Here is a 112697-nt window from a genome sequence, read left to right as displayed (position 1 = left end):
AGACAGCACTCGGCAGTTGCCCAATGGATCCAATATCACCATGATGGCTCTGGTTTCGGTAGAAATACTGCACGTGTCTATTACCGTTGTTGTGCCTGTTTCTCTGATTTCAATCGGAACATTTGCGGTATTCGCACCTACGATGATCTGGCTCGACAAAGTTCTTTTGCTCAGATTAAAGATCCGTTGGGACCCATCCACCCAAACATCACTGTTGATACCTCCTTGGAGTTGGCTAGCATCCATAACGAATACAGAGACTTGAGTATTGGTTGTACTGCTCGTGTCGGGCTTGTCTTGGAAGACTAGGTCATAAAAACCTGTGTTAGCGTCACCAAAAGCAAAGATCACTTGAGGATTAGAGACAGCAATTGAACGTGTCTCACTGACTAAGGTTTGCTGACTATTGGTTTCAATCAAATCAAACGTGATATCAAAAGTACTGGCGTTTTCTTGAATCAACAGCAAGCCAGTTTCTGTCGCACCATAAAGTGGCAGATTGGAATAAATATCTTCTTGCAGGCTGCCATAATTGGCTTGAACACTGATATCTGAAACACCGCTCGGGTTTTGGTTGACGAAGTTAACGGCCTGAAAGTTGAGAGCTCTTACCGCAATCTCAGGATCTGAGGAGTCGCTCCCTCCACAACCGGTGAGTGCGCTCGATAAGGTGATAATTGATAAAACTGACATCCACTTCATGTGCTGTCCCTATAGAGTTAATGAGAGTCAGTGCCAACCAACAGGACCCGACTCGTGGCGCATCGGGTCGTTCTAATTAAGACAGTATAGTGGATGCTCGCAGGCTTACAGTTTTTGTTCTGCCGCTACTAGTGGGACGCGAGTTGATACAGCGTGCAGTGCGATGTTGTGGATCATTTCATTGACCGTTGTACAGCAGTCCATAAGAATTGATACGTCGTATTTTTCTGCCGCTTTAGAAATCGCAGTATGAGTGACACAGTTTTGCGTCATCATGCCAGTTACTAATAGCTCTGTTACCCCATGTTTTTGCAGTACTTCTTCAAGGTTTGTTTGTTCAAAGCCGTCTGCAAAGTGTTTGATAACCACATCGGCATTTGGCGCTAGCGCTAAGATCTCAGGGTGAATGTCAGCGCCTTCAGAACCTTCATTAAAGAAAGGCGCAATGCCCATTGCTGGGTCGGCGATGTGCTGAATATGAATGACAGGAATATTTTTCTCATTCGCTTTAGCAATTGCGCTCTTGATGTTGTTTAGTGTTGCTTCTGTATTCCATAGAGGGAATTTACCGTTAGGGAAGTAGTCGTTTTGTAGATCGATAACAAGAAGTGCTGCTTGGCTCATGGTGTTTTCCTTTTGTTTGCAGTGAATGTGTTGCTTTGGTATGGGAGCTATTATGCGTGCTTTCTTTTATCTTGCTTAGTGTCTAAAATGACAAAAAATAGGTCAAAAACGACAATTGGAATGAACAAGATAAATATTGCTATTGTGAACTATCCGGGGGCTTCAAAAGCGTCAGTCTATGGCTTACAGGAGCTGTTTGAGATGGCAAACCGCGCCTCGATCGAGCTGGATGTTGAATGCCGGTTTCATGCAGACATCATTGATTGGAAAGAAGGTGTTACTCAAGCCGATGATTTCACGGTCGTCATACTGCCGCCAAGCGGTGCGGAGCAATATTACCTTTCGCCAAGTGAGGCGTTAACGTCTTGGCTGTTTGAGCAGCACAAAGCCGGTGCGGTTGTGGCGTCTGCATGTGCAGGGGCGTTTGTTCTCGCTCACGCTGATTTGTTGAATAACAAAGTGTGCACAACACACTGGGGGCTGGCAGGGTTATTCCGAGATAGGTTTCCTAACATGACACTAAAGCCCGAGTCCATCCTTATCAACGAGGGCAGTATCATTACCGCTGGTGGCATGATGTCTTGGCTTGATTTGGGGTTGGAGCTGGTTTCTCAGCTAAGTACACCTGCAGTGATGCGTTTGTTGGGAAAGATGTTGGTGGTCGATACTGGTGCCAGAGAGCAACGTTTTTATCAGCAATTCACACCTAACTTTCAACATGGTGATAGTGCCGTTCTTAGTGCTCAGCACTACATGGCTGAGCATTTCTCACATGTGATTTCAAACCAAGCGCTATCGGAGATCAGTTGTTTAACTGAACGCACGCTTCAGAGACGTTTTCAAAAAGCGACAGGTTTGAATTTGAATCAGTATCTACAGCATCTTCGTGTGCAAAAGGCGTGTGATTTATTAGAGTCGAGCAACTTAGCTTTTGAAGTCATCGCTTATCAAGTTGGGTATCAAGACGCGAGCGCGTTTCGCAAAGTGTTCATCAAAACCATGGGATTGGCTCCCAAAGCGTTCCGCGCTCGTTTTAGTGCTTAATTATCGACGTACTGACTGTTCAATGTGCTGACAAATCGCTTCGGCAAGTTGGTGGCTAGCGATATTGCGCGCTACGATTTCAGAAGCGATTTTGCCTGACTGGATGACTTCAAACCAATCCAACAGCATAGAGTGGAAGCCTTTACTGGCCAGCATTGGCGTCCAATCTTTTAAGCTCAACTTCTGCTCTTGATTGTCTTGCCACAGTTTCCCTTCAACAAACGAATCAAACTCCATTGCTTTGTTTGAATAACACGCTTGGACACGCTCTGTGGTGATCCCAAAATGACGGTTCATGGATGCGTGAAGCAGTGTCTCACCATGCTGCCATTGGATATCTAAACGAGCCAGTTGGTCACCATCCATTTGATGTGTAATGTAAGCATCTTTCAGATCTGCTCTGGCCGTGATGTTCACGCTATCAAGAGGGTGGATAAAATCATCAAAAATGAAGGTACGGATATCTCCGGGTAGCTGATGACGGTTCTTCTCCCAACGCAGAGATTTCAAGCCTGAAAGTTCGCCTTTCTGGATGCTCGGCATATGTTGATTGTAGAGCGGAATATGACGGCGATTGAAACCAACATACAGAGGCTGTTTCACACGCTCGGCAATATCGTAGAGCCTTTCTACTTCAGCAGCGCTGTCTGCCAAAGGCTTATCAACGAATGTCGGGATGCCTTGTTCTAAAAAGAAAGACGCGATTTGAGGGTGAACGCTAGTAGCGGCGTGAATCATGACCGCATCTACGCCCATACCAACCAGTTGCTGATAGTCTTGGCAGGTTTCTGCGATTCGATACTGTTGAGCTAGTGAATTGAGTGCGTTTGCATTGCGGGTACAAAATACCAACTCTACATTGGGAAGTTGAGTGATAACAGGAAGGTAAGCTTTTTGAGCAATGTCGCCCAAGCCAATGATGCCAATTTTCATTTTGAGTTCTTCTTTCGACGTTCTATTTGCAGGAAAAGAGTATAACTTGAATTTGGCTCCTCGTTTATGAGCAGGTTATCGATAATTCTGTATTAATGAATGAACCCTGCGTACCGTAATACGCAGGTATCTTCTTAATACGCAGGCAACGTATTAACCCGCAAACGATGTTAGAAAGCTCAAGCCATAGCATCGGTTGTAAGGGCCAAGAATAACCATTTGAGGTGTGTCTTTGGTGCTAAATTTACAAGTCTTACTGACGCCATTGTGAGTAAATGTTGCCGTCATCTCTTGCTGGTTTTTAGGTACATTCAATACGCTAGAAAGCGTTTTGTTTGGAAGATTATCGATCGTTTTCCCTTCAACCGTGACGCTTGTTTGGGAACCTTTTGTCACGTCGCTTGAGTCTAAAATATAGATTGGAACTTCGTCTGAGGAGGCACTGGAAATATTAGGTTTGTTTTGAACCGACACTTCGTAATAGCCCTTATCTACGTCACCGAAAGCGAACACGATCTTGTGGTCACCCGAGTTCAAAGTGAGTTTCTTTTGGGCTAACTCATTTTGTGAGTTGGTATCAAAAAGTTTGAAGGTATAAGGAATGGTGTGGCTTTCCTGTTGAGCAATCAAAAGGCTTGATGAGGAAGCACCATATTGAATGATGTCAGAGTACATGAGCTGCTCTTTTCCATTCTCGTAAGCTTTCAACTGCACATCGGAATATTGGTTTTTCCCAAAATCGACAAGATTAACGGTTTGAACATGAACGGCTTGAATCGGGTCTGGGGTGAGCGATGGTTGATTGTCAGTACCACAACCTGAAAGAACGGCGGTTGTGATTGAGATTGCGATGAGTGTTTGCTTTTTCATTATAGAACCTTGTATGGCATGAAATTTTCCACCTAGCCATAGATGTTGATTTGAATGCTTATGGTTCGAAGTAGGAGAGGGTAAATATCCCCCTCCTTTTGGCTATGAATATGATTATTAGCTTTGACGACAAGTCTTAAAGATATCTAAAGCGCCGTCGTAGGCATTGGTTTCCACATCCATAATGCCCAACAATGAGTGGAAGACATTATCGTGTGAGTGCGTTGCGGTTTGCTGCGCTTCTCGTGCTAAACAATCGGTGTTGACACGTTTGGCTTGTTTAAAGCCTGGTGACATCCAAAGCATCATAGGAACACGCTTTTGGAAATCCGGTGCTAAACCATAAGGCATGCCATGTAAGAACAACCCGTTTTCGCCTAGAGACTCGCCGTGATCAGAGACGTAGATCATCGCCGTGTTGTATTTATCTTCCAACGTTTTCAGTTTCGCAATGGTTTGATCCAACACGAAGTCTGTGTAGCGGATCGTGTTGTCGTAAGAGTTCACAATTTGCTCCACACTGCAGTTTTCAATATCTGCGCGAGGGCAGTCTGGTTGGAAAAACGCTTTGTCTTTCGGGTAGCGCTGGAAATAAGTCGGACCATGGCTGCCAATCAGGTGAAGCGCAACAACTCGGTTACCTTTCATGCTCGCGATTTGGTCGTCCAAATTGTCTAGCAGCGCCATGTCGTAGCAGGTATTACCGTTGCAAAGCGTGTTTTGTTTGCCGCGTGCGACATCCATCTTATTGATCTTATGAGCAACACCCTTGTCGCCACCGTCGTTGTCTTTCCACATCAAATCAATGCCAGCGCGCTGCATGATGTCCAACGCGTTATCTTGGTTGTCAGCTTTACTGCGATCGAAGTCGTGGCGTGGTAATTGAGAGAACATACAAGGCACAGAGACAGCTGTTGCGGTACCACAGGAAGAAACGTCTTGGAACGAGATGACGTCTAACTTACTGGTGTATGGGTTGGTCTCTCGTTCATAGCCGTTGATTTGATAATTCTGAGTTCGCGCTGTTTCACCTAGCACAAAGACAAGCAGCGTTGGTTTCTCTTTTGCTTGCTCTAGTGCAAGTTGGGATTGTTTCGCATCCGTACCAATCTCACGGTAAGGTTCTGGCGTCGTTAAGTAGTTTTCTTTTACATAGCTAGAGATCGCGTACACGTATTGAGTCGGAATGATGACTTTCTTTAGATAACTGTTGTTGCGACCAACTGACGCATAGTCTTGGTAATACATGCCTGCAATCACAGCGATAACAGCTAACGAAGCGAGCATTGAGACGATTTTGGTCAACGTGAAGCGAAGCCATTTGCCTTCAAGAGGCTTGAACTTAATCTTGAAGACGATCAGGGCAGGGAGAACTCCCATCAATAGTGTCCAGATAAGTGAGTAGGCACTCAAGTATGAGCTGGCTTCACTGGTATCTGTCTCAACGATGTTGGTGATCATGTCCGTATCGAACAAGGTGCCGTAGTTGTAGCTTGCGTAACTTACCATACCCGATGTGATAAGTAATAAGATGAAGAAAGGCTTGCTGATCCAAGGCCAACTGAAGAGGTTAAATAGGAAATTCAACGCCGCAAAAAAGAAGATTGGAATCGTAATGATGAAACCGATCTTAACCTGGTCGAGATCCGCAAAGATATGCACCAACTCTTTGTAGATGGGGATATTGACTACAAGTGCGAAATACAAGGCTAATAAAAGCGTAAAGGTAATGTAGGAGATACCTTTAGTAGGGAGTTCAATTGTCTTCATAATTGACGTGCTTCGATGTGACTAAAGTAAAATCGACGCCCAAACAAATAGGGCGAGAAAAAGTGCAACAAATACTGCTGCGGAGCCAATGTCTTTGGCTCTTCCACTGAGTTCATGCCAGTCATCGCTGACACGATCGACAACCGCTTCGATGGCGGAATTAATCAATTCAACAATCACGACCAACAGAAGACTGCTGATCATCATGATGCGTTCTAAGGTGGTGACGGGAAGCAAGAATGAGCAAACAGAAAGGACAAGTGTAAGTACCAGTTCTTGTCTGAAAGCGGCTTCATGAGTCCACGCTGCTTTCAATCCTTGAAGTGAATAGCCGGTTGCGTCCAATATCCGGCGAATGCCTGTTTTACCTGGTTTCAAAATGTGGCCTTTTAACTGCTAAGCCCTAAAAAAGAGGGGCGCTTTGAGGGATAAAGCCTCCCCTGATGACAGAAGTGCATCGAATTGGAAAACATGAAACTAATAGGTCGAGCGTGAAACATTTGTGAAATTAACGTCGCTCAACACAAAATTTTGTGTAATTGATGCGAATTTATACGTTATGAATCAAGGTCGTATACGGTATAGCCTTTGTTTGCTAGGCATTTACGCAGAACTAAGGATTGAGTTTTGGTTGAATCGTTAGCACCACCAACAGCCCCAGCACCTGCACCAACAGCAGTGCCTGCCACCGCGCCCACAGCAGCGCCGCCAATGCCATTTTCTAATGCGCCTGCAACGGCACCGACCAACGCACCCGTAACGGCACCATTTTGTGCTTCAGTTTTAGCGGCTTCGCCTTTATCCACTTTTTCTGCGTAACCTTGGCAATACGTGAAGTCTTGCTCGTATTGGGCTTGGTCAACATTGGTCATATCGACAACTGGTTCTTGGTTGTAAGCACAAGCAGCAAGTGTGGAAGAAAGGGTGACGAGAAGAAGAGGTTTATACATTGCGTTGATCCATTATTGCTGTGAATTTATGGATTAAATGTACACTGTTTTATTGTGGTGCTCTGTCGGCCAATTGTATTGAAGTGTCGCCTTTTGTAATGGCGTTTAAGGGAGTATTGATAAGTTTATGAATTTACTTGGGAAAGCAGATTGTAAAACACGCACCGCCGTACGGACTGTGTGAGACATAGACTTCGCCGTTCTGCAGTTCAACGATCTGTTTGACGATGGCAAGCCCTAAACCGAACCCGCTGGTGCTCTTGTTACGCGATTTATCAGCGCTGTAAAACGCATCAAACAGATGAGGCCAATCCTTCTCTTCTACACCACAGCCATCGTCATGCACACGAATACAAGATTTCTCCGGTGTCTCCATAATCTCTAGCACGATTTGGGTTTGTGCATAACGCATTGCATTGCGAAGTAGGTTATCTAAGGCACGTTTTAGCAGTTTCGGATCGGCGTCAATGATTGCCTGTTGTGAGCTCGTGTCGTCAATCAAGATAGAAAGTTGGGTGTCACGTTGCCACTTGGGTAAAAACGATTGAGCAAAGCTTGATAACGCGACAGAGGAAGTTTGAATCTCGGCATTTGGTCGCTCCATTTTGGCGTAGTAGAGCAGTTCTTCCACCATATTTTCCATGTCGTCGATATCTTCTACGATGCTGTCGACGTACTTCTGTTGTTGTTCATTTAAAGCGGCGTCGGCCAGTAGATCGGCTTGCCATTGCAGACGAAAGATCGGAGTACGAAGCTCATGCGCTACCGCGTTGGTGAGCATTTTATTGGTGGTGATGAGTCGAGACACCTTATCAGCCATATGGTTGAAGCTTCTATTCAACGTACCTACGGATTTGGCACTGGAGGTGTCCGCTCTGGCGTTGAAATCTCCAGAGGCAAAATCAACGGTAACCTTCTCTAAAGCGCGAACTCGTCGACTTAAGAACCAAATCAGCAAGACACAATACAGCGCAAAACCAGCAAGGAAAAACAGCCAAACGATGTTGTCGTCAAAATTGATGGCTTGAATGATAGGGCTGTTGGGGTTTTGGGTTAACTTGAAGATAGGGGAGCCGGGCTCAAAGCGAAACCACAAGTCTCGCTCATCATCAAACGATGTATTAACGGATGGATCTTCATCGAATGCTTTCTGCACCTCTGGAGGAAGATTCGTCATTTCCTGAGCAATTAACAACATGTGACTCGATGTTGCGAATTTCTCTAATTGCTGAACGGTGTATTCCTCGCCTTTTTCTTGATACATCGGATAGATCAGCTCATGGAAAGCTTGAGCTTCATGCTCTTCTAGTAAGTAGTCGTAGTCCGTATTAAGCTGATAAACAATGACTTCGTAGCCAACAAGACTGGCTACAAATAGGATGATCAGACCTAAAAAGCTTTCCAGATAAATACGTTTCATTACGCATTCCAAGCATCGGGCATAAACAAGTAACCTTTACCACGCACAGTAATGATTTTCTGTGGTGGTGTGGTGCTGTCGCCTAACTTTTTACGCAGCGTTACCACACGGTTATCAATGGTGCGGTCGGTGCCGTCGTATTCGATGCCACGTAATGTTTTGGTGAGCCACTCGCGAGAAAGGGTTTGTTCAGGATGGCTTGCGAGTACCCAAAGGAGATCAAATTCACCGTCGGTGAGAGGAATGGGTTCTTGGTTTAGAGCGCACGTTTTACGCAGACGGTTAAGGCACAGGACGCCAACTTCTAAGCATGTGTCTGAATCTGTTGTAGATGCTTCTTTACGGCGCAATAGCATTCGAATACGAGCAAGCAGAACACGTGGCTTGATCGGCTTAGTCACAAAATCATCGGCACCGATTTCAAGCGCAGCAACATGGTCAAAATCATCATCACTGGCAGTAAGCATCAGCACTTTGCCTTTATAGCATTCGCGGATCTGACGGCAAACGCTCAATCCATCTTGCCCCGGCAACATCAAATCTAAAAGAACGAGATCTGGCTGGCTTTCAAGAATCGCATCCGGAGCGTCCGTTCCATTGTCTATGCAGCTAACTTCAAAGCCTTGTCCTTCAAAGTATTCGCTTAGCATAGCCTGCAGTTTGGGATCGTCTTCCACGATGATAAGTGATTGCTTAGTGTCTTGTACGTTCATAGCAGTGATGCATCTTGTAGGAATTATCCCTGAAACTTAAACAAATTTGTCAGGGATTTCAATAAACGTAAAGAGTCAGAGGGGATTTATAGACGAGAGTGATTGAAATTAACAAGACAAAACAATAAAGCTCCGAGATTACTCGGAGCTTTTTGCTATCGGTGTGCAACCTTTAACTAGCTTGTGGTGCGGGGTCTTGGTTAATCACTTCAACCTCTTGTTCTTGCGTTTGTTTTGCAAGAATTTCGTCTTGTTGGCGTTGATGTTCCATGATTTGAGCGTAGTTTTGCTTCAAATACTGAAGAGTTTTAACTGCTGCAATGAAGAACACTGGCACGATCAATACGATGATCAGTACAGGGAACGCTTTAAGGATATTCAAGTCAGCATTAATCAGTAAGAAAATGATTGGCAATGCTGTTAGCAATAAGCACCAGAACAGACGAAACATTGGGTTTACGTTTGCTTCTTCATCTAGCTGCTTAGTTGCGATGCCTGCCAGTGAATAAGACGTGCCATCTAGTGTTGTTACTGTAAACAGAATCATCGTGATTAAGTAGATAGCGGTAAGCAACATCGGGATAGAGGTAGAATCAAATACTTGTTTCACCAACTCTGTTGGTTGACCTTCACCAATCAGTTTAACACCATCAACGACACCGTTGTTTACAAGATCCATTGAAAAGGTACCACACACACCGAAGATAACAGCAGAGCCCATTGTGCCGCCAATCACTAGGATTAGAACCACGTCTTTTAGCTTCTGGCCTTGGATGATCTTAGTGATGAAAACGCCTACACCTGGTGAGTAAGAAATCCAGTTCGCTAGGAAGAATACCGTCCAGTATTGAGGGAACAACGTTGTGCCATATGGATCTGTGTTGGTGCTCATGCGGATGTATTCAGTCAACATGATACCAATGCCATTGGTTAAGTTGTTCATGATCAGAGCCGATGGACCGATGATGAAAATGATGCCAACAAACGCTGCACAGATATAAATGGTTGCGCTAGATAGGCGGGCCATACCTTTCTCGATGCCGATGTAAGAGCTCAGAGAGAAGATCACTGACAGGCCAAGGATAACGCCGATACCTAGCATTAGGTTGTCAGGAATGCCGGTTAGACTTGCAAGATTTGAGGAAATCATTGGAATACCCAAACCTAACGTTAATGCTGTTGCCGCAAGCGTTGTGATGATAAACAGTAGGTCAATAAACTTCTGAGCCCAAACTGGAAGGCGATCATCAAAAAGTGAGTTGATAACACCACTTAGGCTCATGCGTCGGCTTTTCTTTAGGTAGAATACGACGGCAAATGGGATAGCAACAATAAGGTAAATAAACCAGCCTGCAGCGCCCCAGTGGAACATGTTGTAAGCCGTAGCGTATTCCATTGCCATGGCTTTATCTGTAATACCGAACTGAGGGTCCATGAAGTAGTATACCGCTTCAATAAAGCCCCAGTACATGGTGCTTGCGCCCATGCCCGCAGACAATGCCATTGCGAACAGTTGGAATTTCGTAAACTTAGGTTTGGTGTCGCCCATGCGAATATCGCCATATTTAGAAAAGGCGAGGAACAATAGGGCACCTGTTGCGAAAAGTGTGTACCAAAGGAAACCTGAACCGAAGTTAATGACGGTAAAATCTAGCATGCCGCTCATGGTGCTTTTTACGGCTTCTGGGTATACCACTGCAAGAATACCTAGAAGCAGTACAAATCCAAAACTGCCAAAAGTAAGTTTCCAGTCGATTTCTGAAGTATTCAATTTCATTGTGACTTTCCAATATTGTCTATTAATGAGAATACTCGGACGGCCTTGTTTATTGTCACTGACACTCAGGGTGTCTGCCTTTCTCCCGTTCCCATACGAGTAATTAGAAAGGCAGACAGTGTAGGGGGTTAGAGGGATGTCAGTCTTTTGCTGTCTCTGTATTAATTGTTTATGTCATGAAGCATGCGGTTTATTCGAAAACGTACGACGCCACAGACATTTCTTTCACTTTGTCCCAATCCATTTCAACACCTAAGCCGTTGCCTTCAGGAGCACGGACATAACCTTCTTTGTCGGTGCGGATAACGGTTTTCGACGCTAGCTCAAAGTCTTCGTAAGGGTAGAATTGTTCAAAGAACTTACAGTTGTTATGCGCAAGAGCGACGTGCAGGTTTGCGGCTTGCGTTAGCGTGTAACCCATTGATTGGATCTCTAGGTTCTTAGAGAAGCCCTCTGCAATGTGGAAGCATTTGTTTAGAGGTGTAATACCACCACAAACCGTCGCGTCTTGACGAATGTCAGACCACATCTCTTGTGATAAGGCATAGGTCACTTCCTGCAGTGTTAACAAGCAGTTACCATGGCTAGAAATTTCAAGGTCGGTGTTTTTAACTAAGCGTTTATAAGTGTTGTAGTCGTAATCAGAAACTGGTGCTTCTAACCATTCCCAGTGGTAGCTTTCTAGGCGTTTTGCCATTGCCATTGCTTGTTCTGGCGTGTAGAAGGTTGCCGTATCAAGCATGAATCGAATGCCAGTTTTCCCGTAACGAGCTTGAACTGCGTCAACAAGGGCGACGTCCTTTTCGTACACGCAGTAGCAGTGAAGTTTGATTGCTTTAAAGCCGTGCGCAATACAGTCGTCTAGGTATGGGAAGTACTCTTCTACGGTGTCGAACATTGGCGTCGATGCGTAAGACAACATTTTGTTTCGAGCGCCACCTAAAAGCATGTAAAGAGGCATGCCCGCTTTTTTGCCTTTGATGTCCCATGCTGCGATATCAATTGGCGCTTTAGCCGGCAGACCACCCCAAGTACAACGCGCCATTAACCAGTTGTAGAGCTCTTGAGTTGCCAATGGATTTTTACCCAGTAAGCCTGGAACTATGGTGCGTTGAGATTCGATAATGCAACGGTCAAAATCATTCTCTGTATAGCTGATTGTTGCACCTAACCCCTCTGTACCATCGTTACAAATTAGACGGACGATGTTATTGGTGTATAACAAAGGTTCTTGGTTATCTGCCCATGGTACAGGTGCTGCATCGCGGTCTGCTACAGCGTAAAGTTCTACACGTTCAATTTTTAGATCGGTCATTTTTCAGTCCTTACAGGCGTGAGCCATTTTTAATCATGGTGGCGCGAATCTCCGCGACATTTAGGTCGCGAATCGCCGTATTTGTATCAATCGCTTGTGCAGCAGCAATGCCAGCTGCATGACCAAGCTCAAAGCATTGCGCGGTGACGCGAGCAGAAGCAAGGGCTTCGTGTTCGGCGCTCAAGCATCGACCAGCAACAATGATATTTTCACCAACCACTGGCACTAGCGTGTGGAATGGGATGTCGTAGTAATCGTTAATTAGCCAGTGCAGTTTTGGTTTGTCACCGGAGTGCAATTCAATAGGCCAAGGGGTACGGCAAATACCGTCTTCACGCTTACGACAGTTAACAACGTCTTCATTAGTTAGCGTTTCGACACCAACAATAGAGCGCGTTTGACGAATGCCGACTTCTACACCGGTGTCGACAACGAATGCCTGTTCACAACCAGGAACAAAGTTATTCAAGAAACGGGCGTACTCACGAACTTGGCGACGACCGAACACTTCGGCTTCTGTGAAATCTTCAGGATCAATGACGTTCAGCATGCGTCCATCTTGACCTGCAAGGCGTGTCGCATTAACCATCAGCTCATTCGCGCGTGTGGTCGGGAAAATCCAAATCTTATGACGTGGCAACTGGTATTCGCCGCTTTCGTTGGCTGCAAGAATATTTTCGGTGACTTTTGGAGGGCAGATCGTGTCGTTGCCGTAGTAGTCAAGATAAGTGTCCATATCGACACCGCCAAAACGGAAGAACATGGTTGGGTTTTGGATACGACCATTGTCGCCAAAGTAATAATCCATGCCCGCACGAGCTACCACAGCAGCATCACCAGAAGCATCGATGATCTGTTTACTTAAGATGATACTTTGCCCTGCGTTTGATTCGATGATCACGCCTTTAAATGTGTCACCTTCCATGATCACGCCAGTGACTAACGTATGGAATAGAGTTTTGACATTTGCTTGCTCTAGGAAATCATCAGCAACTTCACGCCACATCAAAGGATCGTGTGTCACTGTGTACGTTTTACCGTAACGCTGTGGAGCTGTGACGCCACCTTTGTTTTCTAATGCTTGACGAAAACGTTCTGTAAAGCCGAATACCACTTGTTCTGGTTGTGCATTTTCATCATCCGATGCCATGTACATACCGCAAATAGTGCCAGATAAGCCCGCGACGGCAGCACCACCGCAAAAACCGTATTTCTCAATTAGCCAAGTGTTTTTACCTAGACGACCAGCCGTTTCAGCTGCGGCAACACCAGCAGGACCTCCGCCAATGACTAACACTTCTACTTCAGCCAAAACAGGTAGGTCAGGAGTGTGTTCATAACGACGGATAATGTTCCAAGATTTCATTCTTACCTCACTAATAGATGACTGATGTTCATCTGATATATCAGTTGTATGTTTTTAATATATTCGGATTTCTTTTTTTGGTACAATGGCAAAACTTCTTATCGTGAGATTGCTCACTAAAAGATTGATCAATGGAATAGGAACGAGAATGACCGTAAATTCAGTCAATAAGACAGAAGTTGCATACAGCAAACTTGAAAAAATGATCATCTTCCGCGAATTAGAACCAGGGAGCATGGTCAGTGAAAAACAGTTGGCAGAAGAGTTAGAACTTGGGCGAACGCCAGTTCGAGAAGCGCTACAAAGATTGGCTTATGAATGTATGGTTGAGATCCACCCGCGACGTGGAATTCAAATCCCAGCAATCTCTGTCGAGAGCCAACTAAAGATCTTAGAAGTCCGTCGCGACATTGAAGCTTTATGTGTCAACTACGCTGCCTCGCGAGCAAGTGTTGAAGAGAAACAGCAGATGTTAATGTTGGCAGAGCAGTTAGAAGCTTGTGCAGAAAACAAAGATGATCTGCTTTACGCGTCTTTACTTAAAGAAATCCATACCTTGCTCGTCAAAGCTGCATGTAATGAGTATCTACAGTTAGCAATGGCACCACTACAAGGCTTATCCCGCCGCTTTTGGTTTGCATTTAAAAACCAAGACTCAGATTTGGTTGAAGCATCTTCTCTTCATGCTGCCGTTTTACGTGCTGTCAGCCATACTGATGCTGAGGAAGCGGTCGCGGCATCACATCGTCTCAATGACTACCTAACTGATGTGGCTTATCGAACGATTAAACCGAGGAAGTAATGCCGTTTTAGGTCCGTTTGATTACAGCAACAAAAAAGCGGCTTAAAGCCGCTTTTTGAATTTTTTCGTCTTGATCGCAGAGATTAAGGCTGTTGCTTAGTTGGGGCTAGAGCGATCTCACGGATACAAACGTTTTGTGGTTGCTGATAAGCAAATACAACTGCACGTGCGATGTCATCAGCAGCTAGCACGCCGCCCATATCTTCTTTCCACGCACCGTAACCATCTTTGATTTCTTGTGATGTTGTGTGAGAAAGCAGTTCAGTTTCTACAGCGCCTGGTGCGATTGTTGTTACGCGAACGTTTGATGCTGCTACTTCTTCACGAACGTTTTCAGAGATAGCGTGAACTGCGAATTTAGTACCACAGTAAGCCGCGTGATCTGGGAACGTCTTTTTACCTGCGATTGAGCTGATGTTGATGATAGTACCGCTGTTACGTGCTTTCATTGGTGCTAGCACAGACTGCATGCCGTTTAGCAAACCAAGTACGTTCACGTCGAACATACGTTTCCACTCTGATGCATCTTGTGTGTCAATTTGACCAAGTAGCATTACGCCTGCGTTGTTTACTAGTGCGTCAGCAGGGCCAAATTTCTCTTCTGCTTTAGCAATTGCCGCTTCAAATGAAGCTTTTTCAGTAACGTCTACTTTTTCACATAGCGTGTTTGGCAGGTTTAGTGCTTCTAAGCGCTCTACACGACGAGCAAGAAGAAGAAGTGGGTGACCTTCATCGCTTAGACGGCGTGCGATAGCTTCACCAATACCAGAACTTGCACCTGTGATTACAATCAGTTTTTTCATCTTTTGTTTCCTTAATTTTTTTAAGAATTGCTTTCGTTTGAGAGCAGCTTTTAGTCAAGAACACCTGTTTCGCTGCGATGTGGATATATTAAGGAAATGGCTTTTGTTGATATATATCACTTCAGTTAAAACACTGTTGTTATATGGCAACAATAAGCAATAGCTCAATGAAAATTAGACAATAAAAAAGGCGCACTCGGTGCGCCTTTGTTTCTGAATTGCGTGCTAAGCGATTTGTTCTTGTGTGCATACGACGCTGTTATCGCTACCAAAGCCATTTGGCACGTATGCGTCTGCTTGTGGATCGTTTTCCCACTCGGCTTCGTTGAATAGGTAACGGAACTGGATATTCTGTTCCTTCGGCAAGCGCGTCTTAAACTTAAACTGGCCACTTTTCTTCACGAGCTTCATTGGTTCTGGTTGCCAGTTGTTGAAATCGCCTGCAATTTGAATCGACTCCCACTGGTTTTTGTCTAGCTCGAACGTGACTTCGACTTCATCTTTTGTTTTAAAGAATCTCTTTTTAAGCATTAATCTTTCCTTGTTTGTACAAAAACTGATCTAACTATTACTCAGGTTTCATAGTGATTTCAAGTGTTATCGGCATTGCAGTCGGTATCGAGTGTCAGAATCGTCTTGTTTGTGAACCTAGCATTAAGTGATTGGCTTGTATGAAAAGAAGGAATCTGTATGATGAAGATTCACCGTATTTTGAAGAAGTTATATGCTGAGTTTTAACCGTACATTTATGATGACAATGCTCTGTCTATTAGCCATGTTGCTAACGGGCGTAGCGTCGAGTGTGCGTGCAGCCACAGCGCCAATCGAAGTGAGTTCGAATAACGATAGAACGGCTGAGCTTCATCAAAAAATGGGTGTGGACAATACGGACTGTATTGAATCACACCATGGTGATCATCTGATGGAGAAAGGGCAGCATGTGCACACCAGTTGTAGCTCTTCTTGTATCGTCAAAATACCAACCAACCTCTTACAAGATGATGTGATTTTATTACCGCATAGTCTTGCATTGATTGATAAATCACCCACCCCAAAAGCAGTGACAGTGATTTATAAACCTTACCGTCCTCCTATTGTTTGATTCCTTTATTCATCACAAACCAGTACGGCTGGGCTTTTAAACATTAACAAATGAATACGGCACACTTGTGCCCAAAGGAATCAAACATGAAAAAGCTATTTGCTCTTTGCAGCACTCTACTACTTGCATTCACTGCTCACGCGGCGCAATTTGAAGCGGGTAAACACTACAAAATCTTGGACGTAGAGAAAGCAAAAACACCGACAGTCACCGAGTTCTTCTCTTTCTATTGCCCACACTGTTACAAATTTGAATCTGTCATCGACAACTTGAAACCAGCGTTACCGAAAGACGCTAGCTTTGAGAAAGTGCATGTCGCATTTATGGGGGGGGATATGGCTGTTCCGATGGCGAAGTCTTACGCAACAATGGTGTCACTAGGTGTTGAGGATAAGATGGTGCCGGCGATGTTTGCGCAAATTCATCAGAAGCGTCAAGCGCCTCAAAACGAAGCAGAGCTTAAGCAACTGTTTGTTGATAATGGCGTCGATGGCAAGAAGTTCGATGCGGCGTACAACAGCTTTGCAGTAAACTCTATGCAGAAAGGTTTTGATAAGCAATTCAAACAAAGCACGCTGACTGGGGTTCCGGGTGTTGTGGTGAACAACAAGTACATTGTGTTGCCAAATGAGATCCGCAGTTACGATGATTACAACGCGTTGGTGAACTACTTATTAACGCTATAATCGCATCAATAAAAATGGCGACCAATGAGGTCGCCATTTTTTATGTTCTTTTTGCGTTAGCGGAGCACAGCCGTACAAGCTGCGGTTGGCATATCAGTCATAAAGATCGCGTTTGGATAAAACAAGCTAGCAACAGTGACGGCAACGTTACAAGGCTGAGCGATGGTGGTTTTCACTACGTTGTTAAGAACCACTCCAGTGGTATTCACCGTATTGACCGCAGCCTGTTGTGCTTGATAAGACACACAACCCGCTGTTGCATTGATAACTGCGGTACTAAAAAGAAGTTTACGAAAAAACATATTCATATCCTTTGTGAATGCTTTTGAGATACTTATATGACCATCCATTCATAATTAAAACAAAACGGTGTTCAAAATTACGCTCACTTCACGAAATGAACGTTGTTTTATATAATTTGGCTGATTTTGTGATCTGGTAGGTGGACAGACCAGTTCAAGCAATTAAAACCAACCCATGCATAAGTACCACACCTGTCGTGAGCTTGCCTCGCATCATCTGATACCCTTTTGGCTCCGCCTCTTTTTCTACTCTTCGAATCAGCTTTTCCGCGTACCAAACGGCAATGTAGCCAGCGGCCAATAATAGAGTCGCGATGACATAATGCTTGTTACCTTGCAGCAATGCTCCCCAAGCAAGCAATACGAATAAGTTACTTAGCACCAAGGCATTTCGACTCAATCGATGGTAGAAATGGTCAATAGCGTTCCCCCAAAGTACCCCGGAAAGAAAACTTAAAATCACCGCACTGTAAGCAATAAAAAACTGCTCCCCAGATAAGTTAAACAAAGTTCTTTCTGTAACGATGAGAACCAAGCTGAACAGAAAGGGCAGCAGTCCTAAGTAACCCAATTGCAGCATTGTCGTACGTGTGGTCGTCATAGCAGCCTTCCTTACAGTTGCTGTTCAATCATGTTAGTAAGCGTAGTACTTGTTGGAGAGGTTGAACTTGGGAAGGTCGCAACGACTTTACCTTCTTTGTTGATCAAGAACTTGTAGAAGTTCCATTTCGGAGTAATGCCCGCTTGAGTACTGATCTCGGCGAATACTGGGTTTGCATCCTCGCCAAGAACAGAGGTTCGCGCCATCATAGGGAAGGTAACACCGTAGTCGAGATAGCAAATTTTAGCGGTTTTTTCTTCACTGCCACGGTCTTGACGAAAATCGTTACTAGGAAAGCCCACAACGGCAAAGTTTTGATCTTTGTAAGTCTGATGCAACTGCTCTAATTGCTCGAATTGAGGGGTAAAGCCGCACTGGCTCGCGGTGTTCACTACCAGTAGCGTTTTGCCTTTGAAGGCGTCACACAGCTCTATTTCTTCCGTTGAATTTAAAAGTCTTTGCTTTCCTTGCAAGATATCTGGACAGCTCGATGCAAAAGCCAAAGAGCTGGTGGAGAGTAGTGTTGCGGTAAGTGCGCTGCGAGTGATTCCCTTCATGATGTTGATTCCTTTTGTTTTTACTAAGTATAACTACTCGCAAAGGAATCAAATCGATCAAAAAAGCCGCTGAGTTCAGCGGCTTTTGACTAGAGCAAATGCGTGTTGATTACGCCAGCTTCAAATCAAATTGATTACGGTAAGCAACCATGTCTTCGATGGTCAGCACTGGCATGTTGTGTAAACGACCAAACGCAACGATCTCTGGTGCTTTTGCCATGGTACCATCTGGGTTTGTCACCTCACATAGCACACCTGCAGGCTGTAGACCGGCCATTTGCATCAGATCGATAGTGCCTTCTGTGTGACCACGACGAGTCATGACGCCACCAGGACGAGCGCGCAGCGGGAACACGTGACCAGGACGAGCCAAGTCGTCTGGTTTTGCATTTGGGTTTGCTGCTGTTTTGATGGTTGTTACACGGTCAGCGGCAGAAACGCCTGTTGTTACGCCTTGCTTCGCTTCAATAGAAACTGTGAAAGCCGTTTGGTTTGCGCTGTTGTTGTTCACAACCATTGGTGGCAGTTCCAATTTGTCTGCTTGAGCGTCTGTCAGGCATAGGCACACAATGCCGCTGCACTCGCGGATCATCAGAGCCATTTGCTCATTAGTCAGGTGCTCTACGGAATAAATGATGTCGCCTTCGTTTTCACGATCTTCATCGTCAAGAAGAAGCACGCCACGGCCTTCTTTTAATGCGATAAGTGCGTTTTCAACGCGAGCAATTGGGTCGCCAAATTCGGCAAGTAGTGATGACTGATTCATGGTTAACTCCTAAATATCACCAGAATCAGGGCGGTATGAGAGATCGTCACATTTTATGCAGGCAATGAGCCGCCAACGGTAAGATGGCACAAACCCACGCAATAAAAAATGCGATCCAAAAAGAAGTGCACCAGTGCTCATCAACACAGAACATTGAGGAAACCGCTGATGTTTTCTTATTCTCTTTCATCCGGACTATAACCGTCGGCTCTGGCATCTCACCAGATCTGCTGACCTCGACGAATCGAGCGCTCGCGGGCTCACTCAAAAGAGTATACCGCCGGTGGGGAATTTCGCCCCGCCCTGAGAACATTGAATCCAACCAATATGGTTAGAAGTAAAAAACTCCGACACTCAAATGAGTGGTCGGAGTAGAGATAGTACTGCGAACGCCTTGGCTTGAAAAGTAGATTGCAACTACTTGATGGAAAAGTGCGCTATCGGCTGAAGTGATCAGTTTTGATAAAGTGATCAATCTGCGCAGGTACATAGGTGTTGTAGATAAGGCTAGTGTGCGTCTGTTTCGTCTCTATATGATCTTGCATGCCTTCTAAACGTGTTTCATCAACGGTCACTGTGCCATCAGACATGGTGTTGTCTTTATGCATGAGAATAGGCCTTGCGCCAATGCCCATTGTGCCTGCGATGCTGCCAAGCTTTTGTGGGAAAGTCCAAACATCCTCGTGCTTATTAAGACCATGATAGGGAGAATTACCAAGCATCGCACCAAATCCCAAATCTTGAATGCGAGTAACGATAGATGCGCCTTTCAGTGGCGAGCCAATTGCCACAACGTGGGACACCAGACTTGTCGATGGTTTTCTGCTCGCGAGGTATCGTTTAATCATCAAACCACCTAGGCTATGACCCACCAACACATTAGCAGTCAGCGGATTAAGCGCTTTGTCGATGGAATCGAACAGCGACTCTTCGTTAATTGAAACCGTGTTGTAACTCAATACTTGGGTCTCGTAGCCCAGCTTTCTCAGCTTTTGGCTAAGAGGCTGCATGACCAGCCCATGCATATAAAGACCATGTAAGATGATGATTTTCATAATACCTCCTAGATTTATGACGTTGATTTTATCCTACTAGATTCTCCAAGAGACTACTGTCAGCGAATTAGCAAATCTTGCACTTCTTTTTGTAACAAATGGCGATCTAGTGTGGTTGGTTGCAATAACTCACCAATATTGACTTCGATACGAGACCAAAAGCGAGTAGGGCGTTTGGTTAACGCATGTCCATTCTTGTGGCTGAAGAAAGATCCCCATAAGCCTTTTAAGGCCATTGGAATCACTGGAACCGGTGTACGTTTTAGAATCTTCTCAACACCCGGTCGGAACTCGCCCAGTTCGCCATTTGAGGTCAAACGACCTTCAGGGAAGATACAAACTACCTCGTCGTTATTAAGAGCTTGCTCAATCTGCTCGAAAGCTCTTTTGTAAGTCTCTGCGCATTTGCGTGGAGAGCAGATTGGGATAACGCCGGCATGACGAAAAACATATTTAAGAACAGGCAGCTCACTGATTGATTTGTCCATAACAAATCGAACTGGACGGGTCGATGTACCCATTAGAATCAAAGCGTCTACATAGCTCACATGGTTTGCCACAATCAGCGCAGCGCCTTGTTCTGGGATATGCTGACGACCGGTTACCGAAACTCGATACAGACAGTGGCTCAGCAAGTAGCTAATAAAGCGCTGAGTAAACTCAGGTACTTGACGGTAAACGTAGATAGCTACGATGAAGTTACCGACGGCCAAAATGGCAAATAGCTCAACAATTGAGAACTCTAAAACACTTAACACCAAGATAGAAACAGCAGCGGAAGCGACCATAAACAGTGCGTTCATGATGTTGTTTGCCGCAATAGATTGAGCACATTCGCCTTCTTCTGAGCGCGATTGGATAAACGCATAAAGGGGAACAATAAATACGCCTCCGCTCACACCAACCAAGAACAAGTCGATCATTACTCGAATATGTGAAGATTGGGCAATAAAGCTTTGTACATCGTAATACTGACTTGGGAAAGATTCGATTGCAGGTACTGCCCATAGTAGGTCGGCACTGAAAATCGTTAAGCCCAAAATACCAAATGGCAGAATACCCAGTTCAACTTGATTGAAGGACAGCTTTTCACATAGCCATGAACCCGTTGCGATACCAACTGAGAACAGAGCCAACAACAGAGAAACCACAGTACTGTCTGCAAATAGGTGTTCGCGAGCAAAGTTTGGGAATTGAGTTAGGTAAGTTGCGCCCATAAACCAGAACCAACTGATCGCTAGAATCGACATCCAAATACCGCGTTGTTTTTGTGCCAGTTTGAGTGTTTTCTTCAAACCAGTAATTGGTTCGAATTTTACTTTGTCACTTTTCTTACTTGGCAGAGAGGGGATGTTTGCGCTGCTCAAAAAGCCCAGTAGTGACAGCGTAATCACAATGCAAGAGGCGACAAGCATACCATTTGGAATCGCAAGCAATAGACCTGCGCTTAATGTACCAATCAGGATTGAAAGGAAAGTCCCCATCTCAACCCAAGCATTACCTTTCACTAGCTCATTAGGTTTTAACGCTTGAGGAAGTAGAGCGTATTTCACAGGGCCGAAGTAAGCCGATTGAGTACCAGTCATGAAGAGTAGAACCAGCATTAGAATGGCACTCTGCGTCATGATAGCCGTCGCTGCACAGCTCATGATCACTAATTCAATAAGTTTTAAGCGGCGGATTAACTTGGCTTTATCCATGTTGTCGGCAATCGCACCGGCGTGGGCAGAAAACAGAAAGAAGGGAAGAATAAATAAGCCAGCCGCAAGGTTAACAAAAAGATCGACCGACATCGGTAGTGAGTCAATTTGGCTGTAGGTCACCATCAACAAGAGAACATTCTTGTAGATATTGTCGTTCAGTGCACCAAGGCACTGAGTCACGAAATAGGGGAAGAATCGCTTAGTGAGAAACATGCTGGCTCCGTAATTGCAAAATCGCTTTGAGATGGGAGCACTTTAAAGGCTTGGCTTTGGGAAGCCAGTGTGAAGAAAAGAGTTACGTTATGAGAAACTAAAAGTAACACTTTACGATACTTTTAGTTTCATGACTTCGTGATATGTCACTGATTAGTACTTTCATACGTTGCGAGATGAGCTTAGTGTCGAAACCAGACGCTGAGCATTCTCAATGTGACAAACAGAATAAAACCAGAGAGTCCAATAAAGCCTAATGTCACCAAATAAAAGAACAGACGCACTAAGCGAGCTTTCATTCGTTTGAAAAAACCGAGGCTTGGCGTAAGCTCTGGAACATGCTGAAAGCTTGAGATCATCACCCAAGCGGCAAGCGCCCACAACGCCGTTACGCCACTCGGAATAAGATAAGATTCCTTAACCACATCAGAAAGTTGCAAGAGTGTGGCAATGAACACCACAAAACCACCAAAGGCAATGAGTATGAATAAAGGGAGAATAGGTCTCGTCTTGACCGATAGGCTTTTGAGTTTATCGAGCACTATTTACGTTCCCAAGGGTTAAACAACGGGAATGTCCAACGACGCATAGCTATCACCAGTGAGGTACCGTGCTTCTCATTCATATCTAGTGAATCGTCGCTCTGACAGATCTGATAAAACTCATCAATGACCTTTTGTAGCTTTTGCTGCATCTTCTTGTTGGTTGGCAAGCTCATTAAGCCCGTTGCCATCACTAGCTTTTCATCTTCAGCAGAGAAATAGCTCTGGAAGAAAGCTTCTTGAACTTGTTGCTGGAAGAAACGCTGAATAGGGCCACCTGTGTGCCACTTGAAAGTAGGGGAGATACGTAGACGAATCTTGTTACCTGGCAGTAAGTCGATGATATTGAGACGATCGAGTTGGGCAAGCTTTTGTATCAGCTCTAACTCATCAAAAGTGTATTGCTCGATGATTTGTTCGAAGCGATAGCCATTGACCACACAAACCGCAACCAACAATAAGCCTTTATCATCAACCAGCTGTTTTTCTTGTTCTAGCGTGAGCGACTCCAGCCCTTTGTTGTGTGCTGCTGCCAGTTTAAAAAGCTCTGCCATTTCTAACCCAATCAGCTGACAGATACGTTCTAAGCGGTCGAGGCTGATTTGACTGCCTTCTGCCAATAAGCGTTTTACAGAGCCCTCGCTTAGTTCCAAATGCTGTGCGACATCGACATAGTGCAAACCAGACTGCTTGAGCTGGCGTTTGAGCTCTCTAATTAGGTCGTGACTTTCCGACATATTAACCTTCTACTTCTTGGCGCAACTGATCTAGGTAAGACTGCATAAACGCTTTACGCTTCAAACCTTCTTCATATGCTGCTTTGGTGTTCATCGTCTCGACAATTTTAAACAATTTGGTTTGGAAATGATCGATGGTGAATCGTTTATCTTCCAATTCTCGATGCTCTGCAAACATGTCCTGCTCGTTATATAAGGCGGCATCAAATAACGTGCTCACTTGGATACAACGTGTCACACCAATTGCGCCAAGCGCGTCTAAGCGGTCTGCGTCTTGGACGACCTGAGCTTCCAAAGTAATAGGTGTAATGTTGGCGCTAAAGCTGTGAGATTCTATAGCGTGGGCGATAGCGTCATGGTATTGAGCAGGATAGTCGATGCTTTCTAGAAACGAAATCGCTTTGGTTGCCGCAATCGTTGAGCTTTGCTTGCGGTTCGGGTGATCTTTTGGGTAAGTAAAGCAATCGTGCAGATACGCAGCAGGTAATACAACGGCTAGATCTGCGCTTTCTTGTTCTGCTAGCTGACGAGCCGTTTTGACTACGCGTCGGACGTGACTGAGGTCGTGAGCGGCATCAGTTTGCATTTCTTGCTGCATAAACTGTAGGAACTGAGGCTCAAATTGGCTGAGCTCTGCTGGATTGAGTTGAGACATGGATTTCTTCTAAAAAATAAAGGCTTAGACAGAGTATGCCTAAGCCTTCATTAAATTGCCAAATGAGACGTTGTTATTGAGATGTTGCGAAGAAAGCCTGGTTGTTTTATTGGGTGCGAGTGAATCGGAACGTTTGTACTTTTTGTTCTGCTCCGTCGATGTAAGCGTAGCTATCGATGGTCCAAACGTTTGGACCTGCAAAACCTAGCTCGACACGCACATCACCCGTCGGAATACCTTGGTAAATGACGTCGTTAATGTTCATCGGGTAGAAGTTGTAGCGATGGTTTTGTGATTGTTGTTCACCAGCAAAAGCAACCGATACATCTTTTGCTTCATTGGTCAGCGTCAATTGGTAGCCTGCTTGTGGATCGAACGTGAACGCGGCATTAAGGTCAACGCCTTGCGAATTGGTCACCTTAACATTTGCTTCTGTTGTTTTTGCTAGCGAGCCGTGTGCAGACAGACCTTCTAAACCTTTAAAGTCGCGATTGTGGTTCTGGATATTTACGTTCCAATCGCCAACAAAGTTATCGATCTCTTGCCACTGTTGCGGGGCATTGGTTGCTGCTGTGTTCTGACCACCGTTAATACCACTAATCGCGTCATTGCGGCTGTCGTGGCGAATGTTGTCACGGTTATTGTGAATATCCGCGCCAGCACCTGCGACACCACCGGCTACACCACCCGCAACTGCGCCTTTCACGGCAAGCTCAGCATCACCCGTCAAAGCGCCCATAGTTAGACCTAATAGGGCACCACCTGCAGCGCCTTGTTTTGTTAATGCGTTTGGATCATCTTCTCCCGGAGTCACGCATCCTGCAAGTAGGGGAAGAGATAGCGCCGCGACCAATGTAGTTTTGTTGAAAATGTTCATGTATTTCACTCCGAGATGTTTGGTTCGAAGCTATTATTGAACGCTGTTTGATTAGGAATCCACTTATCTCGCTGATAACCGACAGTTATCACGCATAATTTTTGTTTACTATAAGGCTCAAGGTTTTTCTGTTTGGCTCGAATTGAGGGAAGCAAAGAAAAGGGTCAACATTGCTGTTGACCCTAGGTTTTGTTTTATTCTTTATTTTATAAGCACTAATTTTGACGTTGTTAGTGTTAAATCTGTGTTTGGGTGATTTGTGGCTTTTTAGTATAAAGCTCAACTAACTCCCTAACTTTAGTGTTTGTTACGAAGGAGTGCAAATATTTATTACGCAAACTGTCTATATTCTGAAATTTAATTTGAATGCAGTTCACAATTTTTCACATTCAAAAACACATTCAAACCATGAAGTGTCTCAAGATTGAGCCCACCATAATTAGGATCTATCTTTCATGATCCAGATCAGTATTGATATCTCTTTAGAGGGATAGCATTCACGCGAAAATTGATAATTATAAATTGAGTCCGAGATATGCAGGATTTATATGAGCTAGAACGTAAGTTGGTGGAATACGGCGCAGATATGAAAGGCTTAAAGGTTGTACCTGCCATTGTTGATGAAGATGGCAAGGTTGTCTATTTAGGGAATACGCCTTCGTTGCTAAGGAATGTCATTAGTTGCCGTAGACACCTAACACAGCGCGTGAAGAAATAAAAAAAGGGTCTGATTCAATCAGACCCTTTTTTTGTTTAAAAGCTCAGTGATTAGCGCTTGTAAGTCACTTGCTCTTGCTCACCAAGGTGAATGTGTGTTGTCGCAGGCTGTGTTTCTGCAATCACTTTACCGTGACGAACAGAGAAGCGAACCGGCACTTGGCGACGTACTGCATCAAAACCATTTTCTGCAGGAAGAATCAGTAAACTACCTGGCTTACCTGTTTCAATGCCGTGCTTGTCTTGAATATTCAGTGTACGTGCTGAATTCGTGCTGATCAGATCCAGTGAGTTGTTGATTTGGTCGTAACCCATCACCTGACATACGTGCAGACCCATATGCAGCACCTGTAGCATGTTTGCAGTGCCTAGTGGGTACCAAGGGTCAAATACATCATCGTGACCAAAACATACGTTGATGTTCGCATTCAGCATTTCTTTTACACGAGTCACACCACGGCGTTTCGGGTAATCATCGAAGCGGCCTTGAAGGTGGATGTTCACCAATGGGTTTGCAACGAAGTTGATGCCAGACATGCGTAGCAGACGGAACAGGCGAGATGCGTAAGCACCGTTGTAAGAGCCCATAGCGGTCGTATGGCTTGCGGTTACCTTGTGGCCCATGTTGAACTTGTGCGCTAGCGCTGCAAGCGTTTCAACAAAACGTGATTGCTCGTCATCGATCTCGTCACAGTGTACGTCGATCAAACGGTCGTATTTCTGTGCCAGTTCGAAAACGTAGTGCAGAGACTCGATGCCGTACTCACGAGTGAATTCAAAGTGAGGAATAGCACCAATAACGTCAGCACCCAACTGAACTGCTTCTTCTAGCAATTCTTTACCGTTCGGGTAAGACAAAATGCCTTCTTGTGGAAACGCAACGATTTGGATGTCTACCCACTCTTTCATTTCTTCACGAACTTCTACCATCGCTTTTAGGGCAATTAGGGTAGGGTCAGAAACGTCAACGTGAGTACGAACGTGCTGCACACCGTTTGCAATTTGCCACTTAAGCGTCTGCTTTGCGCGTGATTTCACGTCTTCAATCGACAGCGTCTCTTTACGCTCAGCCCAACGCTCGATACCTTCGAAAAGCGTACCAGAGATGTTCCAGCTTGGTTCACCGGCGGTTTGCGTGGTGTCTAGGTGAATGTGTGGCTCACAGAAAGGAGCGACAACCATGCCGCCCTCCGCATCAAGAACATCACCTGTGTAATTTAGTTCTACATTATTGTCTTCAATACGCTTGAATTGACCATCCTCAATCAAAATTTGCTGGAGACCTTCCTGTCCCTTTAGCGTTGCGTTCTTGATCAATAGTGTCGTCATGATGGTTCCTTACGCTGGCTGTTGTGCCAGTGTCTTTTTATTAAGAATAGGATTTAGAATCAGGTAGCTGATTGTGCCGCCTAGTACCGCATTCACAGGCACGATACCCGGAAGGAAGTGACCTGCTGCAACACCAATCGCCACAGCGATAATGCCAGCCCAGTTAACCGTTTGGAACTCTGCTGCTGCGAAATTTGTGTAACGTTTACGGTTCATGAAGAAGTCCGCAATGATTACGCCGCCAATTGGTGGAATTGCAAGCGATAGGAAGGTTAACCAGCCTACAAAGTTATTGTACAACCATAGTGCACACAATGTACCTACTAAACCGTTCGCCATTGAGATGTATTTACTTGGCAAACCAGTGATGTTGGAAAAGCCTAGACCCGATGCGTAAAGCGCGTTGTCGTTGGTTGTCCAGATGTTCAAGCCAAGAACGATGATAGCTGGAATAAGAAGACCTTGCGCGATCATCACTTCTGAAATGTCCGATTGACCGGTTACCGCTGCACCAGCTGCGCCGAAGATGAACATTAGTGAGTTACCGATAAAGAATGCCACCATCGTGACCATCACTGCGCCTTTTGGCTTCTTGCCGAATCGAACAAAGTCTGCGGTTAGGGTACCCGCACTGATGAATGAGCCAACCACCATTGCTAGCGCTACTGAAAAGTCGATAGGTTGTGCCGGTTGTACTTTTTGCAGTTCAGCCACGCCGCCAACACTGTTTACTGCTTCAATCACAGAGTAACCGCCAAGAAGGGCAATCGCCGGAACTGCAATCGCAGATAACACCATAAGCGCAGAGATGCCGAAGTAAACCGTTGCGGTCATGAGTAGACCAGAAATGATGATAAGCGTGTTTGTATCGATGCCTGTTGCTTTGTTTACTGGAATCGCAAACATTGCTACGCCAACACCAAACCAACCAACTTGTGTACCGCCAAGAAGTGCGGAGGGAAGCCAAGAGCCTTTAGAGCCAAAAGAGAAACGAGCAAGGAGGTGAGTGGAGAGACCAGTAGAAGCGCCGATGTAACCGAGGAAAGAAGTGTAGATACCGAGGATTAGGTTACCAATGAGAACAGCGAGGAAGAAATCATCAAAAGAAAGGCCAGTACCGAGCGAGCCGCCCGTCCACATACTTGCGGAGAAGAAAGTGAGTCCCAACATAACCATGGTTAATGATGCCACGCCTTTTCTGGCAGTGTTAGGAACCGGTCCGAGACTGTAGTTATTGTCTGCAGCCATTTTTACCTCCGCATAAAAATTAAAACTAATTATAGATCCCAATTTCTGGGCAAACGGCGCGTATTATCGTGATGTAAATCTCATAGTCAATGAGTTTTTTGTCATTTAAACGTTTACTCAAGTCTTTGTGTTTTTTTATTTCATTAAAAACATAAGGTTATATTTTATTTGAAGAGCAAAAAAGTTTGTTAATTGATTGCTTCATGCAAGAGTAATCTGTCATGAAATCGGTATCATTGGGCACTTTCTTATATCACCTTTGCTTTACACGCTTTCTTTATAAACTCAACCATTGTTACCTCTTATGTTTTTTAAGCAAACGTTTTCTTTCTGGTTGGGTGTTGTGTTGCGCATAAATTAAACATAATTAAGTTTAATCACTGATGTTTATGCGGCTTAAATAAGGAATATAGCCTCAGGTGGTTATTTTTAATGGTTAACTTGGCGAAATCTGGAGTGAAATCGTTTGTAAGTTTTTGGGGTTTTGACTTTGATACTGGGATTTTGCTGCAGCTTGAATAGAGAGTACTGAGTGCGAGAAGGAGGAAGGCGAAGAAAGGAATCAGGAAAACACAGATAAAAAAATAGCCAACCGCAAAGAGTGCGATTGGCTTATATACTTGTGAACAAATTCAAGTTCACTAACAACGTCAGTTGGCTAGGTGACCCTCGGCTTAAGAAGGGTCACTATAGATAATGCAGTTAGCGTGCCAACTTTAAAACCACCGTAAAAACGCGGTTTCTGTGATATAGGTTGCCTAATTTATTGTGTTAATTGCAAAATGCAAATGCGGATTGCAATTTGTAATTAATATGCTAATGATGAATTAATTAACTAGGGCAATCATTTTTACAACATTACTAGGCTGGCAGTACCCAAGAAAGCAAAGAAACCGACGACATCAGTAACGGTCGTTAAGATAACTGAACCTGCCAAGGCTGGGTCTAGCTTTAGTTTATCCAGAACAATAGGGATCAGAACGCCAAACAATGCTGCGGTAACGATATTGACGATGATGGCCAACGCGATGGTTCCGCCTAGAACGGGAGATTGGAACCAAAGTCCTGCTAACCCACCGATGATCAGTGCCCACAACAAAGCGTTAAGAGAGCCGATACCCAGTTCGTTTTTAAGCAGCGCAAAACGGTTACCTGGGGTGATCTGATTTAATGCCATCGCACGAACCATCAAGGTCAGTGTTTGACTGCCTGCAATACCACCCATAGAGGCGACGATTGGCATTAGAACAGCAAGAGCAACCACTTGTGAAATCACATCCTCAAACAAACCGATAGTGACAGACGCTAGAATCGCTGTCAGTAAGTTGATACCGAGCCAGACGCCGCGCTTTTGCGAGCTTTTTAGAATAGGCGCGAACAAGTCATCGCCCTCATCCATACCGGTACCCGCCATCAAGCGTGCTTCGTAAATTTCACGTTGCGTGCTCAGAGCAAACTGCCAATCTACTTCCCCAATTAAGGTTTGGTCAGCATCCGTCACTGGCAAAGCAGGAAGAGGGCTGTGCTCTAGCGCTTCGACCGCTTCTGGTAACTCCATTTTACTGTCGAGTACTGTGACGGTTTCTATCGCTAAGGTTTTAAGGCGAACGTCTTCTTCACTACGCAATATTTCATAGTAGTTCACCGCGCCACGAAACTGTTTCTTACGGTTGATGAGATACACTTGTTGCGGTGTATCGTAGCTGTAGCGCTCCATTAGGCGTCGAGCTTTGCCAACCGTGATATTAAAAGGGAGGGTGATGATCTTACGCTCAGCCCAGCGGCCAAGTTCTTCGTCTTCGTATTCGTTTGCTTGATCGTAGAGGTCGAGTTCATCTTTCTCAATCAGCTCTAACGCTTCATTGATAAACTCTTCAGGCAGAGAGTCTGCCCATTCGATCAGAGATAAGTTATCTAGCTTGGCTAAGGTAAGCTTTAACTCAACTTCAGAAAGCGCTTCGATGATCGAAAGACGCACTTCTGCACGCATTTCGGTTAGCACATCGATGTGCAGTTCCATAGGCAATGCACGCCACAAGCGCACACGATCATCGATCGGGAAGGCTTCGAGGATCAATGCAACCGCACCGGGCTCGAGACCGCATTCGATAGAATCATTCAAAGCGGTGACTTGTTCCGCTTCGTCTGCTTGGACAATTTGTTCGATTAGAGTGGAGAGGTCTTGAAACTTACTCACCGAGCACCCCGACAGTCAGATTATTCTTATAGGCAGCTGATCAAGGTACTCGAAAATAGCAGAAAAACAATAGCCTATTGGTCAGTTATCTGTAGGTAAGGTGAGACCAATTGGCGAATGTTCACTTTTGCGCCAATACGAGCGGCGAGTAAGTACATACCGCCAATTTTTCGGTGTAGGAATAGGGCATCGGCTGGTGGCGTGTGCCAGTACTCTTGCTCCATGCTTAGAATAGTGCCAGCCTCGCGAAGCTTTTGTGCTAAGCCGCTAGCTTTGAAATCATACGGCTCATCGACCAACATAGGTTCACACGCCATTTTCACTAGATCGAGAATCGCTTGGCGCTGGTCTGGAAGGATGGTTTGGCTGAAGAAGCCTATTTGTTCAAGCGCATCATTTAAGCCTTGTTCGTCATTATTTACGACAGATGCAAATGCTTGGCGATAGCCAGTACTGAATCGTTCGCTATATTCGCGGGTCGCCCCAAAGTCTAGCAAGCCGATTTGACGAGTGTTTTCGATGTATAAGTAGTTAGCGAAGTTGGGATCGGTTTGCACCATCTTAAATTCGAACAGCTCTCTGAAGAGTAATTCGAGTAGGCTGTGCATGACAAAATCTCGCGTACTCTGATCATAATGTTCGATTTGCTCAATCGGGCTACCATCAATGAATTCCATCGCGAGAACAGAGTCTGAGCAACTTTCAGTGTGAATCTTCGGCACCACAAAATGAGGGTGCTCCTTCAAAGCGTCATGATAACGAATGGCAAATTGCGCCTCTCGTGCGTAATCTGCTTCATCATGCAGTTGCTTTTTCGCTTCTTCCAGCAAGCCTTTGTAATCAACGGACTCTGGAATCAACCCAACGACTTTAAGTAGTGTGCCGACATTATCGACGTCGCTATCGATACTTTTTCGTATGCCAGGATATTGTACTTTGACGGCTAGGTTATCACCTGCATCGCTGTAGGCCTGATGCACTTGTCCGATTGAGGCGCTGGCAATAGGTTTGAAGTTAAAGGAGAGGAACTCGGCTTTCCAGTTAGCACCAAGCGAACCTTCCATAACACCGTTCAGTTGCTTCGCTGGCATTGGGTCTGCGTTGGAGCGAAGACGGGAAAGAATATCAGCGAGTTCAGGTTCAAGTACATCACCAGCATCCATTGATAGCATTTGACCGAGCTTCATTGCTGCGCCACGTAGATGGGCGAGCTGGTCGGTTAAGCGAGCGATGTTCTGCGGCGTCAGCAAGAGGTCTTTCGCTTTTGGTTTGTTGCCTTTGGCGATCTGCTTTGTGCCTTCTGCAATCACGTTGCCTGCGACACGGGTAGCAAGTGAAGCGAACTTGCTGAATCTTGAGATGCGATGGGTAGGTAGGCTTCTTTCCTTTGCCGACATGAATCTTCTCCGTTGTTTACTAACTAATTGTTATACGGGAAAAGTACGTGCTTGGATACAAATGAAAAGAAAACCGCCAGCGGAACTGGCGGTTTGTGAGTTTAGATAGAGTAGAAGAAGTACAGTTGAGACTTCATTCGGATGATAATCCCGCGGATCACATCTAAGAAGGCCATGAAGCCTATCGGTTTTTCACCGCTGACCCATGCGAGGCCAACAGAGCCAACAGGGATGTCGTAGCCTTCTGGCTCATCAATTTTAAGACGAACAAAGTGGTGTTTGTTCTGTAAGTTCTTACCGGTTGTGACGCGAACAGAGTCATCGAAGCCCATTAGGTTACCTTGTGATTCACCTGTTGCCTCAACAATGCCCTCGACAGTCGCTGAGAAGATCTTACCTGGATAAACCGAAGAGGAGAATTCCGCAGGTTGACCCGGTTTGATGTTACGAATCGCTTGGTGGTTCACTCGCATCAGTACGTACTTCTCGTTGGTGTACATATTAATACGCGGCATTGCTGATACACGCTGACCTTCACGCAAGATAAAGTTAGTCACAAAGCCATCACTAGGTGCATGCACTTTGGTGCTGTTCAAATCCCATTGTGCTTTTGCAATTTGCTCTTCCGCTTGACGCAATTCAGCCTGTTTCGTTTCAACCGCTAACTCCGCTTTATGAATCGCCAGCTTCGCACGTGAAATATCGACTTGTTTCTTCTTGATTTGAGATTCAAGAGTCAACACATTATGGCGAGCCATGTCTACCGTGCTCGACTGTTTGTCGATGTCGCTTTCCGTGATGGTGTTTTGCACCACTCGGTTTTGCTCAACATAACGATCTAGCATCTTTTTCTGCAATTTGTAGTCAACTTTCGCGGCTTCCAATTGGCTCTTTGATGTTTCCAGATCTTGCACTAACGCTTCGTGGTTAGCTTCTTCAATCTCGATGTCGCCTTTGGCCGTCGCTAATGCAACGCGAGCAGAATCAGCGGATACGTTCGCTTGATTTAATGCAATTTCGTATTGCGTTGGGTCAAGTTCATAAATGAGCTGACCTTTTTCAACTTGTTGATTCGGCTTGATGTAAATGTGGTCAACTTTGCCTTTCACGTTCGTTGAATCTGGACGCAATTGAACATGAGGAGATTGCACCACTGAACCGCCGGATAAATCCATCGGTGTGAAGTTAATCAAGCCCACCCATACGAACATCAGCCAACCCAAGCCGCCAAGATAAGCGAACGATTTAGTCGCTTTGTTCCAAGGCATGCCGACTAAACGCAGCAAATAGATGAAGAGTGCCCAAACCGCTAAACCTTCTAACATTACGCCTCCTCTTGTGGCTGTGCTTCTGTTTGCGGTTTACTTTTCCATGTATCACGCAGATTGATGATGGCTTTTTCCATATCAACGAATGCAAAAATCACGGCTAGCACCCATACCCAGTGCCAGACAAAACCTATCCAGGTGAGGGCGGTGATCAACCCTATCTGATGGTGGTCTTTGCTATGTGCCTTATTAATTGGCAACTCATGGATTTTCCAAAAGCCGTAACACGCGCCTGCAACACTCGCGATTAAAACGACGGCAGCAACGACATGCAACGCTGTATCTGCGCCTGTTCCGACAAATGGGACACTCAGTAAACTCATTAAACACTCCTCTATCAAACTGTTGGCTTATTGTGATCTGGAATTGAAATAGGTGAGTCTTTGTGACAAATTCAATCACTAGAGGATTAAATTTGATGTGATTGGTTATGAGAACAGTTCGGTTTATTCGCGCCATGGGTATTTTAAACATGAATAACCTTGCGTTATCTAAGTACAATTTGAGTTCAGATGAGCTTGGTATACCTGCTTCGGTGTTTCATAACCCGATGGGTTTAATTCCGTTGAGAGCGGTGTCCGAATGGTATCGACGTATTGAAGAGCGAAGCAATGACCCTGATGTGATATTGAACCTTAGCCGAGACATCGAGTTGCAAAAGCTTGGCCCTGTGGGGCGTTGGCTGTTCTCTGGCAATGACTTAGCTAGCACGATTCGAAGAGTCAATTATGGTACGAGTAATCTTCAATCTGGTGCCTTCTTTGCGGGTGAACAATCTGGAAAAATCGTTAAATGGACCTATCATAATCCCTTTATTGAAACCTCAGTGAAAGTGCACGACAGCATTCGTTGTGCAATATTCATGATCAAAATCTTACGCGAGTTTTTGGGTGAAGATTATCAACCTTTGCGAGTGATGATTTCTGGCTCTAGGAGAAACAGTGCGCTCTATAAAGAGTACTTTGGTTGTGAAGTGGAATGGAGCCAACCCAAGACAGAAATATGGATTAACGGCGATGACCGTCTTGCTTCGCGACAGGTAAATCATCGTGAAAACAACCGTTTAGCGATGAGTTTTTCCGATTTGGATGATTTACTCAACATGCCCGATCCAGAAGATGAGCTGAAAGTGATTTATGAAGTGGTGAATTACAGTAGCCATTATGGGCTTCCTACACTTGAACGCGTTTCTACATTGTTGGGTTTGTCCGAGCAGCAGTTTCAACGCCGCTTACACAAATTAGGGCTTAACTTTTCAACCGTGTCTGGCTATGTACTGAGTAATGTCGCGGCAGAGTTGTTGAGTAAGCAGAATAGTATTGACGATATTGCACTGCGGCTTGGCTACACCAATGTGGCGAGTTTCAATCGCATGTTCAAAAAGCACCGAGGCTTAACACCGAAACAGTATGCAGCGCGACTAGAAAAATAGTCTGACAAGGCGTTTATTAACAAAAAGCCCTCTAGGTTGAGGGCTTTGGTTTTTATGCGTTATTTAGACGCTTATTCTTCAGGGCGCCAGCTCAGTGCACTCGCAACGGCACCGATGGCAACCACATCTTTTTGTTTATCGTTAAGCTCTGGCAACATCTGTACGGCAATTGTGCCGTTCGTTTGCACTGCTGCAACTTCTTGTGTGCCTTGCTTGAAGCTGTAACCCAATGGAATGTCTACCGCCATCATGGAGTCAGGACTCGTGTGAACGGTTTCTACATTAAAATGCGTGTTGCCAACTCGAACGACGCCTGTCTCTTTTTTCTCTAGGCTGATGTCGATCAACGCGGATTTCGGTTCCATCGCAAACTCACCGACTTTTTTACCATCTTGGGTAATGTCACAGGTGTATGGATCGTTGCCACCAAAATCAACGCCCATGTAGTTAACCGACATGCCGCCGCCTGTGCAGTTTAGGAGCCAAGTTTCACCGCTGTCTATGCGAGTCACTTCTGCACCCATTGCGCCTTCTTTAAATGAGATGCGATTGAACCAGCTTGAGTTTGAAGCACTGCGCGAATATTTGCCTTTGTACTTGCCAGCAAAATCAAAATGGCCGTCTGCACCGAATCCCCAAAAATCGCCGTCGGTTTTCACCAACATTTCTGGCTGCGCTTTTACTGCATCAGTACGATCCATGACGGCAAGGCCACCACAACCAACAAGGAATAGGGGAGCGAGTAAAGTAAGTTTCTTCATGTTTTTCATTGTTTATAGCTTGGTTACATCTAAAGTTTGATCGGTGAATTGGATGTTCTGAATGTCGTATAGCTCGTCAGTGCCTGTGCTAGGACACTCAACAGAGACGTTCTTCGCCTTGATTACGATACATTCCGCCAGTTTGTGCGGCACGATGTAGGTGTTGACGCCGCCTTCACCATAAATGCTGTTGTCTTTGTTGTTGCCTTCAAACGTATTGTCTTGGTCATTACCGATGACATTCATTGCGTCGTCGCCAACGATTTTCACTTTTGTCAGCCACTGAGATTTGTAGGTGTACGCTTCTACCAAACCGTCTTTGTTTGGTGACATACGGAAGGTAGGTACCGTGCCCGGATTCGTCTTCTCTGTGTAAAGCTTGACGCCTGCAGAATCGATGTTTGCCGTGTATTGCAGATATCCGTGGAATAAGCCGCTAATCCAATCAACCGCTTGTGGGTCTTGGGTTTGCATTTCCTCACGCGTTAATGCTTGGTAACCGTCTAAGCCATGACCGTTTGCTTTTGCTACGCCCATGTACGCTTCAAAAGCGGCAGCAAAATATTCGTGAGAATAAGAAGGGCCTGTTTGCTTAACACGTTCTGGATCGAAGTCGTCTGATTCCCAATCTTCCCAATCATCTTGTGTAGGACGCCATACCGTAGGCTTGCCGGCTTGGATATCGTTATAGATGCTTAACGCATGAGCTTGAATGTCGTTTTGCAGTGCCGCAGTCGACGCGTTAGGTGCAATGCCTTGCGCTTGGACCAAGTGTAGAATTTCTTCAAAAGCGGCATCACGGTCGGCGTGGTTGCCAAGATTGGCACAGTAATCAGCAAAGTTGCTCATGTAATGGCAGTCGCCTTCAACCGTGAGTTCTCGGTACATTAGAGATTGGCTGTTCATGAGCCAGTTTGGCGTGTCTTTGCTGCTCATTAGTGTCGTTATCAAAGACTCCACTAATGTGTCCATGTCGTCTTCGTTAAGTGCCATCATGTCAGCAATAAACTTGTCTAGTGAACTGGTATCAAAAGATTGAGATAACCCTGAGTCTGCGACGGCATCATTTAGCTTGTCTTGACGAAGTAGCTCACCAATAAAAATCTTGGTTAGCATTTCGTTATTCTGGTCATCGTTTGCTGTCAGCATTAGTGTCGCATCACGGTCGGCTAATGTCTTAGCGATACCAGACTTGTCCGCGCCGTACTTAGAATCCGGTTGGTTTGTGAGTAGGTGTTGGATGATTTTTGCGGCACGAAAGATTTTTTCATTATTCACACCGTCATCAACCGCCACAATGTGAAATGCATCGTCGCTGTTTGCTTCAGAAAGGGAGATTTTTACATAGTGGGTGAAGCCAGCATCTGCCGCTACTTTCAACTCGGCTGGAAATTCTGTAGAAACGACAGTAGGGATAATAACGGTGTTCAATGTTGGGGTTGGTGGCGTTGGAAGTGTGGTTGTCGAGGTTTTCGAATTTGAGTCACTACCACCGCAAGCTGTTAGGCTAACCGCACACAACATGGCTAAAGGCGTTAATCGAGCGAATTTCATTTTTGTATTACTCACAGGCTGAGGGTTCGGTGGGAATTTAGGGGGAACAGAAAAATCTGTCTATATGAGCAAGCTGAGTCATAATGATTAGAAATGTTTTGTTGTAAGGTTTTTAATTCGATAAATCCAAAATAATAAAGGATTTATATATTGTCATGGTTGGCTTTAATTATTTAATGTTCTGTGTTTGATTTATAAATTGGTGATTTACTCTAATTGTCTTATTTTTAGTGTGGTTGGCTTTTATAAATGTATGGTTTGTAAGTGTTTGTAAGCGATCTCTTGTAGGAAAAAGTGCCGTGTATGTGGGTTGCGCCCTACAAAACGAACGATATACTTCTCCTGTTTTATAGATGGAGTGAATGGTTCATGGGTGGCAATAAAATCTTGCTAGTAGAGGATGATTCTGAGATTGCTCGACTAACCAAAATGTATCTAGAGGCGGAAGGCTATCTAGTCACAGTGGTCGATAATGGTCTAAACGCGTTAGAGGCGATTAAGGAACTCAAGCCGGAATTAGTGCTGTTAGATTTGATGCTACCCGGCAAAAATGGCGCGGAAATATGCCAAGAGGCGCGAGAGTTCTACCACGGTATCATCATTGTTTTAACAGCAACGGATGATGAGATGAGTGAAGTCAGCTTGTTTAAGTTTGGGGCTGATGATTACCTGACCAAACCGATCAAAGGTAATATTCTGCTCGCTCGCATTGAAGCCGCGTTGCGCCGCTATCGCCGCCAATTGGATACCGTAGAAGAGACTGAATTGAGTCGATATGGTATTGACCTCTGCACACGTCGTTCCAAAGCTTACTACTTGGAACAAGACATCGATCTCACAGACTCTGAGTTTGAGATCCTAGAGCTCCTAATGCTCAACGTCGATAAGCCGGTCTCCCGAGAGTCATGCTGCCGTCTCGCACGAGGTATTGAATATTGCATTACCGATCGTTCCATTGACATGCGAATCTCCTCGCTCAGGAAAAAATTTTCCAAGGCTCATATCCATACCGCAACCATAAAAACCGTGCGCAATCGCGGCTATATGCTCACAGGGAAGTAGCGCATGTTTTCCATGTTTACTCGTCTTTACGTGGGGTTGGTGACTGGCCTCGCGTTAACGGTCGCGTTGTTCCTTTTCATGGGCGACGAGTACATGCGTAAAACAGAAGCAGGTATTTTCTTAAGTGACGGTGCTTACTTTGTTGACCAGTATATCGAGCAGCGAGGCTCACCCGATTCACTGTACAAAAAGCTCACCGCCAACGGAAAACAAGATTTCTTTATCTTCGACCTCACATTGTTGAAAAACTGGGATGGCTCACCACCGTGCTTGGATTGCGAGTTGCTTTATCGTATGCAAGGGGTACCCGTTTATTTAATCGATGACAGTATCTACGCTGCGGTATTCCCGCTTCCTAATACGTCAGAGAGCTTGGTCTTTAAAGAAAAGCGTGACTTTTTCAGTCCAGATATCGATTGGGATGAAGATTCCGAGATCATTTTCGTTCTCACTCTGTTACTTACTGTGGTGTGCAGTTTAGGTGTCATGGTTTACATACCTGTACGCCGCCTTGATCGCCAGATCCGACAGCTGACGGCCGCACAACAACAATTTGGATCTGGTGAGTTGAATACGCGAGTCGATCTGAAGCAATTTTCGCAACCTGTGAAAGAACTTGCCCAAGGCTTCAACAACATGTCAGAAGACATAGAAAGGCGAGTACGTCAGACACACATCTTTACCCAAGCTATCCCTCACGAAGTTCGCACTCCGCTCAGCCGAATTCAGTTAGCGACCGATTTAGCAAGGCGCACCAGCGGTGAAATGCAGGCAGAGTTGCATGATGATATTGAACGGTACGTTGATGTCGTGACGGATTTAACGTCCGACATTGTCATGCTGTCTCGTTTGAGCGTCAAAAACCATTCTTTGAGTGATTCTGTTGAAACCATTGAACTGCCGCTTTGGTGCAAAAGCCGAATGAATTACCGAGGCTTAGAGTTCGCCAAGTTGACGGTAGAAAATGAACTCGCGTATCAATCCATTCACTTGCAACCGACTTTAGGCAATCTTGTTCTCGATAACTTACTTCAGAACGCAAAACGTTACGGTGAATCTTGCGTTGAGGTGACGATTCGATCGGTTGAACATTTCTGGATTGTTGATATCGAAGATGATGGCCCGGGCATTCCTGAAGCAATGCGAGAAGAAGTGTTTGTTCCATTTTCGCGTTTAGACAAAAGCCGCAACGCCGACGTGAAAGGCTTTGGTTTAGGGCTTGCCATCGCTACCAGTGCAGCGAGGCAATTAGGTTGGGAGCTTTCTGTCGGCGAGAGTCATTTAGGCGGGGCACGTTTTACTGTGCTTATTCCTGCCAACGATTAGGATAGGCACTGCGGTAATCTGGCTCAGCGATACCCTCATACAAATCGTCACAAGCTTGCAGTGGGCCTACGACGGTTCGGTAGGGTAAGACACCAGCCCAAACAGGAATGTCCATGTCTTCCGCATCATCATTGACGCCAAAATTGCTGATTTTCACGGATGCTTCTGTGAGTGGAATGCGCAGTAGCATAGTGGCTTTGAGCTCTTTCTCATTACTCAACCGGACTTCTTCGGTTCTCCCCGGAGCGATCTGTTCGATAAAGTGATTCAGTAATCTGTCTTTCTCTTGGTTACAATCCACAATCTCAAACTGACCAAAGACCACGGCGCTACGATAATGCGCGCTATGGTGAAACGCACTTCGAGCCAATACCCAACCATCAAACAAAGTAAAGGTTAGGCACGTTTGCACTCCTTGTTTGAGTGAGCGTAACAATCGACTGTTGTTGGCACCATGGATATACACGTAATCATCGACACGCCATGCCAACATGGGAATAACTACAGGGCCAGACTCGTTGGTTATTGCAACATGAGCGATTAGGCTTTCATCTATGATGGCGTGCAGTTTGTTAACATCAGAGACGGCTTTGTGTACGCCTTTCTTAATTTCCGTTCTATTGGTATTGGATAACATTTTCTCTCCTTATTTGCTCACATGGACGAGCACTTGCTCCTCAATCTCTGATTGCAATGTAGCGTTTAACTGGTAGCTTAAAGAGAGCCAGTTTTAACTAATGGATGGATCCAGTTTGTCTTTGATTGATATCGGTGACCTGCATTTAAAAGAAAGTGATGGAACGCGTCAGCAAGCGTTGTTTTTTGCGATCCGCGAGAAGATTGTTCAAGGTTTATGGGCGAAGAATGGGAAATTGCCGTCTACACGAAAGCTGTCACAAGAGCTTAACCTCAGTCGGAATACCGTAATTTCAGCCTACGAACAGCTTGTGGCGGAAGGGTACTTGAACAGTCAGAAAGGTTCGGGTTTTTATGTTGCCGTCGAACTGCCGGAGCAGTATCTACCTGAACCTCGTTCAATCAAGACGGACTCTTCGCCGAAAACCAATTTTGATATCAACCGCGCATTTGCACCGGGTGTGCCTGATTTGGAAGCGTTTCCGATGGCGCAATGGCAAAAGTTACTTGCTCGCCATCTCTCCCGTTCCTGCTTGTTGGGGAATCAAGATATTCAGGGCAGTTGGGCATTACGCTGTGCTTTAGCTGACTACCTTGCATCAAGCCGCTCAGTGAATTGCTCCCCAGAGCGCATCATTATTACCTCTGGGGCGCAGCAAGCGTTGTCGATTGCGACGATGGTTGTCCTCGAGCAAGGCGATAAGGTTCTGATGGAGCAACCGGGTTACGCGCAAATGCGGAAGTTAATTCAATTCCAGCAGTATCAATTTGAGCCTTTGTTCGTGCGAGAGAAACTAGGCTTTGATGTGGAAGCGGTGACCACAAGCGATGCCGATGCGCTGTATATCACCCCAAGTAATCAATATCCGATGGGCACCACACTCAATACTGAGCAAAGAGGGAAGATCATCAACTGGGCAGTCGAACAGTCACGTTGGATCATCGAAGACGATTATGACAGCGAATTCCAGTTTGCTCATCGCCCCTATACCAGCTTACAAGGGCTAGCGGCTCAAATGGGTCGAGATGATCGCGTGTTGTATGTGGGTTCTTTCAGTAAAGTGATGTTTAACGGCTTACGACTTGGCTACCTTGTGGTTCCTGAAGGTTTAGTAGAGCAATGTTTGGTGGTTAAAGATGCGCTAAGTGGTGATTCACCTACGCACACACAAGAAGCCTTGGCAGATTTTATTACCGAAGGTGGGTTATTACGTCATATCCGAAAAATGCGCCGACTGTACAAAACTAAGCATGAGCAGATGTGTTTGGCGGTTGAAAAGCACTTTGGCGATAGAGTTGCGGTGATCAGTCAGGCTGCTGGTCTCCATATCACTTTAAAGTGGCAGCAGGGTATTGATGAACACGAATGGACGCAGCGCGCTCAGTCAAAAGGTATTGTGCTGCGTCCAATGAGTTTTTATGAGCATTCAGATTTTAGAACGCGAGATTGGCAAGGTGCAGTCTTAGGCTACGGCAATGTCGCGCTGAGTGAGATTGATGCTCTGGTTAAACAGCTTTCTGAGTTGTTTTAGTTGCTGAAGGATCACTTTAACTAACGTTGAATCGATGCTTCACAGGTGCTTGAGATTACAAAAACAAGATGTTCGATTTTCTGCTCTATTTCGTCTGAGGATGGAAGTGGTTTCATGTTGAATACGAATGGCCACAAAAACAGACCATTGAACAGGCTAGAATATGTATTAGAAAGCAAAGCACTATCAATGTGTTGTATTGCATTGGCCTGTTGTGCTTCCTCAAACCATTTCGCTAGGACGTGAGAACGATACAGCTTTGTTATGATTTGTTGAGCCATTTCTGGTTGGCGCAAAAATTCAGCCATCACCACGCGAGTAAAGGGAATTCCATAAGTTTTGTAAAGAATTTCCACTTCATTCCGAGTTATGACTGTCAGTTGTTCAGCTAGGCTCTTATGTGCATCAAACGGATAATGATTTTTTTCATCGACGCTTGATTTGATGATGGCAAGTATCGATTCAAACAATACTTCCTTACTCTTAAAGTGACGATAAAGAGTTCGCTTTGATACCCCTGCAGACGCACATACTCTATCCATATTCGCCTTGGTAAACCCATGTTCAATAAACTCTTCTTTAGCCGCAATAATAATGGCTAAACGCTTTTCTTCTATGAGTGCCATGGTCTCTCTCCTTTATGCATTCCGGCCAATCTAACAAATTGATACAAACAGGTAAACTTTTGAGTTTACCCTGTATTGAATTGGCCTTAAAATAAACTCCGAAGTTTACCTTTTTACAAAGTTGTCACATAACTGTTGGCCGGTAGGTTTATCGGTCACGCTCTTGGAGTGAAGTATCTATGGTCGTAGCAAAAGTTGGCCAAAAAGTTCTTAAATTGAGTGTAGCCTCGGCATTGTTGATGTCCGTTATTAACCTTAACGGCTGTGGTAGTGACGCGAATCCTTCCGTGGTTGTCCCTACTGCTAAGCCTGCACTTACCGAGGTAGTTAGTACCCAGTCAGCAACGGAGCTCAGCTTTAATGGCATCGTGCGCGCTGCAGATAGCGCAGATCTCGCTTTCCGAGTAAGTGGAAAACTGACCAATATTTTCGTTAAGGAAGGAGATGAAGTAAGCAAGGGGCAACTGCTTGCTTCCTTAGATGATCGAGATGCAAAAAACGCATTGGTGTCAGCGCAATTAGAGTTTGAGAATGTGTCTCGTGAGTACGAGCGAGCTCAAGCTGTATTTAAGAAAAGCCAAGCAATTTCAAAGGCTGACCTAGATACCGTCACGACACGCTATAACCTTGCTCGTACACGCGTGGAAGATGCAAAACGTCATCTAGAATACACCCAAATCTTTGCTCCTTTTGATGGTGTGGTTGGTCGCAAGTTGGTTGATAACTACATTCAAGTCCAAGCAAATGCACCGATTTTGATTGTTCATAATATTAATGATCTCGAGGTGGTCATCCACATTCCGCATAAAGTGATGCTCTCCGGCAAAGAGGAGACCAAAGCGATTGCGGAAATCTCAGCCATTCCAGGTCAATCTTTTCCATTAAAGCTGCGCACAGTTGCGACCGTTGCAGACCCTGTATCTCAGACTTATCCGGTTGTGTTGGGCTTCGAGCACTTGAACGGTTTCCATGTATTACCGGGAATGGCGGTGAAAGTGTTGCCCGTTTCTTCTTCTGGTAAAGCTCAGAATCAACAAATTACCTTACCGCTGACGTCTATTGTCCCAGATAACCAAGGCAAGCAATTTGTCTGGGTGGTTGGTAATGACAACAAAGCACAGAAGCGTTATGTGGCGATTGGTGCGCTCAGCAAAGATCGCATTATTGTCACGGAACACCTTTCGTTGGGTGAGAAGGTGATCATTGCTGGGGTATCAAGTGTGAGAGAGGGTATGGAAGTTCGCCCTTACACAGATGATCGCGCTGGAGCACAATGATGGACATTGCACGTTATACCATAGCCAAGCGAACGAGTGTTTGGGTGCTGATTGCTCTGATACTTTTAGGCGGTTACATCAGTTACCTCAAACTAGGCCGTTTTGAGGACCCTGAGTTTGTTATTCGTCAGGCGGTGATTGCAACCCCATACTCTGGTGCGACGGCACAGGAAGTCTCTGATGAAGTGACCGATGTTATCGAAGGTGCTGTTCAGGCTTTGCAAGAAGTCAAAGAAGTGAAATCCGTCTCGATGCAAGGAATGTCAGAGGTCACGGTCGAGATTAAGTTGGAGTTTGCAGGCAGCGCCGCTGAGCTACAGCAAGTATGGGATAAACTTCGCCGCAAAGTGACAGACGCACAGCGTCAGCTTCCACCGGGAGCAGGGCCATCAATTGTGAATGATGACTTTGCGGATGTGTATGCCTTGTTCTTTGCCGTTACTGGTGAGGGCTTCAGTGATAAGCAATTGCAAGATTATGTCGATGGTTTACGTCGTGAAATCGTACTTGTTCCGGGGGTAGCGAAAACAGCGACGCTGGCACAACAGCAAGAAACCATCTTCGTAGAAATCTCAAGTGAGCGCTTAGCCGAATTTGGTGTATCAGTTGAGAAAGTGTTTCAGGTTCTGCAAAAGCAAAACTTAGTCACAGTAGCTGGCAGCATCGAAACCAATGTGATGCGCATTCCTGTGATACCAAGTTCCAATATTGACTCAGTTGCTGACCTGAAAAACCTACAAGTAGGGCTGGGTAACAACAATACTGTACTTCGTTTAGGCGACATTGCAGACATCACTCGCGGTTACCAAACGCCAGCAACCATGTTGATGCGTTTCAATGGTGAGCGAGCTGTGGGCTTTGGTATCTCCAACGTATCCGGCGGTAACGTTGTGGATATGGGAGACGCAGTTAAAGCACGTTTGGCTGAGTTGGAAAGTCAGCGTCCATTGGGGATGGAGCTGAATGTGATTTCGATGCAGTCAGATTCTGTGCGCGCATCGGTAGCGAACTTTATTGATAACCTAATCGCAGCGGTTGGCATTGTATTCGTCGTGCTTCTGCTGTTTATGGGCGTACGCTCGGGCGTCATCATCGGCTTTGTTCTTCTACTAACGGTCGCAGGCACGTTGTGCATCATGCTCATTGAAGATATTGCAATGCAACGAATCTCTCTTGGGGCGTTGATCATTGCCTTGGGTATGCTGGTGGATAACGCCATTGTAGTGACCGATGGTATTTTGGTTCGTTTTCAACAAGATCCAAACGCCGATCGCAATGCTGTGGTGTCTGAAGTTGTTGATGCAACCAAGTGGCCGTTGTTAGGAGGAACCGTCGTTGGTATCTGTGCATTCAGTGCGATTGGTTTATCACCTTCAGATATGGGGGAATACGCAGGTTCTCTGTTTTGGGTGATCCTTTACTCAATGCTCCTTAGTTGGGTATTCGCAGTCACAGTAACACCAATGCTGTGTCACGATTTCCTCAAAGTAAAAGCGGCAAATGCAGATAAGAAGCCTAGCCGCGTCGTGGCAAGCTACAAGTCACTGCTCGCATGGGTATTGAAATACCGCATTATCAGTTGTGCACTGTTGTTGGGAATGATGACAGCAGCAATTTGGGGCGTGAAGTTTGTACCTCCGGGCTTTATGCCAGAGTCTCAACGCCCGCAATTTGTTGTGGATGTTTACTTGCCACAAGGCTCTGATATCAAACGTACTGAAGCTGTGGTCGCGAGTATTGAGCAAGATGTGAAAGCCAAAGAGGGAATTACCAACATTACCAGTTTTATTGGTGGTGGCGGCTTGCGCTTTATGCTGACCTACGCGCCAGAAGCTCGTAACCCAAGTTACGGTCAACTGCTGATTGATATCGACGATTACACAAAGATCGCTCCATTACTGGGTGAGCTACAAGGTGAGTTGGAAGCCAAATACCCAGATGCGTCCATCAAAGTGTGGAAGTTCATGCTTGGTCGCGGAGGCGGTAAGAAGATAGAAGCTGGTTTCAAAGGGCCTGATAGTGCGGTGTTGCGTCAACTGGCAGAGCAAGCGAAAGCCATCATGCTAGCAGACAGCAACTTGATAGCGGTTCAGGATGATTGGCGTCAACAAGTTCCTGTGCTTCGCCCTGCCTATTCTGCCGAAGAAGCGCAAAGATACGGGCTGACAACGATGGAAATTAATCAGGCTATCGCCCAAACCTTAACAGGCCGAAACGTGGGCGTGTATCGAGAGGGAGATGATTTGATCCCCATCGTTGTCCGTGCGCCAGAAAGTGAGCGAAGCCACCAACGTGCGATTGAAAATACGGAAGTTTTCAGTCCAACGGTCGGTGCTTATATTCCGGTAAGTCAATTAGTGAACTCTGTGGATGTGGTATACCAAGATGCCATTTTGCGTCGAATTGACCGCATGCCGACGATTCTGGTGCAAGCGGATCCAGCTCCGGGTGTATTAACAGCAGATGCATTCAAGCAAGTACGCTCTCAAATTGAAGCCATCGAGTTGCCAGCAGGGTACGAGTTGAAATGGTATGGGGAATATAAAGCGTCGAAAGATGCCAATGAAGGGCTTGTAATCTCAGCGCCATATGGGTTTGCCGCGATGATTCTTTCGGTGATTTTTATGTTCAACGCACTGCGTCAGCCATTGGTGATTTGGCTAACGGCACCGCTCGCGGTTGTCGGTGTCACCGTGGGGCTTATCATCTTCCAAACACCGTTTGAGTTTATGGCCATTCTCGGCTTCTTAAGCTTGATTGGTATGATGGTGAAAAACGCGATTGTATTGGTGGACCAAGCGGATGTTGAAATTCGTGAAGGTAAAACGCCTTATACCGCGATTATTGATGCAGCACTAAGCCGTGCTCGTCCGGTTTTACTAGGCGCATTCACGACTATTTTGGGTGTTGCCCCGTTGTTGGTTGACCCATTCTTTAAGAGCATGGCGGTGACCATTATGTTCGGTCTATTGTTTGCCACGATTCTTACTTTGGTTGTCATCCCGCTGTTTTACGCCATTTTCTTCCGCGTAAAAATAGAGACGGCATAAATTATCGTTAAAACTTAAGAAGGAGCCATTTGGCTCCTTCTTTTTTTGGGTGCTTGTTTTACTTATTCAGTCAGCCGTCTAGTGTGCTTTTTTCGCCATTGCTTCCATGGAAAAGAGAGCACGGCAAAAATAGTAACGGCGTAGAGCATAGACCAACCTAAGCAAATGAATACTGCTGTACACAACACAAGAGAAATTCCCGCGAGGATCTTTCCCCAACCTTGTAGCAACTTGTAAGCAGCAAGCATTGCTAATAGATAGACCAGCACAAAAATACCATTCGCAAGTTTAAGGAAGAACTCCAAATCCAATCCGGATAGCGAGCCAATAACACAAGAAGCAAGCAATATAGCGCCAACGATTAAAGTGGCATTGGCTGGAACGCCTCGAACTGACACCCTCGCGATAGCGCCGGTTGGCTTGTGTTCTCTTGCTTGCGCCCACACCATTCGAGCTAAGCTTTGAGTGTAGAGGTTCACACTCGCAAAACATGCAGAGAAGCCGATAACACTGATTAGCCACTTGGCACTATCACCAAATAGATGGGCACTTAGCCAAGGAATCGATGCGCTGTCGAACTCTGCACTGCCGTAAGCACCAAATTTTAGTATCACAACAGAACATGCCCAATAGGTTGCGCCCGCAACAAAACAGCCAACGATAATCGCAATTGGGAAGTCTCGCTGTGGGTTCTTAAACTCTTCGCCCATATGAGCAAAAGCTTCTATTCCAACAAAACACCAGAACATCACGCCCAAAGCTGCTGCAATCGACCACGTTGAATCCATCGTAATGACAGGCATGGTTAAATCGACAGAGCCAACATCGCCTTTCCACAGAAATGCACCGACCAAAGCAAAAATGCTCAGTGCGATGATGGTTTGTAAGCGACCTGATGATTTGGTGCCGAGCAAGTTGACCACCATTAACAGAGCGACCGTGAGAATTTGAGCGAAAAGGTGGTTACTAATGGACTCTGGTAACAGTTGTTGTAAAAAGCCTGCAGCAAGTGCGACAGCGGCAGGCACACCAACAGGAATGACGCTAACAAACAACCACGCCACACTGCTCTCTAGCTTACTGTTGAAGGCTTTGCGGACGAAAAATGCTGTGCCGCCAGCACTTGGGTAGCGTTTGCCTAACTGAGCAAAGGTAAGCGCGATAGGGCAAATAGCGATGAATAAGATAATCCAAGCCCAAAGCGAGAAGTGACCTGCAATGCCAGCGGCAATCGCTGGGATCATAAATAGACCTGTGCCCATTAAGGTTGTTGAGAGCTGACCGATTCCGGATATCAGCGTAATGTCTTTTTTGAGTTGTTCCATAACGACCTCTGAACGTCTAGGTAATGCAAGCCATAAGCATATCTAAATTCTGCACAGCAAAATGATGTTGTCGACCGTCAAAATGACGGTTGTTTTGCCGATAAAACGCAAATTGTCGGTTTTCAATAAGTTGTAATTGAGTAGAATGACAAAATTAAGGAAAGCTTGGTGATGTTATGGACAAATTTGATCATCAGATCATAGACCTCTTACGGCAGAACGCCCGTCTCTCTATTACTGAAATCTCAGAGCAAGTTAACTTGTCACGTTCTGCTGTGACCGCACGAATCAAAAAGCTAGAAAAAGACCAAGTGATCCTTGGCTATCATGCCGATATTGCAACATCGAAAGAGTCGACGATTTGCGCGTATATGGCGCTGAAATTTGATACATCAGCCTCTAGCCATCACTGTGATAACTACGCGAATGATCTGTATAAAATCGATGGCGTGAAATGGTGCCATGCGATCAGTGGTGAAACCGATATGATGTTATTCGTCGAAGTGCCAAATATCGCTCGCCTCAACGAGATTCGAGACTATATCCAAAGCTATCCAGAACTTCGTAACGTGATGACACATACCGTGTTAACGGAGTTTTTCAATACCACAGGGAGCAAGTTCGTAAAATGACCGAGAAAGATATCGTCCTCAATTTCTGGAAAGTAATGGCAAGCAATGACTTCTATGCGGCAGCAGAGCTCCTTTCGCCTGATTGTGAAATTGTTTGGCCACTGACAAAAGAAGTGATTCGTGGCAGAAGGAATTTTGCCCAATTGAATTCTGCTTACCCAGCAGAAGGTGAGTGGACTTTTACGATTGAGCGTATTGTGGGGGAAGGCGAACAGGTGGTCACTGATGTGATAGTTAGCGATGGGGTTCGCTCTGATCGCGCGATTACTTTCCACACCGTACGAGATGGATTAATTTGCAAGCAAGTAGAATACTGGCCAGAAGAGTATTCCGCTGCAGATTGGCGCGCGAAGTGGGTAGAACGTGCTGAATAATATTAACCTGAATCTGCTTCGCTCTTTGCATGTATTGCTTGAAGAGTGCCATGTGAGCAGAACTGCAGAGCGTTTGCACATCACCCAATCGGCGGTAAGCCGTCAATTAGCGCAGTTACGTGAATTGTGCGGCGATCCTTTATTGGTTCGACAGGGTAACCAACTCATTCCAACACCAAGAGCATTGCTTCTAAAAGAGAAGTTAGATGACTTATTAGCGGAATTCGATCACCTTCTCGATGACAAGCCTTTTGAACCTGAGGATTGGAAAGCGGAGTTAGTATTTGCATCCAGTGATTATGTCGCTCAATACGTCCTCCCTGACATTGCCTCTCATCTGAGTGGCTTTGCTCCTCAGTTAGATATGGCGTACCGACTGTGGCAGCCAGACTTTCTAGATAAGCTGCATGAGACTGGTATTCATATCGCGTCTTCAATGTATCCAGAGAAGCCTCAGGGTGTATCTAGTGTGAAGATTGGTGAAGACTCATCAGTTTGTTTGATGAAAGCTTCTCATCCGTTAGCAAAGCACGACAGTATCAGTGTTGAAGATTTAATTTCTTACTCCCACATTAAAGTCACAGGCGGTGGAGATAAAGATTCCTACACCGACTTAGCATTAAGAGAACTAGGGCATACACGTCATATTACGTTCAAAGTGCCTTTCTTCTCTGCTGCCATCAATCGCTTAGTTTCTAGTGAACATCTGATGGTGGTTCCAGAGCATATTGCGGTCAATCTTGCGAAGCATTGGGACTTAGCCCATAAAGCACTGCCTCTCGAAACGCCTATTCATCAGTATTGGTTAATGTGGCATCCAAAATACGATACCGATCCAGCGCATAAATGGGTGCGCGAAGAGATTCGTTCGGTCATGCAGATTTCAGAGTATTCCATCCGATAATAAATGCCTTATTAGGTTATGATTTGAAATCATGCTTAGTATGAAAAACTTTGATTTCTAATTATACCTGTTCCGTTGATAGATTAGCGTCAAAGAGGGGAGATTCTTATGACACTAACAGTTTGGTTATCACTTTTTACCGTGTGTTTACTAGGGGCGATGTCGCCAGGTCCAAGTTTAGCGATTGTCGCTAAGCACTCGTTAGCTGGTGGCCGCGTGAATGGTTTGGCTACCGCATGGGCGCACGCGTTTGGGATCGGTATTTATGCGTTCATTACCTTGATAGGTTTGGCAGTGGTACTTCAACAAAGCCCATTGCTATTTAAGACTATCAGTTTGGCAGGTGCTGCTTACTTGGCGTATCTCGGTTTTAATGCACTGCGCTCAAAAGGTGGTGTGGCAGCGAAGCTCGAATCCGGTGAAGAGACGACAGTTTTACAATCGGCGCGAGAAGGCTTTCTTATTTCGATTTTAAGCCCAAAGATTGCTCTGTTCTTCATCGCATTGTTCAGTCAGTTTGTGGCACTGGGTAACGATCTGAGCAACCAAATGATTATCGTCGCGACACCGTTTGTCGTCGATGGTTTGTGGTACACGTTCATCACATTGGTGCTGTCGAACTCGCGCGTTGTGGACCGTATTCGCTCAAAGGCAGTATTGATTGACCGACTATCTGGCATCGTTTTGATGCTATTAGCTGTGCGAGTGGTTGTGACGATTTGATCATCATCCAACTTGTCAAAAGCAGCCTAAATTGGCTGCTTTTTTGTTTAATTAGTTTGATTTTTTTATGAATTATTCGCATTCATTTGACATGCTCTATAGTTAAAAAGATTATTATCAATAAATGTTACCTTGGTTCATAAATCAGGTATTATTGGTGAGATTCCCTACTCTGACAGTGAAGTCTCTAGCTAGAATCATCATTCAACTGGTGTATTTAACATAGTGACTAATTTGGTCGCATATAACACCTAGATAACTTGTTCGAACAAATGGATTTTCCTTACCCGCCGCACAAATGGGTTTAAACAAGATCTTGATTTAAGTGAGAGAAAAGTGAAAAAAACACTTGGCTTGATTCCTGCCGCGTTATTGACTGGCTTGCTTTTTTTAGCTTGGTTTTTTCTGACTGGAAAGAGTTCGATGGGTTTTCTAAGCCTATTCTTTTTTACCGTTAGCTGTGCGTTTTTAATTCGATCGTACATGCATAAAATTGATCCTGAATCCTCTTTGTATATCAGGAGCAAGATTGAAGATATTCGCGGTGAAGGAAAAGCTGCTTTTCTGTGTGGTGAGCCGAAAGTGGCGAACCCTTATACAGGTGCTGATGGTGAGCTTTGGGATGAAGGTTATGATTTAGCTAGTAAGCAAAACGCCCAAGAGAACAAACTCTAATTTTGCCATTGTTTTTTTCTACAGACAAAAAAACATCCTAACTCTTAACGAGATAGGATGTCAGCAAAGAAGGTTGCTCAGGAACATAGGGGGAGTGTGGAACCTTCAGAAGCGTTAGCGACGAACTTCTTCAAACTCGCCTTCAATCGCGTCGGATTTGCCCGTATTGAATTCATACTCTTCATGCATTTCTTGTTGCATTTGCTTCACGCGCTTTTCAATACGTTTACCAGTAATCAGTGCAGCGATGGTCAATGGAATCGCCATGATTAGGCTAAATACCAAAGTAAAAAAGCCAGTAATCAGTGCTAGTGCAGTAACGATAATTCGATTCATAATCATGACCTCTCTTTCAATCTATGGGTTCATATTAGTGCGCTGAACATGAACGAAACATGAATATACCGTTCAATTTCGCATCGATTTGTCTGAGGAATGTCAAAGTGTCTTAAAAACGAAAAAACGCCTGAGGGTCATCAGGCGTATAAGCGGGGAAGTATATTAGTAATGCGCAAGGCGCTTATTATTTAAAACAAATGCTGGGGTGTTGCTCGTTACACATTGTGGTTAACGTTGTGGAGCAAGGTTCACCTTATTGAGGGAATGTTTGGTAACGAACGCCCATCATTTGTTCCATACAGTGCACAACTTGGCAGCTGTAACCGAATTCGTTGTCGTACCAGATGTACAGCACACAACGCTTGTCTTGAGCAATGGTCGCTTGGCCATCTACTACGCCTGCGTGGCGAGAGCCAACTAGGTCGCTTGATACGATTTCTGTCGAATCTGTGTAATCGATCTGCGCAGAAAGCTCAGAGTTTAATGCCATTTCACGTAGGTATTCGTTCAGCGAATCACGGTCTACATCTTCACCTAAGTTTAGGTTCGCAACTGCCATTGATACGTTTGGAGTCGGGACACGAATTGCGTTGCCTGTCAGTTTACCAGCAAGTTCTGGCAGTGCTTTTGCTACCGCTTTCGCTGCGCCTGTTGATGTCAGAACCATGTTCAATGAAGCGCTGCGACCACGGCGATCGCCCGAGTGGAAGTTGTCGATTAGGTTTTGATCGTTGGTGTAAGAGTGAACGGTCTCAATGTGGCCAGACAGCACGCCGTATTTATCGTTAAGTGCTTTTAGAACCGGAGTGATGGCGTTAGTCGTACAACTTGCTGCAGAGATGATGGTGTCATCTTCTTGAATCACAGATTCATTCACACCAAATACGACGTTCTTGATGTCGCCTTTACCTGGCGCGGTAAGCAGTACTTTCTCTGCTCCGTTACAAGCCACGTGTTGGCTAAGACCTTCGGCATCACGCCAAACACCTGTGTTATCGACAACAAGCGCATTGTTGATGCCATAAACCGAGTAATCCACATCACTTGGGCTGTTAGCGTAAATGATTTGAATGTAGTTACCGTTCACGATCAGCGCTTTACGCTCTTCGTCAATCACGATACTGCCGTTGAATTGTCCATGAACAGAGTCACGACGCAGCAAGCTAGCACGCTTTTCTAGGTCGCCTTTCTTGCCGCCACGCACAACAATTGCACGCAGACGCAGTGGGTAACCAGGACCGCTCTTTTCAATCAGCAGGCGAGTCAATAGGCGACCGATACGACCGAAACCATAAAGCACCACATCACGAGCAGCCAGAGATGAATCTGCATCGCGAGCACCATGTAAAGCGGTGTGTAAGAAGTCGTTAAGTGCAGCTGTGTCTTCGTGATCTTTCCAGTACATACCAGCAAGCTGACCAACATCTACGCGGCAAGATGAAATGCTCATTTCGCACAACGCTTGGATGATTGGCATGGTTTGTTCTAGAGAGAGAGGGCTTCCGGTGTAACGTCTTGCAACACGGTGAGTTTTGAGAATGTCTATGGTTGTTGCGTTGATAAGTGTTTTACCAAACAGAACCACTTCGATTCCTTTTTGACGATACAGCTTACCAATAAGAGGGGAGATAGATTCAGCAATCGTTTGGCTAGTTTGCCAGTCTTGGAGATATTTCTCTGGACTCATTGTTGTTTTGGACCTTTCACGTTTTGGGGGCTGACCTTACTTTCTGCTGTTACCTCAACGGTAGAGCGTGAAGTGAGGGTGTTTTGTAATTGGGTTGTAATAATTATGTGTGCGGATTGTACGGGTGGAGGTCTTATTCTGCTAGGAAAAATAAATCCAGTTTAAAGTGTGGTAAATCGTCATTTTAATGGTTGATTAATGTGACTAAGGCAGGGTTTGATGGGGATTGACTTTTTACAAATATGATACTTAATTCGTGATGATAACGGATCGCTTCAAATGGAAAGCTTGTAACAATGATATTGTTTGTTTTGTTTTTGTGATGCCCGTTTTCTTTAACACGAAAATAGTAAACGTTTCAGGCGCTTTTTAGCGATAGTTCGGGATTCACCAATGGTATGAGTCGATTTAACCAAATCTGTTTAAAATTGATGCTGCAAAATTTTGCAAGCAATCACACTTTTTGTTTGGTTAACCTTGGTGCAACAAAGGGCTCTAAGTGTTGTTTTTGCCTATTTGAGCAGATAAGCGAAGCAAAAGCGTCAATAAAACCCTTCGCATAAGTTCATATTCAATCTATGAAAGTAGTCTAGTATTAATTCGAGGGCCTTTTATTAACTCGGGCGAACGGATGATAAAACTTTCTATAAAATTACGTTTAGCTCTACTCGCACTGTTACCTGCGGTGGTTATTTCTGTGTTTGCCGTTCACCAATTCTCTGTTAACTCCCAACGAGTCGCCAGACTCAATCAAACCGTTAGTAATATCCAAGGCTTAAAGCTGATTTCAGAAGCCTCTCACTTTGTATACGAGATGGAGAAAGAGCGTCACCAATATGGAGAAGAACAGCCTCTTCCTATTGAAGTCAAAGTTCAACGAGATAAAGCGCTCGCTATTTATGACAAGTTCATGAAAAACAGCCACACCTTGGAGTATTCCGAAGATTTAAAGCAAGCCATGTTAGATGTGATCTCTGGTGACATAAGGGGCAGTGTGGATGCAGGAGATTGGTCATTTCGTCTCTTACAGGAAATGTCTGAAGCATTGGTTCAGCATTACCACCTATTCGACAGTGACGAAGCGCATTGGATGCAAGACTTCATTGCTTATCTCGCGCAGCTTTCTTATTGGACTCAAAAAGAGGCATGGTTAACCTATCGCTTGGTGTTAGAGCCAGAAAGCAAGCCGAATCAAGGGATGTTTTTCCAAGCAATTGAGCGACAACAGCAAAGTTTGGAAGGGTTTCTAAAGCTAGGGGCTTCAAATGAGCAAGTTGATAAACTACTGAGCTTGTACACATCGCCGCGCTATCTCTCTAGCATTGAAGCTCGTGGACGTTTGATGGCTGGTGAGTTGTCGCAAGCGGACTATGTGACTTATCTGAGAGACCTCGACCATCGCGTACAGCGTTTACAAGTGATGACGGAAGGGTTCACTCAGCAAGTCGAGAGTGCGCTATTAGTCCAAGTCAGCTCTCAAAAACAAAGCATCACGCTGATGACGTCGGGAGTCTTGGTCATCATCGTTTTGTTGTGTTGGTTGGGGTTTGGTACTTGGTATCGAGTGCACAGCAAACTAGACGCCATCATTCACTCTCTCAACACTCTCATCCATGAACATGTGAAAGGAGAGAAGGTTGCCGTCGACGGGAATGATGAATTCACCATTTTCGCGCAGCAAGTCAACCGCATGATGGAAGAGCAAAACCGACAAACAGAAGAGATTCTGAAAACCAAAGAGTCAGCCATCTCTGCAAACCGCGCAAAATCGGTCTTTCTTGCCAGTATGTCTCATGAAATACGAACTCCGCTGAATGGCATTATTGGGATGACGGAGATATTGTCCCAAAGTGATCTTTCCGATCATCAGAAAGAAGTCTTAACCGATATCGATACTTCGTCTCATACGTTGTTGACTCTACTCAACGACATTCTTGATTTATCGAAAATTGAATCTGGCCACTTGCAACTTTCTTTAATCGAGACGGACATTCGCGAGGTCGTCTATCAGTCGATGATTTTATTTCAATCCAAGGCAACGTCTAAGCAATTGGAGTTAAACATCAACCTGGATGAACGTATTCCTCCGCGCATTATGGTCGACGATCACCGAATCAAACAGATCATCATGAACTTAGTCTCGAATGCGGTGAAGTTTACCCATGAAGGGCACATTTCAGTCGATGTTGATTATCAAGAGTCGACGACGCAAAAGAGCGTTTTCCTAACGTTCAGAGTGACAGACACAGGGGTAGGTATTGAGCGAGACAAACTGAATACCATATTCGAACCTTTTACTCAGGAAGATGAAGGCATCTCACGCCAGTTTGGTGGCACCGGATTAGGTTTAGCGATTTGTCGTCAATTGGTTGCCATGATGGGGGGCAAACTCACTGCGACATCATCTAAAGGGATTGGAACCAGTTTCGAATTCTCAATCGAAGTGGAAGTGCTTCCAATTGTTGGCTGGCGTTCAGAAATAATCCGAACCGGTATACTCATCGCAGACCAATACCCTTACACCGACCAAATCGTTAAAGAATGCCGCTTGGCAGGAATACAACTCTCAGAGGTTAAGCACATTGATGATTTGACCTCCTCCGCAAGAGAATCTGAAGTCATTTTTTACTGTCATGATGGCCAAAGTAAGCTGGATTCAGCTATTGATGAGTTAGAGAGTTATGTCGACGCAAGCCGAATCATTGTGTGTCAGCATCATCTCACTACCACCTATACCAACTCGGAACGAATTCATGCGGTGCTGACTCAACCATTCCTTGGAAATCGCTTTAGGCATGCCATTGATGAGCTTGCTCAAGTTGAGCAGAATGCTAAAAGTTACCATGTCACGCAATCGGCTGTGATTCACAATATTAATCAGTCACGCACGCATCGTCGTATTTTGATTGCCGAAGACAATTTGATGAACCAAAAGATAGCCAGTTTCTTTCTAGATAAAGCAGGGTACGATTATCTCATCGCGAGCAATGGGCAGGAAGCTCTGGAGGCAATCACCACAGGCGAACAGTTTGATGCCATATTGATGGATTGCATGATGCCAGTAATGGACGGGTTAACTGCGACAAAAGAGATTCGTCGTTGGGAGAAAGAAGTTGGGAGCGACAAAATCACAATCATTGCTCTGACAGCTAGCGTGCTAGAAGAAGATATCCAAAACTGTTTTGCTGCAGGGATGGATGCATACTTACCGAAACCTTACAAATCGAATCAACTATTTGAGTTGTTTAATGAACTAAAGCTTGCTTAAATCGCACTTGAAAGCCGGACTCTTTACGGCTTTTAGAACGATAAAGAAAAGGAAGTAACATGTTCAAACTTGCTGTAATCGGGACAAACTGGATCTCTCAACAATTTGTTGAAGCAGCGATTCAGACCAAAGAATTTTGCCTTCAAGCCGTTTACTCACGCGATGTAGAGAAAGCGTGCGAATTTGGCTCACCTTACAACGCAGAAGCATACTACGACAGCCTAGAGGCGTTGGGTGCCGATGAGAGTATTGATGCAGTGTACATTGCGAGCCCTAACTCATTTCACGCGCCTCAAGCAATGCAAATGCTTAAAGCCGGTAAGCATGTGATTTGTGAAAAGCCAATGGCGTCTAATTACTCTCTTGCTCAAGCGATGTTCAAAACGGCTGAAGAGAATAACGTCGTATTGTTTGAAGCTTTCATGTCGCCATACACACCAAACTTCCAAGTGCTAAAAGATAGCCTTCCGACGATTGCTCCTCTTCGTCATGCCACCATTAGCTACTGCCAGTATTCTTCTCGTTACCAGAAATACCTGAACGGTGAGAACCCAAATACCTTCAATCCAGAGTTTTCGAACGGTTCTATCATGGACATTGGTTACTACTGTGTTGGTTCTGCTGTTGAGTTGTTTGGAGAGCCTAACAGCGTACAAGCAAGTGCTCATGTTCTGCCTTCTGGCGTTGATGGTTGTGGCAGCGTGACGCTCGCTTACGATGGCTTTAATGTAAACCTATTGCACTCGAAGGTGAGTGATTCACTTATTCCAAGCGAATTCCAAGGTGAACAGGGCAGTGTGTTGGTGGATATGATTGCCACAGGTCGTGGCGTTGAACGTATCCTACGTGGCGAAGACAAAGAGGTTCTCACGCTACCTCAAGAAGAGAACCACATGTTCTATGAAGCGCAGGCGTTTGCTAAGCAACTGAAACTTGGCTCGATTGACCCTCAAATGAAGCAGCGCTCATTGACGGTTGCCAAAGTGCTTACTGAAGTGAGAAGACAAACTGGTGTTGTGTTCCCTGCCGATAAAATCGCATTAGGCTAATTTACTCAACTTCTCAATCAAACACTGAAAAGCCCTCGTTATGAGGGCTTTGTTTTGTGCGATATTCTTAAATTGTTTTTAAGTGGATGCAAGCTTATGAATGGTTTTGCGATACGTAATATAAGCGGCAATGCCAGCCATTATGTTACCGAGACAAGCTCCGATAAGTAGTCCTTTGATTCCGCCCATTTGTGCACCGACCCACAGGCAAGGAAGGAAAAACAAGAACAGACGCAATGCTGAAATCGTTAACGCGGTGTATGACTTGCCTAAAGCGTTACAGATAGACACCATCAGCATACACACGCCCAAAGAGCCTAAGCTAATTGGCACTATCATCAGGTGCATTTCAAGTACGTTGGTCACTTCTGCATCGCTGGTCATCAGTAGCGCAAGTGGGTTTGCGGCGATAAACGTAATCACTGCAATCATCAGCTGGAAACCTAGAATGAACTTCACCGCGATAGAAATCAGCGACTGGATATCAGTGTAGTTTTTTGCACCCAACAAACGACCAACCATCGGTGGCATAGACATGGTTAATGCCAATACCGAAACGATAGCGAAGAACTCGTAGCGAGACCCCAATGCCCAAGAAGCGACAGCGGCAGTACCAAAGCCTGCAAGTAGCTTAGTTGCTAACATAGAAGAGAGCGGTGGTAGAAGCTGGCTGATCATCGCTGGGCCCATGATATTACCAATGGAAGTGATGCTCTTAACCACATTCAAATCTTGCCACTGGAAGGTTGCCCAATGGTTTTTTTGAACACGAGGAGCGACGACCAATATACCGAAACCAAAGGCGATGATGGTGGCAATTGCCGCACCGTTAATCCCCAAATCAAACGTGAAGATAAATAACGGATCGAGCACTAAGTTCACGCCGCTGGTGACCATCATCATGGTGCCAGGTAGCATGGTGTTGCCATTTGCGCGGCAGATACTGTAGTAGAAATACAGCACCGCACCTACCCAAGAACTCAACAGCCACCAAGGCCAGTAACTGTCGATAATTGGCATTACGGTATCAGGTGCACTCAACAGCGAGAGAATAGGGTAGCGTAATAGCCAGATAAGCAAGCCAAATACAGCCACACCTACAGAGCCAATCATCAGGACGAGACCGCCTAGTTGTTTTGCATAGCGAATGTCATTTGCGCCTAGCGCTTTTGAAATAACAGCGGTGGTAGCAATGCCGAGGCCAACTTGAATGCCAATAACCACCATTTGCAAAGGCAGAGTAAAGCCTTGAGCCGCGAGCGGCAAAATACCCAGTTGACCGATGAAGGCACTGTCAACAAGTTGAAAGCTCATCAATGACAACACACCAAAGAGCATTGGCCATGTCATAGTAAACAGTTGTTTTGCTAACGTCGGTTGTGCGTTAGAAGAAGTAGAAGGCATAGGAACGTTGAGTGTGTTTAGAACAGAAATTGATTTTATTGTACACAGTGTACAACAAAGAGACAAAAAGAAACCCCGAGCAAGTTATCCCTGCTCGGGGTTGAATTCTGAAACTAATTCGACTTATTTTTTGCCGCTAGTTTGCTTGTCTTCTTCAGTCAGTTCGCGGATACGACGGCTGATATCACGACGTGCTTTAGAGATTTCTGCACTCTTGATGATGTGATCGTCAACGCGGTCTTCGTAATCTGCTTTCATGTTTTTGATGATCGCTAGGATTTCATCGTGAGTCATTTCTGGCTTGATGTAGTCTAGTAGGTTTTCTAGTAGATCTACACGTTTACGGTTGTCACGGACTTTTTTCTCGTTATCAAGCAGCTCACGTTTTAGTTTGTTTTTACGACGAGCTTGGTTCACGATTTCAAATACGCTACTCATGGTTCCCTTTCCTAATTTGTGAATATCTGACTCGATTAAAGCACAACATCTCGTGGCATAACAGTCTTTAGATCAAACGTCACGCTGGGTTGAGCATTTATCCATCAATTCTGATGAGCTATTAACAATCGAGTGTTAAAAGCGTGAATGTTGCTCACTTGAACGCAGGGACTCGTTGTCATGGTGATGCCTTCGCTATATTATCAGCGTCATTCAATACAAAAAATATGAAGCTCGAAATGAACTCTGGGACTATTGCGGAGCAAGTTGAAAGCCAAGATGTCGAAACCCAAAACGACTCTCTGGCGGCCAAGCTCAAAGCATCCTATGTTGCGGCGAGAACGCAACTTGAAATCACTGAAGTCGAACTCAATCGTTCGAAGATAATGATGATTGATGAGAATGGAAAAATGACCAAGGTGTCGATTCTCTCAGAGCATTAAGACCTAACCCGATTCGCAAAGGGTGTCAGGTCCATGCGCTATGCTTTAGCCTGATACCCAAATTCAAATGCAACAATAATAAGGAAATGCATTATGAAAGTTGAGCTAACGGCAATTGAAGCACGAGTAATTGGCTGCTTAATCGAAAAAGAAGTGACCACCCCCGACCAATACCCTCTAAGCCTTAACGCGCTGACTAACGCATGTAATCAAAAAAGTAACCGCGAACCAGTAATGTCGCTATCCGAAGCAGATGTTCTGGATGCGGTTGATGCGCTGATTGAGCGCCGCCTAGTCAGCGACGAAAGTGGTTTTAACAGCCGCGTGAGCAAATACCAACACCGATTCTGCAATACTGAATTTGGCGATCTAAAACTGACGGAGCAAGAAAAAGGCATCGTATGCTGCATGTTGCTTCGTGGCGCGCAAACTCCAGGTGAAATTCGCACTCGTACTAACCGTCTGGCTACTTTCAATGATGTAAAAGAAGTCGAAAACGTACTTGAGCATCTAGCAAGTGATGAGAAAGGCCCACTTGTTGTTAAACTTCCTCGTGAAGCTGGCAAACGTGAATCACGCTACATGCACCTATTCTGTGGTGAAGTGGATGTGAGTGAGTTGGCAGTAGCAAGTGCTGCCCCCTCTTCTGCGGGTTCTGAGCGTATTGCTCAATTAGAACAAGAAGTCGCGGAACTTCGTGAAGAGCTTACAGCGCTAAAAGAGCAGGTTGAATCTCTACTTTCATGAGTGAGACTGCCGAGCAGAATTGGAGCGTCTACCTGATTCGTAATAACCGCAATGCATTGTATTGCGGTGTGACTAATAACGTTGAGCGACGCTTCAAGCAGCACGAGAGTGGGAAAGGCGCGAAAGCCTTAAAAGGAAAAGGGCCGTTAACGTTAGAGTGGTCCTGTTCTTTTGAGAACAAAAGCATGGCAATGAAGGCTGAATATTTCATCAAGCAGCTTACCAAGACGAAGAAAGAACTGTTGGTGCAAAAAAGCGCGGATATTCAGGTAGGTGAAGACCAATTGCTTGCATTTCAAACGCGTAAACAACAACGCTAAGAGATCATCCGGTTGCTTGATAGGCGTTTGAGTTAAATCTAGCAAGTACAACCCTCAATCGGTCAAAAAGTGCAAAATTGTGCAGCTAGTTCAACGTTTGTCCTCTAAATTAATACCTAACTATGTCAAAAAATAAACCGCCTTCAAATGGCGGTTTATTTTTGGCGCTTGTGGGTATCATTTCGGGCGCTTGTACCACATAATACGTTGATGTCCGTTCGGCTTTATATCAAAAATATTTATATAGAAACGGACAATTTATGGAAGATGAAATTAATAGGGTAAAGGATGACTCGGCTAGGTAATAAAATAGAGCAGCTCCATGCTCCATAAAAAACTAAATGAGCAACAAATGAATAAAGCGTTACTATTTTCCTTAATTTCTATGGTGAGTTTTTCTCCGGTTACCCACGCCACTCAAGTGTTGAATGGGTACTGGGCATATCAAGAATTCTTAGATGAATTTCCTGAGCAGAGAAAACTGACCAATGCGTTGGCGGAAGCCGTTCGAGAGCGTCCTGTTCCGCTTTCTAAAGCCAAAAAGCGTCCACTCAAAATATCGGTTGTTTATCCAGGGCAACAAGTGTCCGATTACTGGGTAAGAAACATCGCTGCATTTGAAAAACGATTAGACAAGTTGAATATCAACTATCAAATCAACCAAGTATTTACACGACCAAATGCCGATATTAAGCAACAGAGCTTGTCATTAATGGAGGCGCTTAAGAGCAAATCCGATTATTTGATTTTCACGCTTGATACGACAAGACATCGTAAATTTGTTGAGCACGTATTAGATTCCACCAACACCAAATTAATCTTACAAAATATCACCACGCCAGTGCGTGAATGGGATAAGCATCAGCCATTCTTATATGTTGGGTTTGACCACGCAGAAGGCAGTCGTGAACTCGCAACAGAATTCGGAAAGTACTTCCCAAAACACACATATTACAGTGTGCTTTACTTTTCTGAGGGGTACATTAGCGACGTAAGAGGTGACACTTTCATTCACCAAGTTAACCGTGACAATAACTTTGAGCTACAATCAGCGTACTACACGAAAGCAACCAAGCAATCCGGCTATGAGGCCGCGAAGGCGAGTTTAGCGAAACACCCAGACGTCGATTTTATTTATGCGTGTTCGACCGATGTGGCTTTAGGCGCTGTTGATGCATTGGCTGAGTTGGGTCGTGACGACATTATGGTTAATGGATGGGGTGGAGGCTCTGCTGAGTTAGACGCTATTCAAAAAGGTGATTTAGACATTACCGTCATGCGTATGAATGACGATACTGGCATCGCCATGGCAGAAGCCATTAAGTGGGACTTGGAAGGAAAGCCAGTGCCAACCGTATACTCCGGTGACTTTGAAATTGTCACAAAGGCGGATTCACCGGAACGAATCGAAGCGCTTAAAAAGCGTGCATTTAGATATTCAGATAATTGATGACGACAACGCGATCAAACATAAAAAAGCGTCGCTCTCTGGCGACGCTCATTACAAAGATCATCATCCTTGTTCTTGCTCCGATCATTCTAGGGATTTTCATTCAGAGCTACTACTTCTCCAAGCAGATAATCTGGCAAGAAGTAGACAGGACGAAGCAACAAACCTCTGCACTGATCCACAATATATTTGATAGCCACTTTGCGGCGATTCAAATACATCATGACAGCAATTCCAAAAGTGAAGTGATTCGTGACTTTTACACCAGTCGAAATACGGATGCGCTCAACTTCTTCTTCCTCAGCATCGACCAGAGTGACCCGTCACATACACCAGAATTTCGCTTTCTGACCGATCACAAAGGCATCATTTGGGACGATGGCAATGCACACTTCTATGGTGTGAATGACCTGATTCTGGATAGCCTTGCTAATCGAGTGACCTTTAGCAACAACTGGTACTACGTGAATGTGATGACCTCTATTGGGTCAAGGCACATGCTGATTCGCCGAGTACCTGTATTAGACCCACCAACTGGTGAGGTGCTTGGCTTTTCGTTCAATGCCGTTGTGTTGGACAACAACTTTGCGTTGATGGAAAAACTCAAGAGCGAGAGTAACGTTGATAACGTCGTCTTGATTGCCAATAACGTGCCTCTAGCGAACTCTTTGATTGGCGATGAGCCTTATGATGTGGTGGATGTACTGCACCGTAAAGCTTCAGACAGAAGGCTCGATAAACTGCTGGTGATTGAAACTCCAATTGAAGTGAATGCGGTGACGACCGAGCTTTGCCTGTTGACGGTACAAGACAACCAGAGCGTCGTGACGTTACAAATTCAACACATCTTGGCCATGCTCGCTTCTATCATCGGTATGATCATGATCGCGCTCATGACCAAAGAGTGGATTGAAAGCAAAGTGGCAGCTCAGTTGGAATCTTTGATGTCCTATACCCGCTCTGCGCGAGAGGAGAAGGGGTTTGAACGATTTGGTGGCTCGGATATCGAAGAGTTTGATCACATAGGCTCAACCCTAGAAAGTACCTTTGAAGAGCTAGAAGCACAGAAAAAGTCGTTCCGAGACCTGTTTAATTTTGCGCTATCTCCAATCATGGTTTGGTCTGAAGAAAGCATCTTGATTCAAATGAACCCAGCAGCGCGCAAAGAGTTAGTGATTGAAGACGATCACGAAACTATGCATCCGGTATTCCAAGGCTTTAAAGACAAGCTGACACCACACCTCAAAATGGCCGCCCAAGGCGCGACATTGACGGGCGTTAATGTGCCTATCGGTAACAAGATCTACCGCTGGAACTTGTCACCCATTCGGGTTGATGGCGATATCAGTGGCATCATCGTTCAAGGCCAAGACATTACAACGCTTATCGAAGCTGAGAAGCAGAGTAATATTGCTCGTCGAGAAGCGGAGAAATCAGCGCAAGCACGAGCCGATTTCCTTGCCAAGATGAGCCATGAAATCCGCACGCCGATCAACGGCATTCTTGGTGTTGCTCAGTTGCTTAAAGATTCGGTAGAAACGGAAGAGCAGAAGAATCAAATCGACGTACTTTGTCACAGTGGCGAACATCTGTTGGCGGTATTGAACGACATTCTTGATTTCTCGAAGATAGAGCAGGGTAAATTCAATATTCAGAAACACCCATTCTCGTTCACCGACACAATGCGCACGTTGGAAAACATCTACCGCCCAATCTGTTCGAACAAAGGGGTTGAGTTGGTTATCGAGAACAAACTTGATCCGAATGTCGAGATCTTCACTGACCAAGTTCGTCTCAACCAGATTCTATTTAACTTGGTGAGCAATGCCGTTAAGTTCACCCCTTCTGGTTCGATTCGCCTGAACGCCGAGTTGGAGCAATTCTACGGCGCAGACAACAGCGTTTTGGTGGTGGAAATCACCGACACGGGTATCGGTATTGAATCCGACAAACTGGACCAAATGTTTGAACCGTTTGTACAGGAAGAGGCAACGACAACACGAGAGTATGGCGGAAGCGGCCTAGGTTTGACCATCGTGAAGAACCTTGTCGACATGCTAGAAGGTGATGTTCAAGTTCGCAGTAGCAAAGGAGTGGGGACCACGTTTGTTGTGACGCTCCCAGTGAAGGATCGTGAACGCGTATTGAGGCCTTTAGAGGTTAGCCAACGTGTTAAGCCAGAACTCTTGTTTGATGAGAGTTTGAAAGTGCTATTGGTGGAAGACAACCACACCAATGCGTTTATTCTTCAGGCTTTTTGTAAGAAGTACAAGATGCAGGTGGATTGGGCTAAAGATGGGTTGGAAGCGATGGAGTTTCTTGCTGATAATACCTATGACCTTATTTTGATGGATAACCAGTTGCCGCACCTTGGTGGTATCGAGACAACACATGAGATTCGTCAGAACTTACGTTTAGGTACGCCAATCTATGCGTGTACAGCGGATACCGCGAAGGAAACCAGCGATGCGTTTATGGCAGCAGGCGCGAACTACGTCTTACTTAAGCCGATAAAAGAAAACGCATTGCATGAGGCGTTTGTCGATTTTAAGCAGCGATTCTTGCTTGAAAGAACATAATGAAAAAGAGAAAGGGAGCGAAATGCTCCCTTTTTTTGTATCTGATTGTTTGCCAAGTCTTAAATAGTGCTGGCCGAAAAAGATTGCTCCAGCAGTTCATTCTTAAGTGCTTCCGTCATATCGAGAGGCTCTGCAAACTTAACCCCAACAATCCAGCCTTTTTGTAGCTTCTTGATATTGGCGATAGAGCAGCGGTTGTCTTCATCAATGTAACCACTTAAAGGGGACTCAATCGTGATTCTATCCCCAACGGCAAACTCTGGTTCAATCAGAGTGGATATACCGCACCCAGAAAGTGAGAAGTCGACCAAACAGCCGTCGTATTTATTGCTCATGTGGTCGATCGCGCAATCGAGCTGCAATTTATAGCGCTCATGCTCTCGTACTGGCTTCGTTGCAAACGTTGCAGGGATTCGAATAAACAGCAATGGCGAAGGACGAACTAAGTTCATCAACACGCTCGTTTTGAAAGCGACAACATGCCCAAGATCGGTGTCTGACACTCCGCGGATAACCACATCTACGTTGCTGAGTTTTCTTAGCGCTTGTTCTTCTAGCAGACGCGTTGGTATATCGAGAATGATATAAGCGTTTTCTTTTAGTCCCAGATAGGTCGCAGCGTAAATGTACTTTTCGTCCTGACCAAACTCAAAGTTAATTGAGAGTCGCATCCCTGTTTTTAGGAATTTATTCAGTTCATCTTTAGTATGAGTGGATGGCATAACTTCTGACGTTTTAATTTATTATCCAGACAGGTTATCAAATCGCCGTTTTTGCTTTCAATAGGCGAGATGAAAAGTTATGCAGTTTTATTCTTATCTGTGAACGGGAGGCTGATAATTTTGGCTAGGATCTTGTTTCATCAGAACATTGCTTGCGACGATGCTTCCGCAGGTAACGAACAGCAGCGCACACCAAGTGAGAATATCTGGTTGTTCGTTAAAGACAGGAATCGCTAATAACGTTGCTAATACGGGCGTGAGTGACCCAAATGCCGCACTGGCTTCTGCACCTATGGTTCTAACCGCATAAAGGAAGGTGAACGAAGCCAATAAGCCTGCTCCTATACCTTGTAACATCAAGTGACCAAACAACCCATTCCAAGGCCACTGATTGATAGGCGTTGTTGCAAGGTAGCTATCAAGCCAGCCAAAACCAACCGCGATGATCAGTAGTGCAAATGAAATCAGCGAAACAAACCCAGCACAAACATACGCACTCAAATTGGCGACGCGCGCACTGATGGTGAAGCCTGCCCACATCAAACTGCCAACCAAAAACAGAAGATGCCCTTTTAATTGCAGCCAGTTGTATTCTGCACCAACGTTAGATAACAAGAAGATCAGGATACCGAGTAAAACTGCGGATAAGCCAATAATGCGATGTTGACTTAACGGTTGTTGATAACACACTACTGCGATCGCAGAGACAAATAGCGGCAAAGTGCCAGGGATAAGTGCGCTGCCATGAGAGACGGGCGCAAAGTGCATCGCTGTACCAGCGACAAGGAGATAAGGCAGACCGCTGCCCACAACGATACCCAGTAAGTATTTGCTCGGTACAGCACGGATGTTATCCATAGACTTTAGAACGAATGGTAGCAGCGCAATGGCAGGGATAAGAAAGCGCGCTAACGCAATGTCGGCGGGTTGGAGGTTTGATATCGCGCCTCCGCGTAGTGAGAGAAAAAAGCCTGACCAAAGAAATAACGTTGTGATGATTGCGGCGTATCCAAGAGCCATAAGGCGTTCCGTGCGTTTGTAAATAATGTGTTAATTATCGAATGAAAGTGACGCTCAATGGTGGCAAAATATGACCGAATATAATTAGAACTTAGCGATTTTCATCTTAGAATGAATATTGTTTGGTGAAATTTGGCAGGGAAGGTGTAATGGATAAAATTGATCGACTGTTATTGGATTTGATCCAACAAGACGCCACAATGACGACAAGCGAGCTCGCGGATAAGGTTGGGCTTTCTGCTTCGCCTTGCGCGCGAAGAATAAAACGCCTAGAGCAAGAGGGCGTGATCAGTGGTTACCGAGCAATGATTTCTCGCGAACAAGCAGGTATTGCGATGACAGTGTTCGTAGAAGTCAGTCTAAACAACCATCAAGCGACCTCTATTGATGATTTTGAGCAAGCAATTAGCGATATGGAAGAGGTGATTTCATGCCATGTGGTCTCTGGCGCTTATGACTACTTGTTAGAGGTCGTGAGTAAAGATCTCACCGGGTACGAAGCTTTCACGCGTAAACTACAACGACTTGAAAACGTCAAAGACATCCATACGCATCTGGCCATCCGCCAAGTGAAGGGCAATGGTAACCTGCCAATTTACTCATAAATACGGCGATTCACGGCTAACCCATACAAAGGTAAAAAGGCATTATGAAGTGGCTCGATAGATTACGCATCGCACACTATCACCGCAAAAGACACAAGCAGTTTGGCGACGACAAAGCCAGAACACTTGGTTGGCAAGACACTTTTAGCCAAATCACGCGCTTTGAAGTTCTATGCCGGGATCTAGAGTTAGATGGTAAAAGCGTTCTCGATATTGGTTGTGGTTATGGAGACTTATTGACCTTCATCGAACAAAAGGGCGGCAGCCCAAGCCTTTATGTTGGCATCGATCAGCAAAAACAGTTTGTTGCTGAGTCTCGCAAGCGCAGTTTCCGGACAAAGACTCAATTTATTCGTGGTGACTTTTCGAAATTGGTGTTGCCAAAGTCGGACTACGTGATTGCTTCGGGCTCATTGAATTACCAGTCCGCAAACCCGAATCATACAGTAGAGATGATAGAGAAGATGTATCATGCGGCGAACATCGCATGTGCGTTTAATCTTCTGGATGAGGCCAAATTACCGAGCATGAGATTACTAGAATCTCATAACAAAGAGGGCGTGTTGCGTTACTGCAAATTGCTGAGTGAGAGGAGTTATCTCATTGAGGGATATTCCGACCATGATTTCACGGTGGTGATGCCTAAGCTGAGCAAATAGCGCGCAATAAAAAACGGAGCCAGTTTCCTGCCTCCGTTTGCGTATTCTTTTAAGCCTTATTGGTATTTGTATTTTGAGATCTCACAGTTACCTGTGTGTCTATCAACCTTGAATGAGAACGCGGCTGAATGGTATTCCCTCCCATCACTCCAAATTGTTTCTCCAAAGATTTTACAAAGGTCCAAATCACTGATTGAACCAAACTCTTTAACGTGCCTAACTACTGACAAAAACTTGGCTCTGGTAGCATTAGGACAATCCCTGTTACTTAAACGATTGATAACCATTGGTTTAGCATCATCTCCAGCCAAATGTGACTTTATATTAAATTTTGTTAATGGGTAAATTACCCAAAAACTGGTCGCAAGTAAAGCGTTATTGTGACGTACGTCTCTATTATTTGACCTGTTTGTCTATTAATTGCTCAATTTTAAAAAGGGAACAATCCCAATATGAACAGATTTAATCGGAAACATTTTTTGCGTAATTTATCACTTCGATTTCTTTACCGTATTGGTTAGCTAAGGTGAGATATTTACCCGCTAAAACGCGGAACTCTTCCTGCATCTCAAGGGTGTTGGTGAGATACCAGTTGGCGGAAATTTCATTCGATTTGGAGCCACCTTTTTGGCAGTAAAAAACAATACGTTTCCAATTCTCTGCGATGTTTTGTGAGTGGTGCATCAAGGCATTAATGGAACGCGACATCTCAATAAACTCTTGTTGTTGCTCTTTGGACTCCAACAATTGCTTTTTCAACATGGTTTTATTGGAAGGGGTTCGCCAAAGATTGGTGAGCTCATCAACTGAGAAGGTCTGTGAGAGCAACTGGTGCTCATTGTGCTCTCTCAACCTCTCATTAAACAAATTTGCATGCTCATTGTAGTTGGACTCTAAACGGTTGAATTGGGTAAGATTGTCATTCCATGATGCGTGATCACATTGAAGATTCGCCAAAGCGGGAAAAGGCAGGAGTAACAATATCCAACTGAACTTGTTCATCATTCTTTTCATGCTTATGGCTTTCAGGTTCATTGTTTTGCAATGAATGGTTTTACGATTATTGGTTTTGAAATTATTTGTTTTCACGTTAATCGGTTTCGCGTCAGCTATGCATCTTCTATCAGTATAGTTAGTTTGGAAGCGTCTACTGCATAAGGAACGAAAAAGGAATTGAACATGAAGAAAGCCCTGATAGCGTTGGCCATTTTGCTTCTATTAGGCGGAGCAGGAGCCGGGTACTACTTTTTCTTTATGCAAAAAGACGAGCCAGTGGTTGAGCAAAAGCCAGAGCCTGAGCAACCAAGCGAGCCAGAAGAAAAGCCAAAGCCGATCATGGATCTCGAAGCTCCAGCACCGGAAATCACTGAATACTACGTGACTGAGCGACGCATTAACGTGTACAACAAGCCGGAGCGCCAAGCCTTAATCGTTGATACTCTCTACAAAGGTGAGAAAGTCTCTGTGCTTGAAAAAGCCGATGGTTGGTTCCGCCTATCAGATTACATCGTGTATGAAGAGGGTGGGGAAGAAACCGCTGAGTGGGTCGATTCAAAAGGCTTGTCTGATGCAGAGCCAGTTATCAAAGAACAAGAGCGTTTGGAAATCTTAGATGGTTACCTGCAAAAATCTGACGATTTAAAAACGCATTTGGATATGTTCCGCAACAAAACGCAGCAATTGCTTGATGATGAAACCTGTGACCCTAGTGATTTCGAAGAACTCGGTGGTTGGGTTCGCTCAGTTACCTATAAGAAGCGTAACGTGTATTTCATCTATTGCGGCGGGCTGGAACAAGAAAACAAAATCTACTTAGATGTGGATAAAGGCGAAATATTTTATCGATGAATATAGCCTCAACCCTTATGGTCATTGCTTTCCACGATTGAAAACAGAGATTTATAACTTTTTAGTTGTTAAGTATAAGCAATAGGAATACTATCTCCGAGCTGAGTTGAAGAACTCGGCTCGTTTTGTTTTAAGTGAGCTATCATGCCTTGGATTTACGTTAGAAAACTGTTTTTGTTGCTTCTTGCAATGGCTTTGTCGCCAATGCAGGCGTCGGCTGCACAAACAGAACAAAAATCCTATTTGCCTCACTTTTCTAAACTGCAGCCATTTACGGCGAGCAGCTCTGCGTCTAACTCTCCGGTTGATTTCTCTGAACTGACTGAAGAAAGCACGCAGTCTCCAGTTTCTGAAGGGCATGCGCTTCAAGATTCACTGGCCATCTTTAATTCTCAGCGCTGGACATCGCATCTGCGTGAGAATATCGACGATGAACACATTGATTTCATTGGCGATTTAAATGCGCCTTTCTACGCTGATGCTGGCTACGCTTATAGCCTAATAGACATCAGCTGGCGTCAAAACCAATCCGTATTTAATCACTTCGTTAGCGACCATCGTCTTTCCGGCTGGAAAGAAACCAATGCTATGTACGTCGCCCTCAATAGTCAGTTTCCTGCGTAAGCACCATCACTCTGCACATCTTGTGCGTTCTTAACACGACAACTCTTCGACAGAGCAATTGAAGGTCTGGGCATTCTGTACCTGAATTTTAGTCAGGTGAGCGTTTTGTCGTGTCTTGAATCCAATTATTGAAAACTTCACTGTTTAGTGAAGGGATGATGTTTACATGAAGAAAACACCAAAACCACAAAAAACCAGAAAAGTGCTGAATCATTACTCAGCATGGAAATACGTCGTACTTATCACGACCATTATCATTTTAACCTTAAGTGCCATTCCAACTTGGTTTGGTGAGCAGCCTTCTATTCAGGTGACGTTTGCTGACCAAAACAACAGCGCAATGTCTGTGGTTCAGTTAGACCAATTGCTGAAAACGCACCACATTCCTGCGTCTAAGATCATTGAGAAAGACGGCAAAACCACCATCGTTTTTGATGGTGAAGACGCACAAAGTAAAGCGCGTGCATTGCTTAACGAACAGCTAGACAAAGATGACAACATTACGTTCTCTTACGTTTCTGTTGCACCTGAGTGGTTGAACGAAATGGGCTTTAGCCCTATCAAACTTGGTCTTGACCTTCGCGGTGGTGTGCAGTTCCTTCTAAACGTAGATGTGAACAAAGCTTTCGAAGAACAACGTGATGCACTCGTTGATGAGATCAAAGCAAGCCTTCGTGAAGAACGTGTTCGTGGCGTTCAAGTTCGCGCAGAAGCGCACAACCACATCGCAGTAAACAGCGAAAACGAAGCGGGCCTAAAAGCGGCGAGCCAGTTCATTCGTCAGAACTACCCAGGTTGGACAATGACAAGCTCAGATCGTGGCTTTGAACTTCAACCAAGCGAACAAAACATCCAAGAATTCCAAACCACAACACTTCAACAAAACTTGAAGATCATGCGTGGCCGTATCGAAGAGTTGGGTATTACTGAAGCGTTGGTACAACGCCAAGGTAAAGAGAGCATTCGTATTGAGCTTCCTGGTGTTCAAGATCCTGCTCAAGCGAAAAACGTTATCGGTGCAACAGCAAGTCTTGCGTTCTACGAAGTAAAAGATGCGGGTCAAGCACGTAGCAGCCAAGATCTCGTTCTGAAAGACAACGATGGCCGCACAGTAATCCTAACTAAACGTCCAGTACTAACGGGTGAGCACATCGTAAACGCGCGCGCGGGCGTCGATAAAATGGGCATGTCTGAAGTAAACATCTCTCTAGACCACGCGGGTGGTAAGAAGATGAGTGACTTCTCTGCAACACACATCGGCAAACCAATGGCGACTGTATACCGCGAGTACAAGACTGACGAACGTGGTATGACAGAGCGTAGCGAGCGCGTCATCAGTGTTGCAACTATCCAGTCTCAACTTGGTAGCCAATTCCGCATCACAGGTGCGGGCAGCATGGATGAAGCACAGCAACTTGCATTGCTTCTACGTGCGGGTTCTCTAACTGCGCCAGTAACCATTGTTGAAGAACGCACAATCGGTGCTTCTCTAGGTGCAGAAAACATCCAAAACGGTTTTGCTGCTCTAGCATTGGGTATGGGTCTGACACTGACGTTTATGGCACTTTGGTACCGTCGTCTTGGTTGGGTTGCGAACGTGGCTTTGTGTGCAAACATGCTTTGCTTACTTGGTCTAATCGCACTGCTTCCTGGTGCCGTGCTAACGCTTCCTGGTATTGCCGGTTTGGTTCTGACTGTCGGCATGGCGGTAGATACCAACGTAATCATCTTTGAACGTATCAAAGATAAAATGCGTGAAGGTCGCAGTTTCGCTCAAGCGATCGACCTAGGCTTCGACAGTGCGTTCGCAACTATCCTTGATGCCAACATCACCACCATGATCACTGCTGTGATTCTATACGCGATTGGTAACGGTCCAATCCAAGGCTTTGCGCTAACGCTAGGCTTGGGTCTGATGACCAGTATGTTTACTGGCGTATTCGCTTCTCGTGCAATGATCAATTTAATTTGGGGCCGCGATGGCCGTCGTGATGTGAGGGTTTAATCATGGTCGAAATGCTAAAACAAAATATCCGCAAGATTCGTTACTTCACGACTGTAGTATCGGTAATTCTAACGATTATTGCTCTGGTTGCTCTTGGTATGAAAGGGCTTAACCTAGGTTTAGACTTCACTGGCGGTATGGTTACTGAAGTGAAAGTCGATAAACAACTGACTAACCATGATCTGCTTAACGCACTTCAACCTAAGCTTGGTGAATCAACATCAGTAACACGCTCAGGTGAAGATGGCCGTTGGGTGATTCGCTACTCTGCGCCTGCAGAAGGTCAAACACTACCGAGCGTAGCTGATTTGCTGAAGCCTATTTCACACCAAGTGGATGTGGTGAGTAACAGCATCGTTGGTGCTCAAGTGGGTCAAGACCTGTTCGATCAAGGTGGTTTGGCACTATTAGTATCGGTACTAACGATTCTTGGTTACTTGTGTTTCCGCTTTGAATGGCGTTTAGCGAGTGGTTCTCTATTCGCATTAGCCCACGACGTTATCTTGGTATTAGGCTTCTTTGCGATTACACAAATGGAGTTCAACCTAACGGTGTTTGCAGCGATTCTGGCCATCCTTGGTTACTCGCTCAATGACTCGATCATCATCGCAGACCGAATTCGTGAATTGCTGGTGGCTAAGCAAAACTGGAAAACAGAGCAAATCAACGACGAAGCGGTATTGGCGACATTCTCTCGTACAATGGTGACATCAGGTACGACTCTGATCACTGTTGGGGCGTTGTGGATTATGGGCGGCTCGGCTCTGGCTGGCTTCTCAACAGCGATGTTTATTGGCGTACTTTCAGGTACGTGGTCATCCATCTCGATTGGTACGGTGCTTCCTGAATGGTTGAAGCTAGAACCAAAACACTACCTACCAGTAGAGATCGACACTGCACCATAATGCTTGGTGTTTAAGGTAAAAGTGCTTGCGCCACTCAATTTGAGTGGCGCTTTTTTATCTAGAGAAACGAGAAACGAGAAACGAGAAACGAGAAACGAGAAACGAGAAACGAAATAGAAAATAGAAGAGGGGTTATTTCACGCGCATCAAGCGATGTTTGACTGCACCTAAATCAAACTCAATGATTTGCGAACGCTTCATTGATTCAACTTTGGTAAGCATCGCCTCTTTATACCCTTTCTTTTTCATCCATTGTAATGGCTCAGAAAAACTGTCTTCATTGACGACATAAGACTCGCCTTTATGTTCGCCCGCATAGACGTTGACAACCCACACTCGGGCCTGAAAATCCAACACTTCACCAATAGATTGCTTGAGCTTGTTTAAAATGTTCTTCATAACTTAGGCTTTTCTAACTCATTAATAGCCATACACCCACACCCATCATCAAGGTGCCAGCGATTCGGTTCATTAAGCGTACGTTTTTTGATTGCCCCAGTAAACGCTTCAATCCTTTGCCGCCCGTTGCGTAAAGAGACATACAAATGAACTCGAACATCAAAATAATAGAAACCAGTATGACAAGCTGAGGAGCAAGAGCAGCACTCTGATCGATAAAAGGAGGCAGAAGAGAGATCATAAACGCCCAGCCCTTCGGGTTCGCGATAGCGGTAACAAAGCCCTGCAAGACCAACTCCCAGTTGCCGCTGGTAGGGACATCAACGTTCTCAACATTGATCGCGAGTTTGCCTCTTGAGCGCCACATTTCGATACCCAAGTAGAGTAGGTAACCACCACCAATCAATTTAAGTGCGGTAAATAACCAAGGGTAGTTAAGCATAATGGCTGCGATACCGAGTACTGCTGCGACAGAAACGAGAGCAACACCAACTAATTCGCCTGCCATCATCCATAGGGTTCGTCGATATCCGACACTCATCCCTAGTGTTAGAGCAAGCGTCATGCACATCCCTGGCGTAATAGAGACAAAAAAGAAGGTGGGGATGAACATGGTTAACAAGGCTGTATTCATGAATATTGATGATTGTATAAGTAAACAACTAGGCCACAAAGATAGTGCAAAAGGAGAAGAGATGCCACCTCTAAACAATCTTGAACACGCCAGTATAGAGTTAACATTCAATTATTTAATAAAACTTAAATAGTAATTAAATGCATGCGACATATTAGTGCGACTTTGCACCAAAGAATGACATTTATAAATAAACGTGGCTGATTGGAATTAAGGTTAAAAGAATGTTTACTTGATATTTAATATTTTTCCAATAAACAAATTTATCACCAAGTGACGTTTGTTTTAATAAATTAAATACTCAATAAAATGCTAACCAAATGATATATTTCATATTTATTAGTAAGTCGGTTAGAAGTATTGCTCCAATGATTTAATCGCAATTTATTACTTGATTGAAGAAGGATGATCTTAAACTCTTAGTCAATGTAACGCACATAAAAATGCGTGCAACTTACTGAAAAAGCAGTGTTTTTTAAATTTAATAATGACATTGTAGTTAAGGTTTTTTCTTTTAAAACATGGGTTTATGTCAAGTTAACGTTTTTATAACATTTCATTGCGAGTGAGATCTAAATCAATCTTATGCAAATGAATGAGTTTTTTATTTGAAATGTAATATTTCTAGGTTAACTTAAAATAAAAGGCAGCAGAGGATTTGTTGCCACAAGAATAAATTAACACGTCAGTTGGCGATACATTTCGCCAGTGTCTTAATTCGCTTTTTTAATGCCGTTAAGAATGGAGTCTTCAATGAAGAAAGTCGCTTTGATCACTGGATCAAAAGGCGGAATTGGTTCTGCTATTTCCTCTCAATTAGTAAATGATGGTTATCGAGTAATAGCTACTTATTATACCGGTAATTATGAATGTGCTTTGGAATGGTTTAATGAAAAAGGGTTTACGAAAGATCAGGTACGCCTTTTTGAATTGGATGTCACCAACACAGCGCAATGTGCTGAAAAATTAGCACTTTTGCTTGAGGAAGAAGGAACCGTTGATGTCGTGATCAACAATGCAGGTATCACACGTGATGGCGTGTTTAAAAAGATGACTGCACAAGCTTGGAACGATGTAATCAACACCAACCTCAACAGCTTATTCAATGTCACACAGCCTTTATTCGCAACGATGTGCGAAAAGGGTGGTGGTCGCATCATTAACATCTCTTCTGTAAATGGCCTTAAAGGTCAGTTCGGTCAAGCCAACTACTCGGCGGCTAAGGCTGGCATGATTGGTTTCTCTAAAGCATTGGCATACGAAGGTGCTCGTTCTGGTGTAACCGTGAACGTGATTGCTCCGGGATACACGGGCACGCCAATGGTTGAACAGATGAAGCCGGAAGTGCTTGAGTCTATTACCAACCAAATTCCAATGAAGCGTTTAGCTACGCCTGAAGAAATTGCAGCATCAGTAAGCTTCTTAGTGAGTGATGCCGGCGCGTACATCACTGGTGAGACATTGTCAGTGAATGGCGGCCTATACATGAGCTAAGGAGTGGGATGATGGAAAAAGTATTTATCGTTGCTGCGAAACGCACACCTATCGGTGCGTTTGGCGGAAGCTTAAAAAACACATCAGCAGGCGACCTAGCTGCGGTTGCGATCAAAGGTGCTCTTGAGGCCGCATCAATATCTGGCGAGAACGTTGATGAGGTTATCGTTGGTAACGTGATTGCTGCAGGGCAAGGCATGGGTGTTGGGCGTCAAGCGGCATTGTTTGCTGGCATTCCAGAGTCTGTCCCTGCATACGGCGTCAACATGGTTTGCGGCAGTGGTATGAAAACCGTCATGGATGGCGTTTCTCATATTCGCAGTGGCGACGCAGAAATCGTTGTGGCCGCTGGTGTAGAAGTGATGTCACAAATCCCATTCATTGTGCCTAGCGTTGTACGTGATGGTAATAAGATGGGCAACATGGAGTTGAAAGATCTCCTTATTGCTGACGGTTTGACGGACGTTTACAACCAATACCACATGGGCGTAACCGCAGAAAATGTGGCGAAGGAAGTGGGCTTATCGCGTCAACAACAAGACGAATATGCACTTTTAAGCCAGCAGAAAGCCGTGGCTGCGATTGAAGCAGGCAAGTTCAAAGATGAAATTGTCCCAGTAGAAGTCAAGCAGCGCCGCGAAACTGTGGTATTTGATACAGATGAATATCCAAAAGCGAACGCGACGCTAGAAGGTTTGAGCAAGCTACGTCCTGCGTTTGATCGTGAAGGTACAGTAACCGCAGGTAACGCTTCAGGTATCAACGACGGTGCAAGTGCCATCATTTTAGCTTCAGAAAGCGCGGTTCAAGCGCATGGTCTGACGCCAATTGCTGAAGTGGTGAGCTACGCTCAATCCGGTTTGGATCCTAAGATTATGGGTCTTGGTCCTGTGGAATCAGTGAACAAGGCGCTGCAAAAAGCCGAGCTGAAAACCAGCGACATTGATGTTTATGAATTGAATGAAGCCTTTGCTGCGCAAGCACTAGGTGTGATTCATAAACTGGCAGAAACCAACCAAGTACCAGTGAGCTCAATTCAAGATAAAGCCAACTTTAATGGTGGTGCTATCGCATTGGGCCACCCACTCGGTGCATCGGGTAACCGCATTCTGGTTACGCTAGTACACGAACTTCACAAACAAGACGGTCAGTACGGTGTTGCTTCACTTTGTGTAGGCGGCGGTATGGGCACGGCTGTGGTTGTAAAAGCAGTTAAGTAGTTATTTAAACGGACATTTTTAATTCTTTCTCTAGGAGATAAACCATGTACACTGATTTCTTCAAAACTTTTAGCGATCAAACTGAAAAGAATCTAGAACCATACTTGAAGTTCAACAAGCTAGTGACAAAGAACGTGGAAGTTCTTACAGAGCTTCAACTGAACGCAATCCGCACTTACAGTGAAGTTGGCCTAAACCAAATGAAAGCAGCGTCTGAAATCAAAGACGTGACTTCTCTAACGGCTTTCAACAGCCAACAGCTAGCTGTTCTTACTAAGCTTTCTCAGCAAATGATGGACGACAGCAACAAGCTGCAATCTATCGCGAAAGAATTCAAAGAAGACGTTGAGCAAATGACTTCGGAAAACCTAAAGACTGTTACTCCTGCGTAATGCGTCCGCTTATCGCCGCCCGAGATCTTGGGCGGCGTTGTTTTTTCCGAATACAGGAGTAAGACTATGTTTCAACACTTCTTTTCGGACTATCTTGTAAAGCTTCAGGAAACCAATCATCAGTGGTGGCATGATTTCGAAGTGAACAAGGCAGTCGTGAATTCTCCTTTGAATAAGGCCATGCAAGAAGTGAACTTCGAAGATACTGCTAAACTGTTCGAACAAGCGGCAAACCAGCCGGCAGCGATTTTAAAGTTGCAAGCCGAATGGTGGGAGCAACAGCTTCAAATATGGCAGAACGTGGCACTAGCGGGTAACCAAACACAAATTATCGAAGCAGAGAAGGGCGATAAGCGTTTCTCAAACGATGCTTGGCAACAAGAAGCCATGTACAGCTTCATCAAACAATCCTACTTATTGTTCAGCAAGACATACCTCGACACGCTCGATTCTATCGAAGGTCTTGATGAGAAGACGAAAGAACGTATTACTTTCTTTTCTCGCCAAGCTATCAATGCACTATCTCCATCCAACTTCATTGCGACTAACCCAGAACTGCTTAAACTCACTCTTGAGCAAAATGGTGAAAACCTGCTGACGGGGTTGGAAAAGCTAAAAGAAGACGTAGAGTCGAGTGCCGATATTCTCAAAGTGCGCATGACCAACAATAATGCCTTCCGTGTGGGGGATGATGTTGCGACAACACCGGGTGACGTGGTTTTCCAAAACGAACTGTTTGAGTTGATTCAATATCGTCCTTTGACAGAAAAAGTGAATGCAACGCCACTGTTGATCGTCCCGCCATTTATCAACAAATACTACATCCTTGATCTGACGGCGAAGAACTCTATGGTTCGTTGGCTGCTAGAGCAAGGCCACAGCGTATTTATGATGTCTTGGCGCAATCCGGGTAAAGAGCAGGCTCACGTTGAGTTTGGCGATTACGTAACGGAAGGCGTGGCGAAAGCGGTCACGGCGATTGAAGATATTACTGGCCAAGAGCAGATCAACGCCGCGGGTTATTGCATTGGTGGTACGGTTCTGGCGAGCACGGTTGCGTACTATGCGGCGAAGCGTATGAAGAAGCGCATTAAGTCGGCAACCTTCTTTACCACGCTACTAGACTTCTCTCAGCCGGGTGAAGTAGGGGCGTATATCAACGATACCATCATCAGTGCAATTGAGACGCAAAACAATGCGAAAGGTTACATGGATGGCCGCTCTCTTAGCGTGACGTTCAGTTTGCTGCGTGAGAACAGCTTATATTGGAATTACTACGTTGATAACTACCTTAAAGGTAACAGCCCTGTAGACTTCGATCTTCTGTACTGGAACAGCGACAGCACAAATGTGAGTGCTGCTTCCCACAACTTCTTATTGCGTGAACTCTATCTAGAGAACAAGCTCGTTCAAGACAAGGGCGTGAAAATCGGTGGCGTCTGGATCGACCTGAATAAGATTAAGATCCCAAGCTATTTTGTGTCGACCAAAGAAGACCATATCGCATTGTGGCAAGGAACCTATCGTGGTGCACTCACTACTGGTGGCAACAAGACCTTTGTATTGGGCGAGTCTGGTCATATCGCGGGCATCGTTAACCATCCTGCTAAAAACAAGTATGGCTACTGGTTAAACGACAACCTTGATGACTCTGCTGATGAATGGTTTAACAACGCCAATCATCAAGAAGGCTCTTGGTGGACGCATTGGCATCAATGGCTGTTGCAATTCAACCCAGAAGAGCAAGTTGAGCCCTTCCCGGTTGGTTCAGAGCAGAACCCTGTGATTGAAGACGCTCCGGGTCAGTATGTAAGACAAGTATTGCCAATCAAAGAGTCCTAAGCTGCTCCTCACAGCAGTCTCATTTGGCGGCCTACGATGGTCGCCTTTTTTGTTTCTGGCGTACCTCAAGGAAGCCGAGGAGGCTTAGTGAGGGAGTGAAGCACGGAAGCTTGAGTTGTGGTAATGAGAGTTTGAGTCGGTGGGAGATTAAAAACAGAACTTCTTAGAGCATTGTCAGCGGAATTGAATTGTCAGAACCACAAAGAAAAAACGCCAAGCAAATGCTTGGCGTTTTCCGTCAACAAAATAGGCAAAAATGTCGACTGATTTGAGGCAGATTAAACCTCTTTATCCTTACCTAGTGAGAGTAGCCATAGAGAGACTGCTGCTACTCCGACAAAGCCGGAAAGAATAATGACTGGCATTGCACTGTACCCAAGGAAATGCCAGATAAAGGATTCAAGATTACTCATTGTCTTTGTTTCTCCTTATTGCCAGCCTTCAACGCCGTGCATGTCAGGCAGTTTGTGTGCGATACCTTTGTGACAGTCTACACACGTTTTCTCGCCTGAAGCCAGAGCGGTTGAGTGTTGTTCGGCTGCACGTTTACCCTGTTGAGAGTAATCCATGAAGTCGAACTCGTGACAGTTACGACACTCAAGTGAGTCGTTTTTCTTCATTCGTGCCCATTCGCGTTCTGCTAAGTGCTCACGACGTGCTTGGAATTTCTCCGGCGTGTCGATCGTCTTCGTTACGAAGTGCGCAAACAGCTCTTTAGATGCCTGAACTTTACGAACGATTTTATCAGTCCATTCGTGTGGTACGTGACAGTCTGAACAGATTGCACGAACACCAGAGCGGTTCGAGTAGTGAATCGTTTCTTGAATTTCAGCAACGATTGGAGCGTGACAGCCAGAACAGAACTCTTCTGTGTTGGTCGCTTCCATACCCGTGTTGAACGCGCCCCAAAATAGAAGACCACCAGTAAAGCCTAAGAATAAAACGATACCAGCGGCAGCTTTACTCGGGCTCGACAGTCTCTTCCAAAACGCTTTAAGTATTTTCATAAGTAACCTCTTAGTACTCGCGTTTCAATTACTGAAGCGAATCGACTGCCTTAAACTCGTTTTCCACTAGTGGAGTAGCACTTGTTTGTGGAACGTGACATTGCAAACAGAAGTAACGACGTGGCGACATATCTGCCAGTACCGCGTCTTCACGGTTAACGTAGTGCGTTACACTGATCTTGGTAGCGCCTGCGTCTTTAGCATTTTTCCAGCTGTGACATGCTAGACATTTGTTTGCGTTCAAAGACACTTCGTAGTTACGGATGCTATGTGGGATCAGTGGCGGCTGATATACAAAGCTGTCTGCAACGATTTGGTCTTTTGGAAAGTCTTTGAAATCATCTGCAGGACGCGTGTCTTCAAGTTGTGCAGTACCACGTAGCGAGTCTAGACCGCCTGTGCCACCTGGATTGTCCAGCTCAGCTTGTGCAACGCCTGTCAACAAAGCACCTACAGATAAAAGTGCGATAAGGTATTTTTTCATCATTTCATCTCCGCCTTATGGCTTAAATTCTTTTTAGGCCGCCGAGTAGACGGCCCTTGCATTCGTTATTTGACGGTTAAGCGACTTTGGTGATTTTGACTGGACACTTCTTAAAGTCTGTCTGTTTTGACAGTGGGTCAGTCGCATCAAGGATCAACTTGTTAATCAAAATACGGGCATCAAAGAACGGTACGAATACCAAGCCTTCAGGTGGACGGTTACGGCCGCGAGTTTCAACGCGAACGCGTACTTCACCACGTTTGTTTGCAATCAGAACTTCTTCACCGCGACGAACGTTACGTTTCTTCGCATCAGCAGGGTGCATGTAAACCACCGCGTCAGGCACCGCTTTGTAAAGCTCTGGTACACGACGAGTCATAGTACCTGTGTGCCAGTGCTCAAGAACACGGCCAGTACATAGCCATAGGTCAAACTCTTCGTTTGGCACTTCAGGTGGCGCTTCGTATGGTGCAGAGATGATCTTCGCTTTACCATCAGCATTGCCGTAGAAGTCCCAACCTGAACCAGCTTTCGCATACGGATCAGAGCCTTCTTTAAAGCGCCATTGTGTTTCTTTGCCATCAACAACCGGCCAACGTAGACCACGTACTGTGTGGTAAACATCGTATGGTGCTAAGTCGTGACCGTGACCACGACCAAACGTCGCGTACTCTTCGAACAGACCTTTCTGTACGTAGTAACCGAAGTGGTGAGCGTCATCGTTCATCTCACGCGCTTCTTCGATAGGGAACTTGTCGACTTGACCGTTCTTGAACAGCATGTCGTACATTGTCTTACCGCGGTATTCAGGTGCTTTTGCAAGTAGCTCTTCTGGCCACACTTCTTCCATCTTGAAGCGTTTTGCAAATTCCATTACCTGCCATAGGTCAGACTTCGCATCGCCGATAGTCTCAACTTGTTGGTACCAAGCCTGAGTACGACGCTCTGCGTTACCGTAAGCACCTTCTTTCTCAATCCACATTGCTGTAGGAAGGATAAGGTCAGCAGCTTGCGCTGTTGCTGTAGGGTATGGGTCAGATACAACGATGAAGTTTTCTGGGTTACGGTAACCAGGAAGACGTTCAGTGTTGATGTTCGGACCTGCTTGCATGTTGTTGTTACATTGAACCCAGTAACAGTTCAGAACGCCGTCATGCAACATACGGTCTTGAAGTACGGCGTGGAAGCCAGGTTTTGGTGGAATAGTACCTTCAGGTAGTTTCCAGATGTCTTCTGCGATCTTACGGTGTTTAGGGTTAGCAACCACCATGTCTGCTGGTAGACGGTGAGCAAACGTACCAACCTCACGAGCCGTACCACACGCTGATGGCTGACCTGTTAGTGAGAATGGGCTGTTACCCGGAGTCGCAATCTTACCGGTTAGTAGGTGGATGTTGTAAACCAAGTTGTTCATCCATACACCACGAGTATGTTGGTTCATACCCATCGTCCATAGAGACATTACTTTCGTGTTTGGATCCGCGTATTGCTTCGCAAGCTCAATCAGTTTTTCTTTCTCTACACCAGAGATTTCAGATGCTTTCTCTACTGTGTATGGTGCAACTGACTTCTTGTACTCTTCGAAAGAGATAGAAGTTAGCTTGCCAGAGTTCGGGTTCTTCGCTGCTTTTTGTAGCGGATCATCGTCACGTAGACCGTAGCCGATGTCAGTATCTGCTTGAGTGAAGTTCGTGTGCTTGTTCACGAAGTCCCAGTTTACTGCATCGTTTTCGATGATGTAGTTTGCGATGAAGTTAGCAATCGCAAGGTCAGACTGAGGATTGAAAATGTAGCCGTGGTCTGCCAACTCAAATGAACGGTGGTAGTAAGTAGAAAGCACGTTCACTTTAACGTGAGGGTGGCTTAGGCGACGGTCAGTAATACGAGTCCAAAGAACTGGGTGCATTTCTGCCATGTTTGAACCCCAAAGAACGAAGGCATCTGCGTTCTCGAAGTCATCGTAACAACCCATTGGTTCATCGATACCAAATGCACGCATGAAGCCTACTACTGCAGACGCCATACAGTGACGTGCGTTCGGGTCGATGTTGTTAGAACGGAAACCCGCCTTCATCATTTTAGCGGCAGCGTAACCTTCCATTACGGTCCATTGACCAGAACCAAACATACCGATGCTTGTTGGGCCTTTCTTCTCTAGAGAAGCTTTCCATTTCTCAGCCATGATGTCGAAAGCCGCATCCCAAGATACAGGAGTGAAGTCGCCATCTTTGTTGTATTTGCCATCTTTCATTCGAAGAAGAGGCTGAGTCAGACGGTCTTGACCGTACATGATCTTAGAAAGGAAGTAACCTTTGATACAGTTTAGGCCTTTGTTTACTGGTGCTTCAGGGTCACCCTGAGTTGCTACCACTTTGCCGTTTTGTGTACCAACAAGAACAGAACAGCCTGTACCACAGAAACGACAAGGCGCTTTGTCCCATGTGATTTTAGTTTGATCAGAGCTTGCAATCAGATTGGTTGCAGAAGCCGGTAGTGTAATACCTGCGACAGCAGCAGCTGATGCAGCCGCGTTTGCTTTCACAAACGCACGTCTTGTCATTTTCATACTTCACCCTCGATTTGGGAATGTTGTGTTCCAGTGTCTTTTTCTTCCGTTTCTTCAAGCCCAGTTTCGATTTGGTGATAAACCAGTACTGTGCTCAAGACATTCGGTAAATTATTAATCGCATCGATAGTGTCGGTGATGAAACCTTGGTTCTCAGTTTCTAGCACCACCACGATTTTGCCTTCTGGGCTGTCACCGTAGATTTCCGCGTTTTCGTACGCTTCAATCTGGGTTTTGACCTCAGCCAGATGTTCAGGCAGAACATGGACTACCAGACTCGAAATGTGCACTTCGTTTAGTGACATACATCTCTCTCGTTTTATCGCCTTTTGCGCCGACCACTAACGGCTAGGCTGTTATATTGCTCACATTGATGGATGAAGTAGGGCACACTGAAACACAGGCGCCGCAGCCGTTACACTCATCAAGGTCTAAATTTGGTTGTGCTACTTTGCCAAGCTCTAACTTGAACTGGATTGCCATCGGGTCGCACATGTCCCCACAGCTTCGGCATTCGACATTTTGTTTTGCTAAACAACTTTCGTTGATGCTTGCTTTTGCGTGCCATGGTTGTTCAGCTTCTGCTAAGAATAGCGGCTCTGGACAAGCTTCAGCGCACTGGTAACAAAACGTGCATTCATCAATCGAAAAATCGACCGCAGGAAATCCGCCGTCGCTTTTAGTTATAATCTTAGTTTCACAAGCCTCGATGCATTTACCGCAACGAGTGCAATCGTCTGTGAATTGAGTCGGCTTAGCTAACCAAGGAAGACGTACCGAATTATCTGGCTGCGCTTTACGTGCAAAAAGTCTTCTTCTAGAAAGGTCTACCACTTAGTCACCTCGGAAATTGAAACCCAAACTAAGCATAGTCCACAATTTCATTAATAAACTGTCATTTAAGTACACGAAATTGTAGTTTTTGACATATATCTATAAATACCTCTTAGGGGGTAATTGGGACGCAATATTGTTTTGGATCAATAAATTCCGTCGCAGGTGATCACATATTGATAAAGTTGAAAGATAATACGTGTTGTATAAAGAGAAACATGGTTATCAAATGAGCGGAGTTCAGAGTTGTTTAAAAATGTGAAAAAGTCAGTAACGCGCACGATTGCGTCTGCCATGATGTTGATTTTGCTTCTTTCTGTCGCAACCACTGGCTTTGCTATTTTCACTCTTGCGTCGAGCTTAAATGATGCAGAGGCCGTCAACGTTTCTGGCTCTATGCGAATGCAGAGCTATCGCTTAGCTCATGATATTCAAAGCGAATCTGTCGATTATTCTTCACATATTGATTTATTTGAGCAGTCCATTTATTCCCACTCGATGCTCGCACTGCAACATTGGTCGGTCCCAGAAGATATTACAAAAGATTACTATCGACTGATTCTTCGCTGGCACGAGCTGAAAACCGTATTAAAGAGCCAAGACAGAGATCAGTATTTGGTGTTAGTGGCTGGTTTTGTTCAACAAATTGACGGTTTCGTGTTTAAGCTGCAGAACTATTCTGAACAAAAACTGATTAACTTAGCGTGGATTGGTGGATTAGGGCTCGGCGGGATCTTGTGCGTGAGCATGTTTGTTGTGCACTTTGTGAGGCTAGAAGTCGTAAGACCATTACGCGCGCTAGTGTTTGCCAGTGAGCAGATCCAGAACCGTTCTTTTGACGTTTCACTGAATGTTTCGAGTGACAATGAAATGGGCATTTTAACTCGAACTTTCAATCGGATGGCGACTGATTTAGGGAAGCTATATCGAGGGTTAGAGCTGGCGGTGGATGAGAAAACGCGCAAGCTTCAACATGCAAACCAAACACTCCAAGTACTGTATGATTCATCAAAAGAGTTGACCGCTTCTCGTATTCATCAAGAAAATTTCCAAGCGATTTTACAACATATTGCAAGTTTGGAAGGAATTCGTGCTGTTAAGCTCGAAATTGATCAAATTGGGGAACCAAATTGGATTCTTACGGAAGGGGAAGAGTGTCGTCATGAGTGTGACAGTGAATGCCACAGTAAGCCGCTTACTTTAGATGGCGAGCATCTTGGCTTCTTGCATTGGAAAGTAGGGCTACCTTGCCCAAATGAGTCCCTTATTGATAACTTTGTTCAAATCTTATCTCGTGCGGTATATTACAACCGAGCGCAACGACAAGCCGAGCAATTATTGCTGATGGAAGAGCGTGCCACCATTGCTCGCGAGCTTCATGATTCATTGGCTCAAGCCTTGTCTTATCTGAAGATTCAAGTGTCGCTGTTAAAACGCAGTGTGAAGAACATCCCTGATGAGAAAGCGATCGCGCAAACTAATCAAGTGATTGCTGAATTAGATACCGGGCTTTCAGCGGCCTACACCCAGTTACGTGAATTGCTGACTACATTCCGTCTCACGATAAAAGAGGGCAGTTTTGGTCAGGCACTTCAAGAGATGGTTTCGACGCTAGACGATCAAACGGCGGCTGAAATCTCGCTCAATAACGAGCTCTCTTCAACAGAATTAGATGCGCACCAACAAGTACATCTACTACAGTTGATCAGGGAAGCGACAATTAATGCGATCAAGCACGCTCAAGCTAAAAATATTGATATTCAATGTCTTGATTCTGAAGGGACAGTCACAGTGACGGTCACCGATGATGGTATAGGCTTTGAGCAACAAGATGAAAAATTAAATCATTACGGTATGAGCATCATGCAAGAGCGCGCCGCAAGGCTGCACGCCGACCTCAGAATTGAGGCAGCAAAGAATAGTGGCTGTATCGTAAGACTAGAATTCCAACATAGTAAGGAAGTAAACATTGACAGTGTGTAAAGTAATGCTGGTGGATGATCACCCACTCATGAGACGTGGTATTCATCAGCTTCTCAGTTTCGAGCCAGAGTTTGAAGTGGTTGCAGAGGCGAGCAGCGGCGCAGATGCGGTTGCTAAAGCTCACGAACTAGAACTGGATTTGGTACTTCTTGATCTGAACATGAAGGGCATGTCGGGCCTAGATACGCTGAAAGCGCTGCGCGCGGATGGCTGTGAAGCTCGTATCGTTATCCTAACGGTATCAGATAGCCCTGCGGACATCGAAGCGATCGTGCGAAGTGGTGCAGATGGTTACTTGTTGAAAGATACCGAGCCCGATGAGTTGGTTGAACTACTAAAACAAGCACACGAGGGTGACAAGGCATACAGCCAAGCCGTGGCTAAGTACCTGAACGAACGTGAAGGGCAAGAAGACGTGTTTGACACGCTTACTGACCGAGAAACGCAGATCTTGCAAGAGGTCGCACGTGGCTTCCGTAATAAGCAAATTGCAGATCGTCTGTTTATCTCTGAGTCAACGGTGAAAGTGCACATGAAGAGCTTGTTGAAAAAGCTCAAAGTGCCTTCTCGCACCGCCGCGACTGTGCTTTACCTAGAGCGTTTTGGCGAAATCAAATAACCGCTCAAAGCTAAACGCATATTAAGCACAAAAAAACCGCCTATCATCGGCGGTTTTTTTATTTGTCTGGGCGAATCGAATACAAATCACTGTTATGCTTGCCGCACTCCAAGTAGTAATGATGTGCCGCGTTTTTATCTTCCGCGACGACTCTCATACTGTGCATTTTCCCCTGTTCAAAGTAACGAATCTCGTACTCTACACTCGTATCAAGTTGCTCAGCAGCAGCCATGCTACGCCTCCATAAACTATCCTGATGTTATTGATGCAAATTATATGCCATATAAGGAACGCCGTTTCGTTCAAGTTTTGGTCGATAATTGCGCGCTAACTCACTTTTTTGCGAATAGTTGTGATAAAAAAGTTAATTTCAAACTCTATATACTACATGAGTGGCAATGTCACTTTGCCGTACTGACGAAAGTTTGCCGCAATAATAAGTGATTAAGAATGAGTATAGAACTTAATCAATGGAAAAGGGAATATGGATCGGTGATGAAATTAAAAAGTTTATCTAATAACGCGGTTCGATACGGATGTATTTTGATATCTATTCTGGTACTCGCTGGCTGCGCGAAAAAGTTCTTATACAGCAATATTGATTGGGTCGTGATTGAATATTTGGATGACTACGTCTCATTAGATGGTGAGCAAGAAGCTCTGTTGGAAGAACGTATCTTATTATTGGCGGATTGGCATAAAAAAGAGGAATTACCCTTATATATCGATCACTTAAAACAATTAGAGTCACTGAATAAAGACAACGTGACACTAGAGTCATTGCAAGCCAACCGAGATAAAATGCGAGACCATTACCAACGTCTTGTCTCGAAAGCCGCACCAGACCTGTTCTCGTTGAGTATGCAGTTAGACAGTAAGCAAGAATCGGAGTTCGTCGATAGTGTAAAAGAGCGTTACAAAGAACGAGATGAAAAATATGCAGGGAAAACGGAACAAGAGCTGCGAGAAATTGTCTTAGAGAATACAGAAGAGTGGATGGAAGAATGGTTAGGTAAATTATCTAACAAGCAAAAAACACGTGCCAAACAGCTTTCTCAAGATGTGATAATTAATAGTCCATTATGGCGTGATTATCGTTCCTCTATAATTCAGGAATTAGAGTATCTTTTCGAAAATAAAAACAATAGTGTGGTTTACCAGCAGGTATTCATGAAGCTCCTGTTTGAGCCAGAAAGTTATTATAGTGATCAACTGACCAAGAATATTGATCATAATATCGCTCTAACGGATCAATTCACCCTAGATATTTCTCAAACAATGAGTGATAAACAGTGGCGACATTTCCACGGAAAAATCCGTGAATGGCGTGAACTTGCTGAAGACTTATTGAATTAATTCTCGATAAAACAATCCCTTAATGTGAGTGCTGATGCGGCGTGTCAGCACTTTCTGATGAAAAACTGATTCAAAGCAAATTCTTATTGTGGCATGAGCGTAACATGGCTTGTCGAACCATGTTGGATAGGATCCTCGCACACCTTACATCCCTGTGCGTGGCATCCTTCGCTCAAAACAATGAGAATAATTATGAAGCATTTAGTTGAAAGATTTCTTCGCTACGTCACGTTCGATACTCAATCTAATCCCCACGAATCAGCTTGCCCAAGCAGCGGCGGGCAACTTGTATTTGCTCAGCAGCTTAAAAAAGAAATGATTGAACTTGGTTTAAGCAATGTGACCTTGAGTGACAATGGCTACCTAATGGCTAAACTGCCATCTAACGTTGATTATGATGTACCGGCGATTGGTTTTATCGCACACATGGACACGGCTCCTGATGCTTCAGGTAAGAACGTAAAACCACAGTTTATTGAAGATTACCAAGGTGGCGATATCGCACTTGGTCTAGGTGATGAAGTGCTTTCTCCGGTGCAGTATCCAGATTTGCACGAGCTTCATGGCCACAACCTGATTACCACAGATGGCACAACGCTTCTTGGCGCTGACAACAAAGCGGGCATTGCAGAGATTCTCTCTGCGGTAGCAATGTTGATTGAAAACCCAGAAATCCCACATGGTGACATCTGTATTGGTTTTACTCCCGACGAAGAGATTGGCCGTGGTGCTGACTTGTTTGATGTTGAGAAGTTTGGTGCTGAGTGGGCTTACACCATTGATGGTGGCCCGCAAGGTGAGTTGGAATACGAAAACTTCAACGCAACCAGTGCAGACGTTATTTTCCATGGCGTGAGCGTTCACCCAGGCACAGCAAAAGGTAAATTGGTTAATGCAATGAACTTGGCGGCTAAATTCCAAGTGCAAATGCCAGAAGATCAAACGCCAGAAACCACAGAAGGCTATGAAGGCTTCTTCCACCTAAAATCTGGTGAACTTGGTGTCGCTCGCAGTGAGCTAGGTTACATCATCCGTGACTTCGACCGTGAAGGTCTGGAAAACCGCAAAGCCTTTATGCAGAAGCTCGTTGATGACATGAACGCAGGCTTGAAACACGGTTCGGTTGAGTTGAAGTTAACAGACAGCTATTACAACATGCGTGAAATGGTTGAGCCATACCCTCACATTATCGACTTAGCGAAGCAAGCGATGGAAGCGTGCGATGTTGAACCTCTGATTAAGCCAATTCGTGGTGGTACAGATGGCGCGCGTTTGTCGTTCATGGGCTTACCTTGTCCAAACATCTTCACTGGAGGTTACAACTTCCACGGTATTCATGAGTTTATCTCTGTGGAGATGATGGAGAAGTCGGTACAAGTGATCGTTAAGATTGCAGAACTAACGGCGAAGAAACACGGTTAATCTTACAGCTGGTTAACCTCACCATTTAAATAAACAAAAGCCCAGACGCGTGTCTGGGCTTTTTCATTTGTCTTTCGAGCTATGGTTGTCTGAGTGTTCAAACAAAAGCTCAGTGATAGCTTAGCGAACGCTTTTCTCTTCGATTTCGCTGATTGGTAGCCAGTTTACTTCCACACCTGCTTGGTCGAACATGTCTTGGCTCACTTGAATCTTGTCGCCCCAACGAGATAAGAAATCTTCAGATTGTTCAGGGCAACTTACGCGTGCAATGCCTGTTTGAATGATTTTCGCTGCGCAGTTCGGGCAAGGGAAGTGGGTAACCCAAATATCACAACCGTCTAAATCGCGTTTAGAGAACAAAATCGCGTTCTCTTCAGCGTGCAACGTTTTTAGATACTTCAGTTCACGTTCATCTGTATCCACACTGTCGGAAACACCGTGTGGGTAGCCGTTAAAGCCAACAGAGACAATGCGGTTGTTTTTAGTGATTACCGCGCCAACTTGTGTTGATGGATCTTTACTCCAAGACGCCACAAGCTCAGCCATTTGGTAAAAACGTTTCTCCCATTTAGAAATCATAGTAATCCTCTCGGTCGAAAGCTTTGAATTACTTGCATGATAACGCATTTTGTTTAAAAAAATAGTCAAATCATACGCTGCGCTTACGAAGTTTTCGTTTTAGTAGGTTATCGGCCTATCTTTGTGCAAATAATCTCCGTTCTCTAACCCACAACATTTACACGACTTTCATTGCGATTCGAGCACAGGATCGCAACAAATATAGCCTGCTAATTACGATGTTTGCGAGTCGTTTCATTGGCTTACACTTTGATACACTTTCCCCGGTTTCCTTTAAAGTTTTCGGACAAAGCACCCTGTAAGGTTAGGGTATTGTCAAACGAATCCTGTTCTATAAAGACGGTATATACATGCAAAAGAAACCACTCGTCGCATTAATGGCGGCAACAGCTATCCTCGCAGGATGCGGAGAAGCAAACAATGCCCAGAAGGGGGGCCAAGCTCCTCTTGTTGTGACTCAAGATGTCACAATTATCGACTACCAGCCGAGCAAATCTTACATCGGCCGCATTGAAGCAGTAGAAGATACAAATATCACGGCACAAGTCTCTGGCTATCTTGAAGCTCGCCATTTTGATGAAGGTCAAATGGTCGAGAAAGGACAACTGCTTTACTCCATCGAGCCTTCTTCTTTTGAAGCGCAAGTGGCGAGTGCAAAAGCGGCCTTAGCTCAAGCTAAAGCTGCCTTGAAGAAAGCGGAACTTGACCACGAACGAGGTAAGAACTTGTTGCCACGTGGCAGTATTTCTCAATCTGAATTTGATGCGTTAACGGCCACTCTTCTTGGCGCGCGTGCCGAGTTAGAAGCGGCAAACGCTCAACTCAAGCTTGCGGAAGTAAACCTTTCTTACACACAAATTCGTGCGCCATTTAGCGGCCGCATCAGCGACAGTAAAGTAAGTACGGGTGACCTGCTTTCTCCTTCTTCTGGCATTCTGACAACGCTTGTTAGCTTAGATCCAGTGCATACTTCATTCAGTGTTAGTGAGCGTGAGCGTTTAACGCTTGGTATGGACCGCATCAAGGGTGACGGCAGTGATGAGTCGAGTGGTGTAGAAGTTCAACTTGAACTGGAAAACGGTGAGTACTTTGAGCACCTAGGTCAGTTAGACTTCTTGGGCAACCGTATCAATACCCAAACAGGTACGATTGCGATGCGCGCATTGGTACCAAACCCAGAACAACAACTTCTTCCTGGTCAGCACATTAAAGTGAACTTACGTGATAAAAACGCGAAAGACGTTATCGTGATTCCTCGTCGTGCTGTGCAAACTGACCTAGAGGGCGACTTCGCAATGGTGATGACTGAAGGCAATGTTGCAGAGCGTCGCAACGTGAAACTTGGTCCTCAAGTAGAGCAAGGTATCATCATCAATGAAGGTTTGGAACAAGGCGACACTGTAATTACACAGGGTCTGCAACGTGTACGTAACGGTGTAGAAGTGCGCATTCAATCTCCTGCTGAAGACAAGCAGTAGGAGGCGTAATGTTAAGTCGTTTCTTTATTCAAAGACCAAAATTCGCATTGGTTATTTCGATCATATTGACGTTGGCAGGTGCCATCTCTTTAGCGATCTTGCCAGTTGCTGAATATCCAAAAATCAGCCCGCCATCGGTGAGCGTGACCGCATTCTACACGGGTGCAAGTGCAGAGGTTGTGGAACAGGCAATAGCCGACCCGATAGAAACCTCCGTTAACGGTGTAGAAGACATGATCTATATGTCTTCTAAGAGCGCGAACGATGGCTCTTACAGCCTAAACGTTACCTTCGATGTAGGCACTGACCCAGACATGGCGCAGGTTAACGTGCAAAACCGTGTATCACAGATTGAGTCCAAACTGCCTCAAGAAGTGCGCATGGTAGGCGTAACGGTGAAAAAGCGTTCTCCTGACTTGTTGATGGTTCTGAACTTCTACTCACCTGACGGTAAGTACGATGACAAGTTCCTTATCAACTACATCAACCTGAACGTAAAAGATCAGCTGGCGCGTGTTAAAGGCATCAGTGAAGTTAACGTTATCGGTGGTGGTGAATACGCGATGCGTGTTTGGTTAGACCCAGAAAAGATGGCTAACCTGAATCTCACGACAACTGACGTTTACTCGGCATTGGCGGAACAGAACGTACAGGTAGCGGCAGGTCGTATCGGTGCTGCGCCGTACAATAACCCTCAAGAAGTTCAGTTCAACTTAGTGACCAAAGGTCGTCTTGAGAGCGTGAGCGAGTTTGAGGATGTAGTACTTCGCGCAAACCCAGATGGCTCTACGGTATACCTAAAAGACGTAGCTCGTGTTGAGCTTGGTAAGAAGTTCTACGATGGTAACGGTAAGTTCCGTGGTCAAGACGCGTCGATTGTTGCTCTGTCACTACAGTCAGACGCAAACGCACTGGAAAGTGGCCAAGCGGTTATGGACTTGCTTGAGCGCTTAAGCACGAACTTCCCTGAAGGCATGGCTTACGAGACCAGTTACGATACGACGGTATTCGTTGCTGAGTCGATCAAGGGCGTAGTGAAAACGCTGATTGAAGCTATTTTGCTGGTAATCGCGGTAACCTACCTGTTCCTTGGTAGTGCGCGTGCAACCTTGATTCCGGTTGTTGCGATTCCGGTATCCCTTATCGGTACATTCGCCATCATGCAGGCGACGGGCTTTACCATCAACACGGTAACCCTATTCGGTTTGATCCTAGCCATCGGTATCGTGGTAGATGACGCGATTCTGGTTATCGAAAACGTGGATACCACCATGGCGAAAGACCCAACTATTTCACCGCGTAAAGCAACGTTGCTGGCGATGAAAGAAGTAACGGGCCCAATCATTACTTCGACCTTGGTTCTATTGGCGGTATTCCTACCAGTAGCAATGCTTCCGGGTATTACTGGCATCATGTATCGTCAGTTCGCATTGACGATCTGTATCTCAGTAGTTATCTCGTCTATTAACGCACTAACTCTGTCTCCAGCACTATGTTCGTTGGTACTGAAGCAGGGTGGCGGCAACACAGCAAACTGGTTCCAAGCGTTCAACCGTGGTCTAGAGCGCGTAACTGCGCGTTACGGTCAAATTGCGGGCTTCTTGGTTAAGAAGTCTATGTTGCTGATTGCTTTCTTCTTCGTGGCGGTTGCGGCAGTAACGTTCTTCGCGAAAACAACGTCAACGGCGTTTGTTCCTCAAGAAGATAAAGGCATCTTGTTGGTGAACGTTCAGCTTCCGGATTCGGCGTCGCTTTCTCGTACCGAGGAAGTAACCAATGAACTGATGAAGATGGTTGAACAAGAGCCGGGTGTAGATGGCGTAACCGTTGCGAATGGTTACTCATTCATGACGGGTGCAGCAGCATCAAACGGTGCGTCTCTGTTTATCAAACTGCATGATTGGGACACGCGAAACTCGCTTGACGGTGAACACGCTGCTAACGCAATTGCAAACCGCATCAACGGCCGTGCTGCGATGGAACTGCCTCAAGCCGTAGTATTCGCGATGGGGCCTCCTGCAGTACCGGGTATGGGCGCAGCGTCGGGCTTCGAGTTTGTATTGGAAGATACCCTAGGTCGTAGCCGTACTGATTTGTCGATGGTAATGGGTGAAATGATTCAGGCTGCTAACCAAGCGCCAGAAATCGCTTATACCTTTAGTACTTTCCGTGCAAACGTACCACATTACTATGTGGATATTGACCGTGAAAAAGCACAGCAGTTGGGTATCCCACTGTCGTCAATTTTCCAAACACTGCAAGGTAACCTTGGTTCGTTGTACGTGAACGACTTCACCATGTTTGGTAAGAACTTCCGCGTAACCATGCAAGCAGACAGTGAGCATCGCAGCAGCATGGACGATCTGGAGCGTTTCCACGTTCGTTCTTCAAGTGGCGATATGGTGCCGCTGAGCACGCTAGTAAGTTACGAGCAAGTGTTTGAGCCAGATGTGGCATGGCGTTACAACATGTACCGTAGTGCGATCATTCAAGGCCAACCAGCACCGGGCTATTCAAGTGGTGATGCGATAGCAGCGATGGAGCGTGTCGCAGCTGAAGTGCTACCGCAAGGATACACTTATGAATGGACGGGTATGGCTTACCAAGAAGTACTGGCAGGCAACCAAGCAATCTACGCGTTTGCGTTGGCATTGATCTTTATCTACTTGTTCATGGTGGCTCAGTACGAGAGTTGGAGTATCCCTCTGGCGATCATCCTTGTGGTACCTGTGGCAACGTTAGGTTCCTTCCTCGCATTGAACTTAACCGGAACGCCACTCAACTTGTACGCTCAGATAGGTCTCGTCTTGCTCATAGCGCTCGCGGCGAAGAACGCAATCCTGATTGTGGAATTCGCCAAACAAGAGCGTGAAGAGAAAGATGTGGATATTGATAATGCGGCAGTAGAAGGTGGTAAGCTTCGTTTCCGTGCGGTGAACATGACTTCTTGGTCGTTCATCTTGGGTATCTTCCCGCTTATCTTCGCAGCCGGTGCGGGTCACGTGAGTCAGAACTCGTTGGGTATTTCCCTAATCGGTGGTCTGTTGTGTGTACTTCTAGCGGGTACCTTCCTGATCCCAGGCTTCTACGCTCTGGTACAGAGAAAGCGTGAGAAGATCCACGGCGGTAGCACCAAGCTTGTTCCTCTTGATGATGATTAAGCACTGAGTTTCCTCAGATAGAAAAAGCCCGAAGCATGAGAGTGCTTCGGGCTTTTTGTTTATCTAGCAATAATGATTGCGAGGGAAGGTAGATTACACGCTGCGTGTTTTGAATTCAGCAACAGCATCATCCATTTCATGGGCTTGAGCTGAAACAGAGTTCACCTCATGTAAGCATTCTTGTGCTGATTGCATGTTGTTCTCTGAAATCACGTTTAGCTCAGTAATCGAATCGCTCACCTGATTCATCACGATGCCTTGCTCTTCAATGGCTGATGCGATGCGCTCAGAGTTGCCTTGAATTGCGTGCATGTCTGCGATGATTTGTTGAAGGCTTGAATCTAGCTTCTCCGATGCTTGTAGGGTTTGCTGACCCTGATCATTACACTGGTCGATATCAGATACCACCATCGACATCTGAGATTGAATATCAGACACCACGCGGGTGATTTCTTCTGTCGATTGATGAGTGCGACTTGCCAGTGCACGTACTTCATCGGCCACTACAGCGAAGCCGCGACCTTGTTCTCCGGCACGTGCTGCTTCAATCGCTGCGTTAAGCGCGAGTAGGTTAGTTTGTTCAGCGATATCTTGGATGATATTTACTGCGCCGCCAATCTTCGCCACGTGCTCGTTGAGAGAGCCAATGGACTGCTGACTGTTTGAAAGAATACCGGTCAACTGGCCGACATTCGAAACTGTCGTCTCGACAACGGTACGACCTTGTTCTGCATTGTTTGCTGCTTGGTGAACGCCTTCTACTGCCACAGAGGTGCTTTCAGAGATTTCACCAATGGTTGCGACCATTTGCTGAACGGCTGTTGCCATCGACGAAGTATGATCGGCTTGGGCATGGAATTGTTCCATTACGCCTTCTAGCTCACGGTGCATGTTGTCTGTACTCGCCGATAGTTGCGCTGACTTCTCTTGTGTCCCGTGGATAAGGTGTTCAAGTTTGTCTAATAGATCGTTTAAGTGATGGCTGATGTCCGCCAGTTCATCTTTCCCTGCAAGTTCAGAGCGCAGGCCCATGTTGTTGCTTTCACTAATGTTTTTAATAGTGGTGAGCAAGCTGCTAACGCGAGTATTGATCGAACGTGAGATTTGGAAGATCAAGGCAAAGATGATGACCAACACCACCGCTGTGATGACTTGTTTCACCAAGTTGTTTTGGCTATCTCGAGCTTGTGCTGCGTCGCTCAGGGCAGATGAAAAGGTTTTAAACTGTTGTTCTACTGTGTGTGATAAAGCACGAGTATCACCCAATAAACCTTTATTGTAAGCCACACCAATAGTTTGCTTTTGCGCAGCAAGCTGACGCGCACTTTCAATCAAAGCAGGTACGTATAGGCCTTGTAGAAGGCTTTCGTCCATTTCACCGGCTTTAACAAGTTCTGAGAATTTAGTCAGAGCCATGACTTGTTGATGATCAGCATTTTGCTCTGCAGCAGAAAGCTCTCGCTCAAAAGTCGCCCATAAGCCGCTTTCCGCATCTAGACCGTAACGTCCGTAAGCAGAAACTAAAGTCTGGAAACCTTTTTGATAGGCCAATAAGTCTTGTTTGAATTGGTGGCTAGAAGGGAGGTCATAACGGTTAAGGATGCCAGCCAATTCTTGTTCAATCACCAAGAACTTATCGACGTTACCATCGAACTTATCAAGGTACTTGATGTTACTACGCAGTAAGAAGTCTTTTTCATTACGGCGTAAGTTAAGGAGACGAATCTCTAAATCACCAACGAGCTTAACGGCATGGCCGAGTTCTTGGCTTTGGTTAGCGAAGTGTGACGAGGTACCCAGCAGGGCCATAATGCCCAGAATGGCGATCACTCCTAAGGAGTAGAGCTTGTGCCTAATAGTCATAAAGTTTGTCCTGAATAGTTGACTAAAGTAAGGAGCCCAAAAAGGTTCCCAATGGCTAGCTCTGACGTTTGTTAATACAGCACTCTTTGGCGTTGCTGTTTTTTTGTCGCTTGCTTGTTTTTGCTATCAAGTCTACGACGTTGCGAAGCGCGAGTTGGTTTGGTTTTAATACGCTTCTTTTCTTGCCGGCTTGCAGATTGTATTAACGCTTGTAATCGATTTAGTGCGTCTTCTTTGTTCTGCTCTTGCGTCCGAAACTGTTGTGCTTTGATGATGATTACGCCATCTTTGGATATTCGGCTGTCAGAAAGGGCAAGTAATCGCTCTTTATAGAATTCCGGCAGCGTGGAATGACGTACGTCAAAGCGCAAATGTATCGCGGACGATACCTTATTAACGTTTTGCCCACCACTTCCTTGAGCCCTGATGGGAGATAATTGGATTTCCCAATCTTGAATTGTGACGGAGTTCGAAATTTTGAGCATGTTTACTAAATGCCAATAAGGAATGTTGTAATGGCTGATAAATTACCATCAGAGATGTACAAATAGAAGAATTGACATGAATACGATAGATTTAAGCCCCTATAAAGGGTTGATTTTCGATATGGACGGCACCTTAATCGACACCATGCCAGCGCATCTAGCAGCGTGGCAAGCGACGGCAGATCGTTTCGATTTCCCTTTCAACCAAGATTGGTTGCACAGTTTAGGTGGCATGCCAAGCTTCAAAATCGTTGGCGAAGTGAACCGTCAACACGGTTTGTCTCTCGATCCTAAAACCGTGTCTCGCTTCAAAATGGACACGTTTGCAGAGATGGAACAACACGGGGAAATCATCTCGTGTACCAACATCGTATTGGATGAACATCTAGGTAATAAGAAAATCGCAGTTGGAACCGGTAGCCAACGTGACAGTGCACTGCGTCTATTAGCAAAAGCAGGCATCTTGAAGAAGCTTAATGCTGTGGTAACAGCGACGGACGTTGAAAACCACAAACCTTTCCCAGATACATTCCTTATGGCCGCAGAACAACTTGGCTTAAGCGCACAAGACTGTGTGGTGTTTGAAGATACCGAGTTAGGCAAGAAAGCCGCTCACGCTGCAGGCATGGATTGTGTGATGGTAGAAGGGGATAAGTTGGTCTTTTATCCAAAGGCTTAATTCGCCATTGCTCAGAAGAGCTCATTCAATAAAAAACGCCGCAATCGATGCGGCGTTTTTTATAATTTTGCGTTTCATTTAATAAAATCATGAAAATGACAAAAGGATAAATAAAACTATATTGTGAAGATAATCAAAATATCCGGCTGATAATAAAGTAATATAAATATGCAACCTTGTTGGTTAGCAAGTGTTTATTATTATAATTCTGAACGAGATGCATTATGGCGAACTCACAAAAGGTTTTTGTTGTATCTGAAAATCCCGAGTGGTCTAAGTTAGTAATTGCAGGGCTTTCTCATAGTTTTAAAACGTACAACTTTTTTATTGAAGCTTCTGTCAATAAACTTTGGCAACTGAACGAAAATGATTTGGTTATTTATGACCGGACGACATTAGGTAATCCTTCTCTCCATTTAATATCTCCTATTACTCGTGGCGGGGCTTGGATATTAGCAAACGCAACTAAGCAAGATTTGGAAGGTGTTAAAGGGCTGATTTCAATGGGGTGGTGTGGCCTTTTGGAATCTGAGATGACGTTAGAACTTTTGCACAAAGCTACGAGAATGGTGACTTCTGGACAATTGTGGTTTAGTCGCGAAGCGATGTCTTATTCTCTAAGAAATATAGTGAGGGGGCAGGTTCATAACGGTTTGTCTATGGAAATGGTAGGGACTAAGTATGAGTTGTCAGGTAAAGAACAAAAAGTGTTTCTATATTTGCTCCAAGGTTACTCCAATAAGGAAATAGCCGAACAATTAAATGTGAGTTTGAGCACGATTAAGACTCACGTATCACATATTTTGAGTAAAACAGGAAAACAAAGTCGATCTCAATTAGGCGCTTTAATGATGGAATAAAGGTTTTAATTGTTGTTCTAAATCAATTTAAGGTATTTGTTGGTCTTTCCTCATCCTTTATTTGTTTCTTTCTGGTCAGATGACTGATGGTAAAAAAATGCTTTGAGCGTAAATTTACATTGTAATTTCCAATCAACTTTTTGACTTATACCGAAGGAATAAATGTAAAGGAGAACAATCATGAAACGTTTAGCAAGTATCGCAGCAATGGCAGTGCTATTTTCAGTGGGTGCAGTAGCAAATGATTGGACCGTAGGTACTGATGATGGCCGTGCTGACTTTTATGTGAAATTTAAAGGCGAAGTACCACAGCGTTGTGAAATGGTAGCAGATAATAGTCTGAAAGAACTTACGTTCGACCTTGCTCAAGATAAAGATACTCATACTTTCAAATTTAAAGCATGGTGTAACTCGTACGGTAACAAAGGAACAATGTATGTTGACCCATTTGATTTCGTGAACTCAAATGGCGACGAAATCCCAATGAAGTACACCTTTAAAGGAACAACTTCAACGAAGAAAAAAGGCGTATCTACAGTAGATGCCCGTATTGTTAAAGAAGTTAAGATTAGTAATAAAATTAACAAGAAAATGAACCGCGAACATACACTGACAATTGAATCTAACCCTCAAGCGGGCGCACGTTGGGGTGAGTACAGCGGTGCAATGTATGTATCACTATTCCACATGTAATAAATAGTTAAAGCTATTGGGGAGAGCAGTCTCCCCAATCTGAGGTGCTTTATGAAAACTATAAGACTGCTCGTTATCTCTATTATCCTAATGCCAATCCAAGTGTTGGCTTTTGAGCTTTTCCCAATGGTGCAAGGTGTTGATGATATTGGAAAAGGGACTTCGACGTTTTTTAAAGTGACCAATACATCTTTGGTTCCTTTGCCATTAGAGATGACAACCAGTAAACGTAGTGTCCAATTTAATAATGAAGAGACTCTGCTTGATACTGATGACCTAATGGTTTTCCCACCACAGATTTTAATTCCACCAGGTAAGTCCCAAACAATTAAAGTGCAATACATTGGCGCACCGAAGCAGTTCGCCGAATCTTATCGTCTTATCGTGACTCAATTACCACTCAAATCAGAGTCAGAGAAAGATGCAATTCAGATGCTATTTCGTATTGGGGCATTGGTGTTCGTCTCGCCTCAAAGCGCAAAAGATGACTTTACCAGTGCGGTAAACACGAATAGCAAAAATACGCCAGAATTAGTAATCAGCAATACTGGAACAAGTATTCTAGAGTTGAGTAGACACAGTTACTCGGTTGAATGGAATGGTCAAAAGAAAGTTTGGAATTGGGAACAATTAGAATCTTTGCTTCCAATGCAGTATCTGGTTCCAAACCAGCAAGTGAAAGTAAACGCAGAGTCTCTTTTTACTCAATAACGTCACACCTTTCAATAACGTAGGTCGATTATGTGGCGGTCAGTATTTATTGTCATTACGATTTTTATTTCCATTTCGGCTTGGGGAAGCGTTTATCGACTCTCTCTTCCTTTAGTCTATGGAGAGACACAGCTCGGAGACTTGCCTGTTGAAATTAATGGCATGTCACTGGTTGGTGTTTCTATCTCTGGATTGAATAGCGTGTTAGGCGAACGCATCACCGCGAAGTGGTGGCAGGAAAATACCCCAAAAAGTGGTTCGGACTATGTCACGGTTGAAACACTGAATGCGAAAGGGGTTTCTATATCACTCAACCCTGAATTGTTGGTCCTACAAGCGACGTTAGATTCTGAAATTCTAAACGAAACTGACATAAATTTATCATCAGGTTATCCGCTTTTTAAACCGAGTGAGAGCGGCTATGTGAGTTGGTTAAATAGCTTTAATCTCACCTACAACCATTACTGGGAAGATGACAGTGAAAGTTGGAACTCATCTTTAGATTGGTTATCTCAAGCAAACATTGGCGGAGCAGAGGGGGTAAATTTCCTCTTAGCAAATTACCTTGAAGCAACCGACGAAAGTACAGAGTTTTATCGTGGAGAGTGGGTCGCTTTTCACGATAGGCCAAATGTCCCGGTACGATTTTCAGCAGGCGATGTGGTCAGCGGTGAATCCGGTCACCTTTACAGTTTGTCACTTGGTGGCATATCAATAGAAAGTCGTTACTCTGACTTGCAACCCGATAGAGAAATTAGCCCTCAAAGTAGCCAACAATTGGTATTACTCGAGTCTGCGGAAGTTGAACTGTATGTCAACGGTGAAAGAGTCTCGGGAGGACGCTTAGATCCAGGGCGTTATAACTTACAAAACTTAATTTTAGATAATGGTGCCAATGACATTACTGTCGTAGTCAACTATGTTTCCGGCAAACAAGAAGTGTTGCAGTTTACCCAGTTTTATAACGCCACACTGTTAGCACAAGGGCTTATTGATTATTCGTTCTCATTCGGTCGCCCTATTGAGTACGGTGATCGAGCGGTTGGTTATGAAGATGCTTGGGTTGGAACAGGTTATATCGAGTATGGCTTAACGGACTGGTTAACCATTGGCAGCAATGGATTGGGGGCGGATGATGGCGCGGTGCTAGGTGTGTTGTCAACCGTTAAAACGCCAATAGGAAACGTGACTGGCAGGTACTCATGGAGTGGTGGTTCTGATTTTGGCGATGGATGGATTGCCTCACTAGATTATGAGAATAGTGTGATAGGCAGTGGTGACAGTCAGGCTCCTAACTTGAGACTTGCCATCGAGCGTTCCGATAATTTTAACAGTAAACCTTGGGGTGAATCCGAACCAGACAGTGATCATACTCAAATCCTAGCCAGTTACTTTTGGCAAATCACCAGTGAACTCGACTTCTCTTTATCTGGCCGTTATGGGGAAACAGAGGAAGACAGTAGCGAAAAGCGTGGAACGGGACTATTCAATTGGCGTCGGGGAGGGATCACAATCGGTGTGGGCTCAGAATATGAAGAATCGTCTCAATATGAGGATGGCGACACGCGGTTTTTGTTTACGTTTGAATATAGCTGGTACTCAACAGACAGCTCGAATCGTTTAGGTTTATCTTACAACAGCAAGGATGAACGTAGTCGAGCTTATTTCAGCAATGAGGCCAATAACTACGTTGGGGATGTCGGTGTACGAGTCGATGCTGAGAGGGATCAGGACATTGATAATCAACAAGCGCAAATGAGTTATACCGCGAGCCGATTAAGAACCGAAGTCGAAGTTTCTCGTAACAAACTCCGTTCGAGTGATGATGAACAGTATCAAGGATCGGTACGATTAGCGACCGCCGTTGGAATGGTTGATGGCCAATGGGGATGGGGAAGAGTGACCTCGGGTCCATTTGTTTTGGCAAATGTGCACTCAAGTTTGGAGGGAGGCACTGCGAACCTTGATGTAAACTCGGAGGGTAAAGCAACAGCTAATGCCACATCGCAGTTCAATGGTATTGTTTCTGTCTCTCAACCGTTTGTTCGTAACGCGATGGATTATAACGTTGAAGATGCGCCTTTGGGGTACGACTGGGGTAACGGTAAGATTGAGGTGTCTCCAGGATCAGCGACAGGGCATATCCTAAATATTGGGTCTGATGCCTTTTATACTGCAACAGGATTTATTGAAGATGGCGATGGTGAGCCTTTGGCTTATGTTCAAGGTCGAATGATTCTTGAAGAATTGGACGTTGCTTTCTTTACGAATAAGCAAGGACGTTTCTATATCCAAGGTGTTCGTCCTGGCACGTATCGAATGGAAATTTCTCAGAGTGGAATACCAGCAATCAGCGTGACGATTCCTGCTTCCAAAGAGAGTTTGATTAATCTCGGAAAGTTATCTGTATTAGCTAAATAGCAAGGTGAAGATTCGAGCTTTGTTTAGGAATATAGATGGGGGAGATATGATGAAAAGTAGAATGAACACTTATGCCATTGCTACGGCGATTTCAGCAATGGCATTGAGCTTTTCTGGCATTGTGAATGCCGAACCAAATCATGATGCGAGTTGTGATGGAACGTATAGCGTCGACATCGACAATATGCCTCAAAAGCCTCTAGCGAGTAAGCCTAATGCTCTTTGGTTCCAAGGACATGTTACATTAGATAGAGAGCTCATCACGTGTGTTCGTCATGTTGAGATAAGTGCGAAAAGCGGCTGGCAGCATGTACTCAATGGGCCAAACGGAAAAGTCACCTCTACCTTGCTTAATGAACAAAAGAAAAGCTTAAATCGAAATGCGAGCGGTAACTTTGTTTTACCAGTTCGAGGTTCGCAAAGAGTGCCATTTTGGATTCATGTGCCGCAAGGGAAAGTTATGGATCCAGGTTTCTACAAAGGCGATTTTGAATTCATTGCTAATGGTGACTTCACCTCTGAACGTAATCAATTTCAATCATTAGATTACACTTTACCTGCATTTGTTCGAGCGCGTATCGAGCCGCAAAATAATGCTTGGATTTCGGTCGCGGGAACAAGCGTGTCGGTTGATATGGGCAATCTAACGAAACAAAATACACGCAAAATAGACGTTTATGTGCTGAGTAACGCGACAGTGCGGTTGGAAGTGGATTCAATAAACAATGGGTACCTGGTGAACACTCAAAAAGCAAGTCATAAAATTCCGTACACCACGTTCTTGCAAGGCCGAAAACTAGAGCTAGATACACCGACGATATTAAATACACGAAAAGGTAAACAGACTCGATTCAATATGGCCTTTCAAAACCAAGCTGTACCTGGTGCTGCTGCTGGCCAGTATGAAGATGAGATGACCATTAGTTTGATTGCCTACTGATTAAAGTAAGTTGAAACAATAAAAAACGCCGCAATCAATGCGGCGTTTTTTGTTCTTGCTGAGGATTACTGGATGTCCAATAGTTCCACATCAAAGATCAGTACACTTGCTGGTGGGATAGGGCCCGTACCGTTTTTACCGTAACCAAGTGTGCTTGGTACGAACAGGCGGATTTTCTCACCCACAACCATGTATTGCAGACCTTCTTGCCAGCCTTTAATCACTTGGTTTAGGCCGAATGTGATTGGCTCGCCGCGCTCTACAGAGCTATCGAAAACCGTGCCGTCGATCAGTGTGCCGTGGTAGTGCACCTTCACTTTGCTAGTCGCGGTTGGGTGAACGTCACCAGTACCTTTCTCAAGCACTAGGTATTGCAGGCCACTCTCTGTGGTAATTACACCTTCTTTCTTGCTGTTCTCAAGCAGGAATTCTTGGCCTTTCGCAAAGTTCTCGTCAGCCACTTTGTGGTTGGTCCAAGTGCGGTAGATAAAGAATGCCGCTAGGACGAAAATAATAAGAGGAAACAGAAATTTAGACACAGTAGCTCCTTGTCTTATTTTGGTTGTTTTAGCAGATAGTTGATGGTGTCAGCCATAGCTTCAACGGTTTCGTGACCGCCAGTGATCACTTGGTATTTACCGTTGACGATAAACGCTGGAACTGAGTTAATTTGACCACGAGTTGTGATCTCTTCTGCTTTGGTGATGTATTCAAACAGTTTTGCTTGCTGCGCGTCGCCTAGTTGGTATGGGCTTACTAGGTTGCGAGACTCAAATGCTTTCTCAACGGCCGCTTGGCGCTCATCTGCTGTTGCATCTGCACCCATTTGAACTGCCGAAAACAGCTCTTCCATAAATGCTTTGTCTGGTGTGCCGTTAACTTGCATTGCTGCTGTGTAGAAGATGATCGCGCTGATCTGTGCGCTCTCGTTAAAGGTAACGTGCATCTTCTCAACTTTTTGTTCTGTCAACGATTCAATCTGAGGAACGAACTGTTCCATCGTACGACAGTGGCCGCAAGTTAGAGAGAAAACTTCAGTAACTGGCGCTAGGTTGTATTCAGCAAGAGAAACAGGTAGCTCTTCGTACTGCTTCCCTTGTTGTGGCTGACTATTGCCGTTATCACAAGCTGTAAGGGCAAATACTGCCGCAAAAAGTGCAGCGCCTTTAGAAATAGTTTTAAACATGGGTCAGGCTCTAAATAGTAAAATTGTTGCTAGTTTATCGATTAACGGTATCGACGAAAACCATTAATACGGCTTGTTACACTAAAGTGAGACAATCGGAGAAAGTTTAGACAAAACATGGCTATGACGAGTCAATTAAAGGCTTCAATGCTTGAAAAAGCGAAGATTTCGACCGTTACAAAGCTCACTCTTGATAAGTGCAACATTGGTATTCTGCCCATCATCATTGATCAGGTTAGACAAATGAGAAGTGAAGTCAGAACTTTGGCACGATAGGTGCTTGGTAAATGGGATGAAATGGTAAAAAGCACTAAAGTTTGGACGATTTGAGCCGACACAGTGAACAGGAATTCATTCTACGTTGGTAACGGTATGAAGCATTGGTTTTTAGTTGCATGCGGCCTTTTAGCTGGATGCGGCAGCATTAATTCAGATATGGTTCCGGGCGGTAATATGTTGGATACCGCTCCTCGAACTAACTCAGAACTTAGACACCCAGAGTGGGGTTATGCGAAGTCTTACGCATCAACACCTCGCTATGTGGCTCAAGCACCGAGCACAATGGGAAAAAAGTCACAGGGCGTGACGTCACTGGAGATGTTTTTAAATAGGCATCAAATCGCCCACGAAACCATCAGTGGCGACCACCTTATGGTGCGTTTGAAAGAACAGGTACACTTCCAGACGGGCTCTGCGAGATTATCATCGCAGTCCGAAGACTGGCTACGCAATCTTGGGCATTATCTTGCCGGACGAACAGACGTTGATGTGGTCATTGATGGCCATGCGGACAGCACAGGCGCAGCTACCTTTAATGATTCACTGTCAGAGAAACGCGCTCGTGAAGTTGAAAAGCAATTGTTAGCCACAAGCTTGCCGCGCCAACGAGTCTTCTCACGTGGTTTTGGTGAGTATGTACCCCAGTGCAGCAATGCAACGGCAAGTGGTAAGGCGTGTAACCGCCGCGTGGAATTGATGTTGATTGTCGATCAGTAAATTCCCAATCTATTGAATTGAAATAAAAGAAAAGAGGCACCGTATGGTGCCTCTTTTACATCCGCCAATGTTCTTAGGGGGAACTAGGCAAATTCTTTTTCAATGTAAGCGACAATGTCTGAAGATTCGTAAAGCCATTGCGTTTCGCCATCTTTTTCAATGCGAAGACAAGGTACTTTCACGCGACCGCCACCTTGCTCAAGTGCTTCACGATGTACTGGGTCGTTTTTCGCATCACGTAATTCAATGTTTACGGATTGACGCTTCATGGCACGGCGAACTTTTACACAGAAAGGACAAGCTTCAAATTGGTATAGCGCGTAGTTCTTCGCTTTGTCATCAACGCTTTTTTGTGCCTCTGATGAGCGTTTAACGCCACGAGGGGAGAATACAGCGTTGAGAAGTAAGATGATTTTTCCCAAAATCCAACGGATAAACTTCATAATGATCCCTTGATGTTCAGTGGATGAGTGTCCTTGAATGTCATGCAACGAGCTATAAATTACAGGCTATATGTAACAGCCAAAGCAAGTCGTTGCATGAAAGGAGGTAGTCTATCAGGTGTTTGGTTCTGACAAAACCATGTTTTTTATGAGGAAAATAGGCGCTTTATCCAGCTAATTAGCCCACTGGCTTTTGCTGGGTTTGCTTCTTTACCGAGGTAAAAGCTCTGCATTAAGTCGGTACGGAAAGCATCGAGATCCATACGCTTGATCACTAACTCGTGTTGCAGAATGTTTTGCGTTTGCTCAGCATGGTCGTGCGCAAGGCTAAAGTCCATGTTGAGATAACCTTGAGTATACAACCACAAATGTGTCACCAGAACGAGGTCTTCAGCGGACTGGTTAGTGAACTTTTCTGCGTGCTCCTCACCTAGCGTGTCACTCAAGACTTGCTGCATGTGATGAGTCGACGTGGCGTGCTGCTCATAGAGTGCACTGGCTTCAATGTGAGATTTGGTTAAAAGCCCGAGTAGATGCAGCGCAGGGGCTGTCTCAGGCTTATTTTCACATACTCTAATGAACAATGGGGCTTGTTCCTTTGTCCAACGTCGCCTTGCTGCTTTGTGCTCGTTAACGAAGGGAATGTTTGTGAACCCCATTTGTTGGATCAGTTCATTAAGAGGCGTCATTACTTTGCAATTCCTTCACCGTCACTTCGACGTGTTGTTCGTTAATATCAACGAAAATAGAGGTGCCGGTAATCATAACAGATAGACTAGTGCCGCGGTCAAGGTGCTGTGAAATCAAGTCGATAGCGTCGTAATCTAGACTTGCCACATCCACTGGAAGCATGCCAAATTTGCCTGCCATTTTATCCCACCAAACCGATGCTTTCGTATTGTACGTGTACACCTTCACATGCTTAGCAAGGCGTGATGCTTTCTTGATGCGGTCTGGTTCTGGCTCACCGATTTCAATCCAGTGTGTAATGGATTGATCATCTTCAACGCGCCACAAGTCCGGTTCTTCTGTCGTAGAAAGGCCCTTAGTAAACTCAAGTTCTTTTTGGGCATTCAAACAGTAAGCTAAAATGCGCGCTAACATGCGCTGTGGTTTTTCTGAAGGGTGTAGGGCAATGGTCAGGTTTTTTGAATCGTAGTAATCGTTGTTCATATCGGAGATCGCGATACGAAACTTGTATATCGTCGGTTTAAGAGCCATAAGAGTGATCAATAATTTGAGGGCAAAAAAATAGCCAGCTAAAAAGCTGGCTACCATATCAAAATCTTAAAAGGATTAAACTAGAGTGATTTTCTCAGCTTGTGGACCTTTTTGACCTTGAGTGATTTCGAATTCTACTTTCTGGCCTTCAACAAGAGTACGGAAGCCGTCACCTTGGATTGCAGAGAAGTGAGCGAAAACGTCAGGACCGTTTTCTTGTTGGATGAAGCCGAAGCCTTTAGTTTCGTTGAACCACTTAACTGTACCAGTAGCTTTGTTAGACATGTTTATTTCCTAAATATCTAATTTTATGTAAATCTTCGCCTAATCGGCGCTTATAGCGTGGAAAAATAAATTGCTATTGCGTACCACAGGACGGGGGAATTACGAGTAATCCAACGAAATGTGAAAACAAAGAACTTTCTTTCTAGCCGTGTTCGAGTCTAGGTTAATTACGGGTATAGTCAACATTTATTGCTCTATCAAAGGCAAATATTTGTATCTAGTCACTTTTTATACAGTGTTTTTTTGATGAAATTTCAAATAAATGACGTTGATGTGAAGTTTTTGAAGAATAAAATGAAAATAATTCTACAAATTTGACTATTTTATCTAATTATTGTCCAATCTGGTTCGACCATTACGGAGGATCTATGGGAAAGAAAAAACTCAATCCTCAGCCAAATGAATTGAATCAAGATACCGAGTTTGGCAGAGGGGAAATCAAAGACAACGCACTTAAAGCGGTCGTCACTAGTCAACTGTTTAGAACGCGAGTTGTGAAAGCCAAAAAAGGCAAAGGCAGCTTCAACCGGAAAGCGAAGCATAGAGGCAAAGAGCCCTATTCAAAGTTCTCACTAAAGTGGATTTTGAATAGGGCTTTTTTCTTGTCTGAAGGTAATGGCGAAGCGGTGTTCTAGCGTTCTATTTTTGGCGAGTAAATCGAGTAGGCTGTAATTTGTCCTGCGACGATGGCTGAGAACATGAACAGCGCTGAGAGACCAATACTCGGAATCGGAAGGATCGATTGTTCAAATACCGACTGACTCGCACTGACCAAGACGCGACTGCCTGGAACCAGAATAATGATGCCCTGAACAATGTAGATAGAACCGGTCAGCTCCATCTTTTTCGCAATCCATGTGCCGTAAAGTGTAATTAGAACGGTCGTTACCCAAGTTCCAACCACCCAGCCACTTTCGAAGCCGAGATAAAATGGCCCCCACATCCCCAGCATCGCGACAGGTAGCCCAAGCAGTATATCAATAGGACGGGCGTTAAAAATCACACCAAGACATGCTGAAATTAAGAACAAGCCGCTAATGTGCATCCAGATCGGAATTTCATTGGTGTAAGCAATAGACTGAGCTTGTCCCCAAATCGCTTCGCCAATGTTCAGACCCATCGTGATACCAACAAACAGTTTGATCAGCGTGAGAGCGCATTGTCCCAATAAGCTAGTGCCCGAAACCAAATCATTAAACGCCAAACATTCGAGTGAATTAGCGATGGAGAGGCCGGGGACGAATAAGACAATCGTCGCGATACATAGCGCCCAAACAGGGATCGGAAGTCCAGTGCTAGATAGATAAGCGACAATAATGCCAGTGAACAACGCAGCGATAAACTCAACCGCAATTGCACGTCTCGCTCGGCAAACTTGCTGACATCCCCAGACCATAAAACCGAGAATAAAAGCAAAGCCGACCGCCTCTAAGGTGCTGCCAACCAGCATCAAGTACGCGGGCGGAATGCCCATGTTTGCCAACGCTATAACCCACGACGGATAACCAGCAGGTTCTGGAACGGGTTCGCTACTCGGTTGGTTGATACGGATGATGGTATTCGCGAGCAAGCTGAGGTTAATTGATGCCGGCTTGAGGCGCTTGAGCACGACAGCGTTGTTGTCATCAGGAAACTGATAGTTGATCGCGGTGGGTGTAGCTTGAATCATCACATCTACGCCATGTTTTTGCGCGTAGTGTTGAGTGTATTTCTCTACTTTGTAAGGCGCACAGCCACTACGATGCAGCGTATCGCCAATTTCGACGATTTTGTTAATTCTATATTGAGAAGGCATGGCGAAAGCGAAAATTTCGGGTCACAAAAAAATTGCGCGTAAGTTAACAAAGTGATTCTTATCGAGCGAATAATCATTACTTTTTTTATGTGATTTTGTGGGCTGTGTCAGGTGTTTTTACGCGCAATGATAAAACCTAAGAAAGCAGAATGTATTTATCGCACTTTTATCCATATAAATTTCATAATAATTCGCGATGGATTAATAAAATATTATGGTAATAAAGTACCGTTTTGCAGCACAAAGGTACTAATTTAGATTCATATCAATAAGAGTCACTTCCCATCATTAAAAGCTCTGCTATACCTTTAGTTCGAATTAAGTCTTAGATAATACTTTCGGATAGGTTGGCGAGAAGTAGGTATGGCTCTCATACGTTATAGTACTTATGGTTGGAAAAGCGCAACATTTGGCATCGCTCTGATGATCGTGAGTGTGTTTTACAGCGCCGCATCCCAAAGTCATGAGACCAAACAAGGTACCTTGATTGTTGCCAATTCCAAAGCTTGGAAACCATTCTCTTATCTTACTCCAGACGGCGAGCCACAGGGCATTTTGATTGATTTCTGGCGTGAGTACTCTGTTCGCAATGATGTGCACGTTAAATTCCTTCTGCTTGATTGGGAAGAGTCTTTACTCGCTGTGAAGGAGGGGCGTGCAGACGTTCATGCGGGGCTAATATATTCCGAAGCACGAAGCCAGTACTTGAATTTTGGTACGGTGATCATGCCCATTGATACCCAGCTTTACGTGAATAAAGATGTGTTTGGTTTGGACATCAACTCAGTGCTTGAAGGCGAATCTGCGATGGAAATTGGCGTAGTTCGTGGTGGATTCGAAGAGCATTTTATTCGTAAACGTTACCCAAACGCGGCGTTAAAGCTCTATTCGAATAATGATGCAATGTTAGATGCGGTGGCAAAAAAGAAAGTCTTCCTCTTTGTTGCTGACACTCAAGTGTCGAACTTTTACATGGCCACGACACCCGAGCCTGTGGCTTTTTTACCTGCCGTTCATCTTTACAGCAAAAACTTACGAGTTGCCTCGGGAGAGGGCAGCCCTAAATCGATTGATGAGATCTCCAGGAACTTTGAGAGAGTGATGGAAGCGGATAAAGATCGCATACTCAGTCGTTGGATTCATATCAAAACCGTTTATCCGGCCTATCTGGCGCCCTTGGCCGTGTTCGCTTTGGTTATTGCCGCCATGTTCCACATCTTCTCACTTAAAAGAACGGTGGCGTTGCGAACTCGACAGTTAACTTTAGCCAACCAGCAGTTGTTTGAGTTGACTCTGACAGACCCTCTTACCAAGCTTTATAACCGACGTCATTTGATTGAAAGGTTGTCGACATTAAGCACAGTAAAAAGAGACCTGACGGTGATGGTGTTTGATATTGATGACTTCAAATCCATCAATGATCAATTTGGTCACTTGGCTGGAGATCAAGCAATCGTTGCTGTTGCGAATACCGCGAAATCGGTGACCGATGAAAAGGTGACATTAGCTCGAATTGGCGGCGAGGAATTTGCGTTGGTGAGTGTGTCACTATCGGCAAAAGAAGCCCAAACGCTGGCGTGTGAAATCTGTACTCACGTTAATCAAATGCCAATCCCATTAGATGGTCAGAACATTCATGTGAGCATCAGTCTTGGTTGCGCGTATTATCCTAAGTTTGATGAGACGCCAAGCCTGCAAGATGCTGATCAACTTATGTATCGTGGAAAAGCCAGCGGCAAGAATCGCGCGGTGTTTCAAATCATCAACAGAAACAAAGTGGAACCATTACTTCGTAAAGCTCAGTAAAACTTTGAGCGAGCTCTCGCTGACCTTCATTCTCTCCTTGCTATACTGATTTGAACTCCCTGTTTTTATTGTCATTTCTGACGCGAATAGTGTTGGATTTGAGTGTCGAGGACGGTTATGCGTACTGCTTTGTTATCTCTATTGTGTTGGTCCATTTCATTTACTGCTGTGGCTGAAAGTGCTTTTGATATCGTTCAAAAGTCAGATCAAGCAATGCGCGGTGATTCCAGTTATACCGAATCTACAATGGAGATCATTCGTCCTGATTGGACTCGGTCGATGACCATGAAGAGTTGGACAAAAGGGACGGATTTGTCTTTGGTGTTGGTTACGGCGCCAGCCAAAGATAAGGGCAGCGCTTCTCTAAAACGACAAAGAGAAATGTGGAATTGGGTGCCGAGTATTGAACGAGTCATCAAAATTGCGCCATCTATGTTGAGCCAATCGTGGATGGGCTCAGACTTCACCAACGATGACTTAATCAACCAGTCTTCTATCGTGGTCGATTATCAACATCAATTGAAAGGCGAGGATACGTTTGATGGCGACAAGGTTTGGGTGATAGACGCCGTTGCAAAGTCCGATGCTCCTGTGGTTTGGAGCAAAGTAACGTTGTGGATTTCCAAATCGACCTACCTACAGCGCAAAGTAGAATTCTACGATGAGTTTGATGAGCGAGTGAACGTGATGACGACCTATGACGTGAAAGAGCTCGGGGGGAGAAAATTGGCGACCAGAATGGAAATGCAGCCGCTTGATAAGCCAGAGAACAAAACCGTACTCATTACTCACCAAGCACAGTTTGATTTCGATATCGATGACAGTTTCTTCTCTCAGCAACAGATGAAATTGCTGCGCGACTAAGTTTGGGTAAATGAACGGCTAAAAGAAGAAACGGACAATCAAACATCAACGGAAGGAAGCGAATCAATGCTTGTGAAACTGGCTTGGCGAAACCTCTGGCGACAAAAACGCAGGACACTACTGACGGCGTCTGCGTTGGCATTGGTGCTGTTTCTTTCGCTTATTACGCGAGCGTTTCAAGAAGGCAGTTATACGTCCAATATCAAAAATGCCGCCAAGTTTTATACGGGTCTGATTCAACTGCAAAACCCCGAGTTTGGTGACTCTTCCAGCATTGATGATGTCTTGCCGCAAACCAACACCTTCATTTCAGCGGCGAAAAACAATCCCAATATTGATGTGGTATTACCTCGGGTAGAATCTTTTGCTCTAGCTGCAAAAGACGAACGCTCAAAAGGCGTGATGGTACTAGGCGTTGAGCCTGAAGCGGAAGATCGGTACTCCAATATCAGTGACAAATTGATTGAGGGAAGCTACATCCAATCAGTGCAGAAATCAGTGCTAGTCGGTGGTGGTTTAGCCAATTATTTGCAACTCAAGGTAGGCGATGAATTGGTGCTTTACGGTGCCGGGTATCGAGGACAGACCGCGGCAGGTTTGTATCAAATCTCGGGCATTCTTCATTTTCCTTTGCAGCAGCTTGATTCTCAGTTGGTCTACATGCCGCTCGATACTGCGCAAAGCCTGTATTCATTGGATGACCAAGTCACCGCATGGGTTTTAAATACGGAGAGTTTAAGAGACTTACCTAATACCGTTGAACAGCTTAAAGCCGAGTATGGCAAAAATGTCGCCGTGAAAGATTGGAAGGAGCTGTCGCCAGAGATGGCACAACAAATCGCCTTGGATAAAGCGGGCGGTATTTTCTTAATTTACA

112 protein-coding genes and 1 riboswitch (2 of these 113 running past the window's edge) are annotated in these 112697 nt (G+C 45.0%); of the genes, 50 read left to right on the top strand and 62 right to left on the bottom strand.

Going from position 1 to position 112697, the window contains the following annotated elements; translation table 11 throughout:
- Both ACLIIY_RS27515 and ACLIIY_RS27510 read right to left on the bottom strand, forming a co-directional pair.
- Positions 1-702, bottom strand: the 5' portion of a protein-coding gene (locus ACLIIY_RS27515; RefSeq protein WP_434528936.1) for a hypothetical protein. It extends 21 nt beyond the left edge of the window; only the first 702 of its 723 coding nucleotides appear in the window; the start codon lies at positions 700-702; the stop codon falls past the left edge of the window.
- A 105-nt stretch (positions 703-807) separates the two neighbouring features.
- Positions 808-1326: a cysteine hydrolase family protein gene (locus ACLIIY_RS27510; protein WP_434528935.1), complete on the bottom strand. Its 519-nt coding sequence runs from the start codon at positions 1324-1326 to the stop codon at positions 808-810.
- Positions 1327-1446: 120 nt separating this feature from the next.
- Here ACLIIY_RS27510 and ACLIIY_RS27505 point away from each other — a divergent pair, with 120 nt between their 5' ends.
- Positions 1447-2370: a GlxA family transcriptional regulator gene (locus ACLIIY_RS27505; RefSeq protein WP_434528934.1), complete on the top strand. Its 924-nt coding sequence runs from the start codon at positions 1447-1449 to the stop codon at positions 2368-2370.
- Here the strand turns inward: ACLIIY_RS27505 and ACLIIY_RS27500 are convergent, their stop codons facing one another.
- From ACLIIY_RS27500 to ACLIIY_RS27455, 10 genes are all read right to left on the bottom strand, one after another.
- Entirely contained in the window at positions 2371-3303 is a 933-nt protein-coding gene (locus tag ACLIIY_RS27500) for a Gfo/Idh/MocA family protein (RefSeq protein ID WP_434528933.1), read from the bottom strand. It abuts the gene before it with no gap.
- Between the two features lie 153 nt (positions 3304-3456).
- Positions 3457-4173 (bottom strand): hypothetical protein, encoded by a 717-nt coding sequence (locus tag ACLIIY_RS27495; protein WP_434528932.1) that lies wholly within the window; start codon positions 4171-4173, stop codon positions 3457-3459.
- Positions 4174-4290: 117 nt separating this feature from the next.
- Positions 4291-5943, bottom strand: a complete 1653-nt coding sequence (locus ACLIIY_RS27490) for a phosphoethanolamine transferase (RefSeq protein ID WP_434528931.1) — start codon at positions 5941-5943, stop codon at positions 4291-4293.
- A 21-nt stretch (positions 5944-5964) separates the two neighbouring features.
- On the bottom strand, positions 5965-6321 hold the full coding sequence (locus ACLIIY_RS27485; protein ID WP_434528930.1) for a diacylglycerol kinase: 357 nt from the start codon (positions 6319-6321) through the stop codon (positions 5965-5967).
- A 179-nt stretch (positions 6322-6500) separates the two neighbouring features.
- A complete protein-coding gene (locus ACLIIY_RS27480; protein ID WP_020194094.1) occupies positions 6501-6893 on the bottom strand; it encodes a glycine zipper family protein in 393 nt (130 codons plus the stop codon).
- Between the two features lie 133 nt (positions 6894-7026).
- Entirely contained in the window at positions 7027-8313 is a 1287-nt protein-coding gene (locus ACLIIY_RS27475; RefSeq protein ID WP_005442492.1) for an ATP-binding protein, read from the bottom strand.
- Positions 8313-9026: a response regulator transcription factor gene (locus ACLIIY_RS27470; protein ID WP_009704808.1), complete on the bottom strand. Its 714-nt coding sequence runs from the start codon at positions 9024-9026 to the stop codon at positions 8313-8315. The genes ACLIIY_RS27475 and ACLIIY_RS27470 overlap by 1 nt, the downstream gene beginning before the upstream one ends.
- 172 nt (positions 9027-9198) lie before the next feature.
- On the bottom strand, positions 9199-10803 hold the full coding sequence (locus ACLIIY_RS27465) for a BCCT family transporter (RefSeq protein ID WP_434528929.1): 1605 nt from the start codon (positions 10801-10803) through the stop codon (positions 9199-9201).
- 190 nt (positions 10804-10993) lie between these two features.
- Positions 10994-12118: a mandelate racemase/muconate lactonizing enzyme family protein gene (locus tag ACLIIY_RS27460; protein ID WP_042600183.1), complete on the bottom strand. Its 1125-nt coding sequence runs from the start codon at positions 12116-12118 to the stop codon at positions 10994-10996.
- A 10-nt stretch (positions 12119-12128) separates the two neighbouring features.
- Positions 12129-13484: an FAD-dependent oxidoreductase gene (locus tag ACLIIY_RS27455; RefSeq protein ID WP_434528928.1), complete on the bottom strand. Its 1356-nt coding sequence runs from the start codon at positions 13482-13484 to the stop codon at positions 12129-12131.
- A 148-nt stretch (positions 13485-13632) separates the two neighbouring features.
- On the opposite strand from ACLIIY_RS27455, the gene ACLIIY_RS27450 reads away from it, so the two are divergent.
- The gene (locus ACLIIY_RS27450; protein WP_010451199.1) at positions 13633-14286 is read left to right on the top strand and encodes a GntR family transcriptional regulator; all 654 of its coding nucleotides are present in this window, start codon (positions 13633-13635) and stop codon (positions 14284-14286) included.
- An 83-nt stretch (positions 14287-14369) separates the two neighbouring features.
- Here ACLIIY_RS27450 and ACLIIY_RS27445 read toward each other — a convergent pair whose 3' ends face one another.
- Positions 14370-15089: an SDR family oxidoreductase gene (locus ACLIIY_RS27445; protein ID WP_005442483.1), complete on the bottom strand. Its 720-nt coding sequence runs from the start codon at positions 15087-15089 to the stop codon at positions 14370-14372.
- Between the two features lie 225 nt (positions 15090-15314).
- Positions 15315-15620, bottom strand: coding sequence for an isoamylase early set domain-containing protein (locus ACLIIY_RS27440; protein ID WP_009704801.1), 306 nt, complete (start codon positions 15618-15620; stop codon positions 15315-15317).
- A 193-nt stretch (positions 15621-15813) separates the two neighbouring features.
- Here ACLIIY_RS27440 and ACLIIY_RS27435 point away from each other — a divergent pair, with 193 nt between their 5' ends.
- Together ACLIIY_RS27435 and ACLIIY_RS27430 are read left to right on the top strand one after the other, a co-directional pair.
- A complete protein-coding gene (locus tag ACLIIY_RS27435; protein WP_434528927.1) occupies positions 15814-16191 on the top strand; it encodes a hypothetical protein in 378 nt (125 codons plus the stop codon).
- 86 nt (positions 16192-16277) lie between these two features.
- A complete protein-coding gene (locus tag ACLIIY_RS27430) occupies positions 16278-16877 on the top strand; it encodes a thiol:disulfide interchange protein DsbA/DsbL (RefSeq protein WP_041053586.1) in 600 nt (199 codons plus the stop codon).
- Positions 16878-16933: 56 nt separating this feature from the next.
- Here the strand turns inward: ACLIIY_RS27430 and ACLIIY_RS27425 are convergent, their stop codons facing one another.
- The 10 genes from ACLIIY_RS27425 to ACLIIY_RS27380 form a co-directional block, all read right to left on the bottom strand.
- Positions 16934-17179 carry a hypothetical protein gene (locus tag ACLIIY_RS27425; protein ID WP_005433479.1) on the bottom strand — a complete coding sequence of 82 codons (246 nt, stop codon included), beginning with the start codon at positions 17177-17179 and terminating at the stop codon, positions 16934-16936.
- A 154-nt stretch (positions 17180-17333) separates the two neighbouring features.
- Complete coding sequence (locus tag ACLIIY_RS27420; protein WP_009704798.1) at positions 17334-17780, bottom strand: DUF3429 domain-containing protein; 447 nt, start codon at positions 17778-17780, stop codon at positions 17334-17336.
- An 11-nt stretch (positions 17781-17791) separates the two neighbouring features.
- Complete coding sequence (locus tag ACLIIY_RS27415; RefSeq protein ID WP_038867318.1) at positions 17792-18337, bottom strand: glutathione peroxidase; 546 nt, start codon at positions 18335-18337, stop codon at positions 17792-17794.
- 109 nt (positions 18338-18446) lie between these two features.
- Positions 18447-19103: a 3,4-dihydroxy-2-butanone-4-phosphate synthase gene (ribB, locus tag ACLIIY_RS27410; RefSeq protein ID WP_270050310.1), complete on the bottom strand. Its 657-nt coding sequence runs from the start codon at positions 19101-19103 to the stop codon at positions 18447-18449.
- 174 nt (positions 19104-19277) lie between these two features.
- Positions 19278-19418: riboswitch (FMN riboswitch) on the bottom strand.
- 122 nt (positions 19419-19540) lie between these two features.
- Positions 19541-20158, bottom strand: a complete 618-nt coding sequence (locus tag ACLIIY_RS27405) for a cob(I)alamin adenolsyltransferase/cobinamide ATP-dependent adenolsyltransferase (protein WP_005442468.1) — start codon at positions 20156-20158, stop codon at positions 19541-19543.
- Positions 20159-20217: 59 nt separating this feature from the next.
- On the bottom strand, positions 20218-22074 hold the full coding sequence (locus ACLIIY_RS27400) for an MFS transporter (RefSeq protein ID WP_054823736.1): 1857 nt from the start codon (positions 22072-22074) through the stop codon (positions 20218-20220).
- Positions 22075-22256: 182 nt separating this feature from the next.
- Complete coding sequence (locus ACLIIY_RS27395; RefSeq protein WP_045398469.1) at positions 22257-22616, bottom strand: hypothetical protein; 360 nt, start codon at positions 22614-22616, stop codon at positions 22257-22259.
- Positions 22616-23353: a helix-turn-helix domain-containing protein gene (locus ACLIIY_RS27390; protein WP_434528926.1), complete on the bottom strand. Its 738-nt coding sequence runs from the start codon at positions 23351-23353 to the stop codon at positions 22616-22618. Before ACLIIY_RS27390 ends, ACLIIY_RS27395 begins: the two co-directional genes overlap by 1 nt.
- Before the next feature lies 1 nt (position 23354).
- Positions 23355-24008, bottom strand: coding sequence for an HD domain-containing protein (locus ACLIIY_RS27385; RefSeq protein ID WP_434528925.1), 654 nt, complete (start codon positions 24006-24008; stop codon positions 23355-23357).
- Positions 24009-24114: 106 nt separating this feature from the next.
- Positions 24115-24885, bottom strand: a complete 771-nt coding sequence (locus ACLIIY_RS27380) for a hypothetical protein (RefSeq protein WP_005442462.1) — start codon at positions 24883-24885, stop codon at positions 24115-24117.
- Positions 24886-25420: 535 nt separating this feature from the next.
- On the opposite strand from ACLIIY_RS27380, the gene ACLIIY_RS27375 reads away from it, so the two are divergent.
- A complete protein-coding gene (locus ACLIIY_RS27375) occupies positions 25421-25603 on the top strand; it encodes a hypothetical protein (RefSeq protein ID WP_009704791.1) in 183 nt (60 codons plus the stop codon).
- Positions 25604-25653: 50 nt separating this feature from the next.
- Here the strand turns inward: ACLIIY_RS27375 and ACLIIY_RS27370 are convergent, their stop codons facing one another.
- The 6 genes from ACLIIY_RS27370 to ACLIIY_RS27345 all read right to left on the bottom strand — a co-directional run bounded on the left by ACLIIY_RS27370 (position 25654) and on the right by ACLIIY_RS27345 (position 33424).
- Entirely contained in the window at positions 25654-26931 is a 1278-nt protein-coding gene (locus tag ACLIIY_RS27370; RefSeq protein ID WP_434528924.1) for a cytosine deaminase, read from the bottom strand.
- Between the two features lie 9 nt (positions 26932-26940).
- Positions 26941-28179, bottom strand: coding sequence for a cytosine permease (codB, locus tag ACLIIY_RS27365; protein ID WP_005442458.1), 1239 nt, complete (start codon positions 28177-28179; stop codon positions 26941-26943).
- A gap of 850 nt (positions 28180-29029) precedes the next feature.
- A complete protein-coding gene (locus ACLIIY_RS27360; protein WP_009704789.1) occupies positions 29030-30376 on the bottom strand; it encodes a magnesium transporter in 1347 nt (448 codons plus the stop codon).
- 74 nt (positions 30377-30450) lie between these two features.
- Positions 30451-31773, bottom strand: coding sequence for an ABC1 kinase family protein (locus tag ACLIIY_RS27355; RefSeq protein WP_045417049.1), 1323 nt, complete (start codon positions 31771-31773; stop codon positions 30451-30453).
- 101 nt (positions 31774-31874) lie between these two features.
- Entirely contained in the window at positions 31875-33098 is a 1224-nt protein-coding gene (locus tag ACLIIY_RS27350) for an HlyD family secretion protein (protein ID WP_005442453.1), read from the bottom strand.
- A complete protein-coding gene (locus ACLIIY_RS27345; RefSeq protein ID WP_005442452.1) occupies positions 33098-33424 on the bottom strand; it encodes an MFS transporter in 327 nt (108 codons plus the stop codon). Before ACLIIY_RS27345 ends, ACLIIY_RS27350 begins: the two co-directional genes overlap by 1 nt.
- A gap of 107 nt (positions 33425-33531) precedes the next feature.
- On the opposite strand from ACLIIY_RS27345, the gene ACLIIY_RS27340 reads away from it, so the two are divergent.
- Positions 33532-34533 (top strand): AraC family transcriptional regulator ligand-binding domain-containing protein, encoded by a 1002-nt coding sequence (locus ACLIIY_RS27340; RefSeq protein WP_434528923.1) that lies wholly within the window; start codon positions 33532-33534, stop codon positions 34531-34533.
- Between the two features lie 71 nt (positions 34534-34604).
- On the opposite strand, the gene ACLIIY_RS27335 is transcribed toward ACLIIY_RS27340, so the two are convergent.
- On the bottom strand, positions 34605-35294 hold the full coding sequence (locus ACLIIY_RS27335; protein WP_038893570.1) for a hypothetical protein: 690 nt from the start codon (positions 35292-35294) through the stop codon (positions 34605-34607).
- Between the two features lie 12 nt (positions 35295-35306).
- Positions 35307-36848, bottom strand: coding sequence for a hypothetical protein (locus ACLIIY_RS27330; protein WP_434528922.1), 1542 nt, complete (start codon positions 36846-36848; stop codon positions 35307-35309).
- 369 nt (positions 36849-37217) lie between these two features.
- Here ACLIIY_RS27330 and ACLIIY_RS27325 point away from each other — a divergent pair, with 369 nt between their 5' ends.
- Positions 37218-37910, top strand: coding sequence for a response regulator transcription factor (locus ACLIIY_RS27325; protein ID WP_270050303.1), 693 nt, complete (start codon positions 37218-37220; stop codon positions 37908-37910).
- A 3-nt stretch (positions 37911-37913) separates the two neighbouring features.
- Entirely contained in the window at positions 37914-39236 is a 1323-nt protein-coding gene (locus tag ACLIIY_RS27320; RefSeq protein ID WP_005442440.1) for an ATP-binding protein, read from the top strand.
- Here ACLIIY_RS27320 and ACLIIY_RS27315 read toward each other — a convergent pair.
- Positions 39217-39873, bottom strand: coding sequence for a pyridoxamine 5'-phosphate oxidase family protein (locus tag ACLIIY_RS27315; protein ID WP_132937190.1), 657 nt, complete (start codon positions 39871-39873; stop codon positions 39217-39219). The genes ACLIIY_RS27320 and ACLIIY_RS27315 overlap by 20 nt on opposite strands.
- Positions 39874-39973: 100 nt before the next feature.
- Here ACLIIY_RS27315 and ACLIIY_RS27310 point away from each other — a divergent pair, with 100 nt between their 5' ends.
- Positions 39974-41404, top strand: a complete 1431-nt coding sequence (locus tag ACLIIY_RS27310; RefSeq protein ID WP_434528921.1) for a PLP-dependent aminotransferase family protein — start codon at positions 39974-39976, stop codon at positions 41402-41404.
- A gap of 20 nt (positions 41405-41424) precedes the next feature.
- Here ACLIIY_RS27310 and ACLIIY_RS27305 read toward each other — a convergent pair whose 3' ends face one another.
- Positions 41425-42030 (bottom strand): TetR/AcrR family transcriptional regulator, encoded by a 606-nt coding sequence (locus tag ACLIIY_RS27305; RefSeq protein ID WP_033006711.1) that lies wholly within the window; start codon positions 42028-42030, stop codon positions 41425-41427.
- Between the two features lie 179 nt (positions 42031-42209).
- On the opposite strand from ACLIIY_RS27305, the gene ACLIIY_RS27300 reads away from it, so the two are divergent.
- Both ACLIIY_RS27300 and ACLIIY_RS27295 read left to right on the top strand, forming a co-directional pair.
- On the top strand, positions 42210-43307 hold the full coding sequence (locus ACLIIY_RS27300) for an efflux RND transporter periplasmic adaptor subunit (RefSeq protein WP_434528920.1): 1098 nt from the start codon (positions 42210-42212) through the stop codon (positions 43305-43307).
- Positions 43307-46357 (top strand): efflux RND transporter permease subunit, encoded by a 3051-nt coding sequence (locus ACLIIY_RS27295; protein ID WP_434529532.1) that lies wholly within the window; start codon positions 43307-43309, stop codon positions 46355-46357. The genes ACLIIY_RS27300 and ACLIIY_RS27295 overlap by 1 nt, the downstream gene beginning before the upstream one ends.
- 62 nt (positions 46358-46419) lie before the next feature.
- On the opposite strand, the gene yjeH is transcribed toward ACLIIY_RS27295, so the two are convergent.
- On the bottom strand, positions 46420-47682 hold the full coding sequence (gene yjeH / locus ACLIIY_RS27290) for an L-methionine/branched-chain amino acid transporter (RefSeq protein WP_434528919.1): 1263 nt from the start codon (positions 47680-47682) through the stop codon (positions 46420-46422).
- A 176-nt stretch (positions 47683-47858) separates the two neighbouring features.
- Between yjeH and ACLIIY_RS27285 the strand changes: the two genes are divergently transcribed.
- The 5 genes from ACLIIY_RS27285 to ACLIIY_RS27265 all read left to right on the top strand — a co-directional run bounded on the left by ACLIIY_RS27285 (position 47859) and on the right by ACLIIY_RS27265 (position 50990).
- Complete coding sequence (locus ACLIIY_RS27285) at positions 47859-48314, top strand: Lrp/AsnC family transcriptional regulator (protein ID WP_005442432.1); 456 nt, start codon at positions 47859-47861, stop codon at positions 48312-48314.
- Positions 48311-48688 (top strand): nuclear transport factor 2 family protein, encoded by a 378-nt coding sequence (locus tag ACLIIY_RS27280; protein WP_434528918.1) that lies wholly within the window; start codon positions 48311-48313, stop codon positions 48686-48688. Before ACLIIY_RS27285 ends, ACLIIY_RS27280 begins: the two co-directional genes overlap by 4 nt.
- Positions 48678-49592: a LysR family transcriptional regulator gene (locus ACLIIY_RS27275; protein WP_408697163.1), complete on the top strand. Its 915-nt coding sequence runs from the start codon at positions 48678-48680 to the stop codon at positions 49590-49592. The genes ACLIIY_RS27280 and ACLIIY_RS27275 overlap by 11 nt, the downstream gene beginning before the upstream one ends.
- A gap of 108 nt (positions 49593-49700) precedes the next feature.
- On the top strand, positions 49701-50315 hold the full coding sequence (locus ACLIIY_RS27270; RefSeq protein ID WP_005433441.1) for a LysE family translocator: 615 nt from the start codon (positions 49701-49703) through the stop codon (positions 50313-50315).
- 336 nt (positions 50316-50651) lie between these two features.
- On the top strand, positions 50652-50990 hold the full coding sequence (locus tag ACLIIY_RS27265; RefSeq protein ID WP_227739837.1) for a hypothetical protein: 339 nt from the start codon (positions 50652-50654) through the stop codon (positions 50988-50990).
- Between the two features lie 114 nt (positions 50991-51104).
- Here ACLIIY_RS27265 and ACLIIY_RS27260 read toward each other — a convergent pair whose 3' ends face one another.
- Positions 51105-51326 carry a hypothetical protein gene (locus ACLIIY_RS27260; protein WP_005442428.1) on the bottom strand — a complete coding sequence of 74 codons (222 nt, stop codon included), beginning with the start codon at positions 51324-51326 and terminating at the stop codon, positions 51105-51107.
- A 256-nt stretch (positions 51327-51582) separates the two neighbouring features.
- Positions 51583-53016, bottom strand: coding sequence for a glyceraldehyde-3-phosphate dehydrogenase (locus ACLIIY_RS27255; protein WP_434528917.1), 1434 nt, complete (start codon positions 53014-53016; stop codon positions 51583-51585).
- Positions 53017-53647: 631 nt separating this feature from the next.
- Here ACLIIY_RS27255 and ACLIIY_RS27250 point away from each other — a divergent pair.
- A complete protein-coding gene (locus ACLIIY_RS27250; protein WP_434528916.1) occupies positions 53648-56284 on the top strand; it encodes an ATP-binding protein in 2637 nt (878 codons plus the stop codon).
- A gap of 59 nt (positions 56285-56343) precedes the next feature.
- Positions 56344-57333 carry a Gfo/Idh/MocA family protein gene (locus tag ACLIIY_RS27245; protein WP_045417014.1) on the top strand — a complete coding sequence of 330 codons (990 nt, stop codon included), beginning with the start codon at positions 56344-56346 and terminating at the stop codon, positions 57331-57333.
- Between the two features lie 78 nt (positions 57334-57411).
- On the opposite strand, the gene ACLIIY_RS27240 is transcribed toward ACLIIY_RS27245, so the two are convergent.
- Together ACLIIY_RS27240 and ACLIIY_RS27235 are read right to left on the bottom strand one after the other, a co-directional pair.
- A complete protein-coding gene (locus tag ACLIIY_RS27240; protein ID WP_045417010.1) occupies positions 57412-58737 on the bottom strand; it encodes an MATE family efflux transporter in 1326 nt (441 codons plus the stop codon).
- Between the two features lie 123 nt (positions 58738-58860).
- On the bottom strand, positions 58861-59175 hold the full coding sequence (locus tag ACLIIY_RS27235; RefSeq protein ID WP_005442423.1) for a DUF496 family protein: 315 nt from the start codon (positions 59173-59175) through the stop codon (positions 58861-58863).
- Between the two features lie 239 nt (positions 59176-59414).
- Between ACLIIY_RS27235 and ACLIIY_RS27230 the strand changes: the two genes are divergently transcribed.
- The 5 genes from ACLIIY_RS27230 to luxQ all read left to right on the top strand — a co-directional run bounded on the left by ACLIIY_RS27230 (position 59415) and on the right by luxQ (position 64714).
- Positions 59415-59618: a hypothetical protein gene (locus tag ACLIIY_RS27230; protein ID WP_009704769.1), complete on the top strand. Its 204-nt coding sequence runs from the start codon at positions 59415-59417 to the stop codon at positions 59616-59618.
- A gap of 93 nt (positions 59619-59711) precedes the next feature.
- Positions 59712-60365, top strand: a complete 654-nt coding sequence (locus ACLIIY_RS27225; RefSeq protein WP_171371141.1) for a YceH family protein — start codon at positions 59712-59714, stop codon at positions 60363-60365.
- On the top strand, positions 60362-60685 hold the full coding sequence (locus ACLIIY_RS27220; RefSeq protein WP_009704767.1) for a GIY-YIG nuclease family protein: 324 nt from the start codon (positions 60362-60364) through the stop codon (positions 60683-60685). The genes ACLIIY_RS27225 and ACLIIY_RS27220 overlap by 4 nt, the downstream gene beginning before the upstream one ends.
- 352 nt (positions 60686-61037) lie before the next feature.
- Positions 61038-62135 (top strand): autoinducer 2-binding periplasmic protein LuxP, encoded by a 1098-nt coding sequence (locus ACLIIY_RS27215; protein ID WP_009704766.1) that lies wholly within the window; start codon positions 61038-61040, stop codon positions 62133-62135.
- Positions 62135-64714: a quorum-sensing autoinducer 2 sensor kinase/phosphatase LuxQ gene (luxQ, locus tag ACLIIY_RS27210; protein ID WP_009704765.1), complete on the top strand. Its 2580-nt coding sequence runs from the start codon at positions 62135-62137 to the stop codon at positions 64712-64714. Before ACLIIY_RS27215 ends, luxQ begins: the two co-directional genes overlap by 1 nt.
- A gap of 59 nt (positions 64715-64773) precedes the next feature.
- Here the strand turns inward: luxQ and ACLIIY_RS27205 are convergent, their stop codons facing one another.
- Both ACLIIY_RS27205 and ACLIIY_RS27200 read right to left on the bottom strand, forming a co-directional pair.
- Positions 64774-65436, bottom strand: a complete 663-nt coding sequence (locus tag ACLIIY_RS27205) for a PilZ domain-containing protein (protein WP_270050297.1) — start codon at positions 65434-65436, stop codon at positions 64774-64776.
- A 93-nt stretch (positions 65437-65529) separates the two neighbouring features.
- Positions 65530-66456 (bottom strand): DMT family transporter, encoded by a 927-nt coding sequence (locus ACLIIY_RS27200; RefSeq protein WP_434528915.1) that lies wholly within the window; start codon positions 66454-66456, stop codon positions 65530-65532.
- A gap of 149 nt (positions 66457-66605) precedes the next feature.
- Here ACLIIY_RS27200 and ACLIIY_RS27195 point away from each other — a divergent pair, with 149 nt between their 5' ends.
- Positions 66606-67061, top strand: a complete 456-nt coding sequence (locus ACLIIY_RS27195) for an Lrp/AsnC family transcriptional regulator (protein ID WP_005442405.1) — start codon at positions 66606-66608, stop codon at positions 67059-67061.
- A gap of 44 nt (positions 67062-67105) precedes the next feature.
- Positions 67106-67720, top strand: a complete 615-nt coding sequence (locus ACLIIY_RS27190) for a class I SAM-dependent methyltransferase (protein ID WP_434528914.1) — start codon at positions 67106-67108, stop codon at positions 67718-67720.
- Between the two features lie 56 nt (positions 67721-67776).
- On the opposite strand, the gene ACLIIY_RS27185 is transcribed toward ACLIIY_RS27190, so the two are convergent.
- Positions 67777-68007: a hypothetical protein gene (locus ACLIIY_RS27185; protein WP_078609136.1), complete on the bottom strand. Its 231-nt coding sequence runs from the start codon at positions 68005-68007 to the stop codon at positions 67777-67779.
- Positions 68008-68182: 175 nt separating this feature from the next.
- A complete protein-coding gene (locus tag ACLIIY_RS27180) occupies positions 68183-68734 on the bottom strand; it encodes an ATPase (protein ID WP_227741521.1) in 552 nt (183 codons plus the stop codon).
- A 165-nt stretch (positions 68735-68899) separates the two neighbouring features.
- Here ACLIIY_RS27180 and ACLIIY_RS27175 point away from each other — a divergent pair, with 165 nt between their 5' ends.
- From ACLIIY_RS27175 to secF, 4 genes are all read left to right on the top strand, one after another.
- On the top strand, positions 68900-69568 hold the full coding sequence (locus ACLIIY_RS27175; RefSeq protein ID WP_264406646.1) for an SH3 domain-containing protein: 669 nt from the start codon (positions 68900-68902) through the stop codon (positions 69566-69568).
- A gap of 144 nt (positions 69569-69712) precedes the next feature.
- Complete coding sequence (locus tag ACLIIY_RS27170; protein ID WP_434528913.1) at positions 69713-70192, top strand: hypothetical protein; 480 nt, start codon at positions 69713-69715, stop codon at positions 70190-70192.
- Between the two features lie 166 nt (positions 70193-70358).
- Positions 70359-72197, top strand: coding sequence for a protein translocase subunit SecD (secD, locus tag ACLIIY_RS27165; protein WP_054823757.1), 1839 nt, complete (start codon positions 70359-70361; stop codon positions 72195-72197).
- A gap of 2 nt (positions 72198-72199) precedes the next feature.
- Entirely contained in the window at positions 72200-73102 is a 903-nt protein-coding gene (gene secF, locus ACLIIY_RS27160) for a protein translocase subunit SecF (RefSeq protein ID WP_434528912.1), read from the top strand.
- Between the two features lie 132 nt (positions 73103-73234).
- Here the strand turns inward: secF and ACLIIY_RS27155 are convergent, their stop codons facing one another.
- Together ACLIIY_RS27155 and ACLIIY_RS27150 are read right to left on the bottom strand one after the other, a co-directional pair.
- Complete coding sequence (locus tag ACLIIY_RS27155; protein WP_005435281.1) at positions 73235-73501, bottom strand: hypothetical protein; 267 nt, start codon at positions 73499-73501, stop codon at positions 73235-73237.
- A 13-nt stretch (positions 73502-73514) separates the two neighbouring features.
- A complete protein-coding gene (locus ACLIIY_RS27150; protein WP_285336476.1) occupies positions 73515-74135 on the bottom strand; it encodes a LysE family translocator in 621 nt (206 codons plus the stop codon).
- 753 nt (positions 74136-74888) lie between these two features.
- Here ACLIIY_RS27150 and ACLIIY_RS27145 point away from each other — a divergent pair.
- The 4 genes from ACLIIY_RS27145 to phaC all read left to right on the top strand — a co-directional run bounded on the left by ACLIIY_RS27145 (position 74889) and on the right by phaC (position 79083).
- Complete coding sequence (locus ACLIIY_RS27145) at positions 74889-75629, top strand: SDR family oxidoreductase (protein WP_005435287.1); 741 nt, start codon at positions 74889-74891, stop codon at positions 75627-75629.
- A gap of 11 nt (positions 75630-75640) precedes the next feature.
- On the top strand, positions 75641-76849 hold the full coding sequence (locus ACLIIY_RS27140) for an acetyl-CoA C-acetyltransferase (protein WP_434529531.1): 1209 nt from the start codon (positions 75641-75643) through the stop codon (positions 76847-76849).
- Between the two features lie 44 nt (positions 76850-76893).
- Complete coding sequence (locus ACLIIY_RS27135; RefSeq protein WP_005435289.1) at positions 76894-77241, top strand: phasin family protein; 348 nt, start codon at positions 76894-76896, stop codon at positions 77239-77241.
- Between the two features lie 66 nt (positions 77242-77307).
- Entirely contained in the window at positions 77308-79083 is a 1776-nt protein-coding gene (phaC, locus tag ACLIIY_RS27130) for a class I poly(R)-hydroxyalkanoic acid synthase (protein ID WP_409593792.1), read from the top strand.
- A gap of 278 nt (positions 79084-79361) precedes the next feature.
- Here phaC and ACLIIY_RS27125 read toward each other — a convergent pair whose 3' ends face one another.
- The 6 genes from ACLIIY_RS27125 to napF all read right to left on the bottom strand — a co-directional run bounded on the left by ACLIIY_RS27125 (position 79362) and on the right by napF (position 83974).
- Positions 79362-79496 carry a TIGR02808 family protein gene (locus tag ACLIIY_RS27125; protein ID WP_009704753.1) on the bottom strand — a complete coding sequence of 45 codons (135 nt, stop codon included), beginning with the start codon at positions 79494-79496 and terminating at the stop codon, positions 79362-79364.
- A gap of 15 nt (positions 79497-79511) precedes the next feature.
- Entirely contained in the window at positions 79512-80090 is a 579-nt protein-coding gene (locus tag ACLIIY_RS27120; RefSeq protein ID WP_005435291.1) for a NapC/NirT family cytochrome c, read from the bottom strand.
- A gap of 28 nt (positions 80091-80118) precedes the next feature.
- Entirely contained in the window at positions 80119-80574 is a 456-nt protein-coding gene (locus tag ACLIIY_RS27115; RefSeq protein WP_033005082.1) for a nitrate reductase cytochrome c-type subunit, read from the bottom strand.
- Positions 80575-80650: 76 nt separating this feature from the next.
- Positions 80651-83140, bottom strand: coding sequence for a periplasmic nitrate reductase subunit alpha (gene napA / locus ACLIIY_RS27110; RefSeq protein WP_009704751.1), 2490 nt, complete (start codon positions 83138-83140; stop codon positions 80651-80653).
- A complete protein-coding gene (locus ACLIIY_RS27105; RefSeq protein WP_005433349.1) occupies positions 83137-83445 on the bottom strand; it encodes a chaperone NapD in 309 nt (102 codons plus the stop codon). The genes napA and ACLIIY_RS27105 overlap by 4 nt, the downstream gene beginning before the upstream one ends.
- Positions 83446-83488: 43 nt before the next feature.
- A complete protein-coding gene (gene napF, locus ACLIIY_RS27100) occupies positions 83489-83974 on the bottom strand; it encodes a ferredoxin-type protein NapF (protein WP_009704750.1) in 486 nt (161 codons plus the stop codon).
- Between the two features lie 246 nt (positions 83975-84220).
- On the opposite strand from napF, the gene narQ reads away from it, so the two are divergent.
- Complete coding sequence (gene narQ / locus ACLIIY_RS27095) at positions 84221-85957, top strand: nitrate/nitrite two-component system sensor histidine kinase NarQ (RefSeq protein ID WP_434528911.1); 1737 nt, start codon at positions 84221-84223, stop codon at positions 85955-85957.
- The gene (locus ACLIIY_RS27090; RefSeq protein ID WP_009704748.1) at positions 85944-86576 is read left to right on the top strand and encodes a response regulator; all 633 of its coding nucleotides are present in this window, start codon (positions 85944-85946) and stop codon (positions 86574-86576) included. The genes narQ and ACLIIY_RS27090 overlap by 14 nt, the downstream gene beginning before the upstream one ends.
- Before the next feature lie 58 nt (positions 86577-86634).
- Here ACLIIY_RS27090 and ACLIIY_RS27085 read toward each other — a convergent pair whose 3' ends face one another.
- On the bottom strand, positions 86635-86808 hold the full coding sequence (locus ACLIIY_RS27085) for a hypothetical protein (protein WP_009704747.1): 174 nt from the start codon (positions 86806-86808) through the stop codon (positions 86635-86637).
- 263 nt (positions 86809-87071) lie between these two features.
- On the opposite strand from ACLIIY_RS27085, the gene ACLIIY_RS27080 reads away from it, so the two are divergent.
- A complete protein-coding gene (locus tag ACLIIY_RS27080; protein WP_434529530.1) occupies positions 87072-87932 on the top strand; it encodes a DUF6279 family lipoprotein in 861 nt (286 codons plus the stop codon).
- A 192-nt stretch (positions 87933-88124) separates the two neighbouring features.
- Positions 88125-89354, top strand: coding sequence for a peptidase T (gene pepT, locus ACLIIY_RS27075; RefSeq protein WP_009704745.1), 1230 nt, complete (start codon positions 88125-88127; stop codon positions 89352-89354).
- Positions 89355-89474: 120 nt separating this feature from the next.
- Here pepT and ACLIIY_RS27070 read toward each other — a convergent pair whose 3' ends face one another.
- Complete coding sequence (locus ACLIIY_RS27070; RefSeq protein ID WP_005435882.1) at positions 89475-89933, bottom strand: dCMP deaminase family protein; 459 nt, start codon at positions 89931-89933, stop codon at positions 89475-89477.
- Between the two features lie 350 nt (positions 89934-90283).
- Between ACLIIY_RS27070 and vmeY the strand changes: the two genes are divergently transcribed.
- Complete coding sequence (vmeY, locus tag ACLIIY_RS27065) at positions 90284-91411, top strand: multidrug efflux RND transporter periplasmic adaptor subunit VmeY (RefSeq protein WP_434528910.1); 1128 nt, start codon at positions 90284-90286, stop codon at positions 91409-91411.
- 8 nt (positions 91412-91419) lie between these two features.
- Positions 91420-94572: a multidrug efflux RND transporter permease subunit VmeZ gene (gene vmeZ, locus ACLIIY_RS27060; protein WP_199482181.1), complete on the top strand. Its 3153-nt coding sequence runs from the start codon at positions 91420-91422 to the stop codon at positions 94570-94572.
- A 93-nt stretch (positions 94573-94665) separates the two neighbouring features.
- Here the strand turns inward: vmeZ and ACLIIY_RS27055 are convergent, their stop codons facing one another.
- Positions 94666-96435 carry a methyl-accepting chemotaxis protein gene (locus tag ACLIIY_RS27055; RefSeq protein WP_434528909.1) on the bottom strand — a complete coding sequence of 590 codons (1770 nt, stop codon included), beginning with the start codon at positions 96433-96435 and terminating at the stop codon, positions 94666-94668.
- Positions 96436-96506: 71 nt separating this feature from the next.
- Positions 96507-96920 carry an alternative ribosome rescue aminoacyl-tRNA hydrolase ArfB gene (gene arfB / locus ACLIIY_RS27050; protein ID WP_032802102.1) on the bottom strand — a complete coding sequence of 138 codons (414 nt, stop codon included), beginning with the start codon at positions 96918-96920 and terminating at the stop codon, positions 96507-96509.
- A 76-nt stretch (positions 96921-96996) separates the two neighbouring features.
- On the opposite strand from arfB, the gene ACLIIY_RS27045 reads away from it, so the two are divergent.
- The 6 genes from ACLIIY_RS27045 to ACLIIY_RS27020 all read left to right on the top strand — a co-directional run bounded on the left by ACLIIY_RS27045 (position 96997) and on the right by ACLIIY_RS27020 (position 103224).
- The gene (locus ACLIIY_RS27045) at positions 96997-97599 is read left to right on the top strand and encodes a beta-phosphoglucomutase family hydrolase (RefSeq protein WP_020194144.1); all 603 of its coding nucleotides are present in this window, start codon (positions 96997-96999) and stop codon (positions 97597-97599) included.
- 224 nt (positions 97600-97823) lie between these two features.
- On the top strand, positions 97824-98459 hold the full coding sequence (locus ACLIIY_RS27040) for a response regulator transcription factor (protein ID WP_434528908.1): 636 nt from the start codon (positions 97824-97826) through the stop codon (positions 98457-98459).
- A gap of 180 nt (positions 98460-98639) precedes the next feature.
- Positions 98640-99152, top strand: a complete 513-nt coding sequence (locus ACLIIY_RS27035) for a hypothetical protein (protein WP_434528907.1) — start codon at positions 98640-98642, stop codon at positions 99150-99152.
- Positions 99153-99203: 51 nt separating this feature from the next.
- Complete coding sequence (locus ACLIIY_RS27030; RefSeq protein ID WP_334543211.1) at positions 99204-99863, top strand: fimbria/pilus periplasmic chaperone; 660 nt, start codon at positions 99204-99206, stop codon at positions 99861-99863.
- 30 nt (positions 99864-99893) lie between these two features.
- Positions 99894-102284: a fimbria/pilus outer membrane usher protein gene (locus ACLIIY_RS27025; RefSeq protein WP_434528906.1), complete on the top strand. Its 2391-nt coding sequence runs from the start codon at positions 99894-99896 to the stop codon at positions 102282-102284.
- 46 nt (positions 102285-102330) lie between these two features.
- On the top strand, positions 102331-103224 hold the full coding sequence (locus tag ACLIIY_RS27020; RefSeq protein ID WP_434528905.1) for a hypothetical protein: 894 nt from the start codon (positions 102331-102333) through the stop codon (positions 103222-103224).
- A 65-nt stretch (positions 103225-103289) separates the two neighbouring features.
- Here ACLIIY_RS27020 and ACLIIY_RS27015 read toward each other — a convergent pair whose 3' ends face one another.
- Positions 103290-103763 carry an FKBP-type peptidyl-prolyl cis-trans isomerase gene (locus tag ACLIIY_RS27015; protein WP_020194145.1) on the bottom strand — a complete coding sequence of 158 codons (474 nt, stop codon included), beginning with the start codon at positions 103761-103763 and terminating at the stop codon, positions 103290-103292.
- A gap of 14 nt (positions 103764-103777) precedes the next feature.
- Positions 103778-104410: a thiol:disulfide interchange protein DsbA/DsbL gene (locus ACLIIY_RS27010; RefSeq protein WP_434528904.1), complete on the bottom strand. Its 633-nt coding sequence runs from the start codon at positions 104408-104410 to the stop codon at positions 103778-103780.
- 372 nt (positions 104411-104782) lie between these two features.
- Between ACLIIY_RS27010 and ACLIIY_RS27005 the strand changes: the two genes are divergently transcribed.
- On the top strand, positions 104783-105406 hold the full coding sequence (locus ACLIIY_RS27005; RefSeq protein ID WP_032802098.1) for an OmpA family protein: 624 nt from the start codon (positions 104783-104785) through the stop codon (positions 105404-105406).
- 83 nt (positions 105407-105489) lie between these two features.
- Here the strand turns inward: ACLIIY_RS27005 and ACLIIY_RS27000 are convergent, their stop codons facing one another.
- The 4 genes from ACLIIY_RS27000 to ACLIIY_RS26985 all read right to left on the bottom strand — a co-directional run bounded on the left by ACLIIY_RS27000 (position 105490) and on the right by ACLIIY_RS26985 (position 107355).
- Positions 105490-105849, bottom strand: a complete 360-nt coding sequence (locus ACLIIY_RS27000) for a glutaredoxin family protein (protein ID WP_005442653.1) — start codon at positions 105847-105849, stop codon at positions 105490-105492.
- 146 nt (positions 105850-105995) lie between these two features.
- On the bottom strand, positions 105996-106538 hold the full coding sequence (locus ACLIIY_RS26995; protein WP_045416944.1) for a hypothetical protein: 543 nt from the start codon (positions 106536-106538) through the stop codon (positions 105996-105998).
- A complete protein-coding gene (locus tag ACLIIY_RS26990; RefSeq protein WP_009704736.1) occupies positions 106525-107070 on the bottom strand; it encodes a YaeQ family protein in 546 nt (181 codons plus the stop codon). The genes ACLIIY_RS26995 and ACLIIY_RS26990 overlap by 14 nt, the downstream gene beginning before the upstream one ends.
- Positions 107071-107145: 75 nt before the next feature.
- Positions 107146-107355 (bottom strand): cold-shock protein, encoded by a 210-nt coding sequence (locus ACLIIY_RS26985; RefSeq protein WP_005433440.1) that lies wholly within the window; start codon positions 107353-107355, stop codon positions 107146-107148.
- Positions 107356-107723: 368 nt separating this feature from the next.
- On the opposite strand from ACLIIY_RS26985, the gene ACLIIY_RS26980 reads away from it, so the two are divergent.
- Positions 107724-107990, top strand: a complete 267-nt coding sequence (locus ACLIIY_RS26980; protein ID WP_054823771.1) for an alternative ribosome-rescue factor A — start codon at positions 107724-107726, stop codon at positions 107988-107990.
- Here the strand turns inward: ACLIIY_RS26980 and ACLIIY_RS26975 are convergent.
- Positions 107987-109150, bottom strand: coding sequence for a threonine/serine exporter family protein (locus ACLIIY_RS26975; protein ID WP_009704734.1), 1164 nt, complete (start codon positions 109148-109150; stop codon positions 107987-107989). The genes ACLIIY_RS26980 and ACLIIY_RS26975 overlap by 4 nt on opposite strands.
- A gap of 363 nt (positions 109151-109513) precedes the next feature.
- On the opposite strand from ACLIIY_RS26975, the gene ACLIIY_RS26970 reads away from it, so the two are divergent.
- From ACLIIY_RS26970 to ACLIIY_RS26960, 3 genes are all read left to right on the top strand, one after another.
- On the top strand, positions 109514-110956 hold the full coding sequence (locus tag ACLIIY_RS26970; protein ID WP_434528903.1) for a transporter substrate-binding domain-containing diguanylate cyclase: 1443 nt from the start codon (positions 109514-109516) through the stop codon (positions 110954-110956).
- A gap of 117 nt (positions 110957-111073) precedes the next feature.
- A complete protein-coding gene (locus ACLIIY_RS26965; protein ID WP_434528902.1) occupies positions 111074-111820 on the top strand; it encodes an outer membrane lipoprotein-sorting protein in 747 nt (248 codons plus the stop codon).
- Positions 111821-111886: 66 nt separating this feature from the next.
- Positions 111887-112697, top strand: partial view of an ABC transporter permease gene (locus ACLIIY_RS26960; RefSeq protein WP_434528901.1) — the 5' portion only. Its footprint extends 419 nt past the window's final position; only the first 811 of its 1230 coding nucleotides appear in the window; the start codon lies at positions 111887-111889; its stop codon lies off the right edge, out of view.

This window comes from Vibrio sp. K4 (assembly GCF_051122595.1).
GTDB classification, from domain to species: domain Bacteria; phylum Pseudomonadota; class Gammaproteobacteria; order Enterobacterales; family Vibrionaceae; genus Vibrio; species Vibrio owensii.
Note: the sequence above shows the minus strand (reverse complement) of the source record. Positions and strands in the feature narration are given on the sequence as shown.

What these genes read in the sequence shown, in the direction of transcription:
- ACLIIY_RS27510 (WP_434528935.1), bottom strand. Translation starts at nt 1,326, where the DNA reads ATGAGCCAAGCAGCACTTCTTGTTATCGATCTACAAAACGACTACTTC.
- ACLIIY_RS27505 (WP_434528934.1), top strand. Translation starts at nt 1,447, where the DNA reads ATGAACAAGATAAATATTGCTATTGTGAACTATCCGGGGGCTTCAAAA.
- ACLIIY_RS27500 (WP_434528933.1), bottom strand. Translation starts at nt 3,303, where the DNA reads ATGAAAATTGGCATCATTGGCTTGGGCGACATTGCTCAAAAAGCTTAC.
- ACLIIY_RS27495 (WP_434528932.1), bottom strand. Translation starts at nt 4,173, where the DNA reads ATGAAAAAGCAAACACTCATCGCAATCTCAATCACAACCGCCGTTCTT.
- ACLIIY_RS27490 (WP_434528931.1), bottom strand. Translation starts at nt 5,943, where the DNA reads ATGAAGACAATTGAACTCCCTACTAAAGGTATCTCCTACATTACCTTT.
- ACLIIY_RS27480 (WP_020194094.1), bottom strand. Translation starts at nt 6,893, where the DNA reads ATGTATAAACCTCTTCTTCTCGTCACCCTTTCTTCCACACTTGCTGCT.
- ACLIIY_RS27475 (WP_005442492.1), bottom strand. Translation starts at nt 8,313, where the DNA reads ATGAAACGTATTTATCTGGAAAGCTTTTTAGGTCTGATCATCCTATTT.
- ACLIIY_RS27470 (WP_009704808.1), bottom strand. Translation starts at nt 9,026, where the DNA reads ATGAACGTACAAGACACTAAGCAATCACTTATCATCGTGGAAGACGAT.
- ACLIIY_RS27465 (WP_434528929.1), bottom strand. Translation starts at nt 10,803, where the DNA reads ATGAAATTGAATACTTCAGAAATCGACTGGAAACTTACTTTTGGCAGT.
- ACLIIY_RS27460 (WP_042600183.1), bottom strand. Translation starts at nt 12,118, where the DNA reads ATGACCGATCTAAAAATTGAACGTGTAGAACTTTACGCTGTAGCAGAC.
- ACLIIY_RS27455 (WP_434528928.1), bottom strand. Translation starts at nt 13,484, where the DNA reads ATGAAATCTTGGAACATTATCCGTCGTTATGAACACACTCCTGACCTA.
- ACLIIY_RS27450 (WP_010451199.1), top strand. Translation starts at nt 13,633, where the DNA reads ATGACCGTAAATTCAGTCAATAAGACAGAAGTTGCATACAGCAAACTT.
- ACLIIY_RS27445 (WP_005442483.1), bottom strand. Translation starts at nt 15,089, where the DNA reads ATGAAAAAACTGATTGTAATCACAGGTGCAAGTTCTGGTATTGGTGAA.
- ACLIIY_RS27440 (WP_009704801.1), bottom strand. Translation starts at nt 15,620, where the DNA reads ATGCTTAAAAAGAGATTCTTTAAAACAAAAGATGAAGTCGAAGTCACG.
- ACLIIY_RS27435 (WP_434528927.1), top strand. Translation starts at nt 15,814, where the DNA reads ATGCTGAGTTTTAACCGTACATTTATGATGACAATGCTCTGTCTATTA.
- ACLIIY_RS27430 (WP_041053586.1), top strand. Translation starts at nt 16,278, where the DNA reads ATGAAAAAGCTATTTGCTCTTTGCAGCACTCTACTACTTGCATTCACT.
- ACLIIY_RS27425 (WP_005433479.1), bottom strand. Translation starts at nt 17,179, where the DNA reads ATGTTTTTTCGTAAACTTCTTTTTAGTACCGCAGTTATCAATGCAACA.
- ACLIIY_RS27420 (WP_009704798.1), bottom strand. Translation starts at nt 17,780, where the DNA reads ATGACGACCACACGTACGACAATGCTGCAATTGGGTTACTTAGGACTG.
- ACLIIY_RS27415 (WP_038867318.1), bottom strand. Translation starts at nt 18,337, where the DNA reads ATGAAGGGAATCACTCGCAGCGCACTTACCGCAACACTACTCTCCACC.
- ribB (WP_270050310.1), bottom strand. Translation starts at nt 19,103, where the DNA reads ATGAATCAGTCATCACTACTTGCCGAATTTGGCGACCCAATTGCTCGC.
- ACLIIY_RS27405 (WP_005442468.1), bottom strand. Translation starts at nt 20,158, where the DNA reads ATGAAAATCATCATCTTACATGGTCTTTATATGCATGGGCTGGTCATG.
- ACLIIY_RS27400 (WP_054823736.1), bottom strand. Translation starts at nt 22,074, where the DNA reads ATGTTTCTCACTAAGCGATTCTTCCCCTATTTCGTGACTCAGTGCCTT.
- ACLIIY_RS27390 (WP_434528926.1), bottom strand. Translation starts at nt 23,353, where the DNA reads ATGTCGGAAAGTCACGACCTAATTAGAGAGCTCAAACGCCAGCTCAAG.
- ACLIIY_RS27385 (WP_434528925.1), bottom strand. Translation starts at nt 24,008, where the DNA reads ATGTCTCAACTCAATCCAGCAGAGCTCAGCCAATTTGAGCCTCAGTTC.
- ACLIIY_RS27380 (WP_005442462.1), bottom strand. Translation starts at nt 24,885, where the DNA reads ATGAACATTTTCAACAAAACTACATTGGTCGCGGCGCTATCTCTTCCC.
- ACLIIY_RS27375 (WP_009704791.1), top strand. Translation starts at nt 25,421, where the DNA reads ATGCAGGATTTATATGAGCTAGAACGTAAGTTGGTGGAATACGGCGCA.
- ACLIIY_RS27370 (WP_434528924.1), bottom strand. Translation starts at nt 26,931, where the DNA reads ATGACGACACTATTGATCAAGAACGCAACGCTAAAGGGACAGGAAGGT.
- codB (WP_005442458.1), bottom strand. Translation starts at nt 28,179, where the DNA reads ATGGCTGCAGACAATAACTACAGTCTCGGACCGGTTCCTAACACTGCC.
- ACLIIY_RS27355 (WP_045417049.1), bottom strand. Translation starts at nt 31,773, where the DNA reads ATGTCGGCAAAGGAAAGAAGCCTACCTACCCATCGCATCTCAAGATTC.
- ACLIIY_RS27350 (WP_005442453.1), bottom strand. Translation starts at nt 33,098, where the DNA reads ATGTTAGAAGGTTTAGCGGTTTGGGCACTCTTCATCTATTTGCTGCGT.
- ACLIIY_RS27345 (WP_005442452.1), bottom strand. Translation starts at nt 33,424, where the DNA reads ATGAGTTTACTGAGTGTCCCATTTGTCGGAACAGGCGCAGATACAGCG.
- ACLIIY_RS27340 (WP_434528923.1), top strand. Translation starts at nt 33,532, where the DNA reads ATGAGAACAGTTCGGTTTATTCGCGCCATGGGTATTTTAAACATGAAT.
- ACLIIY_RS27335 (WP_038893570.1), bottom strand. Translation starts at nt 35,294, where the DNA reads ATGAAGAAACTTACTTTACTCGCTCCCCTATTCCTTGTTGGTTGTGGT.
- ACLIIY_RS27330 (WP_434528922.1), bottom strand. Translation starts at nt 36,848, where the DNA reads ATGAAATTCGCTCGATTAACGCCTTTAGCCATGTTGTGTGCGGTTAGC.
- ACLIIY_RS27325 (WP_270050303.1), top strand. Translation starts at nt 37,218, where the DNA reads ATGGGTGGCAATAAAATCTTGCTAGTAGAGGATGATTCTGAGATTGCT.
- ACLIIY_RS27320 (WP_005442440.1), top strand. Translation starts at nt 37,914, where the DNA reads ATGTTTTCCATGTTTACTCGTCTTTACGTGGGGTTGGTGACTGGCCTC.
- ACLIIY_RS27315 (WP_132937190.1), bottom strand. Translation starts at nt 39,873, where the DNA reads ATGTTATCCAATACCAATAGAACGGAAATTAAGAAAGGCGTACACAAA.
- ACLIIY_RS27310 (WP_434528921.1), top strand. Translation starts at nt 39,974, where the DNA reads ATGGATGGATCCAGTTTGTCTTTGATTGATATCGGTGACCTGCATTTA.
- ACLIIY_RS27305 (WP_033006711.1), bottom strand. Translation starts at nt 42,030, where the DNA reads ATGGCACTCATAGAAGAAAAGCGTTTAGCCATTATTATTGCGGCTAAA.
- ACLIIY_RS27300 (WP_434528920.1), top strand. Translation starts at nt 42,210, where the DNA reads ATGGTCGTAGCAAAAGTTGGCCAAAAAGTTCTTAAATTGAGTGTAGCC.
- ACLIIY_RS27295 (WP_434529532.1), top strand. Translation starts at nt 43,307, where the DNA reads ATGGACATTGCACGTTATACCATAGCCAAGCGAACGAGTGTTTGGGTG.
- yjeH (WP_434528919.1), bottom strand. Translation starts at nt 47,682, where the DNA reads ATGGAACAACTCAAAAAAGACATTACGCTGATATCCGGAATCGGTCAG.
- ACLIIY_RS27285 (WP_005442432.1), top strand. Translation starts at nt 47,859, where the DNA reads ATGGACAAATTTGATCATCAGATCATAGACCTCTTACGGCAGAACGCC.
- ACLIIY_RS27280 (WP_434528918.1), top strand. Translation starts at nt 48,311, where the DNA reads ATGACCGAGAAAGATATCGTCCTCAATTTCTGGAAAGTAATGGCAAGC.
- ACLIIY_RS27270 (WP_005433441.1), top strand. Translation starts at nt 49,701, where the DNA reads ATGACACTAACAGTTTGGTTATCACTTTTTACCGTGTGTTTACTAGGG.
- ACLIIY_RS27260 (WP_005442428.1), bottom strand. Translation starts at nt 51,326, where the DNA reads ATGAATCGAATTATCGTTACTGCACTAGCACTGATTACTGGCTTTTTT.
- ACLIIY_RS27255 (WP_434528917.1), bottom strand. Translation starts at nt 53,016, where the DNA reads ATGAGTCCAGAGAAATATCTCCAAGACTGGCAAACTAGCCAAACGATT.
- ACLIIY_RS27250 (WP_434528916.1), top strand. Translation starts at nt 53,648, where the DNA reads ATGATAAAACTTTCTATAAAATTACGTTTAGCTCTACTCGCACTGTTA.
- ACLIIY_RS27245 (WP_045417014.1), top strand. Translation starts at nt 56,344, where the DNA reads ATGTTCAAACTTGCTGTAATCGGGACAAACTGGATCTCTCAACAATTT.
- ACLIIY_RS27240 (WP_045417010.1), bottom strand. Translation starts at nt 58,737, where the DNA reads ATGCCTTCTACTTCTTCTAACGCACAACCGACGTTAGCAAAACAACTG.
- ACLIIY_RS27235 (WP_005442423.1), bottom strand. Translation starts at nt 59,175, where the DNA reads ATGAGTAGCGTATTTGAAATCGTGAACCAAGCTCGTCGTAAAAACAAA.
- ACLIIY_RS27230 (WP_009704769.1), top strand. Translation starts at nt 59,415, where the DNA reads ATGAACTCTGGGACTATTGCGGAGCAAGTTGAAAGCCAAGATGTCGAA.
- ACLIIY_RS27225 (WP_171371141.1), top strand. Translation starts at nt 59,712, where the DNA reads ATGAAAGTTGAGCTAACGGCAATTGAAGCACGAGTAATTGGCTGCTTA.
- ACLIIY_RS27220 (WP_009704767.1), top strand. Translation starts at nt 60,362, where the DNA reads ATGAGTGAGACTGCCGAGCAGAATTGGAGCGTCTACCTGATTCGTAAT.
- ACLIIY_RS27215 (WP_009704766.1), top strand. Translation starts at nt 61,038, where the DNA reads ATGAATAAAGCGTTACTATTTTCCTTAATTTCTATGGTGAGTTTTTCT.
- luxQ (WP_009704765.1), top strand. Translation starts at nt 62,135, where the DNA reads ATGACGACAACGCGATCAAACATAAAAAAGCGTCGCTCTCTGGCGACG.
- ACLIIY_RS27205 (WP_270050297.1), bottom strand. Translation starts at nt 65,436, where the DNA reads ATGCCATCCACTCATACTAAAGATGAACTGAATAAATTCCTAAAAACA.
- ACLIIY_RS27200 (WP_434528915.1), bottom strand. Translation starts at nt 66,456, where the DNA reads ATGGCTCTTGGATACGCCGCAATCATCACAACGTTATTTCTTTGGTCA.
- ACLIIY_RS27195 (WP_005442405.1), top strand. Translation starts at nt 66,606, where the DNA reads ATGGATAAAATTGATCGACTGTTATTGGATTTGATCCAACAAGACGCC.
- ACLIIY_RS27190 (WP_434528914.1), top strand. Translation starts at nt 67,106, where the DNA reads ATGAAGTGGCTCGATAGATTACGCATCGCACACTATCACCGCAAAAGA.
- ACLIIY_RS27185 (WP_078609136.1), bottom strand. Translation starts at nt 68,007, where the DNA reads ATGGTTATCAATCGTTTAAGTAACAGGGATTGTCCTAATGCTACCAGA.
- ACLIIY_RS27180 (WP_227741521.1), bottom strand. Translation starts at nt 68,734, where the DNA reads ATGAAAAGAATGATGAACAAGTTCAGTTGGATATTGTTACTCCTGCCT.
- ACLIIY_RS27175 (WP_264406646.1), top strand. Translation starts at nt 68,900, where the DNA reads ATGAAGAAAGCCCTGATAGCGTTGGCCATTTTGCTTCTATTAGGCGGA.
- ACLIIY_RS27170 (WP_434528913.1), top strand. Translation starts at nt 69,713, where the DNA reads ATGCCTTGGATTTACGTTAGAAAACTGTTTTTGTTGCTTCTTGCAATG.
- secD (WP_054823757.1), top strand. Translation starts at nt 70,359, where the DNA reads ATGAAGAAAACACCAAAACCACAAAAAACCAGAAAAGTGCTGAATCAT.
- secF (WP_434528912.1), top strand. Translation starts at nt 72,200, where the DNA reads ATGGTCGAAATGCTAAAACAAAATATCCGCAAGATTCGTTACTTCACG.
- ACLIIY_RS27155 (WP_005435281.1), bottom strand. Translation starts at nt 73,501, where the DNA reads ATGAAGAACATTTTAAACAAGCTCAAGCAATCTATTGGTGAAGTGTTG.
- ACLIIY_RS27150 (WP_285336476.1), bottom strand. Translation starts at nt 74,135, where the DNA reads ATGAATACAGCCTTGTTAACCATGTTCATCCCCACCTTCTTTTTTGTC.
- ACLIIY_RS27145 (WP_005435287.1), top strand. Translation starts at nt 74,889, where the DNA reads ATGAAGAAAGTCGCTTTGATCACTGGATCAAAAGGCGGAATTGGTTCT.
- ACLIIY_RS27140 (WP_434529531.1), top strand. Translation starts at nt 75,641, where the DNA reads ATGGAAAAAGTATTTATCGTTGCTGCGAAACGCACACCTATCGGTGCG.
- ACLIIY_RS27135 (WP_005435289.1), top strand. Translation starts at nt 76,894, where the DNA reads ATGTACACTGATTTCTTCAAAACTTTTAGCGATCAAACTGAAAAGAAT.
- phaC (WP_409593792.1), top strand. Translation starts at nt 77,308, where the DNA reads ATGTTTCAACACTTCTTTTCGGACTATCTTGTAAAGCTTCAGGAAACC.
- ACLIIY_RS27125 (WP_009704753.1), bottom strand. Translation starts at nt 79,496, where the DNA reads ATGAGTAATCTTGAATCCTTTATCTGGCATTTCCTTGGGTACAGTGCA.
- ACLIIY_RS27120 (WP_005435291.1), bottom strand. Translation starts at nt 80,090, where the DNA reads ATGAAAATACTTAAAGCGTTTTGGAAGAGACTGTCGAGCCCGAGTAAA.
- ACLIIY_RS27115 (WP_033005082.1), bottom strand. Translation starts at nt 80,574, where the DNA reads ATGAAAAAATACCTTATCGCACTTTTATCTGTAGGTGCTTTGTTGACA.
- napA (WP_009704751.1), bottom strand. Translation starts at nt 83,140, where the DNA reads ATGAAAATGACAAGACGTGCGTTTGTGAAAGCAAACGCGGCTGCATCA.
- ACLIIY_RS27105 (WP_005433349.1), bottom strand. Translation starts at nt 83,445, where the DNA reads ATGTCACTAAACGAAGTGCACATTTCGAGTCTGGTAGTCCATGTTCTG.
- ACLIIY_RS27085 (WP_009704747.1), bottom strand. Translation starts at nt 86,808, where the DNA reads ATGGCTGCTGCTGAGCAACTTGATACGAGTGTAGAGTACGAGATTCGT.
- ACLIIY_RS27080 (WP_434529530.1), top strand. Translation starts at nt 87,072, where the DNA reads ATGAAATTAAAAAGTTTATCTAATAACGCGGTTCGATACGGATGTATT.
- pepT (WP_009704745.1), top strand. Translation starts at nt 88,125, where the DNA reads ATGAAGCATTTAGTTGAAAGATTTCTTCGCTACGTCACGTTCGATACT.
- ACLIIY_RS27070 (WP_005435882.1), bottom strand. Translation starts at nt 89,933, where the DNA reads ATGATTTCTAAATGGGAGAAACGTTTTTACCAAATGGCTGAGCTTGTG.
- vmeY (WP_434528910.1), top strand. Translation starts at nt 90,284, where the DNA reads ATGCAAAAGAAACCACTCGTCGCATTAATGGCGGCAACAGCTATCCTC.
- vmeZ (WP_199482181.1), top strand. Translation starts at nt 91,420, where the DNA reads ATGTTAAGTCGTTTCTTTATTCAAAGACCAAAATTCGCATTGGTTATT.
- ACLIIY_RS27055 (WP_434528909.1), bottom strand. Translation starts at nt 96,435, where the DNA reads ATGACTATTAGGCACAAGCTCTACTCCTTAGGAGTGATCGCCATTCTG.
- arfB (WP_032802102.1), bottom strand. Translation starts at nt 96,920, where the DNA reads ATGCTCAAAATTTCGAACTCCGTCACAATTCAAGATTGGGAAATCCAA.
- ACLIIY_RS27045 (WP_020194144.1), top strand. Translation starts at nt 96,997, where the DNA reads ATGAATACGATAGATTTAAGCCCCTATAAAGGGTTGATTTTCGATATG.
- ACLIIY_RS27040 (WP_434528908.1), top strand. Translation starts at nt 97,824, where the DNA reads ATGGCGAACTCACAAAAGGTTTTTGTTGTATCTGAAAATCCCGAGTGG.
- ACLIIY_RS27035 (WP_434528907.1), top strand. Translation starts at nt 98,640, where the DNA reads ATGAAACGTTTAGCAAGTATCGCAGCAATGGCAGTGCTATTTTCAGTG.
- ACLIIY_RS27030 (WP_334543211.1), top strand. Translation starts at nt 99,204, where the DNA reads ATGAAAACTATAAGACTGCTCGTTATCTCTATTATCCTAATGCCAATC.
- ACLIIY_RS27025 (WP_434528906.1), top strand. Translation starts at nt 99,894, where the DNA reads ATGTGGCGGTCAGTATTTATTGTCATTACGATTTTTATTTCCATTTCG.
- ACLIIY_RS27020 (WP_434528905.1), top strand. Translation starts at nt 102,331, where the DNA reads ATGATGAAAAGTAGAATGAACACTTATGCCATTGCTACGGCGATTTCA.
- ACLIIY_RS27010 (WP_434528904.1), bottom strand. Translation starts at nt 104,410, where the DNA reads ATGTTTAAAACTATTTCTAAAGGCGCTGCACTTTTTGCGGCAGTATTT.
- ACLIIY_RS27005 (WP_032802098.1), top strand. Translation starts at nt 104,783, where the DNA reads ATGAAGCATTGGTTTTTAGTTGCATGCGGCCTTTTAGCTGGATGCGGC.
- ACLIIY_RS27000 (WP_005442653.1), bottom strand. Translation starts at nt 105,849, where the DNA reads ATGAAGTTTATCCGTTGGATTTTGGGAAAAATCATCTTACTTCTCAAC.
- ACLIIY_RS26995 (WP_045416944.1), bottom strand. Translation starts at nt 106,538, where the DNA reads ATGACGCCTCTTAATGAACTGATCCAACAAATGGGGTTCACAAACATT.
- ACLIIY_RS26990 (WP_009704736.1), bottom strand. Translation starts at nt 107,070, where the DNA reads ATGGCTCTTAAACCGACGATATACAAGTTTCGTATCGCGATCTCCGAT.
- ACLIIY_RS26985 (WP_005433440.1), bottom strand. Translation starts at nt 107,355, where the DNA reads ATGTCTAACAAAGCTACTGGTACAGTTAAGTGGTTCAACGAAACTAAA.
- ACLIIY_RS26980 (WP_054823771.1), top strand. Translation starts at nt 107,724, where the DNA reads ATGGGAAAGAAAAAACTCAATCCTCAGCCAAATGAATTGAATCAAGAT.
- ACLIIY_RS26975 (WP_009704734.1), bottom strand. Translation starts at nt 109,150, where the DNA reads ATGCCTTCTCAATATAGAATTAACAAAATCGTCGAAATTGGCGATACG.
- ACLIIY_RS26970 (WP_434528903.1), top strand. Translation starts at nt 109,514, where the DNA reads ATGGCTCTCATACGTTATAGTACTTATGGTTGGAAAAGCGCAACATTT.
- ACLIIY_RS26965 (WP_434528902.1), top strand. Translation starts at nt 111,074, where the DNA reads ATGCGTACTGCTTTGTTATCTCTATTGTGTTGGTCCATTTCATTTACT.